Annotated in this window: 106 protein-coding genes and 4 tRNA genes (2 of these 110 cut by a window edge); 49 read left to right on the top strand and 61 right to left on the bottom strand. The window is 64.3% G+C overall.

Going from position 1 to position 113,307, the window contains the following annotated elements:
* Positions 1-227, bottom strand: partial view of a CaiB/BaiF CoA transferase family protein gene (locus E5162_RS02970; protein ID WP_206751025.1) — the start only. It extends 982 nt beyond the left edge of the window; only the first 227 of its 1,209 coding nucleotides appear in the window; its start codon is at positions 225-227; its stop codon lies off the left edge, out of view.
* A 122-nt stretch (positions 228-349) separates the two neighbouring features.
* On the opposite strand from E5162_RS02970, the gene E5162_RS02965 reads away from it, so the two are divergent.
* Positions 350-658: a hypothetical protein gene (locus E5162_RS02965; protein WP_135943447.1), complete on the top strand. Its 309-nt coding sequence runs from the start codon at positions 350-352 to the stop codon at positions 656-658.
* 78 nt (positions 659-736) lie between these two features.
* On the top strand, positions 737-2,575 hold the full coding sequence (recQ, locus tag E5162_RS02960) for a DNA helicase RecQ (protein ID WP_233342133.1): 1,839 nt from the start codon (positions 737-739) through the stop codon (positions 2,573-2,575).
* Positions 2,576-2,675: 100 nt separating this feature from the next.
* Here recQ and E5162_RS02955 read toward each other — a convergent pair whose 3' ends face one another.
* Together E5162_RS02955 and E5162_RS02950 are read right to left on the bottom strand one after the other, a co-directional pair.
* Positions 2,676-3,122 carry a YybH family protein gene (locus E5162_RS02955; protein ID WP_135943446.1) on the bottom strand — a complete coding sequence of 149 codons (447 nt, stop codon included), beginning with the start codon at positions 3,120-3,122 and terminating at the stop codon, positions 2,676-2,678.
* A 68-nt stretch (positions 3,123-3,190) separates the two neighbouring features.
* A tRNA-Lys gene (locus E5162_RS02950) sits at positions 3,191-3,266 on the bottom strand.
* Between the two features lie 332 nt (positions 3,267-3,598).
* Here E5162_RS02950 and E5162_RS02945 point away from each other — a divergent pair.
* Positions 3,599-4,390, top strand: coding sequence for a PRC-barrel domain-containing protein (locus E5162_RS02945; RefSeq protein ID WP_158291180.1), 792 nt, complete (start codon positions 3,599-3,601; stop codon positions 4,388-4,390).
* Between the two features lie 56 nt (positions 4,391-4,446).
* Here E5162_RS02945 and tgt read toward each other — a convergent pair whose 3' ends face one another.
* Entirely contained in the window at positions 4,447-5,580 is a 1,134-nt protein-coding gene (tgt, locus tag E5162_RS02940; protein WP_135943444.1) for a tRNA guanosine(34) transglycosylase Tgt, read from the bottom strand.
* Positions 5,581-5,615: 35 nt separating this feature from the next.
* Here tgt and E5162_RS02935 point away from each other — a divergent pair, with 35 nt between their 5' ends.
* A complete protein-coding gene (locus E5162_RS02935) occupies positions 5,616-7,163 on the top strand; it encodes an acyl-CoA carboxylase subunit beta (RefSeq protein WP_135943443.1) in 1,548 nt (515 codons plus the stop codon).
* A gap of 538 nt (positions 7,164-7,701) precedes the next feature.
* Here E5162_RS02935 and queA read toward each other — a convergent pair.
* Positions 7,702-8,769, bottom strand: coding sequence for a tRNA preQ1(34) S-adenosylmethionine ribosyltransferase-isomerase QueA (gene queA / locus E5162_RS02930; protein WP_135944128.1), 1,068 nt, complete (start codon positions 8,767-8,769; stop codon positions 7,702-7,704).
* 101 nt (positions 8,770-8,870) lie between these two features.
* On the opposite strand from queA, the gene E5162_RS02925 reads away from it, so the two are divergent.
* Positions 8,871-9,827, top strand: a complete 957-nt coding sequence (locus tag E5162_RS02925; RefSeq protein WP_135943442.1) for an endonuclease/exonuclease/phosphatase family protein — start codon at positions 8,871-8,873, stop codon at positions 9,825-9,827.
* Between the two features lie 37 nt (positions 9,828-9,864).
* On the opposite strand, the gene E5162_RS02920 is transcribed toward E5162_RS02925, so the two are convergent.
* From E5162_RS02920 to gyrA, 4 genes are read right to left on the bottom strand one after another with little or no spacing between them, the layout of a single operon-like run.
* Complete coding sequence (locus E5162_RS02920; RefSeq protein WP_135943441.1) at positions 9,865-10,317, bottom strand: peptidylprolyl isomerase; 453 nt, start codon at positions 10,315-10,317, stop codon at positions 9,865-9,867.
* A 3-nt stretch (positions 10,318-10,320) separates the two neighbouring features.
* Complete coding sequence (locus E5162_RS02915) at positions 10,321-11,355, bottom strand: peptidylprolyl isomerase (protein ID WP_135943440.1); 1,035 nt, start codon at positions 11,353-11,355, stop codon at positions 10,321-10,323.
* Positions 11,352-11,846 carry a pantetheine-phosphate adenylyltransferase gene (gene coaD, locus E5162_RS02910; protein ID WP_135943439.1) on the bottom strand — a complete coding sequence of 165 codons (495 nt, stop codon included), beginning with the start codon at positions 11,844-11,846 and terminating at the stop codon, positions 11,352-11,354. Before coaD ends, E5162_RS02915 begins: the two co-directional genes overlap by 4 nt.
* A gap of 41 nt (positions 11,847-11,887) precedes the next feature.
* Entirely contained in the window at positions 11,888-14,635 is a 2,748-nt protein-coding gene (gene gyrA, locus E5162_RS02905) for a DNA gyrase subunit A (RefSeq protein ID WP_135944127.1), read from the bottom strand.
* Between the two features lie 289 nt (positions 14,636-14,924).
* On the opposite strand from gyrA, the gene E5162_RS02900 reads away from it, so the two are divergent.
* Together E5162_RS02900 and E5162_RS02895 are read left to right on the top strand one after the other, a co-directional pair.
* Positions 14,925-15,605: a superoxide dismutase family protein gene (locus E5162_RS02900; RefSeq protein ID WP_233342130.1), complete on the top strand. Its 681-nt coding sequence runs from the start codon at positions 14,925-14,927 to the stop codon at positions 15,603-15,605.
* 76 nt (positions 15,606-15,681) lie between these two features.
* Positions 15,682-16,737 carry a Kelch repeat-containing protein gene (locus tag E5162_RS02895; RefSeq protein ID WP_158291179.1) on the top strand — a complete coding sequence of 352 codons (1,056 nt, stop codon included), beginning with the start codon at positions 15,682-15,684 and terminating at the stop codon, positions 16,735-16,737.
* 7 nt (positions 16,738-16,744) lie between these two features.
* Here E5162_RS02895 and E5162_RS02890 read toward each other — a convergent pair whose 3' ends face one another.
* The gene (locus E5162_RS02890; RefSeq protein ID WP_158291178.1) at positions 16,745-17,569 is read right to left on the bottom strand and encodes a penicillin-binding transpeptidase domain-containing protein; all 825 of its coding nucleotides are present in this window, start codon (positions 17,567-17,569) and stop codon (positions 16,745-16,747) included.
* A gap of 154 nt (positions 17,570-17,723) precedes the next feature.
* Complete coding sequence (locus E5162_RS02885; RefSeq protein WP_135943436.1) at positions 17,724-19,208, bottom strand: amidohydrolase family protein; 1,485 nt, start codon at positions 19,206-19,208, stop codon at positions 17,724-17,726.
* A 170-nt stretch (positions 19,209-19,378) separates the two neighbouring features.
* On the opposite strand from E5162_RS02885, the gene E5162_RS14720 reads away from it, so the two are divergent.
* The 3 genes from E5162_RS14720 to E5162_RS02875 are packed head-to-tail and all read left to right on the top strand — an operon-like array spanning position 19,379 to position 20,555.
* Positions 19,379-19,756 (top strand): hypothetical protein, encoded by a 378-nt coding sequence (locus tag E5162_RS14720; protein WP_158291177.1) that lies wholly within the window; start codon positions 19,379-19,381, stop codon positions 19,754-19,756.
* A gap of 5 nt (positions 19,757-19,761) precedes the next feature.
* The gene (locus E5162_RS14715) at positions 19,762-20,319 is read left to right on the top strand and encodes an RNA polymerase sigma factor (RefSeq protein WP_158291176.1); all 558 of its coding nucleotides are present in this window, start codon (positions 19,762-19,764) and stop codon (positions 20,317-20,319) included.
* Complete coding sequence (locus E5162_RS02875; protein ID WP_135943434.1) at positions 20,316-20,555, top strand: hypothetical protein; 240 nt, start codon at positions 20,316-20,318, stop codon at positions 20,553-20,555. Before E5162_RS14715 ends, E5162_RS02875 begins: the two co-directional genes overlap by 4 nt.
* Before the next feature lie 155 nt (positions 20,556-20,710).
* On the opposite strand, the gene ssb is transcribed toward E5162_RS02875, so the two are convergent.
* Complete coding sequence (ssb, locus tag E5162_RS02870) at positions 20,711-21,220, bottom strand: single-stranded DNA-binding protein (RefSeq protein WP_135943433.1); 510 nt, start codon at positions 21,218-21,220, stop codon at positions 20,711-20,713.
* 215 nt (positions 21,221-21,435) lie between these two features.
* Here ssb and uvrA point away from each other — a divergent pair, with 215 nt between their 5' ends.
* Entirely contained in the window at positions 21,436-24,321 is a 2,886-nt protein-coding gene (gene uvrA / locus E5162_RS02865; protein WP_135943432.1) for an excinuclease ABC subunit UvrA, read from the top strand.
* A gap of 288 nt (positions 24,322-24,609) precedes the next feature.
* On the opposite strand, the gene E5162_RS02860 is transcribed toward uvrA, so the two are convergent.
* From E5162_RS02860 to E5162_RS02845, 4 genes are all read right to left on the bottom strand, one after another.
* The gene (locus tag E5162_RS02860) at positions 24,610-25,251 is read right to left on the bottom strand and encodes an exopolysaccharide biosynthesis protein (RefSeq protein ID WP_135943431.1); all 642 of its coding nucleotides are present in this window, start codon (positions 25,249-25,251) and stop codon (positions 24,610-24,612) included.
* A gap of 25 nt (positions 25,252-25,276) precedes the next feature.
* Positions 25,277-26,299 (bottom strand): CPBP family intramembrane glutamic endopeptidase, encoded by a 1,023-nt coding sequence (locus tag E5162_RS02855; protein ID WP_135943430.1) that lies wholly within the window; start codon positions 26,297-26,299, stop codon positions 25,277-25,279.
* On the bottom strand, positions 26,296-27,324 hold the full coding sequence (locus E5162_RS02850) for a hypothetical protein (RefSeq protein WP_135943429.1): 1,029 nt from the start codon (positions 27,322-27,324) through the stop codon (positions 26,296-26,298). The genes E5162_RS02855 and E5162_RS02850 overlap by 4 nt, the downstream gene beginning before the upstream one ends.
* 71 nt (positions 27,325-27,395) lie before the next feature.
* Positions 27,396-28,301, bottom strand: a complete 906-nt coding sequence (locus E5162_RS02845) for a hypothetical protein (protein WP_135943428.1) — start codon at positions 28,299-28,301, stop codon at positions 27,396-27,398.
* A gap of 117 nt (positions 28,302-28,418) precedes the next feature.
* Here E5162_RS02845 and trmFO point away from each other — a divergent pair, with 117 nt between their 5' ends.
* Positions 28,419-29,822, top strand: a complete 1,404-nt coding sequence (gene trmFO / locus E5162_RS02840) for a methylenetetrahydrofolate--tRNA-(uracil(54)-C(5))-methyltransferase (FADH(2)-oxidizing) TrmFO (protein WP_135943427.1) — start codon at positions 28,419-28,421, stop codon at positions 29,820-29,822.
* Here trmFO and E5162_RS02835 read toward each other — a convergent pair whose 3' ends face one another.
* Positions 29,823-30,668: a phytoene/squalene synthase family protein gene (locus E5162_RS02835; protein ID WP_135943426.1), complete on the bottom strand. Its 846-nt coding sequence runs from the start codon at positions 30,666-30,668 to the stop codon at positions 29,823-29,825.
* A gap of 128 nt (positions 30,669-30,796) precedes the next feature.
* On the opposite strand from E5162_RS02835, the gene E5162_RS02830 reads away from it, so the two are divergent.
* Both E5162_RS02830 and E5162_RS02825 read left to right on the top strand, forming a co-directional pair.
* Positions 30,797-31,396, top strand: a complete 600-nt coding sequence (locus E5162_RS02830) for a superoxide dismutase (protein ID WP_135943425.1) — start codon at positions 30,797-30,799, stop codon at positions 31,394-31,396.
* Between the two features lie 77 nt (positions 31,397-31,473).
* Entirely contained in the window at positions 31,474-32,784 is a 1,311-nt protein-coding gene (locus E5162_RS02825; RefSeq protein WP_135943424.1) for a serine hydrolase domain-containing protein, read from the top strand.
* On the opposite strand, the gene E5162_RS02820 is transcribed toward E5162_RS02825, so the two are convergent.
* The 9 genes from E5162_RS02820 to serS all read right to left on the bottom strand — a co-directional run bounded on the left by E5162_RS02820 (position 32,781) and on the right by serS (position 40,620).
* Entirely contained in the window at positions 32,781-33,164 is a 384-nt protein-coding gene (locus tag E5162_RS02820; RefSeq protein WP_233342129.1) for an Mth938-like domain-containing protein, read from the bottom strand. The genes E5162_RS02825 and E5162_RS02820 overlap by 4 nt on opposite strands.
* Positions 33,165-33,168: 4 nt before the next feature.
* Positions 33,169-34,143 carry a protein translocase subunit SecF gene (secF, locus tag E5162_RS02815; protein WP_135943422.1) on the bottom strand — a complete coding sequence of 325 codons (975 nt, stop codon included), beginning with the start codon at positions 34,141-34,143 and terminating at the stop codon, positions 33,169-33,171.
* A gap of 15 nt (positions 34,144-34,158) precedes the next feature.
* Entirely contained in the window at positions 34,159-35,817 is a 1,659-nt protein-coding gene (secD, locus tag E5162_RS02810; protein WP_135943421.1) for a protein translocase subunit SecD, read from the bottom strand.
* Positions 35,818-35,851: 34 nt separating this feature from the next.
* On the bottom strand, positions 35,852-36,226 hold the full coding sequence (gene yajC / locus E5162_RS02805) for a preprotein translocase subunit YajC (RefSeq protein WP_135943420.1): 375 nt from the start codon (positions 36,224-36,226) through the stop codon (positions 35,852-35,854).
* A gap of 106 nt (positions 36,227-36,332) precedes the next feature.
* Complete coding sequence (locus E5162_RS02800; protein WP_135943419.1) at positions 36,333-37,271, bottom strand: M23 family metallopeptidase; 939 nt, start codon at positions 37,269-37,271, stop codon at positions 36,333-36,335.
* A 69-nt stretch (positions 37,272-37,340) separates the two neighbouring features.
* The gene (locus tag E5162_RS02795) at positions 37,341-37,757 is read right to left on the bottom strand and encodes a hypothetical protein (RefSeq protein ID WP_135943418.1); all 417 of its coding nucleotides are present in this window, start codon (positions 37,755-37,757) and stop codon (positions 37,341-37,343) included.
* A gap of 112 nt (positions 37,758-37,869) precedes the next feature.
* Positions 37,870-38,514 carry a protein-L-isoaspartate(D-aspartate) O-methyltransferase gene (locus tag E5162_RS02790; protein ID WP_135943417.1) on the bottom strand — a complete coding sequence of 215 codons (645 nt, stop codon included), beginning with the start codon at positions 38,512-38,514 and terminating at the stop codon, positions 37,870-37,872.
* Positions 38,507-39,346 (bottom strand): 5'/3'-nucleotidase SurE, encoded by an 840-nt coding sequence (gene surE, locus E5162_RS02785; protein WP_135943416.1) that lies wholly within the window; start codon positions 39,344-39,346, stop codon positions 38,507-38,509. Before surE ends, E5162_RS02790 begins: the two co-directional genes overlap by 8 nt.
* Complete coding sequence (serS, locus tag E5162_RS02780) at positions 39,343-40,620, bottom strand: serine--tRNA ligase (RefSeq protein ID WP_135943415.1); 1,278 nt, start codon at positions 40,618-40,620, stop codon at positions 39,343-39,345. The genes surE and serS overlap by 4 nt, the downstream gene beginning before the upstream one ends.
* Before the next feature lie 181 nt (positions 40,621-40,801).
* Between serS and E5162_RS02775 the strand changes: the two genes are divergently transcribed.
* The 3 genes from E5162_RS02775 to tatC are packed head-to-tail and all read left to right on the top strand — an operon-like array spanning position 40,802 to position 42,345.
* Positions 40,802-41,038 carry a twin-arginine translocase TatA/TatE family subunit gene (locus E5162_RS02775; RefSeq protein ID WP_135943414.1) on the top strand — a complete coding sequence of 79 codons (237 nt, stop codon included), beginning with the start codon at positions 40,802-40,804 and terminating at the stop codon, positions 41,036-41,038.
* A 24-nt stretch (positions 41,039-41,062) separates the two neighbouring features.
* The gene (gene tatB / locus E5162_RS02770; protein ID WP_135943413.1) at positions 41,063-41,548 is read left to right on the top strand and encodes a Sec-independent protein translocase protein TatB; all 486 of its coding nucleotides are present in this window, start codon (positions 41,063-41,065) and stop codon (positions 41,546-41,548) included.
* On the top strand, positions 41,545-42,345 hold the full coding sequence (gene tatC / locus E5162_RS02765) for a twin-arginine translocase subunit TatC (protein WP_135943412.1): 801 nt from the start codon (positions 41,545-41,547) through the stop codon (positions 42,343-42,345). Before tatB ends, tatC begins: the two co-directional genes overlap by 4 nt.
* Positions 42,346-42,441: 96 nt before the next feature.
* Here tatC and ettA read toward each other — a convergent pair whose 3' ends face one another.
* Positions 42,442-44,106: an energy-dependent translational throttle protein EttA gene (ettA, locus tag E5162_RS02760; protein ID WP_135943411.1), complete on the bottom strand. Its 1,665-nt coding sequence runs from the start codon at positions 44,104-44,106 to the stop codon at positions 42,442-42,444.
* Between the two features lie 249 nt (positions 44,107-44,355).
* On the opposite strand from ettA, the gene E5162_RS02755 reads away from it, so the two are divergent.
* From E5162_RS02755 to E5162_RS02730, 6 genes are all read left to right on the top strand, one after another.
* On the top strand, positions 44,356-46,584 hold the full coding sequence (locus tag E5162_RS02755) for a S9 family peptidase (RefSeq protein WP_135943410.1): 2,229 nt from the start codon (positions 44,356-44,358) through the stop codon (positions 46,582-46,584).
* Positions 46,585-46,764: 180 nt separating this feature from the next.
* The gene (locus tag E5162_RS02750) at positions 46,765-48,852 is read left to right on the top strand and encodes a TonB-dependent siderophore receptor (protein WP_135943409.1); all 2,088 of its coding nucleotides are present in this window, start codon (positions 46,765-46,767) and stop codon (positions 48,850-48,852) included.
* 28 nt (positions 48,853-48,880) lie between these two features.
* On the top strand, positions 48,881-49,456 hold the full coding sequence (locus E5162_RS02745; protein WP_135943408.1) for a hypothetical protein: 576 nt from the start codon (positions 48,881-48,883) through the stop codon (positions 49,454-49,456).
* 11 nt (positions 49,457-49,467) lie between these two features.
* Positions 49,468-50,988, top strand: coding sequence for a PepSY-associated TM helix domain-containing protein (locus E5162_RS02740; RefSeq protein WP_135943407.1), 1,521 nt, complete (start codon positions 49,468-49,470; stop codon positions 50,986-50,988).
* 169 nt (positions 50,989-51,157) lie between these two features.
* On the top strand, positions 51,158-52,396 hold the full coding sequence (locus tag E5162_RS02735) for a hypothetical protein (protein ID WP_135943406.1): 1,239 nt from the start codon (positions 51,158-51,160) through the stop codon (positions 52,394-52,396).
* Positions 52,397-52,419: 23 nt separating this feature from the next.
* A complete protein-coding gene (locus E5162_RS02730; protein WP_135943405.1) occupies positions 52,420-52,845 on the top strand; it encodes a hypothetical protein in 426 nt (141 codons plus the stop codon).
* Between the two features lie 15 nt (positions 52,846-52,860).
* Here the strand turns inward: E5162_RS02730 and E5162_RS02725 are convergent, their stop codons facing one another.
* From E5162_RS02725 to E5162_RS02700, 6 genes are all read right to left on the bottom strand, one after another.
* Positions 52,861-53,361: a GAF domain-containing protein gene (locus tag E5162_RS02725; protein WP_135943404.1), complete on the bottom strand. Its 501-nt coding sequence runs from the start codon at positions 53,359-53,361 to the stop codon at positions 52,861-52,863.
* A gap of 142 nt (positions 53,362-53,503) precedes the next feature.
* Positions 53,504-54,715 (bottom strand): glutathione S-transferase family protein, encoded by a 1,212-nt coding sequence (locus E5162_RS02720; RefSeq protein ID WP_135943403.1) that lies wholly within the window; start codon positions 54,713-54,715, stop codon positions 53,504-53,506.
* A 24-nt stretch (positions 54,716-54,739) separates the two neighbouring features.
* Complete coding sequence (locus E5162_RS02715; protein WP_135943402.1) at positions 54,740-54,934, bottom strand: hypothetical protein; 195 nt, start codon at positions 54,932-54,934, stop codon at positions 54,740-54,742.
* Positions 54,935-55,155: 221 nt separating this feature from the next.
* Positions 55,156-55,878, bottom strand: coding sequence for an arsenical resistance protein ArsH (gene arsH / locus E5162_RS02710; RefSeq protein WP_135943401.1), 723 nt, complete (start codon positions 55,876-55,878; stop codon positions 55,156-55,158).
* Positions 55,875-56,954 (bottom strand): ACR3 family arsenite efflux transporter, encoded by a 1,080-nt coding sequence (gene arsB, locus E5162_RS02705; RefSeq protein ID WP_135943400.1) that lies wholly within the window; start codon positions 56,952-56,954, stop codon positions 55,875-55,877. The genes arsH and arsB overlap by 4 nt, the downstream gene beginning before the upstream one ends.
* Positions 56,947-57,441 carry an arsenate reductase ArsC gene (locus E5162_RS02700; protein ID WP_135943399.1) on the bottom strand — a complete coding sequence of 165 codons (495 nt, stop codon included), beginning with the start codon at positions 57,439-57,441 and terminating at the stop codon, positions 56,947-56,949. The genes arsB and E5162_RS02700 overlap by 8 nt, the downstream gene beginning before the upstream one ends.
* 91 nt (positions 57,442-57,532) lie before the next feature.
* On the opposite strand from E5162_RS02700, the gene E5162_RS02695 reads away from it, so the two are divergent.
* Positions 57,533-57,865, top strand: a complete 333-nt coding sequence (locus E5162_RS02695) for an ArsR/SmtB family transcription factor (protein ID WP_135943398.1) — start codon at positions 57,533-57,535, stop codon at positions 57,863-57,865.
* 132 nt (positions 57,866-57,997) lie between these two features.
* The gene (locus tag E5162_RS02690; RefSeq protein ID WP_135943397.1) at positions 57,998-58,201 is read left to right on the top strand and encodes a dodecin family protein; all 204 of its coding nucleotides are present in this window, start codon (positions 57,998-58,000) and stop codon (positions 58,199-58,201) included.
* Positions 58,202-58,291: 90 nt separating this feature from the next.
* Here E5162_RS02690 and E5162_RS02685 read toward each other — a convergent pair whose 3' ends face one another.
* From E5162_RS02685 to E5162_RS02635, 11 genes are all read right to left on the bottom strand, one after another.
* The gene (locus E5162_RS02685) at positions 58,292-59,491 is read right to left on the bottom strand and encodes a M14 family zinc carboxypeptidase (RefSeq protein ID WP_135943396.1); all 1,200 of its coding nucleotides are present in this window, start codon (positions 59,489-59,491) and stop codon (positions 58,292-58,294) included.
* A complete protein-coding gene (locus tag E5162_RS02680) occupies positions 59,491-62,802 on the bottom strand; it encodes a TonB-dependent receptor (RefSeq protein WP_135943395.1) in 3,312 nt (1,103 codons plus the stop codon). Before E5162_RS02680 ends, E5162_RS02685 begins: the two co-directional genes overlap by 1 nt.
* Before the next feature lie 107 nt (positions 62,803-62,909).
* Positions 62,910-63,884, bottom strand: a complete 975-nt coding sequence (locus tag E5162_RS02675) for a FecR family protein (protein WP_135943394.1) — start codon at positions 63,882-63,884, stop codon at positions 62,910-62,912.
* A complete protein-coding gene (locus E5162_RS02670) occupies positions 63,881-64,435 on the bottom strand; it encodes an RNA polymerase sigma factor (RefSeq protein ID WP_158291175.1) in 555 nt (184 codons plus the stop codon). Before E5162_RS02670 ends, E5162_RS02675 begins: the two co-directional genes overlap by 4 nt.
* Positions 64,436-64,560: 125 nt before the next feature.
* The gene (locus E5162_RS02665; protein ID WP_135943392.1) at positions 64,561-66,630 is read right to left on the bottom strand and encodes a serine hydrolase domain-containing protein; all 2,070 of its coding nucleotides are present in this window, start codon (positions 66,628-66,630) and stop codon (positions 64,561-64,563) included.
* Positions 66,631-66,666: 36 nt separating this feature from the next.
* Complete coding sequence (locus E5162_RS02660) at positions 66,667-67,803, bottom strand: DUF819 family protein (protein ID WP_135943391.1); 1,137 nt, start codon at positions 67,801-67,803, stop codon at positions 66,667-66,669.
* 46 nt (positions 67,804-67,849) lie between these two features.
* Entirely contained in the window at positions 67,850-68,839 is a 990-nt protein-coding gene (dgcA, locus tag E5162_RS02655; protein WP_233342128.1) for an N-acetyl-D-Glu racemase DgcA, read from the bottom strand.
* A gap of 5 nt (positions 68,840-68,844) precedes the next feature.
* Positions 68,845-69,888, bottom strand: a complete 1,044-nt coding sequence (locus E5162_RS02650) for an N-acetyltransferase DgcN family protein (protein WP_371872217.1) — start codon at positions 69,886-69,888, stop codon at positions 68,845-68,847.
* Between the two features lie 13 nt (positions 69,889-69,901).
* Complete coding sequence (locus tag E5162_RS02645) at positions 69,902-71,023, bottom strand: YkvI family membrane protein (RefSeq protein WP_135943389.1); 1,122 nt, start codon at positions 71,021-71,023, stop codon at positions 69,902-69,904.
* 123 nt (positions 71,024-71,146) lie between these two features.
* Positions 71,147-73,486 (bottom strand): TonB-dependent receptor, encoded by a 2,340-nt coding sequence (locus E5162_RS02640; RefSeq protein WP_135943388.1) that lies wholly within the window; start codon positions 73,484-73,486, stop codon positions 71,147-71,149.
* Positions 73,487-73,749: 263 nt separating this feature from the next.
* Positions 73,750-74,481 (bottom strand): GntR family transcriptional regulator, encoded by a 732-nt coding sequence (locus E5162_RS02635; protein WP_233342127.1) that lies wholly within the window; start codon positions 74,479-74,481, stop codon positions 73,750-73,752.
* A gap of 149 nt (positions 74,482-74,630) precedes the next feature.
* Between E5162_RS02635 and E5162_RS02630 the strand changes: the two genes are divergently transcribed.
* The 5 genes from E5162_RS02630 (at position 74,631) to E5162_RS02610 (ending at position 82,534) form a co-directional block, all read left to right on the top strand.
* On the top strand, positions 74,631-75,824 hold the full coding sequence (locus E5162_RS02630; protein ID WP_135943386.1) for a dipeptidase: 1,194 nt from the start codon (positions 74,631-74,633) through the stop codon (positions 75,822-75,824).
* A gap of 33 nt (positions 75,825-75,857) precedes the next feature.
* On the top strand, positions 75,858-77,420 hold the full coding sequence (locus tag E5162_RS02625; RefSeq protein ID WP_135943385.1) for a serine hydrolase: 1,563 nt from the start codon (positions 75,858-75,860) through the stop codon (positions 77,418-77,420).
* Between the two features lie 44 nt (positions 77,421-77,464).
* Positions 77,465-79,018, top strand: a complete 1,554-nt coding sequence (locus E5162_RS02620; RefSeq protein ID WP_135943384.1) for an amidohydrolase family protein — start codon at positions 77,465-77,467, stop codon at positions 79,016-79,018.
* Positions 79,019-79,145: 127 nt separating this feature from the next.
* Positions 79,146-80,573: a serine hydrolase domain-containing protein gene (locus tag E5162_RS02615; protein ID WP_158291174.1), complete on the top strand. Its 1,428-nt coding sequence runs from the start codon at positions 79,146-79,148 to the stop codon at positions 80,571-80,573.
* A gap of 5 nt (positions 80,574-80,578) precedes the next feature.
* Positions 80,579-82,534 carry a serine hydrolase domain-containing protein gene (locus E5162_RS02610; RefSeq protein WP_135943382.1) on the top strand — a complete coding sequence of 652 codons (1,956 nt, stop codon included), beginning with the start codon at positions 80,579-80,581 and terminating at the stop codon, positions 82,532-82,534.
* 211 nt (positions 82,535-82,745) lie between these two features.
* On the opposite strand, the gene E5162_RS02605 is transcribed toward E5162_RS02610, so the two are convergent.
* Positions 82,746-82,822, bottom strand: a tRNA-Ile gene (locus tag E5162_RS02605).
* 181 nt (positions 82,823-83,003) lie between these two features.
* Between E5162_RS02605 and E5162_RS02600 the strand changes: the two genes are divergently transcribed.
* Both E5162_RS02600 and E5162_RS02595 read left to right on the top strand, forming a co-directional pair.
* The gene (locus tag E5162_RS02600; protein WP_135943381.1) at positions 83,004-84,233 is read left to right on the top strand and encodes a mechanosensitive ion channel family protein; all 1,230 of its coding nucleotides are present in this window, start codon (positions 83,004-83,006) and stop codon (positions 84,231-84,233) included.
* Positions 84,234-84,326: 93 nt separating this feature from the next.
* Complete coding sequence (locus E5162_RS02595; RefSeq protein WP_135943380.1) at positions 84,327-85,061, top strand: SIMPL domain-containing protein; 735 nt, start codon at positions 84,327-84,329, stop codon at positions 85,059-85,061.
* A gap of 74 nt (positions 85,062-85,135) precedes the next feature.
* Here the strand turns inward: E5162_RS02595 and panD are convergent, their stop codons facing one another.
* The gene (gene panD / locus E5162_RS02590; protein WP_135943379.1) at positions 85,136-85,501 is read right to left on the bottom strand and encodes an aspartate 1-decarboxylase; all 366 of its coding nucleotides are present in this window, start codon (positions 85,499-85,501) and stop codon (positions 85,136-85,138) included.
* A 190-nt stretch (positions 85,502-85,691) separates the two neighbouring features.
* Here panD and E5162_RS02585 point away from each other — a divergent pair, with 190 nt between their 5' ends.
* A complete protein-coding gene (locus tag E5162_RS02585) occupies positions 85,692-86,486 on the top strand; it encodes a carbon-nitrogen hydrolase family protein (RefSeq protein WP_135943378.1) in 795 nt (264 codons plus the stop codon).
* Positions 86,487-86,641: 155 nt separating this feature from the next.
* Entirely contained in the window at positions 86,642-87,439 is a 798-nt protein-coding gene (locus E5162_RS02580; RefSeq protein ID WP_135943377.1) for an exodeoxyribonuclease III, read from the top strand.
* Positions 87,440-87,457: 18 nt separating this feature from the next.
* On the opposite strand, the gene E5162_RS02575 is transcribed toward E5162_RS02580, so the two are convergent.
* The 4 genes from E5162_RS02575 to E5162_RS02560 all read right to left on the bottom strand — a co-directional run bounded on the left by E5162_RS02575 (position 87,458) and on the right by E5162_RS02560 (position 91,374).
* A complete protein-coding gene (locus E5162_RS02575) occupies positions 87,458-88,426 on the bottom strand; it encodes a DUF3137 domain-containing protein (RefSeq protein ID WP_135943376.1) in 969 nt (322 codons plus the stop codon).
* 74 nt (positions 88,427-88,500) lie between these two features.
* Positions 88,501-89,163 (bottom strand): DUF2497 domain-containing protein, encoded by a 663-nt coding sequence (locus E5162_RS02570; protein ID WP_135943375.1) that lies wholly within the window; start codon positions 89,161-89,163, stop codon positions 88,501-88,503.
* A gap of 104 nt (positions 89,164-89,267) precedes the next feature.
* A complete protein-coding gene (locus tag E5162_RS02565) occupies positions 89,268-90,626 on the bottom strand; it encodes a TolC family outer membrane protein (RefSeq protein ID WP_135943374.1) in 1,359 nt (452 codons plus the stop codon).
* Positions 90,627-90,717: 91 nt separating this feature from the next.
* A complete protein-coding gene (locus E5162_RS02560; RefSeq protein ID WP_135943373.1) occupies positions 90,718-91,374 on the bottom strand; it encodes a protein-L-isoaspartate O-methyltransferase family protein in 657 nt (218 codons plus the stop codon).
* Positions 91,375-91,524: 150 nt separating this feature from the next.
* On the opposite strand from E5162_RS02560, the gene E5162_RS02555 reads away from it, so the two are divergent.
* A tRNA-Cys gene (locus E5162_RS02555) sits at positions 91,525-91,598 on the top strand.
* Positions 91,599-91,632: 34 nt separating this feature from the next.
* Here E5162_RS02555 and E5162_RS02550 read toward each other — a convergent pair.
* Positions 91,633-91,998 (bottom strand): Mpo1-like protein, encoded by a 366-nt coding sequence (locus tag E5162_RS02550; protein ID WP_135943372.1) that lies wholly within the window; start codon positions 91,996-91,998, stop codon positions 91,633-91,635.
* A 348-nt stretch (positions 91,999-92,346) separates the two neighbouring features.
* Between E5162_RS02550 and E5162_RS02545 the strand changes: the two genes are divergently transcribed.
* A tRNA-Asn gene (locus E5162_RS02545) sits at positions 92,347-92,422 on the top strand.
* Between the two features lie 133 nt (positions 92,423-92,555).
* Here the strand turns inward: E5162_RS02545 and E5162_RS02540 are convergent.
* The 3 genes from E5162_RS02540 to E5162_RS02530 form a co-directional block, all read right to left on the bottom strand.
* Positions 92,556-93,002 (bottom strand): hypothetical protein, encoded by a 447-nt coding sequence (locus tag E5162_RS02540; protein ID WP_135943371.1) that lies wholly within the window; start codon positions 93,000-93,002, stop codon positions 92,556-92,558.
* A gap of 87 nt (positions 93,003-93,089) precedes the next feature.
* A complete protein-coding gene (locus E5162_RS02535; RefSeq protein ID WP_135943370.1) occupies positions 93,090-94,946 on the bottom strand; it encodes an ABCB family ABC transporter ATP-binding protein/permease in 1,857 nt (618 codons plus the stop codon).
* Positions 94,947-95,002: 56 nt separating this feature from the next.
* Positions 95,003-95,977: a LysM peptidoglycan-binding domain-containing protein gene (locus E5162_RS02530; protein ID WP_135943369.1), complete on the bottom strand. Its 975-nt coding sequence runs from the start codon at positions 95,975-95,977 to the stop codon at positions 95,003-95,005.
* A gap of 127 nt (positions 95,978-96,104) precedes the next feature.
* Here E5162_RS02530 and E5162_RS02525 point away from each other — a divergent pair, with 127 nt between their 5' ends.
* Positions 96,105-96,656: an LOG family protein gene (locus tag E5162_RS02525; protein ID WP_135943368.1), complete on the top strand. Its 552-nt coding sequence runs from the start codon at positions 96,105-96,107 to the stop codon at positions 96,654-96,656.
* Here the strand turns inward: E5162_RS02525 and E5162_RS02520 are convergent.
* The gene (locus tag E5162_RS02520) at positions 96,653-97,327 is read right to left on the bottom strand and encodes an SOS response-associated peptidase (RefSeq protein ID WP_135943367.1); all 675 of its coding nucleotides are present in this window, start codon (positions 97,325-97,327) and stop codon (positions 96,653-96,655) included. The genes E5162_RS02525 and E5162_RS02520 overlap by 4 nt on opposite strands.
* A gap of 53 nt (positions 97,328-97,380) precedes the next feature.
* Here E5162_RS02520 and E5162_RS02515 point away from each other — a divergent pair, with 53 nt between their 5' ends.
* The 3 genes from E5162_RS02515 (at position 97,381) to E5162_RS02505 (ending at position 100,418) form a co-directional block, all read left to right on the top strand.
* Complete coding sequence (locus E5162_RS02515; protein ID WP_135943366.1) at positions 97,381-97,812, top strand: NUDIX hydrolase; 432 nt, start codon at positions 97,381-97,383, stop codon at positions 97,810-97,812.
* A gap of 6 nt (positions 97,813-97,818) precedes the next feature.
* Positions 97,819-98,223, top strand: coding sequence for a TIGR02301 family protein (locus E5162_RS02510; RefSeq protein ID WP_233342126.1), 405 nt, complete (start codon positions 97,819-97,821; stop codon positions 98,221-98,223).
* A 227-nt stretch (positions 98,224-98,450) separates the two neighbouring features.
* Positions 98,451-100,418, top strand: a complete 1,968-nt coding sequence (locus tag E5162_RS02505; protein WP_135943365.1) for a HAMP domain-containing methyl-accepting chemotaxis protein — start codon at positions 98,451-98,453, stop codon at positions 100,416-100,418.
* A 63-nt stretch (positions 100,419-100,481) separates the two neighbouring features.
* Here E5162_RS02505 and E5162_RS02500 read toward each other — a convergent pair whose 3' ends face one another.
* Together E5162_RS02500 and E5162_RS02495 are read right to left on the bottom strand one after the other, a co-directional pair.
* Positions 100,482-101,819: a dihydroorotase gene (locus E5162_RS02500; RefSeq protein ID WP_135943364.1), complete on the bottom strand. Its 1,338-nt coding sequence runs from the start codon at positions 101,817-101,819 to the stop codon at positions 100,482-100,484.
* Positions 101,816-102,778 (bottom strand): glycosyltransferase family 9 protein, encoded by a 963-nt coding sequence (locus E5162_RS02495; RefSeq protein ID WP_135943363.1) that lies wholly within the window; start codon positions 102,776-102,778, stop codon positions 101,816-101,818. Before E5162_RS02495 ends, E5162_RS02500 begins: the two co-directional genes overlap by 4 nt.
* 91 nt (positions 102,779-102,869) lie before the next feature.
* Between E5162_RS02495 and ygfZ the strand changes: the two genes are divergently transcribed.
* Positions 102,870-103,700, top strand: coding sequence for a CAF17-like 4Fe-4S cluster assembly/insertion protein YgfZ (gene ygfZ, locus E5162_RS02490; protein ID WP_135943362.1), 831 nt, complete (start codon positions 102,870-102,872; stop codon positions 103,698-103,700).
* Here ygfZ and E5162_RS02485 read toward each other — a convergent pair.
* Positions 103,697-104,746, bottom strand: a complete 1,050-nt coding sequence (locus tag E5162_RS02485; RefSeq protein ID WP_206751024.1) for a cation efflux transmembrane domain-containing protein — start codon at positions 104,744-104,746, stop codon at positions 103,697-103,699. The two genes, ygfZ and E5162_RS02485, sit on opposite strands and share 4 nt — an antisense overlap.
* Complete coding sequence (locus tag E5162_RS02480) at positions 104,743-105,156, bottom strand: hypothetical protein (RefSeq protein WP_158291173.1); 414 nt, start codon at positions 105,154-105,156, stop codon at positions 104,743-104,745. Before E5162_RS02480 ends, E5162_RS02485 begins: the two co-directional genes overlap by 4 nt.
* A gap of 178 nt (positions 105,157-105,334) precedes the next feature.
* On the opposite strand from E5162_RS02480, the gene E5162_RS02475 reads away from it, so the two are divergent.
* From E5162_RS02475 to E5162_RS02450, 6 genes are all read left to right on the top strand, one after another.
* Positions 105,335-106,735, top strand: coding sequence for a cytochrome ubiquinol oxidase subunit I (locus tag E5162_RS02475; protein WP_135943360.1), 1,401 nt, complete (start codon positions 105,335-105,337; stop codon positions 106,733-106,735).
* Positions 106,732-107,736 carry a cytochrome d ubiquinol oxidase subunit II gene (gene cydB, locus E5162_RS02470; protein ID WP_135943359.1) on the top strand — a complete coding sequence of 335 codons (1,005 nt, stop codon included), beginning with the start codon at positions 106,732-106,734 and terminating at the stop codon, positions 107,734-107,736. Before E5162_RS02475 ends, cydB begins: the two co-directional genes overlap by 4 nt.
* Positions 107,684-107,875, top strand: a complete 192-nt coding sequence (locus E5162_RS15110; protein ID WP_135943358.1) for a DUF2474 domain-containing protein — start codon at positions 107,684-107,686, stop codon at positions 107,873-107,875. Before cydB ends, E5162_RS15110 begins: the two co-directional genes overlap by 53 nt.
* A gap of 56 nt (positions 107,876-107,931) precedes the next feature.
* Entirely contained in the window at positions 107,932-108,519 is a 588-nt protein-coding gene (locus tag E5162_RS02460; protein WP_135943357.1) for a DNA-3-methyladenine glycosylase I, read from the top strand.
* 105 nt (positions 108,520-108,624) lie between these two features.
* Positions 108,625-109,770, top strand: a complete 1,146-nt coding sequence (locus tag E5162_RS02455; RefSeq protein WP_135943356.1) for a beta-ketoacyl-ACP synthase III — start codon at positions 108,625-108,627, stop codon at positions 109,768-109,770.
* On the top strand, positions 109,767-110,828 hold the full coding sequence (locus E5162_RS02450) for a zinc-binding metallopeptidase family protein (protein WP_135943355.1): 1,062 nt from the start codon (positions 109,767-109,769) through the stop codon (positions 110,826-110,828). Before E5162_RS02455 ends, E5162_RS02450 begins: the two co-directional genes overlap by 4 nt.
* A 19-nt stretch (positions 110,829-110,847) precedes the next feature.
* On the opposite strand, the gene E5162_RS02445 is transcribed toward E5162_RS02450, so the two are convergent.
* Positions 110,848-111,222, bottom strand: a complete 375-nt coding sequence (locus tag E5162_RS02445; protein ID WP_135943354.1) for a hypothetical protein — start codon at positions 111,220-111,222, stop codon at positions 110,848-110,850.
* Positions 111,223-111,252: 30 nt separating this feature from the next.
* Entirely contained in the window at positions 111,253-112,083 is an 831-nt protein-coding gene (locus E5162_RS02440) for a universal stress protein (protein ID WP_135943353.1), read from the bottom strand.
* A 123-nt stretch (positions 112,084-112,206) separates the two neighbouring features.
* Here E5162_RS02440 and E5162_RS02435 point away from each other — a divergent pair, with 123 nt between their 5' ends.
* A complete protein-coding gene (locus E5162_RS02435; protein WP_233342125.1) occupies positions 112,207-112,848 on the top strand; it encodes a YfbR-like 5'-deoxynucleotidase in 642 nt (213 codons plus the stop codon).
* Positions 112,845-113,307 carry the 5' end (the start) of an NUDIX hydrolase gene (locus E5162_RS02430; RefSeq protein WP_135943352.1) on the top strand. 539 nt of this gene lie beyond the right edge of the window, so only the first 463 of its 1,002 coding nucleotides appear in the window; the start codon lies at positions 112,845-112,847; the stop codon falls past the right edge of the window. The genes E5162_RS02435 and E5162_RS02430 overlap by 4 nt, the downstream gene beginning before the upstream one ends.

Below are 113,307 nucleotides of genomic sequence, written 5' to 3'. Positions count from 1 at the left end.
GAGCGCTTGTTCCGGTTCGCACACAGATAATAGGCCGCGTCGCCGGACGTGCCATCGGCCTCGGTGACGAAAGGCGGACCCCAGCCGCGCGTATCGTCGCCGGAGCGCGGATGCTCGACCTTGATCACATCTGCGCCCAGATCGCCCAGGATCTGCGCACACCAGGGCCCGGCGAGAACACGCGACAGGTCCAGCACTCGGATATGCGACAGCGCGCTCTCGGTCACGGCGACTTCCTTCTCAAGCTTTCGACGGCCAGCCTTATTGAGCCCGGCCGCGCCGGGCAAGCTGAGCCTGGCAGACAGGCGCGCGCAACCTGCCATTCGATCGCGCATTTGAGCCTTGCGCTATGAAGTTCGGCCTGCAAGAGTTCACTCCAGACAGAGGCGGGGTGTCAGACAGCATTATGATTGAATTGGCGAACGGCCCGCGGCGGAAATCCACGCGCGCCGGGGCGGTGCTTGATGACGCGCCCAAATCATCCGAACGCAAGCGGACGCGCTCCCGGTCGTCAGTGTTCTCGCGCGCGTCCACGGTGCATGACAAGCCCGACACCTCTCATCCGCTGGCCTTCTGGGCCGGTGCGATTCTGGCCGGACTGTTTTCGGCCGCGGTGTGGGCGGCGATCATCTACGCTCTGGTTCGGCTTTTCTGGTAGTGCACAAACCCGCCCCCGCGCGGATACGTGGCAGCCTGCTCTATTGCGGGGATACAATACCGGGCTAGCTTGCCGGTCATGAATTCCGGTGATTCCCGCTCTTCTGCCCGGCCCGACCTGACCCACGCGCAAAAGGCCATGCGCGAGGTTTTCGGGTTCCGTGAATTTCGTCCCGGCCAGGGCGAGATAATCGCGTCCGTGCTGGCCGGCGAAGACGTGCTCGCCGTGATGCCGACCGGGCGTGGCAAGTCGCTCTGCTACCAGATTCCCGCTCTGATCCGGCCCGGCCTGACGCTGGTGATTTCCCCGCTGATCGCCCTGATGCGCGACCAGGTCCTGGCGCTGCGCGCGAACGGGATCGAAGCCGCCAGCCTCAGCTCGGCCGACAGCCCGCAGGACCGCGAAGAGACCTGGCAGAAGCTCGAACAGGGCACGCTACGCCTGCTTTACCTCGCGCCCGAGCGCCTGGCTGTTCCGGGACTGGCCGAAAAGCTCGGCCGCAGCGGCCTGACGATGATCGCGGTGGACGAAGCTCACTGCGTCTCCCAATGGGGCCATGACTTCCGCCCGGAGTATCTGCGCATTCGCGAGCTGGCCGACGCTGCGGGCCGGCCCCAGATTGCCGCCTTCACCGCGACGGCCGACGCCGCGGCCCGGCGCGACATTGCCGCGCGCCTTTTTGCCGGTCCGCCCAGCGAGTTCGTGTCCGGCTTCGACCGGCCGAACCTTCATCTGGCCGTCGCCGCCAAGCAATCGGCCTTCAATCAGACGCGCGACTTCATCAAGGCGCGCCCCGGCCAGGCCGGCATTGTCTACTGCGCCAGCCGCAAGGCGTGCGAGGACTATGCCCAGCGTCTGAAGGCCGAAGGTGTCGATGCGGGGGCCTACCATGCCGGCCTCGACCCAGACACGCGCAGCCGGAGCCAGGATCGCTTCGTGGCCAGCGATTCCATGGTGATGTGCGCGACCGTTGCGTTCGGCATGGGCGTGGACAAGCCGGACGTGCGCTTCGTCGTCCATGCCGCCCTGCCCAAATCGATGGAAGCCTACTACCAGGAGATCGGGCGTGCCGGGCGCGACGGCGAACCGGCAGATACTCTCCTGCTCTGGTCGCTGGGCGACGCCGCCCTGCGCCGCCGTCAGATCGCCGAAAGCGAGTCGGACGAGTCCCGCAAGGCGATGGAAACGCGCCGGCTCGGCGCCCTCATCGCCTATTGCGAAGCGCCCTCCTGCCGCCGCCAGTCCCTGCTCTCCTATTTCGGCGACACAATCGAACCCTGCGGCAATTGCGATCTGTGCGACGATCCCCCGGCCCTGATCGACGGCTCCGTCCTGGCCCAGAAGGCCATGTCGGCGATCGCGCGCACCGGCCAGCGTTTCGGCCTGGAACACCTGATCGGCGTGCTGCGTGGGGTGAAGACTGACAAGATCACCGCCCGCGGCCACGACCAGTTGCCCACATTCGGCATCGGTGAGGACCTGTCCAAGGACCAGTGGATGAGCGTCTTTCGCCAACTCTTCGCGGCGGGCGCCATAGATCAACCGATCGACGGCTATGGCGAATGGCTGATTACCGAGCGCGGCAAGGAAATCCTGTTCGGCCGCGCGCCGATCCGGCTGCGCCCGCCCCAGGAACGCCGGGCCGAAAAAGTCGCCCGCATGCGCTCATCAGGGGCGCAATCGGAACTGTCCGTCCAGGATCAGGAACTCTTCGAGGCCTTGCGCCGCCACCGGGCGGAACTCGCGCGCGAATCCGGCAAGCCGGCCTACACCGTCTTCTCCGACCGCACTCTGATCGAGATGGCGCGCGAACGGCCGCGCGATGTCGTGGAGATGGGCGATCTGTTCGGTGTGGGCGAACGCAAGCTGGAACGTTATGCCGACGGCTTTCTCGAAGTTGTCGAGCAGCACATCTAGAGCATTTCCAAGCAAAATCGGGAACCGGTTCTGCGGTTCGAACATGTTCCGGAACAATCGGTTAGAGCAATCTCATCGGCTCTGATCCGATGAATTTGCTCTACTCGCCAGCGTCTCCCGCCGACGTATGATCGTGCACGATCACCCATTCGCCGTTCTTAAGCTCGAACACCAGGGTGAACAGCCCGGTCGGGCGGTCTGCCTCGCGTTCCAGCGTCCAGCGGCCGAAGGCGGTGCCGGCAGTTTCGGACAGCAAGGTCACATCGACGTCGGAGAAAACGAGCCGGCCCATCTTGTCCGCAGTGTCGTAGCGGGCCAGGTAACGCTCCAGCGTGGGCTGCCAGCCATGGGTCACCGTACCGCCGGACGCGAAGCGCAGCGCCTCGTCCTGCCAGTAACCGGCCATGAAGCCCTCGATGTCCCCGGCATTCCAAGCATCCTGCTGGGCGGAAATCACCGCGCAGATTTCCTCTCCGCTCAGACCTTCGGCCTGGCAGTCCGAGGTCTGTAGAGTGGCAAGAGCCAGAATTGCGGCCAGAAAATCCATGACACATCCCTCTCGTCCGGGGCGGGAAATCCGCTACCCGGCGGGACGGTATCAAATCCTGAAAGAAATGGTGAGCCGGCAGGGGTTCGAACCCTGGACCTACTGATTAAAAGTCAGTTGCTCTACCAGCTGAGCTACCGGCTCTCCCTCAAGGAGGCGCGGAACCTATCGGCGGTCCTGACGGTGGTCAAGGCAGGAATGTAGCGTGTTTCAGCGGCCCTCATAAGCCATCTGCTGGCCGCTGCTTCGCGCCGTGACCTGGCGCAGCCCTGCAGTGGGTTGCGCCAGTGAACAGTGAAATATTTTTGTTTATTTTCATGTGCTTAATAGAATATTTCATGCCGAGCGAAGGCAAGAAGTCCAGATTTCAGGAACAGGAACCGGCCGCAGGCAATTTATTCGGCACCGGCGGGATATTTGGCCCGTCACTGTTCAGAGCAGCCTTTCTCTGCAAGCAAATCCCAGGAGATTCGTCCATGAAACGCTCCATTCTTCTTTCTTCCGTGTTCGCCATCGCCATGGCGCCGGCCGCTCTTGCCGTGGACACCCACGGGGCCCAGGCCAGCTTCAGCGATGACCACGCCTATGTCGACGCCGAGGTCCGCACGATGAACGGCGAAGACCTCGGGACGGTCGAACGCGTCCGTTTCGCGAGTAACCAGCAAGCCGATATCGATGCCTACGTCATCGAGACCGGCGGCTTCCTCGAGATCGGCGGCCGCGAGATTCTCGTCAACGCCGACGATGCCGAGTGGACCACCAATGCCGATGGCGATCAGGTGCTGACCCTGTCCTACACGGGCACGCAGATCGCCTCTCTGCCGACCTTCGATGAGAGCCGCGTATCGGATTACTGGCTGTCCGACGACGACATGATGGATGGCGACGACAGCGATCACGCCGGTGATCACGATGGCGACGATCGCATGGAGATGTCCGACGCCGACCATGATCGCATGAGCGACGAGACGATGGCCTCCGCTGACGTCGAGGCCGACTGGTCCACCGACGTGGAAACCGCAGCCTGGGACGTCGAGGACTGGACCGACAGCACGGTCTACCTGTCCAGCGGCGATCAGCTCGGCATCGTGAGGGACGTGCGCAACGACGGCGACGGCGTGGCCGCGCTCCTGATCGAGACCGACACGGCCTACGATTTCAGCGAAGGCGAAATCGAGGTGCTGATCGAAGACGTGGTTGCCGTTCGTGAAAACGGAATGGGCAACGAAGTGCGCGTTGAGAACGCCGTTGCGACCAGCGGTCAGTAGACCGACTTCACGATCAGCCGGTTTTCCGGCTCATCGAAAGAACAAGGACCGGGCGGTCATTCCGCCCGGTCTTTTTCGTTCGAGTGCCAGCGCTCCAGGAAGCCGCGCCGGAAAGCCTCGAACTCGCCTTCGGCAATGGCGGTGCGCATGCGCGCCATCAGATCTTCGTAATAAGCGATGTTGTGCCAGGACAGCAGCATCGAGCCGAGATATTCCCCCGCGCGCACCAGGTGGTGAATATAGGCCCGCGAATAATCGCGGCTGGCCGGACAGGCGATGGCCGCGTTCAACGGCGTATCGTCTTCGGCAAAGCGCGCATTCTTCAGATTGACCGGGCCGTAATCGGACCAGGCCTGGCCGTGGCGTCCCGACCGGGTCGGCATCACGCAGTCGAACATATCGACCCCGCGTGCGACGGACTCCACCAGATCGACCGGTTTGCCCACGCCCATCAGATAGCGCGGCCGGTCGAGCGGCAGGACAGGCGTGGTAAAATCGAGCACCTCGCACATCGCCTCAAAGCCCTCCCCGACCGCGAGCCCGCCAATGGCATAGCCATCAAAGCCGATCTCCATCAGGCCCTCAGCCGAACGTCGGCGCAAATCCTCAAACGTCGAACCCTGCACGATGCCGAACAGGTTCTGCGTCTCCCGCTCGCCAAATGCCGCCTTCGAGCGCTTCGCCCAGCGCAGCGACATTTCCATCGAGCGTTCCGCCTCCTCGCGCGGTGATGGAAAGGCGGTACATTCGTCGAGCTGCATCGAGATGTCCGCGCCCAGAAGATCGGCCTGGATCTCGATGGAGCGTTCGGGCGTCAGCGAATGGGCCGACCCGTCGATATGGCTCTTGAAGGTCACCCCCTCCTCGCTCATCTGGCGCAGCTTGGACAGTGACCAGACCTGGAACCCGCCGGAGTCGGTCAGGATCGGTCCGCTCCAGCGCATGAAGCGATGAAGGCCGCCCAGGCGGTGAACCCGTTCCGCGCCCGGACGCAGCATCAGGTGATAGGTATTGCCCAGGATGATGTCGGCGCCCGCCTCGCTGACCTGTTCGGGGTAGAGCGCCTTGACTGTCGCGGCCGTTCCGACCGGCATGAAAGCGGGCGTTCTGATGTCGCCGCGCGGGGTCTGGATGCGGCCGGTACGCGCAGCCCCATCGACAGCGGCGATTTCGAACGGAAAATGGGTCATGAACGAGTCTTTGTGTCGCGGAAGATGAGAAGTCGATGAGCTGGAAAGACGAAATCGAGCAATTGCGCAAGCGTCAGGCGCTGGCCAAAGGCATGGGCGGCCCGGAAAAACTCAAGCGCCAGCGCGAGGCCGGCCGCCTGAATGTGCGCGAACGCCTTGACCTCCTGCTGGACTCGGGCAGCTTTCGCGAAGTCGGCTCGATCACCGGGCGGGCCGAGTATGACGATGCTGGTAACCTGATCGACTTCACCCCGGCAAACTGCCTGTTCGGACGCGGCAAGATCGAAGGACGCACCATAGCCGTGGTGGCCGACGATTTCACCGTGCGCGGCGGGGCGGCAGATGCGGCCATCATCGAGAAGCAGATTCAGGCCGAGAAGATGGCCGGTGAGCTGCGCCTGCCCCTCATCCGTCTGATCGAAGGCACGGGCGGTGGCGGCTCGGTCAAATCCATCCTCGACATGGGCGCCACCTATATCCCCTTCAATCCGGGCTGGGACCAGGTCGTCGCCAATCTGGAACGCGTGCCCGTAGTCTCGCTCCTGCTCGGTCCCGTCGCAGGCCTCGGCGCCGCCCGCGCGGTCTCCAGCCATTACTCGGTCATGGTCAAGGGTAGCTCGCAAATGTTCATCGCCGGCCCGCCCGTCGTGGCCGGGATCGGCGAGCAAGTCACCAAGGAAGAGCTTGGCGGGGCCGACCTTCAGCTCGCCGCAGGCGCGGTGGACGATGCCTATGCCAGCGAGGCGGACGCGATGGCGGCCGCGAAATGGTTTCTCTCCTACCTGCCGAACTCGATCCACGACCTGCCCGAACGGCGCGAGACAACCGAGTCGCCCGGCCGGCGCGACCCCGCCCTCGGCGACATCGTCCCGCGCGACAAGAGATACGCGTATGACATGCACCAGATCCTGCGCAGCGTGACCGACGAGGGCTCGCTGTTCGAGATGGGCCGCAATTTCGGCCAGTCGGTCATCACCGCCTTTGCGCGCCTCGACGGCTGGCCCGTCGCCGTGCTGGCCAGCAATCCGAAAGTCTATGGCGGCGGCTGGACGGCGGAAGCCGCGCAGAAGATCACCCGCTTCGTCGATCTGGCCGAAACTTTCCGCCTGCCGGTCGTGCATCTGGTCGATGTGCCCGGCTTCGTGATCGGCACCCGCGCCGAGCGCGCCGGCACGCTGCGCCATGGCGCGCGCGCCCTGTCGGCCATCTACCAGGCCAGCGTGCCCTGGTGCACCATCGTCATCCGCAAGGCGTTCGGCGTGGCCGGCGCGGCGATGATGGACCATACCCGCTTTCGCTACCGCTATGCCTGGCCATCCGGCGACTGGGGTTCACTGCCGCTGGAGGGCGGGGTGGAAGCCGCCTTCAAGGCGGCCCTGGCCGGCGCGGACGATCCCGATGCCATGAAGGACGACCTCAACCGGCAGATGAAGAGCTTCTCCTCGCCCTTCAAGACCGCCGAGCGCTTCTGGGCCGAAGAGATCATCAACCCGGCCGAGACCCGCGAAAAGCTGACCGAATTCGCCAACCTCGCCGCCCCCTTGCGGGAGCCGAGGACGAAGGCACCAAGGTATCGGCCCTAGCCAGGTTTCACACGCCCGTGAAATCCTCGTCCGCATAGCGGACCAGGACCTGTGTTCGCGGTTCGCAGGGTTTGGTAGGCAGTCTGGCCGTCATCCGACCCTTCGAGGCCCGGCTTTGCCGGGCACCTCAGGGTGAGGGGGATGGGTGACATCGGATAAATATCACAAATACATCAAAATCTTATATCCCACCCCCTCCCTCATGCTGAGGTGGCCGCGCAGCGGCCCTCGAAGCATAGGAGGGCAAGCGGAAACGCCTCCTCTCTCTTTCCCGGCGAAGGCCGGGATCCAGAGATCGTGGCATGCCGTCATCGGGGGGACGGCGCCTTGTTCTCCCTGGGTCCTGACTTGCGTCAGGAAAGAGGGCGACGAAGAGAGATGGAGGACGAGACGCTGTCCCCTCCCCTCCCGCATCTCCTATCCTGACGAGGCTCTTTCCCATCCTGTGAAAACCCGCCAGATTCGCCATCGCCCCGCAAAAGAAGCGCCGTGATAGTCGTTGTAGTAGGAGGCGAGAGCGCGGTTTTCAGTCGCCCCGCTACTCCGCCCGCCAGATCAAACTCGAATCGCCATAGCTGAAGAAGCGGTAGCCCTGCGCGATCGCATGGGCGTAGGCGGCCTGCATCGTGTCGAGCCCGGCGAGCGCGCTGACCAGCATGAAGAGCGTCGATTTGGGCAGGTGGAAATTCGTCATCAGCCCGTCGACCAGCCGGAAACGGTATCCCGGCGTGATGAAGATCGCCGTCTCCGCCGAACCCGCCCGGATCGTCCCGTCCTCCCCGGCAGCGCTTTCCAGCGTGCGCAGCGAGGTCGTCCCGACCGCGATGATCCGCCCGCCCGCGGCACGGGTCTCCGCGATGGCCTGCGCGGCTTCCTCGCCGATCTCGTACCATTCCGAATGCATGGTGTGCTCGGCGACATTCTCGGTCTTCACCGGAAGGAAGGTGCCGGCGCCCACATGCAGGGTCACCTGCGCGCTCTTCACGCCGCGCAGGCGCAGCGCCTCCATCAAGCGGTCGGTGAAATGCAGCCCCGCCGTCGGCGCCGCCACCGATCCGGTCTTGTCCGGAGCCGCATAGATGGTCTGGTAGTCTTCCAGGTCCGCGGCATCCGGCTTGCGCTTGGACGCGATGTAGGGCGGCAGCGGTGGCGCGCCGGCCTCCACGATCGCGCGGTCGAGCGCAGGGCCGGCCCGGTCAAAGCGCAACGTCACCTCGCCGCCATCCGTCTTACCCTCGACCACGGCGCCCAGGCCGCCTTCGAAGGCCAGCGTATCGCCTTCGCGCAATCGCTTGGCCGGGCGGGCAAAGGCGCGCCACACCGCTTCGCTCTCGCGCTTGTGCAGATTGATCTCGATATGGGCAGGACCGCCCCCGCCCACGGCCCGCGCCGGACGCAGCCCCTCCAGCGCGGCCGGAATGACGCGCGTATCGTTGAAGACCAGCAAATCGCCCGGCGCGAGCAAGTCCGGCAGCTCCAGCACGCCGCGATCGGACAGGGCACCGTCGGCGCCCACATGAAGCAGCCTCGCGCTGTCGCGCGGCCGGGCGGGCCGCAGCGCGATCCGGTCTTCGGGCAGGTCGAAATCGAAATCGGAGAGATTCATCGCACGCAGGAACTCGCTGGCCATCTTCCTGCCGTATAGGTCAAGCCTATGGGCGCGGCCAGCCATTCGCCGCACTCACCTTCCACGAAGAGATAGTCGCCGTGTCCCGGGTAAAGACCCTCATCCTTGCCGGGCTGATCGCCGTGCCGGCTCTCGCCCTCGCCGTGCGCCTGGCCGGGCTGGTGTCGATCCGCGCGGATATCATCGCGATGCTCTGGCCGCTCTTCGTTGCAGCGGGTCTTGTCACACTCGCCGGCCTGAGCCTGCTCCGCTCGCCGCGCTGGTGGCCTGCCAGGATCACGGCCCTTGTTCTGGCAATTGGCCTGATCGCCGCGGCAACCCCCTGGGCATGGCTGCGGACGAGCTCGCAGTCGCTTCCCGCGAGCCAGGCTCCGGCCGAGGCCCCGAGCGAGACCTTGCGGCTGGTCACACTGAATGTCTGGGCCGGCAACACCGATCCGGACGCGGCGGGGCGGTTTCTCGCCGACGGCGATTTCGACGTGATCGCGCTTCAGGAAGTGAGCAGCGCAGCCGGGCGGACACTGGACCGGATCGAAACGAGCCATCCAAACCAGGTCGGCTGTCGCTGGCGCGTCCGCCTGTTGACCCGCCTGCCCGTGAACGATGCAGGCTGCGTGGACGAGGAGGTTCTGCCTGCAGCCTGGTTATCGACCACGCTGCAAGGCGAGCCGGTGACGATCGTTGCCGTTCATCTCGCTCGTCCGGTCAATGAATCCCGCCATCGCCGCCAGGTGGAGGGGCTGGCCGCCTGGCTGGCGGCACGTCCCGAACACAATCTTGTCCTGATGGGTGATTTCAACGTGTCTCAGGGAAGCGTTCTGATGCGCGACCTGGAGGCAGAGCTCGCCCCGCTGGAACGCGTCACAATCGCCCGGCGTACCTGGCCGTCCCGGCATCTCAGCCCGGTTCCGGTGATCGGGATCGACCATGTCTGGCTCGGTCCGGGCCTCTGCGCCGGCGCCGTGCGGGTGGGGCCGCACGTCGGCTCCGATCACCGCCCTGTCATGGCGGCAGTCCACGCTTGCAAGGGTTGGTAAACGAAAAACCCCGGCGCGAGCGCCGGGGTTTTGAGTGCTAGACCATTTCGGCCTTGACGATCTTGCCGGGATTGCGCGGCGGCTCGCCCTTGGGCAGCTGGTCGACGTGCTCCATGCCCTCTTCGACTTCGCCCCAGACCGTGTACTGGTTGTCGAGATAGGGGACGGCATCCAGGCAGATGAAGAACTGGCAGTCGGCCGAATCCGGATCAGCCGTCCGCGCCATCGACATGGTGCCGCGCACATGCGGTTCGCTGGAGAACTCCGCCGGGATTTTCTGGCCGGAGCCGCCGGTGCCCGTGCCTTTCGGGCAGCCGCCCTGGGCCACGAAGCCGTCGATGACACGGTGGAAGGCGAGGCCGTCATAGAACCCCTCCTCGACCAGCTCGGTGATGCGCTCCACGTGCTTGGGCGCCAGATCCGGGCGCAGCTTGATCGTGACCTTTCCGGTCTCGAGCGTGAAGACGAGTTTCTTTTCTGTATCGGCCAAGGGTTACTCCGTAGGGTCTTGAATGCGCACCGGAACCTCGATGTCGCAAATGTCGGGAAGCTCGCCGTTATTCGCCAGGGCAACGGCGTCGAGATAGGCTTGGAACGTGTCTGAGGTGGTATCCATCACTTCGATCGTCAGGCGTTGGCCAGCGTCGAGTTCGGTCGCAGGCACGATATTGCGGATATAATCCGGCTCGAAATAGGGATCGTCGGACAGGCTGCCAACCGGCAGGGCCTGAACGATATCCAGTCCGGCGCGGGTATAGCCCCAGGGCGTGTATTGCGTGTCCAGATGGCGCGCATCGTCGCGCACGATATAGAATTGAGCGCGGGCGGAGTTCGGATCTGCTGTCCGGGCCATGGCCGCCGTGCCCGGACAATGGAGAAGCCAGCTTTCCACCTCTCCGTCGGCACGGATGGCGGCCTGGGCGATCGGCTGCGTTCCCGCCGGCATGCCCATCCAGAAGCCCGCCATCGCTTCGGCGCTGCCCCTGCGTGGATTGACGCGGCGCTGCTGAACCTCGCTGATCTCCATCTCTGGCCCGCGCATGATCGTGAACTCGGCCTCCAGCGGCGGCAGGTCCGGCGCGGCGGTCGGATCGCTGAGCGCGCCACCGCCCTGAGCCATGAAGCCGTCGATCACCCGGTGCCAGACCTTCATGCGGAACCAGTCCATCCGGGCGAGTTCTTCCATGCGGTCCACATGGTTCGGCGCGAATTCCGGCGCGGTCTCGACATAGATCGGGCCGCGTCCGGTCTCGATCACCAGCAGGCGGGCGGGATCCACGGTGCGCCAGTCACCGGGCGCGGACGCCGCGATGATGTCCTCGCCCGGCGCCGGTTCGGGCGCGGGCTCCGCGCCGGCATCCCGGGATGCCGCGCCTTCGGCCGTTTCGCTCGCAGTCTCCTGCGTCACAGTGCTTTCAGAGGCGTCACTCCCGGCGCCGGACTCCGCGCCATCGTCGGCGCAGGCGCTTGCGGTCAGGGCGAAGACCACTGCCAGAGCGGTCAGGGAAGATCGCGGAAACGAACTCATTTGGGATATTTCTCCATCAGACGGTCCCGGACGAGCGGAGGCACGAAAGCATCGATCGCGCCGCCCAGCTTGGCAATTTCCTTGACCAGGCGCGACGCCACAGCCTGGTGGCGCGGGTCGGCCATCAGGAAGACGGTCTCGATCTCGGCGTTCAGGCGCTGGTTCATTCCGACCATCTGGAATTCGTACTCGAAGTCGGACACCGCGCGCAGCCCCCGGATGATCGAGTTGGCCCCCACCTCTTCGGCAAAATGCATGAGCAGCCCCTCGAACGGGCGGACCTCGATCTCGGTCGACCTCTTCACGCCATTGGCCAGCTCGCGCGCCATGTCCACGCGCTCGTCCAGGCTGAACAGCGGACCCTTGCCCTCATTGATCGCGACGCCGATCACCAGCTTGTCGTAGAGCTTCACCGCCCGGCCGATAATGTCCAGATGGCCATTGGTGAGCGGGTCGAACGTGCCCGGGTAGAGCGCGATGCGTTCCTTCATGGGCACGCCTTCCTTCGCAAAAGCCAGTTAGCAAAAGCCAGTTAAAGCCCGCCAGCCTCCGGCGGGGTGCCGCCATCGCCTTCGGCGCTGATTTCCGGTTCGCCGTCCTCGCCGTCATCATTCTCCGCGACGCGGACGACCGACACGACCTTCTCGCCTTCGGAAAGGCGAATCAAGCGCACACCCTTCGTCGCACGCGCGGCGATGCGCACGGTCTCGACCGGGAAGCGGATCAGCTGCCCCCCATCGGTCACGGCCATCACCGTATCGCCGTCAATCACCGGGAAGCAGGCGGCCAGTTCGTCGACCTTGCTCATATCGTGCGCGGCGACACCCTGTCCGCCACGGCCGATGACGCGGTAGTCATATGCGGAAGACCGTTTGCCAAGCCCGTCCTGCGCCACGGTCAGAACGAATTCTTCCGCGCCGCCGAGTTCCGCGATCCGGTCGGTCGACATGGCCACGTCTTCGCCCGTCTCGCCGCTGTCCAGATCGTCGGAGACCTCCGGAAGTTCGTCCTCGCCCGAGACAGCCCGGCGCATGGCCGTGGCATGCTTCAGGTAGGCGCGCGCCTCGTCCGGCGTCACATCGACATGATTGAGAATGGCCATCGAGATCAGGCGGTCATCGCCCTTGAGCCGGATGCCGCGCACGCCGGTGGATGACCGGCCGGCGAACACGCGCACATCGGTCACCGGGAAGCGGATCGCCTTGCCGGCCGAGGACACCAGAAGCACGTCCTGGTTCTCGTTGCACAGACGCACATCGAGAATGCGGGAGCCCTCGTCGAGCTTCATCGCGATCTTGCCGTTGCGGTTGACCTGGACGAAGTCGGACAGCTTGTTGCGGCGGACCGAGCCTTCGATCGTCGCGAACATCACATCGTAATTGCCCCACTCGTCCTCGTCTTCGGGCAGCGCCATGACCGAGGTCACCCACGCTCCTTCATTGATCGAGGGCAGGATGTTGGTGAGGTATTTGCCGCGCGTATTCGGCGCGCCCTGGGGCAGGCGCCAGGTCTTGGTCTTGTAGACCATCCCGTCGGAGGTGAAGAAGAGCAGCGGGGCGTGCGTGGATGCCACGAACAGCGTCGCCACGAAGTCCTCGTCCTTCATCGCCATGCCGGCACGGCCGCGCCCGCCGCGATGCTGCGCCCGGTACAGGCTCAGCGGCGTGCGTTTGACATAGCCGCCATGGGTCAGCGTGACGACCATGTCCTCGCGCGGGATGAGATCCTCATCCTCCATCTCGAGGTCGCCCTCGACGATGGCGGTCCGGCGCGGCACACCGAACTTCTCCTTGGAATCGTTCAGCTCCTCGCGGATGATCTCGACGATCCGCCGCGGGCTCTTCAGGATATCCAGAAGGTCGGCGATCTGCTCGGCAAGCTTCTGGGCCTCTTCGCCGATCTCGTCGCGGCCGAGCGCGGTCAGGCGGTTCAGGCGCAGGTCCAGAATGGCCTTGGCCTGCTCTTCGGTCAGCCGGATTTCACCATCGCGGATGACCGAGCGCGGGTCGGCGACCAGTTCCACCAGCGCCGCAATATCGGCCGCCGGCCAGCGGCGTTCACGCAGCTGCTCACGGGCGGTCGCCGGGTCCGGCGCCGCGCGGATCAGGCGGATGATCTCGTCGATATTGGCCACGGCCACGGCCAGGCCGATCAGGATATGGGCCCGGTCGCGGGCCTTCTTCAGATCGAACTTCGCCCGCCGCGCCGTCACTTCCTTGCGGAAGGAAATGAACGTCTGAAGGAAGGTCTTCAGGCTGGCCTGCTGCGGCTTGCCGCCGATCAGGGCAAGCATGTTCATGCCGAACGAGCCCTGCAACGGGCTCCACCGGTAAAGCTGGTTCAAGATGACGTCGGCGTTGGCGTCTTTCTTCAGCTCGATCACGACGCGCATGCCCGAGCGGTCGGATTCGTCGCGCAGGTCGGAAATCCCCTCGATGCGCTTCTCGCGAACCAGGTCCGCGATCTTTTCGATCATCGAGGCCTTGTTCACCTGGAAGGGAATCTCGTGAATGAGGATCGCTTCGCGGTCCTTGCGGATGGTCTCGACCGTGCACTTGCCGCGGATGATGACCGATCCGCGTCCCTCGATAAGACCCTTGCGCGCGCCGGAGCGGCCGAGGATCTCGCCGCCGGTCGGGAAGTCCGGACCGGGCACGATTTCGATGAGCTCGCTATCGGTGATCTCGGGATTGTCGAGCAGCGCCAGCGCCGCGTCGCAGACCTCGTTCAGATTGTGCGGCGGGATATTGGTCGCCATGCCGACGGCGATGCCGCCGGCGCCATTGACCAGAAGGTTGGGAAAGCGCGCCGGAACGACGACCGGTTCGTGTTCCGATCCGTCATAGTTGTCCTGGAAATCGACCGTGTCCTTGTCGATATCGGCCAGCAGCGCCTCGGCCGGCTTGTCCATCCGGATTTCGGTGTAACGCATGGCCGCCGGCGGATCGCCGTCGACCGAACCGAAATTGCCCTGGCCGTCCAGCAACACCAGGCCCATGGAGAAATCCTGGGCCATGCGCGCCAGCGCGTCGTACACGGCCTGGTCGCCGTGCGGGTGATATTTACCGATCACGTCACCGACGACGCGCGCCGATTTGCGGTACTGCTTGTCGTGGGTATAGCCCTGCTCGTGCATCGACCAGAGAATGCGGCGGTGCACCGGCTTCAGGCCGTCGCGCGCGTCAGGGATGGCGCGGCTCACGATCACGCTCATCGCGTAATCGAGATAGCTGCGGCGCATCTCGTCTTCGATGGTCACCGAAGGCCCTTCGGGGCGCATGGGCTCGGGGCTGTCGAGAGCCGGATCTTCAGGCGGTGTATCGCTCAAGCCGGGGTCATCCTTGATCGTCAGTGTCAGGGTACGTGAGCACGCGAAACGGGCGCGGACGCGAAGCAGTCTCGCCCCGTCGCGGAATCACGACAGGAACTTGAAGGAAAGGGTCTACCAAGAGGCAGGCCTTGCGGCAAACGCGCCCTGCTGTCAGCATTTCGGGCCAGGTCACGAAACTTCCGCGCAGGTTGCCGCGTTGGGCAGACATATGACCTGCATTTACTCCAAGGAGCCTACCATGTCCCGCACTACCCTCACCGCCCTGCTTGCGACCAGCGCCCTTGCCATCATGGCGTGCGGCGAAGGCCAGAGCGTCGATGCCAGCGCCCAGAGCGATAACCAGGACATGTCAGGCGAAGCTGAAGCCCTGACCCGCGACGCCGACGTCGCTCAGGACGACACGATGGCGGCGCCCGACCCGGGCCAGGACGGGATGGGTGTCTCGATGGACCGGACGACCGCCACGTTGATCGACCGCGACCGCAATGAAGTCGGCATGGTCACCTTCCACCAGGGTCCGGAAGGCGTTGTGGTCCAGATCGAAGCCGATGGCATCGGCGAGGGTGCTCGCGGCAGCTGGCACGGCGCGCACCTGCACGAGACCGCCGACTGCTCTGCCGACGACTTCACGTCCTCGGGCAGCCACATCAATCCGAGCGGCAACGCGCACGGCCTTCTGAACGCCGACGGGCCGGACAATGCGGACCTGCCCAATATCTGGGTTGGTGACGATGGCACGCTGCGCGCCCAGGCCTACACGACACGGGTCAGCCTGAGCGGCCAGACCGATGCGCCGTCCCTCCTCGACGCGGACGGCTCCGCGGTGGTCATTCACGAATCCCCCGACGACTACGAATCCCAGCCCATTGGCGGTGCGGGTGCCCGCATCCTGTGTGCTGAAATCGGCGCGGCTCAATAACGCGCGCACTGGATTTTTGAAGAAGGCCCGGCCCATCATGGCCGGGCCTTTTTTGTTGTCAGGCCGGAGATCGATCATGCCCCTTCTCACCCGCCGCGGCTTTGCCGTTTCGACCGCCGCCCTGGCCGCCTCGGCCGCTCTACCCGGCACCCTGCCAGGCAGCAGGGCCGGTGCCCAGACCACGCCCGCCGGATGGAGCGAGGCGCCCGGCCTGCCGCTGCGGGTCCAGGAAATCTATCCGGGTCTTCTGGACGGTCGGATCTATGTGCTCGGCGGTCTCACGCCCGATCTCGGCCCCGACGCCATCAACATATCCGACCGGTTCCTCTCCTGGGCGCCCGGCGATACCGAATGGCGCGAGCACGCTTCATTCCCGGTGCCTGTTCATCACCCCCAGCTCATCGGCTTCAACGGGCGATTGATGGCGATCGGCGGGTTCACGTCAGACGGCGGCGACCTCTGGTCGATGCGGCGCGAAATTCTGGCCTACGACCCTGCCGGAGACCGCTGGCAGGAGGAAGAGCCGATGGCCCAACCGCTCGCCGAGACGGTCAGCGCCGTATCGGGCGACAGCATTCATCTGGTGACCGGCCGGCGTCCCCAGTCCGGTGCGAACCAGCGCTGGACCGACCACGCGGATGTGAACGCTCACATCGTCCTGCGCGCCGGACATGAAGACTGGGTGCCCGCCCCCCCTGCCCCGACCGCGCGCAACTCGGCCGCCAGCGTCCTGGTGAACGGCATGCTTCACGTGATTGGCGGGCGCACGGTCAGCGGCGGCAATACGCCGGTACACGAGGCCTTCGACCTGGAGGCCGGTCGATGGTCGACCCTGGCGCCCCTGCCCGTCCCGGCGGCCGGTCCGCGCGGGGCCGGCGGGCTCGCCGCCGCGCAGGTGTACGGGACGATCTTCACCTTCGGTGGGGAATGGTTTGACGATGGCGGCGGGGTCTATGACCAGGTCTGGGCCTATGACACGCGCGAAGACCGCTGGCGCGAGGCAACCCGCATGCCCACGCCGCGCCACGGCCTCGGCGCCGTGGCGCTCGATGGCGCGATCTACACGATTGGCGGGGCGGCGCAGGCTGGCGGTGTAAATACCAGCGCGTCCGTCGAGGTTTTCAGGCCGTAAGCAGGCGCTAGAAGGCGCCGACAGCCTCCAGCGCGGCCCGGGCGATTTCCTGACGCTGCGGGCTTTGCACGTCAGGATTGGTCATGTCGAAATTGACGGCAAAGACGTAGGTCTCCTCGCCCGCTTCAAGCCACCCGACATACCAGCCAAGATCGCCGCCTTGCGGATTGGCCCAGCCGGTCTTGCCGCGCAGGATCCAGCCTTCCCCGCGATCGTCCTCCATAAGGCCGATCACCGTTTCCATGTGCGTTGCCTCAACCGGCAGAGTGCGCGCATGCAGCCGCGATAGAAACCCGGCCTGTTCGCGCACCGTGATGGTCAGCGGCCCTCTCAGCCAGAACACATCCACCTCGTCCGGCGAACCGATATGCTCGTCGCCGTAGCCGAAGAGCGAGACAAGACGCTGCTCCTCAGTATGGCCGATCTCCCGCGTCCAGCCCTGATAGGCCCAGACCGCAGACCGGCGAAAAGCGGTTCGCAACGACTGGTCCTGATCCCAGCCGGGCCTGCGCTCGATCCCATCCCAGGCCACGATGTCGGCTTCGATATCGGTCACGATGCCGGTCTCAAGAATGATCAGCGAGTTGGGAATCTTGAAAGTCGAGGCCGGCACGAAGCGCTCATCGATGCGGGCCCCGCCTCCGCTCCACTCCGCACCGTCCGACAGGCGCCGCACGAGCACCGCGCCATCGACATCGAATTGCTCCAGCACGCCGTTCAACGCGTCCGCCGCCGGCGCCAATCCGTCCGCCCGGGCCTCGCTCTCCGCCGTCACCGTGATCGCGCCCGTCAGAGCCAATGCCGCAATCGCCGCGGCCAACCATCTCGCCATTCCATTCTCCTGTTGCCTGAAACCTGCATCAGGGGCGCACGCTTGCCAGCAATAGGGGCGAAGCCAAGGCGGCCTCAGGGCTTTATCGGGCCGGCGGGTCGGCGAGCCGAGGGCCGAGGCGTCACGCCCCGCGCCACCCGGCCCGCACCGGCCCCTATTCCTGTCCGCGACCGCTGACCCGGCGTTCCACATCGGCCAGAAGCCCGTCAAGCGCCGCCCGGTCGTAGACCCGGCCATTGCTGATCACCGTCTCGATGCCACGCGTATGGCCGATCTCGACTAGCGGATCGTCGGCCAGAAGAAGCAGATCGGCCTCAGCGCCGACCCGGATCGTGCCGAGTCGGTCCTCCCGTCCGAGATAGCGCGCGGGTGTGTGCGTCGCCGCCCGCAGCGCATCCATCGGGCTCAGCCCGGCCTCGACCAGCCGCTCCAGCTCCTCGTGTACGCTGATGCCCGGCACAATCATTGTGTCGTTGGCGTCGGTGCCGAGCATGACCGGCACTCCGGCTGCGTGCGCCATCGCAGTGACCTGCAATCCCAGCCGGTAGAAGTCGCCATAATGGCTGCGGACCTCCTCCGGCGCGCCGGCGGTGCGGTCCAGATCCCGTTCCCACTCCTGCAGATGCGGTTCCAGCAGGTAAATCCGGGCGGGATGCGCGCGATACCCGGGCTCGCCGGCGCGCATATCCATCTCCCGCGTCCCGTGCGTCGGCACGAAATAGGTGCCGTTTTCCGCCAGCTCCGCCATCAGTTCCTGGCAGCGGTCCGGATCGAAAGTCGCGACGGTCTGCGACAGCCGCTCGGCATCGTCCGGCCATTCGGCTTCCGCTTCGCCGGCGAGCACGGCACGAATTCGCGCACGGTAGGTTTCGCCGAACCCGCTGCAATCGGTCACGATATCGGTGGCGTGCTCGATCGTGCGCATGCCGAGACGCGAAGCCTCCCCGGCCGAAACGACAAAGGGAATATGGCCTGAGACTTCCAGGTCCAGCTCGCCCGCGCGCTGCATCACGCCGTCAAGGGCGGCGGAAGAAATCGCGTGATAGAGTTTGATCAGATCGACGCCGCGCGCGTGCAGATAGTCGACCAGCGCCCGCCCCTCCTCGGCCGTGGCAGGCGTATAGAGCGGATCATGATCCGGTGGCAGATGCCCGGTCGGGTTGCTCTGCACGAAAGCGCTGGAGAGCCGGAGCAGATCCGGGCCCGGGATCTCGCCGGCACGGATTTGCGCGTCGTAGCGCAACAGGTCCTCGCGGCACAGGAAGGGCCCGCTCTGCGGCTCCCAGCAATCGCCGGCCATGTCGCGTACGCCGGTCACCCCGTGGGCGAGAAACAGCGCGAAACTCGTTTCCGCGACAAAGGACACATTGGTGTGGACGTGCATGTCCATCAGACCGGGGATGAGATAGCGCCCCTGCCCGTCAATGCGTCGTCCGTCGTAGGCCGCATCCGCCTCCGCGCTCGGCTCGATGGCGGCGATGAGCCCGTCGTCGACGGTCACACTCTGTCCCGCCATCACCGCGCGGGTGGCGGGGTCGATCACCGTGACGCCCTCGATCCGGACCGCGTCCTGGGCCGCAGCCGGGTTGTGCGCAGCAAGCGCCATGAGGGCGAGCGCCGACAGGCTCAACATCTTCATCTGGAAATCCCTTTCTTCGCCGCACCGGCCGGGATCGGCCCCATGCTTCTTCGCCGCTTAGATGCCGGCAGAACGGAATCGGGATGACATGAAAAATCTGGATGCAGGATTCATCCCGCCGCCACCCTGCCTGCATCTAACCCTGGAACCGGTCTTCAAGGAGCACCGCCATGGAAGACGACATCCTGGCCAAGTCCATCCCCATCCTGGTGACCGCCCTGGTCGCCGCCATCCCGATCAGCGCGCAATTCTTCGCCTGGCTGAAACGCCGGGCCGCGTTGAGGGTCGTACGGCTGATGGTGGAACGCTGCGAGCCGGTCGACCAGAAAGCGCTGGCGGCAATCGCCGCCGGCACGCGGCGACCGAAGCGCGATCTGCGGCGCGCCTTGCTGCTGCTCGCCCTGGTGCCGCCCGGCATTGGCGTGGCGCTGCTGATGGAAAACCAGCGCGCCATGCTGTTCGCGCTGTTCGTCACCGGCCTGCCGCTGCTGCTCGGCCTCGCCCATCTTGCATTTCATGTCCTGCTGCCGGACATGGACGACAGCTAAGCCTCGTGGCCGCGCACCCGCTCCATCAGATCGGCGACACCAAGCTGGTCCAGCTCTGCCAGGCCGCCGGCGATACCGGCGCCTTCGAGGAGCTCGTGCGCCGGCACCAGGGCGCACTGGTCGATTTCCTGACCTCGGTGACCCGGCATCGTCACGATGCCGAGGACATCGCGCAGACCGCTCTGATCAAGGCCTTCATGCGGATCGGCCGGTTTGACGGCCACTCGACCTTCCGGACCTGGCTCTGCGCCGTGGGCTACCGGGAATTCCTCATGCATGCGCGCCGCCACAGGGCGCATCTGCGCATTCTCGACCGCGCGCGCGGCGAAGTCCCGCCGCCAGCCGCCGCCGATCCGGACTGGCCGATCGATATGCGCCGGGCGCTGGAGGGGCTGAGTTCGGACGAGCGGCGCGGCGTGGTATTGTGCGACATCGCCGGGCTGACCCACGCCGAGGCGGCAAAATTGCTGCGCGTACCGGTCGGCACGCTGAAATCCCAGATCAAACGCGCCAAGTCGCGCCTTACCGCGACACTGGGACCGGACACGGAGGAGAAAAGATGACCATCCTTCCCCCCCGGGCGCAGCGCCGCGCCCTCACCCTCCGGCTGCGCCTGCGGCTGGTCCGGCATGGGCGGCGGATCGTCACCGGCGCCATCCTCGCGGCCTGGTTCGTCGCCTTCGCCATCGGACTGCCGCTCGCCGGCGACGGTTTCGCCGCGGACCCGCCGGGCTTCGGCCTGCTGGCACTCTATGCGCTGTTGGCGGCGCTGACGCTTTCGTGGAGCGAGGCGGAGTGACCGGACGGCAGGGCGTGCAAGAGGGGCGAAGCCAAGGCGGCCTCAGGGCCATATCGGGGTCGGCGGCACAGTCAGATCCCGGACCGGTCGTCCGACAAAAAAGAAGCCCCCGCACGTGCGGGGGCTTCTGACCGGCATCGTCAAACTTCCAGACCCTAGAACGGAATGTCGTCGTCCAGCGTGTCGGAGGAGAAATCCTCGCGCGGGCGGTCCTGGCGCTGTCCGCCGCCGCCGCCGCCGGAATAGCCGCCGCTGCCGCCGGACTGGTCGTCGGCCGCATAGCCGCCCGAGCGGCCTCCACCGCCACCTTCGCTGCGGCCATCCAGCATCTGGAGCTCGCCGCGGAATTTCTGCAGCACGACCTCGGTCGTATAGCGGTCCTGGCCGCTCTGATCGGTCCATTTACGCGTCTGGAGCTGGCCTTCCACGTAAACCTTGGAGCCCTTTTTCAGATAATTCTCCGCGACCTTGGCCAGGTTCTCGTTGAAGATCACCACATTGTGCCATTCGGTCTTCTCGCGCCGCTCGCCGGACTGCTTGTCTCGCCACTGCTCCGACGTGGCGATACGCATATTGACCACCGGATCGCCGGAATTGAGCCGCCGGATCTCCGGATCGGCGCCCAGATTCCCGACAATGATTACCTTGTTTACGCTTCCAGCCATTCTACCATCCCGTCGAGCTTGCGTTCTTGTTGAAATTTGTTCACATAATGTTCCGCGCGTCAAGGCGCGGCGATTCCTGCCGAGTTCACCTTACTCTTGGCCCTGAGTCCATCGCCTCCGCTGAGGCGGCCGGAACCAAAACACACGCAAGGTGGATAGAGAGGTGTCGCTTTCCTAAGTAAGTCACTTCGCGCGAAGAGAGACCTGTAGGCCCGATGTCCGATCCCCATAAGCACATCTCCGTTCGCGGCGCCCGCGAGCATAATCTCAAGGACGTGTCCGTCGATCTGCCCCGCGACAGGCTGATCGTGTTTACCGGCCTGTCCGGTTCGGGCAAGTCCTCGCTCGCCTTCGATACGATCTATGCCGAGGGGCAGAGACGCTATGTCGAGAGCCTGTCGGCCTATGCGCGCCAGTTCCTGGAGCTGATGAGCAAGCCGGACATGGACTCCATCGAGGGTCTCTCCCCGGCCATCTCCATCGAGCAGAAGACGACCTCGAAGAATCCGCGCTCCACCGTCGGCACGGTGACCGAGATCTACGACTATATGCGCCTGCTCTGGGCGCGCGTCGGGACGCCCTACTCGCCGGCCACCGGCGAACCGATCTCGGCCCAGACCGTGTCCCAGATGGTCGACCGGCTGATGGCCCTCGAGGACGGCGCAAAGCTCTATCTGCTCGCGCCCATCGTACGCGGGCGCAAGGGCGAATACCGCAAGGAGTTTGCCGAGCTGCTCAAGCAGGGCTTCCAGCGGGTCAAGGTCAATGGCGAGTTCTATGCGCTGGAAGACGCGCCCGAGCTCGACAAGAAATACAAGCACGATATCGACGTCGTGGTGGACCGTATCGTCATCAAGGAAGGGCTCGAACAGCGCCTCGCGGATTCCCTGGAAACCGCGCTGCGTCTGGCCGACGGCCTCGCCGCAGCGGAGTTTGCCGCGGCCTCCAGCGGCTACGAGACCGGCGAGCGGATGATCTTTTCCGAGAAGTTCGCCTGCCCGGTGTCCGGCTTCACGATCGAAGAGATCGAACCGCGCCTCTTCTCCTTCAACAACCCGTTCGGGGCCTGCCCGGCCTGCGACGGTCTCGGTCAGAACCTGAAATTCGACGAGGAGATGGTCGTCCCCGACCGCGAGAAATCGCTCTACGACGGCGCCATCGCGCCCTGGAACCGGGCCACGTCCAAGCTCTACCAGCAGACGCTGGACGCGCTCGCCGATCATTTCGACGCCTCGATGTTCACCCCGTGGCGCGATCTGCCGGAGGCTTTCCGCAAGATTGTGCTGTTCGGCACGAAGGACAAAGTCACCTTCACCTACGAAGACGGGCTGCGCCAGTTCAAGACCACCAAGGCGTTTGAGGGCGTCATCCCGAACCTGCAGCGCCGCTGGCGCGAAACCGACAGCGCCTGGGTGCGCGAGGATCTGGCCCGCTTCCAGTCGTCCCAGCCGTGCGAGACCTGCGGCGGCAAGCGCCTGAAACCCGAAGCGCTCGCGGTGAAGGTCGGCGGCTGCGACATCTCCGAGGCGACCGAGCTGTCCATCCGCAACGCCAACACCTGGTTTGAAAACGTCGAGGGCAAGCTCAGCGACAAGGAACAGGAGATTGCGCGCCGCATCCTGAAGGAAATCCGCGAGCGCCTGCGTTTCCTGGTCGATGTGGGTCTGGACTACCTCACCCTCAGCCGGGCCTCCGGCACGCTGTCGGGCGGGGAAAGCCAGCGCATCCGCCTGGCCAGCCAGATCGGTTCGGGGCTGACCGGCGTGCTCTACGTGCTCGACGAACCCTCCATCGGCCTGCACCAGCGCGACAATAGCCGGCTTCTGGAGTCTCTTCGCGGACTGCGCGATCTCGGCAATACCGTGATCGTCGTGGAGCACGACGAGGAAGCGATCGATACGGCCGACTATGTCGTCGACCTGGGGCCCGCCGCCGGCGTTCATGGCGGCGAGATTGTCGCCCAGGGCACGCCGGAGGAAATCCGCGCCAACCCGAAAAGCCTGACGGGCCAATACCTCTCCGGCGCGCGGATGATCGAGGTGCCCGAACGGCGCCGCAAGATCGACAAGAAGCGCCTGCTCACCGTGAAGGGCGCATCCGGCAACAATCTGAAGACCATCGACGCGCAGTACCCGCTGGGCATCTTCTGCTGCGTCACCGGCGTTTCGGGCGGCGGCAAGTCGACCCTGACCATCGAGACCCTCTACAAGGCCGCGGCCCGCCGTCTGAACAAGGCCAGCGCCGTGCCCGCCACCCACGATACGGTCGAAGGGCTCGACCATCTCGACAAGATCATCGATATCGACCAGAGCCCGATCGGGCGCACGCCGCGGTCCAACCCGGCCACCTATACCGGCGCCTTCACCCCGATCCGCGAATGGTTCGCCTCCCTGCCCGAGGCCAAGACGCGCGGCTACAAGCCGGGCCGCTTCTCCTTCAACGTGAAGGGCGGACGCTGCGAAGCCTGCCAGGGCGATGGCGTGGTGAAGATCGAGATGCACTTCCTGCCCGACGTCTATGTCGAGTGCGATGTCTGTCACGGCAAGCGCTTCAACCGCGAAACGCTGGAGATCGAGTTTAAGGGCAAATCCATCGCCGGCGTGCTCGACATGACGGTCGACGAGGCCGCGGATTTCTTCAAGGCCGTGCCATCCGTGCGCGACAAGATGGTCACGCTCCAGCGCGTCGGCCTCGGATATCTGAAGGTCGGCCAGCCGGCCACCCAGCTCTCCGGCGGCGAGGCCCAGCGCGTCAAGCTGTCCAAGGAGCTGTCCAAGCGCGCCACCGGGCGCACGCTCTACATCCTGGACGAGCCCACGACCGGCCTGCATTTCGAGGATGTGAAGAAGCTGCTCGAAGTTCTGCACGAGCTGGTCGAACAGGGAAATTCCGTCGTGGTGATCGAGCACAATCTCGATGTCATCAAGACCGCCGACTGGCTGATCGATCTCGGGCCTGAAGGCGGGGATGGCGGCGGCTATATCGTGGCGGCCGGCACGCCCGAACATGTCGCAGGCGTCGAGGAAAGCTGGACCGGCCGCTACCTGAAACCCCTCCTCGAACGCGACCGCAACCGCCAGAAGAAGCTCAAGGCGGGGTAGGATCGGCGGTTAGCCTCGCGCCGATCCCTGCCTGAGCGCAGCCCGCGAATCGATTTCCCGGGACAAATCTGTGGAAAAGTGTTAATAATAGAAGTCTGCCCCGGAAGCGCTGCGTGCCGATACGGCTTTTCCGAAACCTCAAGTTTGATGTGAAATCGCTTGCACAGGCAGTGCACTGTAGAGGCAGGCTAGAAACCGCAAAGACATCCATGTCTCCACAAGGCGCGGGCTACCCCGAGGTGGCCGGCGCCTCTTCCTGTCTGGCGCCGTGTTCGCCGGCAGTCCGGTCTAGAACACCATCGTCAGGACCCAGACCGATCCCCCGATCGTGGCAAGCGATGCCAGGATGCCGAGGACGATGACGATCCCGTCATGGGTGGTCAGTCCCAGGCTCAAGAGGATCAGGGCCACCGCCGGGATCACGATGCCGCCGGGGACGCTGGCATAGATCAGCATGAGAATGCTGACGAGCAGGCACAGGATGGAGATGAGGCGCGGCATCGGATCGCGCAGGGCCAGCGCGAAGCGCGGGACCACCATGCGGTCGATCCATTTGATGACCGGCCGCGATTTTTCGAGTCCCTTTTCAAACCCGTCGCGGTCCATCTTCATGTTGCGGATCGGCGAAGGCAGCCAGAGCTTCGGCTTTGACACGACGAAGTGAAACGAGATGAAGAAGGCCAGGCCCGCCATCGCATAGCTGACGCCGGGCAAGGCTCCGACCACCGGCAGGACCGAGAGAAGCGCCGGGATCAGCAGGAGCGGCCCGAAGGAGCGGTGAGCCAGCGCCTCGAGAATATCGTCCACGCTGATCGTCTCGCTGTCGCCCTCTTTCGTGAGATCCTCCAGGACGTCCTGAAGGCTGGACGGGTCGGAGTCCACGTCGTCCTTGTCGTCCTGTTTTTCGGCCCGGGTCTTGTCGCTCGCCATCGTCCGGCTCTCCGCAGGTCTGCGCCTACCGCGCTTGCCTGCGCGTCCTCGTCAAACGCCAAAGCATGAAAATGGAGAAGGTTCCGAATACAAGCGCCTGGGCGAGAATTTGCGGCTGGAAGCCGGAGCTGGCCGCCATGCCGGTCGCCTGCTCGAACACGCGGCTGACCGCCTCGCCTATGGTCGCCTCGGGCTGGCTCGCGATCATGTAGCTGACCGGACCGATCACGGAGACCGCGTTGAAGGCGCCATGCAGTCCGATCACGCCCCAAAGCGACCCCTGCCTCAGGGCGAGAAGGCCCAGGAAAAGTCCCGTCATCGAGATGCCGGCCAGCGCCGCGAGCCCCATGTAGAACCCGCTCATGAAGACCTGAAGGTGGAAGAGCGCGAAGACGAGCGCGGTCACGCCAACCCCGGCGATCCGGCCCCAGCGCGCGCTCAGCGTGCTCATCAGCCATCCGCGAAACACGATCTCCTCCACCCCGCCCTGGATGAAGAAGAAGGCCGCCAGCCCGCCAATGACCAGCCAGACCGTCGGGTCGGCGAGCCGCCCCCAGTCCGCCGTCTGTGCCGCGTCCGTCACGTCCACCGGGGCAATCAGCCCGATCAGCAGGCCGGTCGCCGACAGGGCGATGATCGCGGCGATGGCAAGTCCGGCCCCGTTGACGAAGAGCCTCCCCGCCCGCTCCGCGCGAAAGCCGATCGTGGAGAGGCCGCGTCGTTCAAATCCCGACACCCACGCGAGCGACAGCCCGCCCCAGGTCAGGAAGAGGACCAGCATGAGCGGAAAGAAGATGACGGGCGGCGGCAGCTCCGACAGCGCGGCCGTCATCGCTTGCGGGTCAGAGAACACGCTCGCGCCATGGGCCGAGACCGTCCAGGCGATCTGGCCTACGACCATGGCGATCGTGGCGACAAGATAGAAGCCGACGACCAACGCGATGGCGCCCGCGCCCCAGCTGCGCCGGGCATTCGGCGGCCATGGCGCATAGAGAGCGGTGTGTGCCGGACTGTCTGCGGTCTCGAAGGCGGGAAGGTGCTCGCTCATCCTTCGTGCGGCGCGTCCCCGACAGAGCCCGCCGGCGCTCCGATGTCCTCGGTCCGCGCCGTGTCACCGCCCGAGTGGCGCACAGCCGCATAGGCCCCGACGCCGTGCCACAGACCCTCCATGAAGACCTGCATCACGAATTGAAGCAGCAGGAAGAGGATCAGGGATGCCGCGATCCCAGGCTGGCTGAACAGCTGGCCGGCCATGTCGAACACCTGCTCGGCAGTCTTCACCCCGGTCGTGCTCATCTGCTCGATCGTCTGGAACGACCCGGCAAACCCGGCAAACAGGACGATCTGCTGGATGATCCCGACGATCACGCCCAGCACGAGGTAGACGGCAAGGAGCAGCAGGTAGGACAGGAACATCCAGCCCACGATGCCGCGCGTTGCCGAAAAGCTCTCGAACACGCGAAAGGCCCGCTCGTTGATGGTCATGGCGGGACCGGCCGCGAACTTGATCGCCAGCCAGATGAGCGCCACGCCGATCGCTACCGAGAACAGGAAGCCGAGCAGGCCTGCGCCCAGTCCCGACCACACCGAGCCCTCGCCCGCCGCGATCAGTCCGGCGCCGCCAGCCCCGGCAAGAACGAAGAAGACCGAACCGAAGAGGCTGATCACGATCGCGATCGCGAGAAGCACGATATTCACGCCGAGCAGGCGCAGCTCGTCGAGCCCGAACCGGAGCGGGATGACCGGCTTGACCTCGTCGCGGGTCATCAGGCGCAGCCAGGCCGCCTGCACGGAAACCAGCACGATGATGTAGAGCACCGTGCCCAGCAGACCGGTCAGGCCGAATGATCCTATGATCGCAAGGACTTCGCCGAACTCAGGCTCGGACTTGCTCTGCGCGAGCCTCATGATGGTGGCCAGCGCCGGGGCGAGCGCTGCAAAAAGGATCGAGACCAGCACCGCGTAGGCGATCAGCTGTGTGATCAGGATCGCAAGGAAGCCGCCCGGCCGCCGGCCGATCGTCTTGAAAAAGAAAAATGTCGCAGTCGCAAAGTCGTAGCGTTGCTCGCTCATCGCCAATTCCCCCTGGCCTGACCGTTCCGGGATGGCCGGTTCGCCACCCCTCTCACGCGAAGACTAGCCTCTCACAGCTGACGCGTCTTGTCAGTTTCGAGACGGTGGGCGTTCTCCCGGGCATAAATCCGGTACAAAGCACACACGAGGCCGGTCAGCGGGGCGCCGAGCAGCACCATTTTCAGACCTCCATAGACGAAGCTAATCGCGGCGAGGCCGAGCGGCGAACCGGTCACATCGCCGTTCGCGTTCACCAGACTCTGCGGGCTGGCCGGAGCTATGCCGAATAGCGTCCCGAGCGCGGAATTGATCATGAGGATCATGACGAGACCGGGGAAAATAACGGCCGCTGCGCTGAGTGTAATGGCGACAAAGCGGCCGGTAGATAACGGCCAGACCGACAGAATGCGCACCCGCCGGCCGTCCAGCGTCGCCGGCACACCCAGCGAAAGCCTCGAAAACAGCCAGATCGAGAAGATCGCAAATCCGCCCATCAGAACCAGCGCGACGGCCCATTCGCCTGGTCCGAAAAGCGAGAAAATATTGATAAACCCTTCTGGCGGCTCACTCATTCCGACCCGCTCCGCCCCGATCATCGCCAGCGCCGCGAGCATGAAGGCGAGCACGACGAGGGCCGTGCCTAGAACCGTAAAGCTCAGAATTACAACAAGAAACGCCACCCAGATCAGGCGCAACTCGTCGCCTCCGGCCTGGAAGCCCAGCGGGGTGGAGGCCTGCATCCCCAGCGCCACCCGCCCCCATCCGGCCAGCACGACACAGAAGACCCCGAACGCGGCCAGCGTCGCGATCAACGCCCCGAGCCCTGCGGCCGACGAGCCTGCCGCCAGGTAGAGCGTCAACACGCTTTGCACCGCAAAAACAACGCCGTAGAGGCCAGCCCCGGCCAGCACCATGCGGGCGTTGGCGATCGGAAATTGGAGGGCGGCGCGCAGGGCGCCCGGTTCGATCCATCTCATGGGAGCGGACTTAGCCCGATTGGACCGTCCGGCCAAGCCGGGTGCGGCATCCGGTCCGGCGCGGGTCACCTCACCTCCCCCATTTCACCGCCGCTTCAAATCGCCTATATCCGCGCCATGACCCACACCACCCCCATTCATATCGTCGGCGGCGGCATGGCCGGTTGCGAAGCAGCCTGGCAGGCCGCCGAGGCGGGCGCGCGTGTCGTGCTTCACGAAATGCGCCCGGTACGCAAGACCGAGGCCCACCAGACCGATAGCCTGGCCGAGCTCGTCTGCTCCAACTCTTTCCGCTCCGACGACGCCTCCACGAATGCGGTCGGCCTGCTGCACGAAGAGATGCGCCGCGCCAACTCGCTCATCATGGCGATGGGCGATCGCCACCAGGTGCCCGCCGGCGGTGCGCTCGCCGTGGACCGGGAAGCCTTCGCCCAGGCCGTCACCGCGGCCATCGAGGCCCACCCCAATATCGAGATCGTGCGCGAGGAGATTGCCGGGCTCCCGCCGGAGAGCTGGGACAGCGTGATCGTCGCGACCGGCCCCCTCACCTCTCCCGCGCTCGGCGAGGCCGTCCACGCCCTCACAGGTGAAGGCGAACTGGCCTTTTTCGACGCGATTGCGCCCATCCTCTATGCGGACTCCATCAACATGGACGTGGCGTGGAAACAGTCGCGCTACGACAAGGGTGACACCGAGGAAGACAAGGCGGCCTACATCAATTGTCCGATGGACAAGGACCAGTACGAGGCCTTCATCGACGCGTTGCTGGCCGCGGAAAAGACCGAGTTCAAGGAGTGGGAAAAGGACACGCCCTATTTCGATGCCTGCCTGCCGATCGAGGTGATGGCCGAGCGCGGGCGCGAAACGCTGCGCCATGGCCCCATGAAGCCGCGCGGCCTGACGAATGCGCATGATCCGGACGTGAAGCCCTATGCGGTGGTGCAGCTGCGCCAGGACAATGCGCTGGGCTCGCTATTCAACATGGTCGGCTTCCAGACCAAGATGAAATACGGCGTCCAGACCGACATTTTCAAGATGATCCCGGGTCTGGAAGAGGCCCGGTTTGCCCGTCTCGGCGGCATTCACCGCAACACCTTCCTGCATTCCCCGCGGGTTCTGGACGGTATGATGCGCCTCAAGGCCCGGCCTTCCTTGCGGTTTGCCGGCCAGATCACCGGCGTCGAAGGCTATGTGGAAAGCGCGTCCATGGGATTGCTCGCGGGCCGTTTTGCGGCCGCGGAAAAGCTCGGACTGCCGGTCACCCCGCCCCCGCCAACGACGGCGCTGGGTGCTTTGCTCACCCACATCACGACCGGCCATGTGCCTGGCAAGAAAGGCGCTTTCCAGCCGATGAATGTCAATTTCGGCCTCTTCCCCGATATCGAGGCGCCGAAGACCGACGCCGAGGGCAAGCGGATTCGCGGCAAGGCCAAAAGCAACGCCAAGAAGATGGCCCAGTCGGCCCGCGCCCTCGCCGACATCGACGCCTGGCTGGACCGCCGGGCGGAGGCCGCGGAGTAGCTAAACCCGCCCGGTGAGCGATCCCCACATGAGGCGCCACTGGCGCTGGAAGAGCGGGCGGTCGACCGGTTCGCGGTAGGGATCGCCAGCTCTCTCTGCCGTCCGCAAATAGCCGCGCGCAAGGCCGGCATAGCCGACCGCCGGGAAGACCGCGGCTGGCAGCGCCTGGCGTGTCTGCGACAAGGTCATTGCCTGCGTGCGCGCTTCGGTGAACAGGCCGGACATGGCCGCCTTGACCGTTTCCGGCTTGCGGCCGCGTGTCAGGTCGATCTCCGTGAGGCCCTGCGCGGCAAGCTCGTCCGCAGCGAAGGGCGGACGTCCGGCCGACGCGAGCGCGGGCAGTGCCCGAATGAGTCCGGTCAGGCCCCATAGCCGTCCTGCCGCTTGAACGGCGGTTCCGGCTTCGCCGGAGAGGTCGAGCTCGGGGTCCAGCAGCCGGACCGCAGCCTGCATCAGCGCGACGGCGGTCCGGTCGACATAGTCCAGCCGGTCGGTGCGGGTCGGGAACGGACCCGCACCCAGATCGGCATTGCGTGCTTCGATCAGCGTGATCAGCGTTTCCCGGTCCGGGCCGCCCGGTGCCAGGCGCAGCTCGCTCAGGGCTTCGTAGATATCGTGCCGGCGCACCTTGGGCGGATCGGCAAACAGATCCTCGACCGCGTCGCGTGACCACTGCAGACGCATCTCCCCGATCATGGGCTCGCTGACCGCATCGGGGATGCGCGCGATTTCATGGTAGAAGGCATAGAGTGCGTACAGGCGCCCGCGCGGCTCAGCTGGCGCAAACAGCGCCGCCAGGCGCCGGTCGGGGTCGTCCGTGGCAAGAAGCGCGTCGAAGTCGGTCACGAATTGTGGGTCTCCACGGTGGACAGGGCTGTATGACGCCCCATATGAAATTTGAATTGAAAAAGGCCAACCCGAACGGGGTGTTCTGCGTTGGTCAATTACATCTGTCGATAAAGGAGACATTCAAGATGGCTTTTTCGCTGCCTGACCTTCCCTATTCCAAGGACGCCCTGGCGCCCCACATCTCCTCCGACACGCTGGAATTCCACCACGGCAAACACCACAAGGCCTATGTCGACAAGGCCAATGATGCGATCAAGGGTACCGAGCTGGAAGGCCAGGATTTGGTCGATGTGATCCGGAAATCGTGGGCCACCAAGAACATGGGCGTGTTCAACAACGCGGCCCAGATCTGGAACCACACCTTCTACTGGAATTCGATGAGCCCGAATGGCGGTGGCAAGCCGACGGGCGAGGTTGCCGATGCGATCGATCGCGATTTCGGCTCCTACGACAAGTTCGCCGACGAGTTCAAAGCCGCCGGTGCCGGCCAGTTCGGCTCGGGCTGGGCATGGCTCGTCGTCAAGAACGGCAAGCTGGAAGTGCGCAAGACGCCGAATGCCGAGCTGCCGCTCACTGAAGAAGGCGCCCATCCGATCCTGACAATGGACGTCTGGGAACACGCCTATTATCTCGATTATCAGAACAAGCGCCCCGACTATATCGGCGCCTTCCTAGACAAGCTGGTCAACTGGGATTTCGCGAACGAGAATCTCAAGAAAGCCTGACCTGTTTCGCATTAGAGATTGACCTTGGAGACGGTCGCGGCAAGCTAGCCGCGACCGTTTTCATTTAGGGGGATCTCATGTCGACACGCGCCTGGCTGGCCGCCATTGTGGCCACACCGCTGCTTCTCACGGCCTGCACCCAGCAGGATCGCTTGCAGGAAAGCCCTGGAGAGCAGGCGGAGACGCCCGCCGCGCCGCGTCTCGATCCCGATGCGCTTGCTGGCTTCGACGCCCGGCTCGATGCCCTGGCGGCCAGCGGGGACCGTTCGGGCTTCGTCGCAATCCTGGCCGACGATACCGAAATTCTTCATGTCAGCGAGGCCGGCTACGCCGACATCGAAACCGGCCGGCCGATGGATGCCGACACGGTCGTACGCATCGCCTCCATGACCAAACCGGTCACGGCAGTGGCCATCATGATGCTCGTCGAGGACGGAGCGATTTCGCTGGAAGATCCGGTGTCCGACTACATCCCCGCCTTCGCTGAGACCGAAGTGGCCACTTCACTGCAGGTTGACGGCACCTATGAAATCCCCACCGAGCCCCTTGCCCGCCCCATCACGATCGAGGACCTGCTCACGCACACATCCGGCATTGGCTATGTCTTCGACTACGAAACCAATCTCGGCGCGCTCTATATCGATCAGGACATCTACGCGATGGAGGGCAGCCTTGCCGAGCGTATCGAGGCTCTTGCCGGCCTGCCGCTCTACTTCCAGCCGGGCGAGCGATGGTTCTATTCCTACGCCAACGACGTGCTGGGCCGGGTAGTGGAAGTCGCGTCAGGACAGCGTCTGGAGGCTTTCATGGACGCCAACATCTTCACCCCGCTGGGCATGGACGACACCAGCTTCTTCCTCAACGAAGAGATCGAACCGCGCCTGGCCACGCTCTACACTCATGGCGACGATGGCTCGCTGACTGCTCTGTCCGTCGAACAGGACCTTATCCGCAACGCCGAAGTGGAGGCAGGAGGAGCCGGCCTGTTTTCGACCGCCAACGATTACATCCGCTTCGGCCAGATGCTGGCCGGAGGAGGAGCGCTTGGCGATGTGCGGCTGCTGGAAGCGGACACCGTGGCAACGATGGTAACGCCGCACGTACAGGGCGAGCGCATGCCGGACGGCATGTCGGCGATCAATCTCGGCTATGGATATGGCTTCGGCGTCTATGTCGCCGATGCGCCGGAGGGCGTGCCCGGCCATGCCGGTGATTTCGGGTGGGGCGGGTATTTCGACACCGACTTCTTCGTCAGTCCGTCCACCAATCTCGTCGGGCTCATCCTGGCGCAGGAGCAACCGGGGCCCACGACCGGCGAGACCACCGGCGCACGCGGCATCTTCCGCGCGCTGGCGTTCGAAGCCCTTCCCGAGAGGGGCGACGGCTAGACCGCGATCAGCGCCGCGCCCACGCGGCGCGCTTCGCCTGCAATGATGTTGTAGATGCGGCAGGCGGTGGGCGTGTCCGCCACCTCCAGCCCTATGCCCGAATCGCGAAACAGCTTGCGCACTTCCGGCGCCGGATGGCGCATGCGCGCCCCGACCCCGAGAACGACAACGTCCGGACGCGTCTGCGCCTCGACGAATACGGCAAAGTCATCAGCCGTGAGACTCTTTGCGTCTGCGCCACTGGGCATGGGCCAGGCCAGCGCCTGACCGGCGAAGAGCTTGATCGAGCCCTCGTGCCGGTCGCCGGCTATGCGAAACCCGCCCTCACCGAAGGCATCGATGGCCAGCGGTGCATCAGCATGACGTTGGCGTTGTGCCATGGGCCTAGGCTTCCTCATCCTCGTCGCTGGTACGCTTGACCCCGGTCAGGGTCAGGAGTGGAGCCGCCACGAAAACCGACGAATACGTCCCGATCACGACGCCCCAGATCAGCGCGAGCGCGAACCCCTGGAGAGCCGCGCCTCCGATCAGAGCCATCGCTATGAGCGCAACGAGCGTCGTGCCGGAGGTCAACACGGTGCGCGACAGCGTCTTGTTGATCGCCTTGTTCAGGACCTCCTCTGTGGGGAGCGTCTTGAACTTGCGGAATTTTTCCCGGATGCGGTCATAGACGACGACGGTGTCGTTCATCGAGTAACCGACAATGGTCAGGATCGCGGCGATGGTCGAGAGGTTGAATTCGAGCTGGGTGACCGCAAAGAAGCCGATCGTCGCGATAACGTCGTGGATCAGCGCCAGAACGGCGCCGACCGAATACTGCCATTCGAACCGGAACCAGATGTAGAGCAGCATCAGGAAGAGCGCGGCGATAACCGCGGTGGTCCCGGCCACCACCAACTCACCGGAGACCTGCGGGCCCACGACTTCGAGGCGGCGATATTCGATACCCTCAAACTGGTCTGACAGCGCGGCCTGGATCTGGCTCCGCACGACCTGCTGAGCCTGTTCCTCGTCGATCCCGGTTTCTTCGACACCGGGCATGGCCATCACCGCTTCCGGCGACATCGTGCCGACGGTGATGAGTACTTCGGTGTCCGAGCCGAAGCTCTGAACATTGACCGCCGAGATGCCGATTTCCTCCATCGTGGAGCGGATAGTGCCCAGATCGGCCGGCTCCTGGGTCTGCACCTCGATCAGCGTACCGCCGCGAAAATCGATGCCGAAATTCAGTCCCACGACAAAGAAGGCCGCGAGCGAGCCGAGCATGAGCGCGGCGGATACCGCGAAGGCGGCCCAGCGCAGCCGGATGAAGTCGAAGCTGGATTCGGTGGGGATGAAGCGGACGAGCGCGAGTTTCATGATCTGTCTTTCCCCTTACATCGCCAGCGTCTTGGGACGCGAGCGCCGCAGCCAGACCGCGATCAGCAAGCGTGAGAAGGTGAAGGCGGTAAATACCGATGTCAGGATGCCGATACCCAGCGTCACGGCGAAGCCGCGAACCGGGCCGGCCCCCATCATGTACAGCACCGAAGCGGCGATAAAGGTCGTCACGTTGGCATCCAAAATCGCGGCAAACGCGCGGTCATAGCCAATCTCGACGGCGTTCACCACGGTGCGCCCGTTGCGGTATTCCTCGCGTATGCGTTCGAAGATGAGCACGTTGGCATCCACGGCCATGCCGATGGTCAGGATGATCCCTCCGATACCCGGCAGGGTCAGCGTCGCCTGAAGGCCTGACAGTGCGCCCAGGATCAGCACGACGTTGACGAGAAGCGCAACCGTCGAGACGACACCGAACGAGCCGTAGGCGGCCAGCATGAAGAGGATGACCAGGGCAAAGCCGATGAGGACAGCGGTCTGACCGGCCTCGATGGAGTCCTGCCCCAGCCCGGGTCCCACGGTGCGCAGCTCGACCGGGGTCAGCGAGGCGGGAAGCGCGCCCGCATTGAGCATGTTGGCGAGATCGCTCGCCGACTGGACGGTGAAGCCGCCCTCGATGATGCCGGAGCCGCCCAGGATCGGGCTGTTGATGCGCGGCGCCGAGATCACCTCACCGTCAAGAACCACGGCAAAGCGGCGCCCGACATTCTGCGAGGTTGCCTCGCCGAACGCGGTTGCGCCGGATGTGTTGAAGCGGAAGGCCACAACGACCTGGCCGTCCTGGAATTGCTGGCTTGAATCGACCAGCTGGTCGCCGGTGATCAGCGCGCGGCGCTGCACGGCGATGTAGGGGCTCGCGCCGAACTCGGCGGCGCCGGGATAGGGCAGCACCATCACGCCCGGCGGTGTCCGCGCTTCGCCGGCCGGACCGATGTCCACATCGCTCTCGACCATGTGAAAGGTCAGACGGGCCGCCGTTCCAACCAGATCGATGATCCGTTGAGGATTACTCTCGCCAGGCACCTGGACCAGTACCCGGTCATCGCCCTGGCGGGCAATGGTCGGCTCGGTCGTGCCGGTGGAGTCGATGCGCCGGCGGATCACGTTGATCGACTGGCTGACGGTGCGTTGCTGAATCGCTTCGAACGCGGCATCGGTCACCGAGAGCCGGATCGTCTGGCCGTCCTCGCCGCGCGAGATGTCGAGCGTCTGGGCCATGCCCTGCCCGCCACCGGTCGTCGTGACCGGCTCGTTGAGATCCCGCAGGCGCGCCATGGCCGCGTCCATGTCTTCGGCATCGGACAGACGCACGACGACTTCTTCGCCGACGACCGCCGGACGCGCCGAAAAGATAGGCGGGCTGGTGCGCAGCGTGTTGCGCACATCCTCGGCCAGGTTGGTCAGGCGCTCTTCGCGCACCTCTTCCATATCGACTTCAAAGACGATGTGAGACCCGCCGCGCAAGTCGAGACCAAGATTGACGGTCTGGTGCGGCAGTATCGTCCAGATACCTTTGGGCTCGGGCGCTTCGCCCTCGGAACTGGTCTGTTCCAGCCGGACGGATTCGGGAACGAAGTTCGGTACGCTGAACAGCACACCGACCACGATCGCACCGACAATGAGGGCGATCTTCCAAGGCGCAAAATAAAGCATGACGCTCCTGCGAGATTAGTCGTCAAAGCGCCGTTCAGGCGCGCTCGTCCTCGTCTTCGTTCGCCGCAGCCGGCTTCGAAGGTTCGGTCCGCGCACGCACTTCGGAAATCGTGTGCTTGATCACCTTCACGCGCACGCCCTCGGCGAGCTCGACCGTCACTTCGGTTTCGGCGATCCGGGTGACCTTGCCGATCATGCCGCCGGCAGTAACGACTTCGTCGCCGCGGCGCAGGTTTTCCACCATCTCACGGTGCTTCTTCATGCGCTGCTGCTGCGGACGGATGAGCAGGAAGTAAAACACCACGAAAATCAGGAGGAAGGGCGCAAGCTGGATCACCAGCCCGCCAATTCCGCCAGCCCCGCCGGGGGCCGCCGTGGCGATAGTCACGAAGTCGGCGTCAAAAAACATCAGTACAGTCCTTGCCGATAATGAGGGTTCACGCGAGTCGCGGGACTATATCGGCGCGCAGCCGCGTTGCAACAAGAGCGGCCGCGTCGAATCAGCCCGTGCAATCTCAGCGAAGATAGTCGGCAGGGTCGACCGGCGTCACGCCTCGGCGGATTTCGAAATAGAGCTGGACGCGCTCGGCATTGCCGGTTGCCCCGGCCTCCGCGATCTGGGCCCCGCTCCTGACCTCGTCACCCACGGCAACGAGCAGACGGCTGTTGTGCGCGTAGGCGGTAACCCAATTGCCGCCATGGCGGATCAGGACAAGATTGCCATAACCCTGAAGCTCGTTTCCGGCATAGACCACTTCGCCGGCCGCGGCCGCCTGCACCGGCGCGCCGACGCGCGCCGCGATCGTCCAGCCATCTTTGCGTCCCCCGCCCTCTTGCGGGCCGAAACGCGACAAGACTTCGCCGCGCAACGGCCAGGAGAAGTCAGGAGCGTCCGCGGCGGGCGGCGGAGGAGGCGGTGGCGGAGATGCAGGACGGCGCGGCGGGGCTTCCTCAAGGCGGACCTCGCGGTCTGGCCTTGCCACAGACGGAGTTGAAACCGGCTGACGGGCCTCGCCGCGTACCCTCAATTCCTGGCCTGGATAGATGGTATAGGGGGCGTTCAGTCCGTTAAGCGCCGCGAGCGCCTCCACGCTCATGCCGTGCGCCAGAGCAATGCGATAGAGATTTTGACCGCGCTGGACCACATAGGTCGATGGTCCCGGCACTCGCAGGGTCTGGCCCGGCGAGATCGTGTAGGGAGCGGCAAGGCCGTTTTCCGAGGCAAGTTCGCCGAAGGACACGCCGCAGCGCTGCGCAATTGCGCTCAGCGTGTCGCCGGCCCGCACGGTATAGCTGGAGCCGCATGGCCGCGAGGCACCGGCCGACGCCTGTCCATCGCCAATGCGGTAGACCACATCGGCCGGCCCGCGCGGGGACGAGCTGCACCCGGCCAGCACGGTCAGCGCGGCAGCAAGAGCGGTCGTAACTCGCAAGGCGCAGGCGCGCTGGCCCATTCAGGCAGCTCCATGATTAACACGGCAGAATGGGATCATTGTCTGCCGATAGCGTTAATCAGGCGTTAGTTACTCTGCCCCGGCCACCGGTTCGAGACGCTCGAACTCGGACAGGCCGCACGAGCCGGCGAACATCCCGCCATTGCTGTCGACCACCTGGACGATCTCGCCGCGGCACAGCTGGCCCGTCGGGGTCTCATATTGCAGATAGGTGAAATCGCTCGACGCATTGTTGCAACCGCCACCCACGATGTTGAGGTACATCGTGCCGTCGTTCATTTCGATACGCCACGCGCTGTCGGTCACCGGGTCGATCGTGTCGATCAGGCGCGGATTAAGGCAGGTACGTGTCTCTCCGGTGCGGACATAGCCCTCTGTGGCTTGCGCGATCTCGCCTTCGTCGACCGTCGCGGTCGAAGCACACGCGGACACGCCAGCCATCAGGGTAGCGATCGATGCAGTAGAAATGATCATGCGAACAGACATGGATTTCCTCCTGCCCGTGGTTACGGGCTCTTGCATAGCGGCGAAAATCAGACGCACGGGAGCGCCGCGCGCCGTCGCCAATCTCTTGACCATGCCATGAAAACAGGCGCGCTTACAGAGCCTTCGCGGCGCCCGCGACCAGGGGCACGAAACGCACGTCGCCCAGCGTCGTCTCTTGGACCGCGTCGCCGTCGCGCTGATAGCGCATCAGGGTCTGGACCGGGCCGTTCTGGACGGGGGCGACGCAAATGCCACCATCCTTGAGCTGGTCGAGAAGCGTTTCGGGACGCTCCGGCGCAGCCGCAGTGACCATGATGCGATCGAAGGGAGCCTGCTCGGGCCAGCCTTTCGACCCGTCGCCGATCCGCGTCACGATATTGGTCAGACGCTGGGCGGCGAACCGCTCCTCCGCAGCCTTCATCAACGTGCGATAGCGTTCGATCGTGTACACACGGCGTGAGAGGCGCGCCAGGATAGCGGCCTGGTAGCCCGACCCCGTGCCGATTTCGAGCACCTTGCACCGGTCATCGACCTTCAGCGCTTCGGTCATCATCGCCACGATATAGGGCTGGGAAATCGTCTGGCCGCAATCGATGGGAAGGGGCCGGTTCTCGTAAGCCTGATCCAGAAACCCTTCAGCCACAAAGACATTGCGCGGTGTGCGCTCCATTGCCGAGAGCACCGCCTTGTCCGTAATGCCGGCCCGGCGCAGCGCCATGACCAGCTGGATCGATCTTGGATCGTGGGCGTCAGCCATCGCGCTGGCTCGCATCGGCTTGAGTGCCGGAGACCGGAGAAATTGCGCTGTCCAGCGCCTCGCTCAAACGGTCACGCGTTTCGTGGTGGGTGAGATCGATGTGCAGCGGCGTAACCGAAATACGCCCCTCATAGACAGCGCGTAGATCGGTACCCACCGCCGGGTCGGAGAGTTTTCCTTGAAAACCAAGCCAGTAATAGGCCTGACCGCGCAGATCCTCGCGCTGTTCGGCATGCAGGTTATGCTGGTCGCGCCGTCCCTGCACAGTCACTTCCAGTTCGCCGACATCCTGCGGATCGCGGTCTGGGAAGTTGACATTCATGATCACGTTCTCGCTCCAGCGCGCCTCCAGAAGGCGCCTGAGCACTTCGGGACCGAAGGCGCGCGCGGTCTCCCACTTGATCGCCGCCCGGCCAGCAAACCCGTAGGCCTGGGAGAAAGCGATCGAGGGAATGCCCAGCGTGAGACCCTGCATCGCGCCGGCCACCGTCCCGGAGACCGTGACGTCCTCGGCAATATTTTGGCCGCGATTGACGCCGGACAGGATCAGGTCAGGCTCCTTGCCTGTCACAATGTCCTGCACACCCATCAGCACGCAGTCGGACGGCGTACCGGTGACCGCAAACCAGCGCTCTTCCACCTCGCGCACGCGCAGTGGCATGTTCAAGGTCAGCGCCCGGCTCATGCCCGACTGCTCCTCGGCTGGGGCCACCACCCAGACATCGTCGGAGATCGAGCACGCAATTTCGTGCAGCACCTTCAGGCCCGGGGCCCGGACGCCATCGTCATTGGTGATCAGGATGCGCGGATTGTCGCCCAGAAAGGAACTCATGACGCGCTCAGCACCTCAAGCCCGCCCATATAGGGGCGCAGCGCCTGGGGTATGGCAATCGAGCCGTCCTCGTTCTGGTGGTTTTCCAGAATGCCGACCATGGCCCGGCCGACCGCGACGCCGGAGCCGTTCAGCGTGTGCAGGAATTCCGGCTTCTTCTCGCCCTCCCGCTTGAAGCGCGCATTCATCCGGCGCGCCTGGAAATCTCCGCAGTTGGAGCAGGAGGAAATTTCGCGGTAGGTCTGCTGGGTCGGCACCCAGATTTCCAGATCGTAGGTCCTGCAGGCGGCAAACCCCATGTCGCCGGTGCACAGAAGCATCACGCGGTAAGGCAGCTCAAGCCGGCGCAGGATTTCCTCGGCGCACGCCGTCATCCGCTCCAGCTCCTCCTCGCTGTCTTCGGGCTTTGCGATGGAAACCATCTCAACCTTGTCGAACTGGTGCATGCGGATCAGGCCGCGCGTGTCGCGCCCGGCGGAGCCCGCTTCGGACCGGAAGCACGGCGTGTGCGCGGTCAGGCGCATCGGGAAGCCGGCTTCGCCATGCACCGCGTCGCGCACCATGTTGGTCAGCGGCACTTCGGCGGTCGGGATCAGCCAGCGATCGTCAGCCTTGAAGAGATCTTCGGAGAATTTTGGCAGCTGCCCAGTCCCGAACAGTGCTTCGTCGCGCACCAGATAGGGCGGGCTCACCTCAAGATAGCCGTGCTCCTGCGTGTGGATGTCCAGCATGAACGCCGCCAGTGCGCGTTCCAGCCGGGCCAGTCCCCCGGACAGGATGGCGAAGCGGGCCCCGGACATCGCGGCGGCTTTTTCAAAATCGAGCCCGTTCAGCCCTTCGCCCAGGGCGACGTGGTCCTTGGGTTCGAACGAGAAGTCGCGCGGATCGCCCCAGCCGCGCACCTCCTCGTTGGACTCCTCGTCCTTGCCGGCCGGCACGTCTTCCAGCGGCATGTTGGGCAGGGCCGCAAGATGCTGGTTGAGAAGTTCGTCACCCTTACGGGCAGCCTCGTCGGCCTCTTCCATGCGGGCCTTGAGGGTGTCGACCTCGGTGCGCAGGCGGTTGAATTCGTCCTCGTCGCCCTTGGCCTTGGCCTGACCGATCAGTTTCGATTTGGTATTCCGCTCGGTTTCCAGCTCCTGACGGGCGGAGGTGGCCTCGCGGCGCTCCCGGTCCAGCTCGATCAGGCGAGCGGCCTGGGGCTCAAGCCCGCGTGCGGCCATTGCCGCATCGAAAGCATCGGGGTTTTCGCGGATGAAACGGATGTCGTGCATGGAAATTCAAGGCCTCTGGCGCGCGGGCGGGTTCTCGCCTGCGTGATAGCGCCGGGCACCGGCTGCGTCCACCGCAACGCACGCCTGTTCGGGCGCTCGTCTGCGGGGTCTGTTGGACCGGAACGAGAATATCCTCTAGTGATGAGTTCGAGAAGAGTGTCTCAACCATGGGAGAGCGTAGATGGCGCCGCATTGGACCGGCTTGCTCATCGTGGCGATCCTGCTCCTCCTGCTATTCGGCGGCCGGGGCAAGATTTCCTCGCTGATGGGCGATTTCGCCAAAGGAATCACCGCGTTCCGCAAGGGGCTGAAGGATGAGGACGAGAGCGATACTCCCGCCTCCGACACCACCCGGCTCGATCGCGACGGTGAGGCGCCGGAGTCCGAGCGGACGCGCGAGCGCAGTTCGAACTCCTAACACCGCGAAACGGGGGCGAGCGCCATGAACCCGGGTATCGGCGCGCCGGAACTCCTGGTCATCTTCATTCTCGCGCTGGTCGTCGTCGGCCCGCGCGACCTTCCCTTGATGATGCGCAAGCTGGGCCGCGCGATCGCGCAACTGCGCTCGATGGCGCGCGATTTCCAACGCAGCTTCGAAGAGCTTGGCCGCGAGGCGGAGATGGAAGAGCTGCGCAAGGAAATCCAGGCGCTCAAGAACTCGAACCCGGTCGGCGATGTGAGCCGGGAGATCAAGGCGGCCGAAAACGAGTTGCGCGACCTGAAGGTCGACCGGCCTCACCCGCGCACCGGCACGTTCGGGGGTACGGCCCGCAAGGTGCCCAAGAGCGATCCCGGCGCGGATGCGCCCCCGCCCTCAACTACTGACGGGGACGCGGTCGATCGGGCGGTGGCAGAGGATACCGAGCAGATGCTGCCCCTCGACCAGCGGGAAGACCGAAAGACCGCTTCAGGCAATGACGCCTCATGACTGATACGCCTGAAGACGATATCGAAGCGTCGCGCGCGCCGTTGATGGACCACCTGATCGAGCTGCGCGGCCGGCTCATCGTGACCCTGATCGCCGTGGCAATCGGGTTCGGCGCCTGCTTCTTCCTCGCCGAGACGATCTACAACATCCTGCTGGTACCGTTCGAGGATGCCTCCCGGCGCCTGCGCGGCGACGATCTGGAACTCCAGCTCATCTTCACCGCCCCGCTCGAATTCTTCTTCGTGAAGCTGAAACTCGCCCTGTTCGGCGCCATCATCGTCGCCTTTCCGGTGATCGCCTACCAGGTCTGGGCCTTCGTGCGACCGGGGCTTTACAAAAATGAGCGCCTGGCCTTCGCACCCTTCCTCATTGCCTCCCCGGTCCTGTTCGCGGTCGGCATGGCCTTCGTCTACTATTTCATCCTGCCCTTCATCATGAGCTTCGCCCTGGGCCAGGAACAGGCGGCAGGCGAAGGACGCGCACAGATCCAGCTGCTGACGCGTGTCAGCGAGTATCTCAACCTTGTCACCACGCTCATCCTGGCATTCGGGATCAGCTTCCAGCTTCCCGTCCTGCTCTCCCTGCTCGGCAAGGTGGGCATCATCACGTCCAAGCAGCTCATCCAGTGGTGGAAGTTTGCGGTCGTGGGCATCGCGGCCTTCGCCGCCTTCGTCACGCCGCCGGATCCGATCAGCCAGATATTCCTCGGCATCGCCATGCTCGGCCTCTATGGACTCTCCATCCTCGCGGTGAAGCTGGTCGAGCCAAGGGAACGCGGCGACGACGGGAGCGAGTAACCGCGGCGAAATTCCGGCCCGCCCTCAAACATCGGACAAAAAGAAACCCCGGCGCTGCTTCGCCGGGGTTTCGATTTTCGCTGAACTTCCAGCCAATTACCGCGCGAACTTCTGGAACTTGATCCGGTGCGGGATCTCCGCGTCGGTGCCCAGGCGCCGCTTCTTGTCTTCGACATAGTCGGAGAAGCTGCCTTCGAACCATTCCACGTGGGAATCGCCCTCAAAGGCGAGGATGTGCGTGGCGATCCGGTCCAGGAAGAAACGGTCGTGCGAGATCACCACGGCGCAGCCGGGGAAATCCTCAAGCGCCGCTTCGAGTGCTGAGAGCGTTTCAACATCGAGATCGTTGGTCGGTTCGTCGAGGAGGAGCAGATTGCCGCCCTCCTTGAGCATCTTGGCCAGGTGGACGCGGTTGCGCTCACCGCCCGAGAGGACGGAGACCTTCTTCTGCTGGTCGCCGCCCTTGAAGTTGAAGGCGCCGACATAGGCCCGGCTCGGCACTTCGTGACCGCCCAGGTTGAGCACGTCATTGCCGCCGGAAATCTCTTCCCAGACATTCTTCGTGCCATCCAGCGCGTCGCGGCTCTGGTCGACATAACCCAGCTTGACCGTCTCGCCGAGGGTGACATTGCCCTCGTCGGGCTGCTCCTCGCCGGTGATCATCTTGAACAGCGTCGTCTTGCCGGCGCCGTTGGGACCGATCACGCCGACCACGCCGCCCGGGGGCAGCTTGAAGTCCAGGTCCTGGATCAGAAGCTTGTCGCCGAACGCCTTGGTCACATGGTCGAATTCGACCACGTTGCCGCCCAGGCGCGGACCCGGGGGGATGCGGATCGTGGCGGTGGAAATCTTTTCCTTGTCCGCCCGGTCGCGCATCTCCTCATAGGACTTGATACGCGCTTTTGACTTGGCTTGGCGAGCCTTGGGCGAGGAGCGGATCCAGTCCAGCTCGCGCGACAGGGCACGCTGCTTGGCGCTTTCCTCGCGCGATTCCTGGGCCAGGCGCTTGGTCTTCTGCTCCAGCCAGTCCGAATACCCGCCCTGGTAGGGAACGCCCTGGCCGCGATCGAGTTCGAGCGTCCAGGTGGTGATGGAGTCCAGGAAGTAACGGTCGTGCGTCACGATCAGCACGGCGCCGTCATAGTTTTCCAGGTGATGCTGGAGCCAGGCGACCGATTCCGCGTCGAGGTGGTTGGTCGGTTCGTCAAGCAGCAGGATGTGCGGCTTGGACAGAAGCAGGCGGCAGATCGCGACGCGGCGGCGCTCACCGCCCGACAGCGTCGTGACGTCGGCTTCCGGCGGCGGGCAGCGCAGCGCGTCCATCGCCATCTCGATCTTGGAATCGATGTCCCACGCGTCGCGCGCATCGACCTGCTCCTGCAGAGCGGTCATCTCTTCCATCAGCTCGTCGGAATAATCCTCGGCGAGCTTCATGGCGATCGCGTTGTAGGCGTCGTAGATCTTCTTGTCTTCGCTGCCCTCGATGACGTTCTCCCAGACCGTCTTTTCCGGATCGAGCTGGGGTTCCTGGGGCAAATAGCCGACGCGAACGCCCTTCTCCGCCCAGGCTTCGCCGGTGAAGTCCTGATCCTGTCCGGCCATGATGCGCAGGAGGGAGGACTTACCGGCGCCATTAACCCCGACAACGCCGATCTTGGCGTCGGGCAGGAAGTGCAGCGAAATGCCGGAAAAGACCTGCTTCCCGCCGGGATAGGTCTTGGCCAGATTGTCCATGTGGTAGACGTATTGATAGGACGACATGGGCCGTCAGCGCTCCTTCATGGGGCATGTTGGGAATTTGGTCGCTCTCATAGCGGAGACACGCGCCTGCGGCAATGCACACAGGCATGGAAAGGCGTCCAGACGGAGGGCTCAGCGACGCCGCGGCCGACGTGCCGCCTCGCGTTCCCGCCGGAGTTTCTCTTCGGGCCAGCGTCGGTGGATTTGCCCGCCTCGCCGGGCTCGGCTACCAAGGAGATCCTGTTTTCGATTGTCCCAGGAGACCGCTCCATGCGCCGACTTCTCGCCGCGACGCTGCCCTGCCTCATTCTCCCCGGCCTCGCTGCCGCACAGAGTGATGAGACCCCAGGCCCGGACCTCACGATCGAGCGGGTCTTTGCTTCGCCATCGCTGGATGGCGCGACGCCGCGCTCGCTGAAATTCTCGCCGGATGGATCGCGCGTCACCTTTCTGCGGCCGAAGGAGGAAGACCGGACGGTCCTCGACCTGTGGGCGATGGACGTCGCCGACGGGCGCACTTACCGCCTGGTCGATGCGCGCGCCCTGGCGCCAGAGGAGCGGGAACTGTCCGAGGCCGAAATCCAGTACCGTGAGCGCGCCCGCATCTCTGAAAGCGGCGTGGTCAGCTATGACTGGGACGAGAGCGGAGAGGCGGTTCTGGTCCCGCTGGACGGCGACGTCTTCTACGTCGATGTCGAGAGCGGCGATGCGCGCCGCCTGATGGAGACCGAGACGTTCGAGACCGACTTCAAGGTCGGGCCCGAAGGAGAATATGTCTCGTTCATCCGCGATCAGAATCTCTGGCTGCACAATCTGGAAACCGGCGAGGAGCGTGCCCTGACCGAAGAGGGCGAAGGCCCGGTCAGCTGGGGCGTCGCCGAGTTCGTCGCCCAGGAAGAAATGAACCGCTACACCGGCTATTGGTGGAGCCCGGACGGGTCGAAGATCGCGGTTGCCCGGATCGACGAGACCCCGGTCCAGATCGTGCCGCGCTTTGGCATTTCGGCCGAGGGCGTGTCGGTCAGCGAGCAGCGCTATCCGCGCGCGGGCACCGACAATGTCGAGATCGAGCTCTGGATTTTCGATGTGGAGAGCGGTGAACGTACCCAGGTCGATCTGGGAGATGAGAGCGACATCTATCTGGCGCGGGTCAACTGGAGCGCGTCGGGAGAGCGCGTCTATGTCCAGCGGCAGAACCGGGAACAGACAGAACTTGATGTCCTGGCTGTCGACCCGCAGACCGGGACAAGCGAGGTCTTTCTGACCGAGCGCGCTCCGACCTGGGTCAATCTGACCGACGATTTCACCGCACTCGACGATGGCGGTTTTCTGTGGACGAGCGAGCGTACGGGCTATCGGCAGGTCTATCGCGTCAGCGAAGACGGTGAGGTCTCGGCGATCACGGTCGGAACCGGAGTTGTGGACGAGCTGGCCGGCCTCTCCGAAGATGGCCAAACGGTCTATTTCGAAGGCTGGCGCGCCTCCCCGCTTGAGCGTCACCTATACGCGGTTTCGATCGAGGGTGGCGAGATAACGCGGGTCACCTCTGGCGAGGGCGTGTGGCGTGCGACGCTGGGCGATGGCGGGGCGGCCTTCATCGGCGCCTATTCGGACACCGACACCCCGCCGCGCACCGGCCTCTACGAAATGGACGGCACTCACATCGCGTGGATCGAGGAAAACGCGCTGAATGCCGATCATCCCTACGCCCCCTATGTCGAGAGCCATGTCACGCCGGAGTTCGGTACCGTCATGGCCGCGGATGGCGAAACCGAGCTCTACTGGTCGATGATCAAGCCGGACCATTGCACGGGCGAGGCGCCCTGCCCCGCCATCGTGGAGGTCTATGGCGGACCCCACGTCCAGAGAGTAACGCGTGCCTGGACGGGCGCGCGCGACCAGCTCTTCGCCGATCGCGGCTATGTCCTGTTCAGAGTCGACAATCGTGGCAGCTGGAATCGCGGTCATGAGTTCGAAGCCGCTCTGCACGACCGCATGGGCAGCATCGAAGTCGAGGACCAGCTTGCCGGTCTGGAATTTCTCGAAAGCCGCGACTTCGTCGATCCAGATCGAGTCGGCCTGTGGGGCTGGTCTTATGGCGGCTACATGACCCTGATGACCACGCTCCAGGCGCCCGGCGCGTTCGATGCGGCGGTCTCCGGGGCGCCGGTTACCGACTGGTCGCTCTACGATACGCACTATACCGAGCGCTACATGGACACCCCCGCTGCCAACCCGGCCGGGTACGAGCAAGGCGCCGCCTTTGCCCATGTGGAGAATTACGCGACCCCCACCCTCATCATCCACGGCATGGCCGACGACAACGTCACGTTTGACCATTCGACCCGGATGTTCGCGGCGCTGCAGGAACAGAATGCCGATTTCGAGATCATGACCTATCCCGGCCAGCGCCACGGCGTGCGTCCGCCGGCCCTTCAAACCCATATGTGGACGACGATCTTCCGCTTCTTCGACCGCCGTCTGGATCAGGACAGCTAGTCAGGGTGCGTGAGTGCAAAACGAGGCGCCACCGGTCACCGCCGGTGGCGCTTTTCGTTGCAAAGACAGCGCACGGACCAACGCGCTGCACAATTGCGAATAATTCTCATTGATTTTGCTAATCGCTCGCATTAGCACGCCCTCAACTTCATTCTTCCAAGAGTTTTTTGGGGACTATCGATGACCTTCTCCCGCCTGCTGCTTGCCTCCTCCACGCTGACCCTGGCCGCCGCCTCCCCCGCTCTGGCCCAACAGACCGATGAGGCCAGCGTGAATGACATCATTCGCGTGACCGGTCAGATGACCACCTTCGGCGCCACCAAGTCGGATACGCCGATCCTGGAGACCGCGCGCTCGGTCTCCATCGAGACCGAAGACATGTTCCTGTCCAAGGGCGCGCTGACGCTCGATGATGTGCTCAACTACACCTCCGGCGTGATCGGCGATCAGTATGGTTTCTCCACCCGCGGCGACTTTTATGCCGTACGCGGGCTCAGCGCCCCGGAATATCGCGACAACCTTCAGTCGCTCTTCGGCAACTACAACAATACGCGCCCTGAGATTTACACCCTCGAGCAGGTCGAAGTGCTCAAGGGCCCGGCCTCGGTGCTGTACGGTCAGGGATCCCCGGGCGGTCTGGTCAACACAGTCTCGAAGATTGCCGGCGCCGGCATGGAGAGCGAGTTCGTCCTGTCCTACGGCACGCATGACCGCGCGCAGGCCGCGACGGATCTGAACGTAGCGCTGGGCAATGACGTATTCGCACGCCTGGTCGCGCTCTATCGCGACTCCGACACCCAGGTGGACTACGTCACCGACGATTCGGTCTCCCTCGCCCCGTCGCTCACCTGGCAGCCGACCGAAGAGACGAGCCTCACCCTCCTGGTCAATTACGATGAGCGTGATGGTGACGTGGCCGCGCAGTTCCTGCCGCTTACCGGTACGCTGTTCGACTCTGCCAGCGGCCAGCGCATCGAGAGCTCGACCTACCACGGCGAACCCGGCTTCAATCACTACGACACCGAATCCACCGCAGTGACCCTTCTGGGCTCGCATGTTCTCAACGACATCTTCACGCTGGAAGGCACCGCACGCTGGCGCGAAGGCGAGAGCGACTATGCCCAGAGCTGGATCACGTTCGCCGGCGCCGGCGCGCCGCGTATCGACGCGAACGGCAATGGTTTCCGCAGCTGGTATGACGACGCGGCCACGTCCAGGCAATTCGCCGTGGACGCCCGCGTGCGCGCCGAGTTCACGACGGGCGGGATCGAGCACGAAGTCCTGGCCGGCGTGAACCACCAGTCGATCGAACTGACCGGTTCGACGGCCTTCCTGGTCCAGGGCACGATCAATGCGTTCGATCCGGTCTATGGCGTCGGCGTGCCCACCGCGGCCGAGCTCGACGCGGTTCGCGGAAGCTCCGAAAGCACCGACGAGTATCTCGGCTTCTACCTGAACGACCAGATCGACATCGGCCGCTTCAAGTTCAACGCCGGTGTTCGCTTCGATGATGTCGAAAACGACAACGGTGCGGTGACCCAGAGCGACGACGCGACCACGTTTGCCGTCGGCGCGCTCTACGCTTTCGACAACGGCCTCTCGCCCTATGTCAGCTTTGCCCAGAGCTTCGAACCGGTAATCGGTACCGATGCCGTGACCGGGGACGCGCTGAAGCCGCGTGAAGGCGAGCAGATCGAGGTGGGCCTGAAATACCAGCCCGGCCTTCGCACCTACATGACGCTAGCCTGGTTCGATATCGAACAGTCCAATCTCAGCAACCCGTTCGGTCTGCCGAATGCCCCGTCGCAACAGGAAGGCGTTGCCAACATTCAAGGTCTTGAGTTCGAGTTCCTGACCGGCTTCGACACCGGTCTGGGCGATCTGACCCTGGAAGCCAATGCCAGCACGCTCGATACCGAAGATCCGAACGGCCTGCCCCTTGCTTCAGTGCCCGAAGAACAGGCCTCGGTCTGGGCGACGCTTCGTCCGGCCGTTCTCGAGAACGTGCGTCTGGGTGCGGGCGTGCGCTATGTCGGCGAAAGCGAAAGCAACGGCGTCAGCGTCGTTGATGGGAGCCAGGTCACGATCACGACCGACTCCTACACTCTGTTCGATCTGCTGGCGGCCTATGATTTCGAACAATGGTCCGTTGCGCTGAACGTGCGCAATGTCTTCGACGAGGACTATTACGCAGCGTGCCTGGCGCGTGGCGATTGCTTCCCGGGCGAAGACCGCACGATCAATCTGCGCCTGTCGCGGACCTTCTGATTTGTTCACACAAGGTCTTGATATCCCGATGACGATCCTGGCAGCGGTTCTGTCCGCCGCCGGGGTCGGCCTTCTCTTTTCCAGCTGGACCAAGCGTGCCGGCCGGCATGACGGCTCGCTCTGGCTCGGTTGGGGAACGCTTGCAATCTCCCTGCCGGTCTGGATCGTCGCCTCCGGCCCCGATCGCGGCGTGGCGATGGCGGCCCTCATGGCCATGACCGCCGCTCTGGTCGTGCTTGCCGTCCAGTATGCGCGCCCGGACGGCCCCGTCCGGCGCAACGCCTCGCGGGCGGACAGCACCGCCTCGCAGGCGACGCTTAGCGCCATGAAAACCGTACGCACCGTCTATGCCGGTGTTCTTGCGACCGTCTTCGCCGGCGTGGCAGCCGTTGCGCTGTCCGCGTCGATCTACGGTCTCATGCTTGGTGCAGGCGCACCGCAGCCCGACGCGCTGCTCGGCGGGCTTTTCTTCTTCGTACTGGGCTGGGGTGTATTGGCCGTGGTCGCGACCATCGATATCGCCCTGCGCTGGCGCAGCATCGCAATGGTAACCATTGTCGTACTCTCCGCAGGCCTCCTTCTTCTGACCCGCACCCTGACCTGAAAGACATCGTCATGGCTCGCTGGCCTTCCGTCTCGAAAAAATTCGTCGCGCAGATCCTCTCCGCCCACGCCGGGCTAGGCGTAGTCGCGGGTGCAGTCCTGTTCATCCTGTCGCTGAGCGGCGTGCTCGTGGTCTTCCACGAGGACTTTGCGCGCTGGGAACAGCCCGGCGCACCGGAGATGCACGAGTACACGCCCGAAGTCGCGAGCCTCGGCATGGCCAATGCAATCGCGCGCTACCAGTCGATCCATGACGGGACGCTGCCGGACAGCGCCTACATGGTCCTGCCGACGCGCGCCGCACCGCGCATGACCGCACTGATGGGAGACGATGCATGGTTCATCGCTCCGGACGGCGCGCTGGCCGGGGAAGTCGATCACGCCTACTCAGAATTCCTGATCGAGCAGCACTACTACCTGAACCTTCCGCATACACCGGGCATCATTCTGGTCGGGATTTTCGGGGCAATCATGCTCGCCCTCGTAATTTCGGGCTTTGCGGCCCATCCGCGCGTGTTCCGCGATGCCTTCCGCTTCCGGCGCAGCGGCAATCCCCAGCTGGCCGAAGCCGACCTGCACAATCGCCTCTCGGTCTGGGGGAGCCCGTTCCACGTCATCATTCCGCTGACCGGGGCGATGCTTGGCCTGTCCATCCTGTTTGCAGTTGTCGTTGGCCAGAGCTTCCACGAAGGCGACATGCGCTATGCGTTCCAGCCGACTTTCGGGGCCGAAGGCGTGCGCAGCGACGCCGAAGCGCCGATTGCCGATATCGCTCCCGCCCTTCGCACCATGCGCGAACGGCGACCGGATGTGGAACCCTGGTTTCTCGATCTGGAATATCCCGGCACCGAGAGCCAGAGCGTGAAAATCCTCTCGCGCCTGCCGCGGCGGCTCATCTTCGGCGAGTACTACCAGTTCGACGCGGCCGGCGAGTATCAGGGCCAGGTGGGGCTCGAGAACGGCACGGTGGGCCAGCAGATCATTGCTGGGGCCTACCAGCTCCATTTCGGGAGCTTTGGCGGCCTCCCCGTCAAGATCGCCTACGCCCTTCTTGGTCTGGCCCTGTGCATGATCGTCGCGAGCGGGGTCAATCTCTGGCTCATGAAGCGGGCGGCACGCGCCAAGGCGTCGCCGCGCCTGGAACGCGCCTGGATCAGCGTGATCTGGGGCAGTCCCGCCCTCCTCGCCCTGTGTTTCATTGCCGTATCCAGTGGCGCGCCCAGCGTTTGGTTGGCACCGATCTTCTGGGTCGGGCTGGCCGGCATGGCGATCCTGTCCACCTTTATACAATCCAGGGCGACCCTCTCGGCCGGTCTGAAACTCGCCAGCGCTGCATTCATCGTGCTTGGGGTTTTCTGGCACGCGATCGCGTCCGGCGCCCCGGCAAGTCATGCCTTCTGGGGCGTCAGCGCCTGGCTCCTTCTGACCGCCATCGCGCTGGCCGCAGCAGCGGCGTTCGGCTTCGCCAGGGCCGGCCGTGCCAGCCGAGAGCCGGCGCCGGGCACTCCAGACCCCGTCTCCTCGCAGGCGTGACCTTTGAGCCGCGCCTCGGGACAAAGCGTCTCGCATTAACCATGATCGGGGGTTAACGCGCCTTAACACCTGTCTCCAGCTCGGCTAGGGTCGCCTCCAATACGACCGTAATCGCGCGCTGGGTGGGGCCTCGCGCAGAACCGGTACGGGTCGAGGGGGTAAGGGGCGGATGACGTCGGAAGTCATGATCATGAACCGTCAGGCTGTGGCGCTCGCGGCCGACAGCGCGGTGACCTATGGCGGCGGGCCTGAACCGGTTGTCACGCTGGAAGCGGAAAAAATACTGCCACTGACCGGTTCGATCGCTTTGATGGTTTATTCGCGCGGCGATGTCCTGGGCCGCTCCTGGTCGAACATCGCGCATGCCTTCTCCAAGGCGCATGGCGATACCGAATTTGCATCTGTCAGCGAATGCGCCGGGGCCTTCTTCAGCTTCGTGGATCAGAACCGAAAGCTGTTTCCCGAGGCCGAGGAGCGCGCCGAGTTCGAAGAACTCATGCGCCTCGCCGTACTGACCGTCCTCAACCACGCGCGCGCCATGCGCTCCTATCCCGGCAGCACCCATACCGGCGACGAGGAGGCCTTCCTGGCTGCGCTAGACCTGTATCGTGCCCACCTGGCACGCGACGAAGCCGGCACCGACCGGCACAGTGTAGAAGTCCTGGAAGCACTCACACGCGAACGTTTTTACGACCTTTACCGCGACCTGCTCGATGCGATCATCGCGCAGTCTCTGGGAGAATTCGGCCGCTCGGGCGAAGTTCGCGAAAAACTGTTCGATTTCGCCTATATGCTAGCCACCATGCCAGCATTCCTGGAGCCCTATGCCGGAATGGTCTTTGCCGGCTTCGGCGATGATGACGTCTTCCCCGTCTACGAGCATTTCTACGCCTCGATCCTGGTCGACGGCATCTTGAAGCGGGCACATGACGAGACGACGCGCGTCGGTGTCGAGGAGGGGCCCAACGCGTTCGTGCGCACATTCGCCCAGGCCGACATGACCCACGCTTTCCTGCGCGGTGTGCATCCGGCGATGTTCGACATGATGATCGCGATGAACCTGATGACCAACGAAGCCGCAGCAGAAAAAGCGCTGGCCGAGGCCGGGATCACGCCGCAGTCAGCCGGACCGATTCTCGAACGCATGCAGGCCACCACCCTCCCCCAGCTGACAATGGAATTCATCCGGGGCAGCCAGACCTTCAGCCAGGACGAATTCATCGGCCCGTTCATCTCCGTGGTGGCGGCTTCAGGCAAGCGCCAACTGGCTGAAACCGCCAAGGCCCTGGTCGAACTCAATATTCTCAAAAGCGATCTGCAGCTCGCCCAGACCGGTGTCGGCGGCGACGTCGATGCGATTATGATCTCGCACACGGCTGGCCTAGAGTGGTATGCTCGCAAGTCCTGACGGTGGCACAGCGGAGCAACACGATGGTCTCTGAAAACACCAAGCTGAATATCGAACGCGCCCGTGCGGCCCTCGCCAAGGCGCGAGCCGAAACGCAGAACGACGCGGTCCGAACACCGCGTCCGGTCGACCTGTCTCGCCTGGCCGAACTGGAACAGCGCCGCGACAAGCTTGAAGCGCGCGCCGGCGAGTTCCGTCTGGCGGTCCGCGAACGTCTTGGACTGTCGGATCTGGGCACCGACCGGGTTTCGGTCCGCTCGATCATGGGCTCGGCCACAATGGACGGCGCCCTGTGCGACGCCGACATCTGCGCGCCGCCCGCCCCGCGCCTGCCGGGTGACACTAGCGCGCTTCAAACACCCAAGGCGAAGCCAGAGATGCGCACCAGGCGGGCCTCCGTGAACATCAAGGTGAAGCCGAAGCGCAAGAAGTTTCTCGGCCTCTTCTAGGCCGCCTCGTGCGCCTCAGGCGGTCAGCAGCGTCTTGCAAATAGCTTCAAGACCAATCTTGTCGGTTTCGTCGAACGCATTCTTTTCCGAAGAATCGACATCGAGCACGGCCGCGAGCGTGCCATCGGCCCGGTGGACGGGAACTACGATCTCCGACTGACTGCGCGCATCGCACGCAATATGTCCAGGAAAGGCGTGGACATCGGCGACCAGCTGGGTCTCGCCGGTCTGGGCTGCCGCGCCGCAGACCCCGCGTCCGAACGGAATGCGCAGGCACCCGAGCGTTCCCTGGTAAGGACCGACGACGAGTTCTTGCGGTTTTGCCGGGTCGACCTGGTAGAATCCGGTCCAGAAATAGCGCGGAGCAAAGGCGTGGGAGAGCAAGCAAGCGGCGGTAGCAAAGCGCGCCGTCTCGCTGGTTTCTCCCGCCACGACGCTTGCGATCTCCTTGTGGAGGCGCGCGTAAGCTTCAGCCCGGCTTTCGCCTTCAGGCGCTGTGCTCATCGCTTCGGCCATCGATCTCATCCCTTCGCTGCGGTTCAGCGTAGGTAAGCGCTGACGCGAGCGAGAGAAAGGGGGGAGATGCACGCGCGAGCGCTGAAAGAGCGCCGCGCTACGTGCGGAACCGGCAGGAAGTCCGCAGGGCCCGGGCGCGGACTCAGCCCATGATGACGCGATCGAACTCGCGGCTGTCTCCGGCAGCTTCGCGCGCCTTCATCAAGGCGTATCCGGCCTGCTCGGTGGACTGGTGGCTCGCGCCGGAATCGCGGCGGGTGCGTAGATCGACTCTGAACACGTGGTGGGTTTGCAGAACTGTGCGTTCCGGCTCGAAATTCTTCAGCCCTTCATAGCCCATCGCGAGAAGCAGCTCGTCGCGCGCCTCCGCTTCCACGCGGGGCAGGTCCTCGCCCAGCGTCTCGAGAAGGCGTTGCAACAGCCATTGCGCCTCGGCCCGGACATGGCCCCGACGCTGACGCTGGCCAGCCTCGCTCCGCTTCGCCGCCGACAATGTCGCCGGCAATTGCATGTTGCCCGGATTGCAATCGGCCCAATCGGCCACGGCGTCACAAGCTTCAAGGGCCTGCGGCAGAAAGTGCTCGGCGGCCAGCATGACCAGCTCGTTGAGACTTTCCGGAAGCGTGTACGCCTTGCGGAAATCGCCATCGCGCGTCTCAAACGGCGCGTTCACCTCGGCAAGCCAGCGACGTACATTCTCGGCCTTGGCCAGCATGTCGCGCGTGGCCGGCGTCTCACGCAGGATCGCCAGGGCCCCGAAGATCGCGAAATCGGCATGGCAGGGCGAATTGCCGAGAATGAACGCGTTATTCTCGAAATGGCGATCGAGAATTGAAATCACCGAGGTAATCAGGGATCGGGACTGGTCCGCTTCGGCTTTGCCAAAACCCCGCACATCGAGCGCGTGCATCAGCTGGGCGGATAGCAGGCGCGCCTGGCGCATCTGCTGCTTCTCATCAAGGTCGGGATAGAGCGATGCTCCCATCCGGGCAGTCGCCTGCTCCATATCCGAATTCCAGGACACGAAGACTGTCGCCGGCGAAAGCACTTCATCCGCGAAGTTCTCGAGCAGGCGCGAGACGAAACGGTGGTGCCCGTAGCCCGGCGTCAGCGACGGCCCCGGCTCGTGCTGGCCGATCCAGTCCTGGATCAGGCGCGGATCGCTCAGCGCCTCGTTCGAGGGCGTCACGAGCACCGGAACCCGGACCGACTTCAGCCGCGGACGTACAGCGCTCTTCAGAACGAGCGCACTCGCCTCGGTTTCACGCACCGGGACGTTGGCCCAGCGCAGAAAGGCGCGGGTCTTCAACGATGCCGGCGAACCAAACGCGGTGATCAATTTATAGGCACGCATGAGCGGCCCTCCAGACTTTTTCGATCAGTGGCCGTTGGCGACGCGCTCTACAGCGGCGCACGGCGCTTCGGTTTCGGTCTCCGCCTCGGTCAGGGTCACGACACCGCATGATGTCTGCGCAACGCTCTCTTCCAGGAACATGAAGAAGAGCGCACCGATCGCGACGAGAATGAGCGCGATGGCGGCATAGGCGATGCGGGCGGGACGTAGCCGGGACATGGGACCTCGTTTTGCGATGTCGCGTCGGCAAGCAGTTTGCGAGACGCTGTGGCTGGCTAAACGCCGCCCTTCTCCCCGGGTTCCCGAGGTTCACGGCAGAGTGGAAACCAAGCGTGTCCCACAAGCCACACATACCCGATTTGGAATCGGTTCGCGCCGCGATTCGTTTCGCTGGCAGGAAATTCAGAGGTTTCGCGAAACCTGCACGCGCGCGCCCATCGCTACAGGGTGCGCTGGTTTACCCGGCGGGAAAGCTCTTCGGCGCTTTCCCTGCGTTCCGAGTAACGATCCACGAGATACGCCGAGCTGTCGCGGGTGAGGAGTGTGAACTTCACCAGCTCCTCCATGACGTCCATCACCCGGTCGTAAAGCGCGGAAGGCTTCATCCGGTCCTCCTCGTCAAATTCGAGAAAGGCCTTGGGGATCGAAGACTGGTTGGGGATGGTGATCATCCGCATCCAGCGCCCCAGCACGCGCAGCTGGTTGACCGCATTGAAGCTCTGCGACCCGCCCGAGACCTGCATCACCGCCAGCGTCTTGCCCTGGCTTGGACGCACAGCACCCAGCGAAAGCGGGATCCAGTCGATCTGGGCTTTCATGACCGCCGTCATCGCGCCATGACGCTCGGGCGAGCACCAGACCATGCCCTCGCTCCAGGTCACCAGCTCGCGCAGTTCGGCGACCTTGGGGTGATCCGGCTCGCCATCGTCAGGAAGCGGCAGGCCGGACGGGTTGAATGTGCGCGTTTCCGCGCCGAGCCGCCGCAGGATGCGCGCGGCTTCCTCGGTCGCCAGCCGGCTGAACGAGCGCGCACGAACCGACCCGTAGAGCAGGAGGATACGAGGCTTGTGACCGCTTCGCACCGTCGGAAACAGCGCACCATGATCGATGTCTTCAAAGCAGCATTCCTCGACATTCGGGGTGCTCTCAGCATCGGTGGTCATGGCCGTGTTTCTCCGGGAAAGAAGCGTTGCGTCCGGTTAGCCAGTGCCACCAGCGACAGCATGACAGGAACCTCCACCAGCACCCCCACCACGGTGGCCAGGGCGGCCCCCGAATTCAGGCCGAACAGGCTGATCGCCACCGCGACCGCGAGCTCGAAGAAGTTGGATGTCCCGATCAGCGCGCACGGCGCTGCGACATTGTAGGGTGTTTTCCAGGCCCAGGCCGCCAGGTAGGCAATCGCGAAAATGCCGTAGGACTGGATCAGCAAGGGCACGGCGATCATCGCAATAACACCTGGCCGGTTCAGGATGGTCTCGCCCTGAAAGCCGAACAGGATCACCACCGTCGCGATCAGCCCGATGACCGAGACCGGTTTGACCTGCGCGGTGAACGCCTCGACCCGCGCTTCGCCCTCGACCCGCGCCCGCCCCGCCATGAGATGGCGCCGGGTCAGCCAGCCTGCCGTCAGGGGAAGTAGCACGTAGAGCCCGACCGAGAGCAGCAGAGTCTCCCACGGCACGGCAATGTCGGTCACGCCCAGGAGGATGGCGACGATGGGCGCGAAGGCGACGATCATGATCACATCGTTCGCCGCCACCTGGACCAGCGTGTAGTTGGGGTCCCCCCGCGTCAGCTGCGACCAGACGAAGACCATCGCGGTGCACGGCGCGGCCCCCAGGATGATCAGGCCGGCGATATACTGGGTTGCGTCGGCGGGATCGATGAAGCGCGCAAAGACAACCTCGAAGAAGAGTACGGCCAGCCCCGCCATCGTGAAAGGCTTGATCAGCCAGTTCACCACGAGCGTGATCACCAGCCCCTTGGGACGTTCGCCCACGCGCGTCAGCCCTGCCAGGTCCACATTGACCATCATCGGATAGACCATCGCCCACACCAGAACGGCGACGACCAGATTGACCGAAGCGAACTCGAACCGGCTCAGCGCATCGAAGATTGCCGGAAACACAGTCCCAAGCGCGACGCCGGCCGCGATGGCCAGCGCGACCCAGACCGACAGCCATTTTTCAAAGAACCCGATGCCGCCGGGCACCGCCTGCGCCTTCAAGTCAGACATGATCGCCGGACTCCTTCTCATGGGCTTCGGTCAGCACAGCTTTGAGCGTAGCTGGATCGTCCAGGCCCGCCGCATTCACAACTCGCTCGATGCGTTTGCGCAATGCCTGGTAGGTTGTCTCGAACGCGGCGCGGGCGGCCGCCTCATCCTTGATCCCTGCCGGGTCGGGTAGGCCCCAGTGCACGCTGACCGGTGCTCCCGGCCAGATCGGACACGACTCGGCCGCGGCCGAATCGCAGACGGTGATGACGCCATCGACATGCGCTGCGTCCGGTCCGGCAAACTCATCCCAGGATTTTGAGCGCAGCCCTGCCGTCTCATGGCCGTGTACCGCAAGCGTTTCGAGCGCCAGCGGGTGCGGCTCGTCCTTGGGCTGAGAGCCTGCGGAAACCGCCTGGATGCGTCCCTGCCCCAACGCGTTGAACAGGACCTCGCCCAGTATGGAACGGGCCGAGTTTCCGGTGCACAAGATAAGAAGACGGGTCACGGGCACTCCGTTGGAAGCCTGACGGGCATTGCCAAACCCGCTAAACTATATACTTCGATATTTCAACTTATTTTGAAATGAAGAGCTGAGCATGACCGAGTCCGAGGCTGCCGCGAAGTTCACCGCCCTCGCCCATGAGACGCGTCTGCGCCTGTTCAGGCTGCTGATCGTGAATGCGCCCCATGGCCTGCCGGCTGGAAAACTGGCCGAACACCTGGCCGTGGCGCCGAATAACCTGTCCGCCCATCTCAACGTTCTGAGCCATGCCGGCCTGATCGCCATGCGCAAAGCGGGGCGCAGCCGGATCTACACTGCGCGAATGGACACGATCGGCGAGACGATCAGCTTCCTGGTGGATGAGTGCTGTCAGGGGCACCCCGAAGCCTGCCAGCCGGCGATGAGCGCACTAAATTCATCCTGCTAGCGCGATGCGGCGATGGCGGCTCTCGAACCGTATCCAAAAACCGATCAGGTGGCGTGTGAATGATCCCCGAATGGAACAACACGCCGCTTAAGGTTGTTGGTTAAGCGTTACAGCAAAATCGGAGGAATCGCTATGAGCGTTGCTCGAGTGACCGAGATTTCCGCCACGTCCCCGGAGAGTTTCGAAGCCGCCATCAAGGTTGGTATCGACCGGGCCAACAAGACCTTGCGTAACGTCAAGGGCTGCTGGATCAAAGACCAGAACGTCATGATCGAGAACGGCAAGGCAAAAGAGTTCAAGGTGAACATGCAGATCACGTTCGAACTCGACGACTAACCTCTTTTCTGCGTCGATCGGCAAAAGCGGCTCGGGCCTCAGCCCGCAGCCGCTTTTTTGTTGCCCCGGGCAGCGAGCCACGCACACACGCTAGCGCGAACGCGCATAGGACAGGGCCGCATCCGCAGTCAGCGTGCCGACCGCCTCGATCTCCGGGCTCTCTGCATGATCGGCGAGTTCAACCGTCAGGCCGGGGGCCTCCAGAACGCTGATAGCCCAGCCTTTCGAGGTCCCTTTGCCCGGATTGTGGGCACCTTCCCACGGCGGAGGGTTGGACAGCTCTGCCGCGTACAGGGCGCGCAACTGCGCCAGGAAATCGGCACCTCGCCCGGCATAATCGTCTGGCGGGCTGTAGATCACGGTCCGGTTGGTGGAATGGAAATCGAAGAACAGGATTTGGTCCCGGCCCTCCGCTTCTGCCTCGATCAGCGCTTGAGCCGCCGAGACGGCCGGTTCTTCGGCCGTGTACCAGTCACGATTCAGGTCCACCCCACGCGCACCGTGGCGCCAGTGACCGCCGGCCACACCGTCCGGATTGGCCAGCGGGATTAGCAAGATACGCGCATCGCGTCCCCCGCCCTGCCCGGCCAGGCGTTCGGCGAACGCCTCGAACGCCTGAGCGCCGCTAACCTCGGGAGGATGCTGGCGCGTCACGGCTACGATCAGCGTGTCTTCGCGCTCATTTCCAGCCACCAGCGCTTCAAGGACACGTCCCTGCGCCGACCGCCCATATTCGATGCTTTCAAAGCCATGGTCGCGCGCGAAGGCCTCGCTCCAGGCTGCGATCTGATCCGGCGTGCGGGCATTACGCCCCGAAACCAGGGTTGTGCCGACATCCAGTGCCAGAGACAGGGTAACCCGGTTCCCCGGTTCCTCCCGGAGGACCCGCGCGGCGTCCAGAGGGGCGATGTCACCGTCATGCTCGATCAGCGGGTTATAGCGATGGCGGTAATCGCCATAATCCAGAGTCACGGCGAACCCGGTTCCTCGCTCGGCCTCCAACTCGAATCGGTACCAGGGACTGGGATTGATCGGGCCGGCCGCGGCCGCCTCGGGATCGACACTCAGTGTCACCGCACCCGGTCCGGTCACCGTGCAATGATGCCGGCCCGCGGTCTCAAACAGACCCAGGACCGTCACCCCGCCCGTTTGGCAGAGCGCCGCCTTCGTGTCGGCACTGGCGCCACCGCCGGTGTTCCCGGCGGGCACCGTGGTGCAGGCGGACACACTGAAGGCGGCGGCACCGAGCGCCAAGGCGCCCGATGCCTGCTTTAGAACGTCTGCGATCATCAGAAGGACTTCCGCAGATCCACATAGACGAAGCGTCCGCGGGAGGAGTGGAGCGAGCCCATGTAACCGAAGGATTCATCGGCCAGCGGCGGCTCCTCGTCGAACAGGTTGCGCGCACCCAGACGCACTCTGAAAGGCTGCTCGCCTTCGTATCCGAACGTGTACTGAACGTAGGCGTTGTGGCGCAGGTAGGAGTCCACCGTCCAGTATTCGCGTGTGTCATCGTTTGTCGCGCTGGTATCCAGCACGTCATCGACGAAGCTGGTAAACCAGCCCGCGCCCCAGGCCTGGTAGCGCCAGGTCGCCGAAGCGCTCCAGCGCCATTCGGGCCGCCCGTCCTGACGGATCAGATCGCCGACCCCGGACAGGTTGGCCACTTCGCTGATCTCGCCAGCATCCTGGGCGGCAAGGATCTCCGCCTCGATCGGGGCGATGTCCTGCTCGAAGGTCAGCAGCTGGGCAACGTTCACGTTGAAGCTGAAATCGCCCCAGCGCGTATCGTCGAGATCGTAGAAGAACGCGTAGTCGATTCCTTCCGCCGTGCGCGGCAACAGGTTGGTATAATTGTCCTCGACGAAGCGGATCTGGCCCACCGGTTCCAGCCCGGTGCCCTGGAAAGCGGCAATGTCCTGAGCGGTCGGGGCTTCGCGCACCACTGCCGGATTGGATTGCCCGCGCGTGCGCAGCAGATAGTCAAGCACCAGGTGATTGTCGTCGCCGAAAATTCCGACCACGTCTTCCTGCTCGATGGACCAGTAATCTGCTGTGAACTGGAAGCTGCCCCATTGTTCGGGCACGAAGAAGGCGTCGAACACGACACCTGCAGAGAAGCTCTCCGACTCCTCCGGCCCCAGATCGGTCGACCCTTCGCGCTGGCTGACCACCGAGTCCGACCGGTCGCAATCGGAGAAGGAGGCGATGCGTCCCGCGCGCAAATCGGCTTCGCAGAACACGTAATCGGGACGCGTATTCACACGCTCCAGACTGCGTTCGAACTGCTGTTGCAGGTTGGGCGCCTTGAAGCCCTGCGACCACGCGGTGCGCACCAGCAGGAAGTCACTCGGACGCCAGGCCAGCGCGACCTTCGGTTTGGTAACCGCGCCGAACAAATCATAGTCCTCGTGGCGAACGGCCAGCTGGACGTCGATCGACTGGATAAGAGGGATGTCCATGTCCGGCGAGACCACGGGGACCGCCAGCTCGGCGAAGGCCGAGGAGACGTTGCGCGCGCCGCTGGAATCGATCGTCGGACTGGAGCCCATCACGTCGCTGGTTAGCTCGCCGGTCTCAGGGGCCAGGAACTGGATCGTACCGTCCAGGCGCGGGTCGCGATCGTCGGAAAAGGTCTCGCGGCGCTGTTCGAGCCCAAGCGCGACACCGACACTGCCAGCTGGCAGCTGGAAGAGGTCGGGTCGTGACAATTTAACGTCCCAAAGCGCGAGACTAGTGGAAGAAATCCGGGAGACAGGTACGAGGAAGCCGTCGATAGTGCCGGCATCGCTGGGGGTATTATCCCCCGATTCCGATAGCGGCAATCCCCCGCCATTGAACGGGTTGTAGGCGGCGGGCCCACCCATCGCGAGCGCGTCGGCGAACAGCGTGTTCGAGGTGCGCGTCGTAGTGTCGTCGGTTTCCGCTTCCGAATACAGAAAAGCCGTTTCCCAGTCGAAGCCGCCCAACTGGCCCTCAAGCCCTGCAAGGGCGCGCCAGCTGGTATTCTCCACCGAGATCTTGCGTGACCCGGCGTCGACCAACCGGTAACGGCGTAGCAGCACGTCATAGCCGGCGGCGGGCAGGCCCAGCGCGTCGATCCGGCCATTGGTCCCGGCCGCACCGAAGGGATTGTAATAATTGGACGACGGGATGACGGCCCGCTCGGCGCTGAGCTGGGCGGAGCCGGAGCGCTCGGCCTCGGAGTCCGCCCAGTAATAGCCGCCCTCGGCGAAGACCGAGATGCCGTTGTCGAAGTCGTGATCGGCCGTGGCAAACAGGTTCAGGCGGCTCACCCCGTTATTGATCGTGCGCGAGGAGTTGGTGTTGTAGCGCGACGCGACATCCCCGGCGCCGTTGCCCGGCGCGATGCACAGCCCGTCCTGGTAGGGCGCGGTGCAATCTGGATCGCCGGCAGGACGGATGTTGAACCCGCCCGAGCCGGTCGTTACGCCCGGGATGGACACCGGATCGCCCGTGGCCGGGTCCAGCAGGGTGAATGCGCCCCAGGGCGAGTTGTTGGAATTATTGCGGAACTGGATGTCGTTCGGCCAGTCCTCCGGCAGCCGGTCGCGCAGATCGGCATTGGCCGAGAAATCGCGCTCGCTCGCCTGCACGGGATCTCGGTCCAGATAGCTCGCGTAGACCGAGATATTGCTGCGGTCCTGGTTGAAATTGCGTCCGAATTCCAGACCGATGGAGCTTTCGGAAGCGGAGATTTCAGGCTCCATGCCATAGCGCACGGCGACATTCAGCCCGTCGAAATCATCGCGCAGCACGTTGTTCACCACGCCGGCCACTGCGTCAGAGCCGTACAGGGCCGAGGCCCCGTCGAGCAGCACTTCCACACGCGACACGCCGCGCACCGGGATCGCATTGGCGTTGGACGATACGACCGGGACCAGGTTTTCGGATTGAGTGCCGGGGTGATTGACCATCCGGCGCCCGTTGATGAGCGTCAGCGTATTGCCGGTCCCCAGCGCACGCAGATTGATCGAGGCCACGTCGCCACGCGCGGAATTGATTCCGCCGCTGACATTCTCGGTACTGTTGAACGCCACGTCGCCCATTTGCGGGATGGAGCGATAGAGCTCGTCACCGCTGGTCGCGGCCACCGCCGCGATCTCGTCGCGGTCGATGATCGTGACCGGCAGCTGGCCATCGGTCTGAAGCCCGGGGATCTGGGAGCCCACGACGGTTACCACATCGGCAGGCGCCTGGTCGAACCTGGCCTGACGCCGGACCGGCTCCGGGTCCCCGTCGGATTCGGGTTCCGGCTCCTGATGGCTGGCGTAGACCATTACGGCGCCTGAGGCGTCCGCCGTATAGGCCAGCCCGGTCCCGTCCAGCATGACCGAAAGTGCCGCGTCAGCATCGTGGATGCCAGAGAGGCCTTGTGCACTCAGCGTCTCGACCCGTCCGGTCTCGTAGATCAGCTCACGGCCGGTCTGATCGGCATAGAGGTCCAGCGCCTGACTCATCGAGCCGGCGGGAATCTCAAAACGCACAGGCTCGGACGCCTCCTGCGCCTGGGCTGAGGCCCCGGCCGCGCAAAGCACCAGAGCGGCCGCGCTGCAGCTCGCCAGCAAAGTGGATTTCATGAACGTCTCCCCGTTTCTTGTCCCGGACCCGCCTGCAAATTGGGCTGGCCTCTCACCGGTTCAGACGAACAGCCGTCATATTTCCATCAAGAAAAATGCAGAATATTTCAGCGCGTGACGTAAAGCACGTTATTGCCGCGTTCCACGGTAAGACCCAGGCCGTCGGACAGGAGGGCCACAAAGCCTTCCACATTGTCGGTCCGGAAGTTCCCGCCGATATGGATATCGGCCACATCCTCATGCACGAACAGCTTGGCCCGGTTATACCGGTTGAATTCCTCCGCCACCTGGGAGAGCGGTACGTCCTCGAAATAGATTCGACCTCTGCGCCAGGCGGTTGCGCGGTCGAGGTCGCGTTGGGACAGATCTGCCAGATCGATCCGTCCATCCGCGTCGACCTCTGCGGATCGTCCTGCAGTCAGAACCGCCGAGCCGCCCGCCCCGCGCACACGCACGCTGCCCTCTATTACGGTCAGCGTGACCCTCTCGTCGCGCCGGTCGATGGCAAAACGGGTCCCCAGCACAATGACCTCGGCGAGCCCGGCATCGACAGTGAACGCGCGGGCCGGCTCACTCGCAACATCGAAATAGGCCTCCCCGTCCCGCAGTTCGACCCGGCGCGTCTGCGCATCGATCCGCACCGAAACGCGGCTCGCCGTATTCAACTCGATGCGCGAGCCCTCGGGTAGCGACGCCGTCTCCCGCTCTCCTGTCTCGGTTTCCAGGTTGGCCGTGAAAACCTCCAACTCCGGCACATCAGCCGGTACGTTGCGCCAGAGCGCAACGGCGACGATCGCGAAGAGAAGGATCGCGGCGGCGGCCGCCAGACCCGATTGCCGCCATGGCGTCGCCCGGCTTGCCGGATTCTCCACATTGAGGGCCGCCAGCCGGTCAGCGCTCTGCCAGGCTGAAAGCAGTCGCAACACGGCGACCCGGCGTTCGATCGAACCTTTAAGCCATTCGGCAAATTCGCGATTCTCACCAACCAGAACCTCTAACCTGGTGTCCGCGTGAATCCGGCCTTCCGCGTCGAGCCGCGCGAGCCATGCCGATGCATCACGTTCCGCCTGCCGGTGCGTCATGACCCCTGCTCCTTGCGACTGCGAGACGTGGTGGTCTTGCGTCCAGGGTTGAGCACCCGGCCCAGCGCATCGGCCAGCTGACGCATCCCGCGGCCGACGTGACGTTCAACCGTCGGTTCGCTCACGCCCAACTGGTTCGCCGTCTCGCTCTGCGAATAGCCGTAAATCTTGCGTAGAATGACGATATCGCGGGTTCGGGCGGGCATCTTGTCGAGTTCGCTCTGCAAGGCACGAAGTTCGCTACGGCTGGTGAAGGCGGAATCGGTTTCCGCCTCTGTAAAGACGGGTAGCGCGTCGATATCCATCACCGTTTCGATGCTGACAACCCGCTCGCGCCGTACATGGTCGACAATCAGATTGCGCGCCGTGGCGAAGACAAGTGCCCGTGTGTGCTCGGGCAATCGTGTTTGGGCCGCGCGGTAGACGCGGGCATAGACTTCCTGGCGGAGGTCCGCGATTTCGTCGACAGACCGCCAGTTGCGCCGGAGATAGCGCTCCAGCGCCGCCTCCAGCGGCAAAACCTCTAGGACAAACCAGTCGTCGACGCTCACACCCACTTCTCCCTCCTTGCCAAAGGGCGCCAGCGTCACCGACGTGTCAAGAATAGCAGGCGGCGATCGGCCAGGCAGCGAAGCCTATCGCCAGACGGCGAAGGCTCCGCGCCCGCCTGGCAGCTTCAGTACGAAAGACTGAAGCTGAACAGGTTTCCGACCGCCTCGAACCAGACCACGATTAGGAAAGCGGCCACCAGAACCAGGCTCCAGAGCTTGCCGAACCAGCTGGACTGACCGCGCCAGACCTCCGAGGCGTTCCAAACAGAAAGGCCGAGCGCCGCGAGCGGGACGATAGCACCGATCTGGAGCAGGCGAATCCAGCCGTCGGCTCCGCCGGACATCATACTGAGGTCAGACATCATGCTGCTCAGCAGGATGACCCAGCCTACCGTGTGCGCGATCACGCCGACCGCTCCGAGCCGGACCAGGCGATGCGTCCAGGCCTGATGGCCCTCCAGGTTGAAGCGCGTCTTGTAGCGCCAGCGTACGACGGCGCGGACCGGCCAGAAGATCACGGTCAGCGCCAGCGCGCCGAAAGCCGCGCCCAGAAGCGGCAGCATGAGCGCGCTCGACTTCCACCACGGCACGGGCCGGAAAGTCATGATTGGCGAGACCGGCTCCACGGTCCAGGAGACGACCCTTCCGTCCTCCATCTCTGCGGCCAGCAGATCCGTCCCGCCCACGCGTTGCCAGAGATAGGGTTCCACCTCGCGCCAGCGCGTCGGGTTTCCCGCCGGATCGGTCAGGAGGGGCACGATCAGTTCGTTATCCTCGTTCATCTCCAGCTTCATCTGGCTCACCAGGGAAAGCGCGCTGAAGAAGTTCGTGTAGGCGCCGCGGGATATCTCATACACGCCGGCAAGCTGTGCGCCGTGTTCTGCCGCGCTGTCCAGCGTCGGACGATCCTCCGCCTCGGCGGGGAAATAGCGATCCGTGAAGCCGGTGAAGAGCGCATCGCGTATGGTACCGGAGGCGCCGCTCACCCCGCTGCTATTCATTGAGACAAACAGGCCCACGCCCTCATCAAGGAAGAGGTGAAGATTGGAGTGAAAATACTGCGTGTCCCCACCATGACCGATGATGGACAGACCGTTGCGATCCTGCTCGTAAAAGCCGAGCATCATGGCATTGAGGGACGAGAAGTGACGGTCCGCGCTCGTGTGCATCTGTTCGGCCCGGCCCGGTTCGAGCAGCGGGCCACCCTCATCGAGATGGGCGATCATGAAGCGGCCCATATCGGCCCCGGTTGACGACAGGGCGCCTGCCGGCGCGGCAGGAATGATCTCGAAGGCTTGCGCTTCGCTGTCAGAGGCTTTGGTATAACCGCTCGACATCTGACCGGAAAACCGCTCTGGCAAGGGCTGCCGGAACGTCGAGTTCTCCATCCCCAGCGGCTCGAAGATATGGGTTTCGACATAGTCGTCAAAGCTCAGGCCGGAGACCTGCGCCACTATGTGACCGGCCAGCGCGGTCGCATAGTTGGAGTAGGCCGGCACTTCACCGGGCGGGAAGACGGCTCCGGGGATATTCTCGCGGACATAGTCCTCCAGCGAGGGGGCCGCATTGGCATCCGCCATGATCAGATTGCGGAAGACCTCTTCGAAGCCCGGCGTATGGGTCATCACGTCCCGCAAGGTCACCGGCCGGCCCGCCGACGGCACCTCGAAATCGAGATAGCTGTTGATATCGGCATCGAGATCGAGCTCGCCACGCTCGACCAGCTGCATCACCGCGGTCCAGGTGAAGAGCTTCGAGGTGGAGCCGGGACGAAACAGCGTACGCTCCGGATCGACCGGCGTTTCGGTCTCCAGATCGGAATACCCATATCCGCGATTGACGATGATCTCGCCGTCGCTGACCACAGTGACGACAGCACCGGCAATATCACCCCGGGCGAGCGCATAGGGCATGTAGCCATCGAGCCAGGCAGTCACGTCGGCGGGGTCGAGGAGAGGCTCACGCTCGGACTCGACGTCCTCGATACCGCTTGTCTGGGTCGGAACCGGCTGATCCATCGGCGGCTCGATATTCTGGGCGTGAGCCGGAGCGAGCACCATCGCCGCTACCAGGGCGGTAACGGCCGGCCCGGAGAAGAATGCTGCCACCCCGGAAAACATGCTGATGAACGCGTTCGCCGGCCACGCCTTGCGGCGCATGCGGCGCCGCCACTCCAGTTGCGTATTCACGGACATTTCAACCTCCCGATTATGTTTTACGAGTAGACAGAGTCATGGGACCTGGCCTTCGAGCAGGGCGAATATTCCGACCCCGGCGAAGTTGCCAAGCACGTAGCCGAGGATGCCGGTCAGAATTCCCGGTGCGACCAGATTGCGCCACTTGAACAGGATTGCGATGGCCGCCGCGATCGGCGGTCCGGCAATACACGCAAGCGACGCGGTTACGAGTTCGGCATAGTTCAGCTTCAGAAGCCGGCCCGCGACCAGCATAAACGCCAGGTGGACGGCGAATATGAAGCCGACCATCACGAACATTCCGGGCGCAGCGCGGAGCATCTCGTTCAGGTCGGCACCGGCACCGATGATGGCGAAGAACAGATACATGAACATCATGGCTACGATATCTTCGCCATGGAGGCCGGCGAGCAGTTTTCGCCCTGTCGTTGCCACAGCGGTGATGAGGAGTGTGAGCACGAGAAGCTCGTATTCGGGAAACCCGAGGGCGCCGGAGATCATGCTGCTCGCCGCCACCGCAGCCGCGGAGATGGCAAGCGCGCTCAGCAGGCCGAACAGACTCGGCGCCGGTACTGTCTCTGTCCGGGCGATGCCCCCCTCGCCCAGCACGGCGTCCAGGCGCCATCCGTACCAGCGCTTGAACAGCCCCCACCCGGCGCACACGTTTAGAAGGACGATGAATCCCACGCCAAAAATGCTGTCGATCGCCAGCGCGGCGGACAGCTGAGAATTGTCATCGAACCCTACGGCCTCTGCGACGGCGACGAAATTGAGCGAGCCGCCGGTGTAGGTCGCCGTGAAAACCGCCGCGATCTTCGCCTCATCAGCTCCCAGATCGACAACGAGTGCGGCGAGGCCCGCGCCCACGATCGTCCCGGCCATGCCGACGAGGAAGGCGACAAGGACGCGTCCGCCTTCGCTGAACACCCGTACGAGATCGGCTTTCAGCAGGAACAGGGCGATCGCGAGCGGGACCATATAGGTCCAGATCGCCCCGTAGAGCGGCGCCGTCTTCGGCAAAATCTCGAACTGTGCCGCGACCAGCGCTGTCAGAAGAATGATGCCCGCGCCGGAAATGCGCCTGCCCAGCGCGGTTCGCTCAAGGCCTGCGGCCACAGCGCAGATCGCAAGCAGGGCTGCGAGCAGCCCGAAGATGTTGTCCGCACCGATCACCAGCTTCTGCCTGCGTCGGATCTGGCTCGCGATGGCGCCAGGCCGGTCATGGGCATCCCCAGAACTGCGAGCGCGGCGCCTCTACCGCTCCGCCGCGATAGTGCATGGACGGCATGGCATCCGATTTCAGATTGAGCGGCCCGTCCAGGTCCACGAAATCGCAGAGCTGAGCGATCACGAAGGCCGGCGCCATCGAGAGTGACGTGCCGAGCATGTTACCCACCATCAGCCCTTTGCCCGCCTCACGCGCTTCGCGTGCGAGGGCGAGGGCTTCGGTGAGACCACCGGTCTTGTCGAGCTTGATGTTGATCATGTCATAGCGCTGCAGCGCCGCCTGGAGCTCGCCTCGATGAAGGCAGCTTTCGTCCGCACACAGCGGAATCGGCGAGCTGAAGCCCTCCAACGCCTCATCTGCGCCGCGCGGCAGGGGCTGTTCAACCATCGCCACGTTCAGGTCGGCGAACGGACCGAGCACAGACTTGAGTAGGTCGAAGGAGAAGCCCTGGTTGGCGTCGATGATGATCTCTGCATCGGGACGCGCCGCTCGCACGGCGGTCACCCGCTCGACCGGATCCACATCATTGAGCTTGATCTTGATCAGCGAGTAGTCGCGCGCACGCGCCGCCTGCTCCGCCATCAGTTCCGGTCTCTCCTGAATGCCCAGGGTAAAGGCGGTCCGCCGCTGCCGCGGCTCGACCCCGGTGAGCTCCCAGATGGAGACCTGCTTCTGCTTGGCCTCGAGATCCCACAGCGCGCAGTCGACGGCGTTCCGCGCTCCGCCATGAGGCAATAGCTCTTGAATCTCGCTGCGGCTTACTCCGGCTTCGATCGCAGGCCGGATTGCTTCGATCTGCTCGAGCATCTCCTCGGAGCGTTCCTGCAGATAATAAACCGGTACGCCCTCTCCGCGCCCCACCTTGCCGTCCTGCTCCACGGCTACGACAACCGCTTCGAGACTGTCGAAGACATGGCCGGTGATGACGAACCGGGCCGTCATCGGCCAGCTCGCGCGGTGCACGCTCAATCGCATTGTCATGCCCCTTATTCTCCGAGCAGTCTGTCGATGATGCGGGCGGTCCCGTCTTTGATGGGATCGACAACCGGCAGGCCCGTTTCCCGTTCGTATCGGTCGACCAGCGCAGCCTTGTCGTCGTCCGGCAGGGCTGAGGTGTTGATGGCCACCCCGACGAAGCGCGCCTCGGGATTCACGCGGCGGGCAAATGTGAGGCACTGCTCGATACTCTCGGAGACGGGCAGCACGGGGAATTTGCGGCCGGCCCCGGCGCCCAGCAGATAGTCCCTTGACGGATCGTGACAGAGGACGAGCGCGTCCGGCTGTGCGCCATGCAACAGCCCAAGGCTCACGCCCGCAAAGCTCGGATGAGAGAGGGAACCTTGCCCCTCGATGACGTCCCAGTGATCGGGTGAAGCGGCCGGCGACAGGAGTTCGGCAGCACCGGACAGGAAGTCCGAAACGACGCAGTCCAGGGGAATACCTGTCCCTGCAATCATGATTCCGGTCTGTCCCGTCGCGCGGAAGTCCGCGTCCATGCCCCGCGCGCGCATCTCCCGCTCGAGTGCAAGCGCGGTGTACTTCTTGCCCACCGCGCAGTCGGTGCCGACCGTCAGCAGACGGCGCCCGGAGCGCTTCTCACCTGTGCCGACGGGAATGGACCTCGGCGGGGTCCGGATATCCAGAAGGCGCGCGCCGGACGCCCGCGCCGCGAGTTGTATCTCCGGAAAATCGGCAAGGCGCACATGCATGCCTGACACGACGTTGAGACCGGCACGGGCCGCTTGCGCAAGGTCATTGATCCAGGCTTTCGGGATCGTTCCGCCTTCGGAAGCCACACCGATCACGATCGACCCGACGCCCGCCGCGACAGCCTGCGAAATCGTCATGTCGGGGAGCCCGCCATCCACCTGGCAACCCTGGCCACGCAGCTGGCCGGCACAGTGTTCGCGGCGCCACTGGATGAGGCCAAGGCCTGTCTTGGCGTGGCCCTTGTCCCGGACATCACCAAAATAGATGAGGTAGGGAGCCTTCAGCTGGACGGTCCGGAGGCCGGTGGGGATCGAAGCCACACCCTGGAAGTCCTCATTGGTTGCAAGAGACACGGTGTTCCTCCGTCTGTTTTTCTTTCGCCACTGCGATCTTGAAAAGTCCGATTGTTAGGAGCGGGGCGACGACAATGGCGATGAAGGCGTACGACAAAATGCCGTAGCCGCCGGCAATCAGGTCGATGATGCCGATTGCTTCGGCAAGAAAGATCGCGGTCGCCAGGAAGACGATGGCCAGGACGAACCGCGCCCAATGCGGGAAGGCGCGGCCGCTCGCCGTCATCGCTGCCGCGATGCGTTCGTTGATGGCGTGGATGATCCCAACACCGGTTTCCACGAACGTGCCGAAGAGCACGACCTGGAACAGAATACTCAGCCACACAACATTCAGCGTCTGAAGCAGGAAGACCACCGGTACGGCTTGTTGCTGGATGTCTGGATAACGGGCGAGCATGGCGACGAAGACCAGCACACCGGGAATGACGCTGATCGCGCCCGCAAGTGCCCCGGAGAGGATGGCTTCCCGGCGTGTCTTCAGGCTTGGAAGAACGAAGAGCACGGCGGCGAACGCGACCAGATTGTAGGCCGCGTAGCGAACGCCATCGAGAAGCCATCCGCCATCGACCTGCCCGACCTCCAATGTGGACGCGATGGCGTCGCCGAAGGAGATCGCCACCCAGACGAAGAACACCGCGTAGAGCGCAAACAGAAGCAGAGACCACCAGGCCATGACCCGGGCAATGACAGAGCCTCCGAAGAACGCCAGCACTCCGATGGTAAGCAGAAGGCCGAGAGATCCCGCAATCGTCGAAATCCCGAACGCTTCCGCCACCATCCGGCCCGCCGCAGAACCGAGCACCGAAAGCACGAGAAGCGCGATCAGCACATACAGGATCTCGAACAGGCGCCAGAAGGGGCCCAGGAGCGCGACAAAGAACGTCTTGTAATCATAGGCTTTCATGATGCGCGCGAACTCGAAGCCCAGCGCAAGGATTACCGCCCACGTCGCCGCAGTCGCGGCAAAGCCCAGCAATCCGCCCAGAGCGCCATGAGAGAGGAAGAATTCCGCGATCTCACGCCCGGTGCCGTAGCCACCTCCGATAATCACAGACTGGAAGACCAGGCCGGGGAGAAGATATGTCCTGAAAATGCTGGTCATTCTGCCTGTTGACGACAATGTCCCTGCCCTGGCCTTTCAGCCGAGGCGTTACCCCTGACCGGGTAGTGGCGCGTCCGGCAGGACGGTCGAACCGTCGCTGCCGGACCCATCGCGATGGCCTGCCTAGTAGCGCAGAGAAAGGCTCAGTCCGACAGACCGCGGCCGATTGACGTTGGTCGCGATGATCGGAGCGTCGAGCTGGCCCTCCGCCGTGATGAATTGCTGAAGCGGGTTGGAACCGATGGCCACCGCCTCGATGTCGTTCAGCAGGTTGGTGCCGAACACATGCAGGCCCCACCTGTCGTTGGAGACGCCCACTCGCAGATTGAGAAGCTCCAGAGAGTCCAGTTCAGCCGACTGGAAGTTCTGGACGTTGGAGAAGCGCTCGCCGACATACTGGAAAGAGCCGGTGGAATTCAGCGTCCACCCGGCCGGTCCGATCGGCCGTTCGAACGAGTAGCCGGCCGACATGCTGAACTCGGGGATGTTCGAGGGCTGATTTCCCTCGCGCAGGTCGAACGGTCCGAAGGAGCCGCCCGGCGGCGCAGTGATGAGCACACCTTCTTCAAACTGGGCATCGATCAGCGTCATGTTGAGGAAGGTGGACAGGCTGTCATTCACCTCCAGCGTGGTCTCGATCTCCATGCCTACAATGGATTGTTCAGGGCCGTTGACCGTGTTGTTGGCTGGCGTGTTCACCTGAATCTGGGTGTCTTCGTAGGTCGTCCGGAAGACGCCGATATTGGTGATCAGATTGCCGTCGAACCAGGACGCCTTGATGCCCGCATCGACCGACAATACCGAGTCTTCATCGAAAGTGAGATTGTCGAGGAAGACGTCCTGATCCCCGCCCGAAGCGCCAAGCGCTGCAATGGCATTGCCGATGCCGCCATTACGTGCACCACGCGCCACGTTGCCGTAAAGCAGGATGTCGTCCGAAACTTCGAACTCGGCACCGGCGCGCGGCAGAAATTCTTCAAGCTCGAATTCGAAATCGGTACCGACGCCTGCGCTCTCGAGAACCGCGAGCGTACTGACAAACCCGATCGGATTGCTTTCAGTCCAGGGAATGAGATTACCGCCACTGTCGAACTCGGGCACGAGGTTCACGACATTGTCCTGTTGGAGCGATGCCGTGACGGTGTCCTTTACATAGCGGGCTCCGCCGATCAGACGAAACCGGTCGGTGAGCTCGTAAGTCACCTCTGCGAACGCAGAATATTGCTCGGACACAGTACTCGAGAGCCTCGTGGCGAGATTCTCGGTCGCTGGCGTCGTCACGGTGACAAATCCGTCGCCTGTAAGGAATTGACCGCTGACATCCTGTCGATCGCGGTAATAGGCGCCGGCAGTGAAGTTCAATGGACCCTCGAGGTCCGAGACGAAACGCAGTTCTTGCGAGAATTGCTCGAACTCGCCGCTGCTCGTCGAGAAGGTCGTCGTATCCACCGTCGGAAAGAAGGGAGCCAGACCGAACGAGTTACCGGCGCTGAACAGCGACGACGAGGTGTCGCGTTCGTAGTAGCCGGTGATGGATGTCACCTCGCCGACGTCGAAACTGTAGGAGATGCGACCGGCATAGAGGCCGAAATCGTCAGAGTAGTTACCCGAGCGCGGTGAGGCGCCGAAAGTCAGATCCTCGGGATCGGAGCCAGGGTCGACCTGTGTGGATTCGCCGAGCTCATCGCGGGAAAGGAAAGCGGACAGCCGGACCTCGAGTTTCGGAGTCGGTCGTGCGAGCAGCACGGCGCGCCCGCCAGCGGTCTCGAAATCGTTGACGTCCTCGCCCTCGCTGGGATTGTCGATGAAGCCGTCATCTTCGCGCTGAAAGCCGGACACGCGGAGCCCCAGCTTTCCGGGCACGAGAATGAAGGAAGACGCGTTCTGGACCGTATAGGCCATGCCGCCATCCTCGATCGACTCGATCCGCCCGGCCGCTTCACCGGTGAAGCGCTCACCATCAAGATCGGGGTCGTTGGTGAAGTAACGGATCACGCCGCCCACTGCGCCTTCGCCGAACAGGGTGGGCTGGGGCCCCCGGATAACTTCGATCCGGTCCAGGTCCACCGAGCTGAAGTCGCGGATATTGCCTGATCCCGTCACAGAGACATCGTCGAGGAAAACGCTGAACACGGTGCTGGTTTCGTAGCCGCTACCCGCGCTGCGCACCCCGCGGATCGCGATGTCGTTGGAGTTCTGACGCGTTTTTACGTTCTGCATCCCCGCAATGGCTCGGGCGAGGTCCTCGATATCCTGGATACCGCGCTGGCGAATGTCGTCGCCGGAAATCCCCGCGATACTTGCGCCGATGTCCTGGACCGATTCCTCGCGGAACCGCGCCGTGACGGTAATCACGTCACGTGATGCGCTCTCGTCTGCGCCCCCCGGCGCGGTGTCTTGTGCCGCCACGGGCGCGGCCATGGCCACGCTCGCAAGAAGCCCGATTTTCAGATGATGAGACATGATACACTCCCCTTTTTGCCGCCACAGCTGTCAACGCGCTATTTTTTAGCAGCCTTATTCGACACTATGGCAGTTTTGTTGCGTTGGGAAGGCAAAACTCAAAATTCGCAAGCAAACCTGGGCACCGGACACGGCGACACCCAGGCAAAGGCGTGAAGCCGCATGCCGTTAACTGGTTGATTTTTGAGATGATGGCGCGTCACCGGCCGCTCAGGGCGACCGTTTCAAGTCCGGCCGACAGCACCGGCTGCAGCCGGTGAGTGTTAACTCCGGCTGGGGATTTTCAGATCCTGCATGTAGAGCTGATCGTGCATGAACAAGGCGTCCAGCACACGCTCCTCGGAGCTGGAGAGCATCTTGTGAACCTGTGCGCGAATATCATCCGAGGCATCGCGCCGGACCGCATCGACCAATGCGCGCTGGTGTTCCCAGGTATAGGGCAGCGTGCGGTTGAGCTTCACGTAGAGCCAGTAGATTCGCATCGTCGTATCCTCCAGCTGGCGCACCCAGTGGATCATAAGCGGATGCTTCACGTGCTGGGCCATGAAGACGTTGAAATGCTTGTTCGCCTTTAGAATATTCAACGCGAGCTGATCATCCTGGATCGGGGTTTTGTGCGAGGTGTCCTCATTCATCCGCACGATTTGCTCATGGTCCACCTGGGAGGCAGCCATCGCGAAAACCTCCGGTTGGAGGATTTTCCGCATCGCGAAGTTCTGCTTCACGTCAAGAAGAGTCAGCGGGGCCACTCGGGTGATTCTGGGGGAGACCGAGACGAGGAATTGCTGTGCGGTGAGCTGTTCCATGATGTTCCGCGCGGTCGTGCGGCTGATATCAAACATCTCGGTGAGGATATTCTCGGACACTTTCTGACTGGGCGCCAGTTTCTGCGTCACGATCGCGTCCATGATGACCTCGTAGGCCGAGGCCGGATCGCCGCCCCCTGTCATGGCCGGCTTTCGTATCTGCGCCTTCTTGCTCATTCCGTCGATCACTTCGTTTCCTGGGGTTTCACCGACCGCCTGAGGGATCCACCTCCTCTCAGGACAGGGCTTATATAAGCCTTATTCTAAAATAAGGCTGTATTAATGCCGCGCTTTCCGTTAGCGTAGATGGCGTAGCGAGGATGAGAAAGCGATTTGGCATGAAGTTGACGGCAAACTCCAAGGTCAAGAACGCGCGTGGCGCGACGCGCAGAAACCTTCTGAAGGGCGGATTAGGCGCTGCGCTGGCCGCGCCCATGCTGAACTCCGCGGGCTTCCGGGTATTCGCTCAATCGGAAACCACGTATTCGGCCCGGGCAATCGAGCTGGTGGATCGCAGCCTTGTCATCGACATGCTGTCCATCCTCGCAGATCTCGGCGACATGCTTGAGGCTGGCTATAGCGAGAGCCCCAAGCTGGAAGACGGCCTGGCGATCACCGACGCGCATCTGGAAAAGCTTCGCACATCCGGGATCAATGTTTTCCACCCCGCCGTCGGCCTGGGAGGCCGGGACAGCGCACTCGCCTTCATCGCACGGCTCAATGCCTATGCCGCCGAACGGCCGGATGTCTTCCGCCGGATCGATGCCGTCTCCGATTTCGACAGGATCATGGAGGAAGGCCGGATCGGCTACATCGTCGGTATTCAGAACGCGCAGCACTTCGAGACGCCCGACGATGTGAACGAATTCTACAATCTCGGACAGCGCGTCAGTCAGCTCACCTACAATTCCCAGAACCGCATTGGCGCGGGCGCAACCGAGCGCGTTGACGGTGGCGTGACCCATTTTGGCGCGGCCATTATCGAGCGCATGAACGAGGTCGGCATGGCCGTCGACGTCTCCCATTGCGGTGACCGCACGACGCTGGACGCCTTCGAGATTTCCAGCGCCCCGGTTCTGATCACCCATTCCAATGCACGCGCCCTGGTCGGCAACCACCCCCGGGCCAAGTCCGACGAGGCGATCCGCGCGATGGCGCGTCAAGGCGGCGTGATGGGCATTACCGGTGTGCGCAACTTCGTTCGCGATCGCGAGCCCACGACGATCGAGCATCTGCTCGACCATTTCGACTACGTTGCAGACCTGGTGGGCATCGAACATGTGGGCGTCGGGACCGACATGGACGCCGATGGCTATGACGACGTGCCACAGCCCGCCTATGACCGGTTGAGGAGCGGCTACAACGAGTCTTACGCGTTCCGCGGGCGGATCGACACGGACGGTTTCGATCACCCGAAGAAGATTTTCGACCTGACCGAAGGACTGATCCGGCGCGGCTATTCCGACGCCGACATCGAACTCGTCCTCGGCGGTAATTTCAGACGTGCGCTCGGCCAGATATGGAAGCCGTAACCTCGACGCACGCGATGTGGGGAGGACACCATCATGAAATGGGCAGATCTGGCGGCCGCAACGGCGGCTGCAGCGATTTTCACGACGAGCACGACCGCCCAGGACCTCACCGCCGAGCGGATTGACGCCGCCGCACGCGAGACCGTTGAAGCGTTCGACATCCCCGGCATGGCGGTCTCGGTCGTCAGGGGTGGGGACGTCATCTTCACGCAGACCTACGGCGTGCGCGATGTGCGGGCCCCGCAGGTCCCGGTCGACGAGAACACGATCTTCCCCTTCGCCTCGGTCGGCAAGGCGTTCACGACGGCAGCGCTCGCCATGCTCGTGGATGAGGGCAAGCTGAACTGGGACGATCCGGTGCGCCGTTTCATCCCGGAATTCGAGATGTCCGATCCCTACATCACCGAGCATTTCTCGGTACGCGATCTGGTGACGCACCGGTCCGGGTTGCCCCTGGGTGCCGGCGACCTCCTCGTCTTCCCGGATGCCGATCCGGAAGTATCCGATATCCTCGCGGCCATCCGGAATATTCCGCCAGAAACGAGCTTCCGCGCGGAATATGCCTACGACAATCTGATGTATGTCATCGCTGGCGAGGTCGCTGCTCGTGCAGCCGGCAAGCCCTGGCACGAAGTGATCGAAGACCGGATCTTCGAGCCACTGGGCATGGAGTCCTGCCAGGCCCTGCCCTCCGAGGCGGCCGCCGATGGCAACACGGTGACCCAGCATTCGCGCGCACCTGGGGAGACCGAAGCCACCCCCATCGACCCGCGTTATATCGTGGGAGACAACACCGCGCCCGCTGGCGGCCTGAGCTGTTCGATTGCCGATCTCTCGACCTGGGCCCAATTCTGGCTGAACGAAGGCGTGGGTCCGGACGGCGAACGTCTCCTGTCGCAGGAACAGGTTGAAGAACTCTGGAGCCCGGTCACGCCGCAGACTGTGAGCCCGCTTCTGGAGCAGCTCTCCGACACCCACTTCTCGCTCTACGCGCTCGGATGGTCGCTGCGTGATTTCCATGGCGAGTTCTTCGTCGGACACAGCGGCGGTCTTCTTGGCGCAGCATCCTATTTCGGCCTGCTGCCGGACCAGGACCTGGCCGTCGTCGTGACAAGCAATATTTCGACTTACGGGTCCTCTGCGCTCGCGCTCCAACTGCTCAGCGACGCTGCAGCCCCGGAGGCAGAATCCGACTGGCTCGGCACGCTCCACGGCGCCTATCTGGCAAGCCAGGAGACTGCAATCCGCGACTCCGGCGCCGGCGACGAGCCGGATGTCGCCATCGATCCGGTGCGCGATCTGGAAGCCTATGCCGGCGAGTATGTCGATCCCTGGTACGGGCTGGTCACTGTCGAGATTCGCGATGGCGGCCTCTTCCTGGACATGAGCCGCTCCGAAGTCCTCGATGCGCCGTTGGTGGCCGTGGCCCCCGATCGCTTTGTCGCCCGCTGGCCCGACCGCAGCCTTAATGCGGATGCCTTCGTCGATTTCACCGCCGAGGACGGCCAGGTCGTGGGAATGACCATGGAGCCGGTTTCCGAGACCACGGATTTCTCTTTCGATTTCCACGATCTCGATTTCACCAAACGTGATTGATGGCGAACCGGCGCTACGCACCAGCTCGCAAGGAGAGCCCGGCTATGATCAAACTTCTGCCACTCTGTCTGGCGCTCGCCGGACCGGCACCCGCTGCCCTCGCGCAGATCGCGTCCGGCGACTCCTATGACCTCGTCATTCTGGGGGGACGGGTTATCGACCCCGAAACCGGTCTGGACGCCGTGCGCAACGTCGCGATCGAAGGCGACCGCATCGCCCGCCTCACCGAAGAGCCCATCTCTGGTCTGCGCACGATCGACGCCTCCGGCCTCGTCGTCGCGCCGGGCTTCATCGACCTGCACGCGCATGGCCAGACCCTGCTTGCAGGCCGCGTCCAGGCCCTGGATGGCGTGACGACGGCGCTGGAGCTGGAGGCCGGCGTATATCCGGTGGCCGAATATTACGAGGACGCGGGCGCGCAAGGCCGGGCCGTCAATTACGGTGCCTCGGTGGACTGGTCGCGGGCCCGCAACGCGGTGCTGACCGGTGCCGAGCCCGCCTCCCCTGACGATGAGTTCGACGACCACGGCCACGATACAGACTGGCGCTACACGCCTGCGAGTTCGCAACAGACCGCCAGCGTGCTGGAGCGTGTCGAAGACGGCCTTGACGCGGGCGCCCTGGGTGTCGGCGTACTCCTCGGCTACGTCCCGGGGTCGGGACGCAACGAGTATTACGCTCTGCACGAACTGGCCGCGGCGCGCGATGTGCCCACCTTCACCCATGCCCGCTATCTCTCCAATCTCGAGCCGGACAGCTCCTTGGAAGGCTTTCAGGAGATGGTGGCCGTCTCCGCCGCGACTGGGGCGGATATGCACATCTCTCATCTCAACAGCATCAGCCTGCGCGATATCGGTCTGATCCGGCCCATGCTCGAGGCGGCCCAGTCCCACGGCGTGAACATCACCGTGGAGGCCTACCCCTACGGCGCCGGCTCGACTGCAATCGGTACAGCGCTTTTCGAAGGGACTGACTGGCAGGCCCGGTTCGGCGGGATCGATAAATCCGATTTCACCCTCGCCGGCCAACCGCTGAGTGACGAGGAATTCGACAGGCTCCAGGCCGAAGCACCCGGCACGACCATTGTCGTCCACTTTCTCGACACCGAAAACGACCCGGACGACCGTGCCATCCTCTCCCAATCCATTCTCTTTCCCAGAGGCGCCATCGCATCGGACGGCGGAACATGGCTCGTCGACGGGGAGGAATTGCCCGGCGATACGTGGCCGCTGCCGGCCGACGCCGACTCCCATCCTCGCAGCGCCGGCACGTTTTCCCGCTTCCTGCGGACCTATGTGCGCGAAGCCGGAACGATCGGGCTAAGCGAGGCGCTGGCAAAAACCAGCCTGATCCCGGCGCAGATCCTGGAAGACGCCGTGCCGCAAATGCGCACCAAAGGCCGTCTCCAGGAGGGCGCGGACGCCGACATCGTCGTCTTCGACCTTGCCGCGGTCAGCGACCGGGCGACCTACGAACAACCGGCGCAGCCCTCGACCGGGTTCCAGTACGTCATCGTGGCCGGTACGCCGCTCGTCTGGGCAGGTGAGATCGACACGACGGTCCTGCCAGGTCGTCCGATCCGGAGAACACCAAACTAGCCTTGTAGAACAATGAGATCGCCACAATGGCGACCGACCAGTAAAAGGGGGAAGACCAATGGGCCCGAAAACGAGAAGACGCGGAAACGGCTACGCTGCTGTTGCCGCGGCAGTGTTGATTTTCACTATGCCCGCTGCGTCGATCGCGCAAAGCGCGCCCCACTCCGCCACTCTGGTCGAGCAGGAGACGCTGGACGGGCTGCATGATTTCGTGGACGGCGTCATGGCTCAGCAGATTGCCAGCCATGAGGTTGCTGGCGCTACGATCTCCATCGTCCACGACGGTGAGCGTCTGTTCTCGGCAGGCTATGGATACGCCGATATCGATGCGGGCGCGCGGGTCGATCCTGCAGTGACGCTGTTCCGGCCCGGCTCGGTCTCCAAGCTCTTCACCTGGACCGCGCTGATGCAGCAGGTCGAGCAGCGCCGGGTGGCCCTCGACGAGGATGTGAACGCCTACATCGATTTCGAAATTCCCGCCTATGAAGGCGAACCGTTACGCGTCCGCGATCTCCTCACCCACAGCCCGGGAATGAGCGATGTCGGCGGCATCACCGCGCCGACCCTCGAAGAGCTCACGCCCTATGGCGAGTGGATCGCCGAGCACATCCCCCAGCGCGTCTGGGCGCCCGGCACGGAGATCGCCTATTCCAACTACGGCGTTGCGCTGGCCGGATACATCGTCGAGCGCGTCTCCGGCGAGCCCTTCGCCGACTATGTCGAGGCCCACATCTTCACCCCGCTCGGCATGGAGTCCACGACATTCCGCGAACCCTTGCCGGACGCACTCGAAGACCGGATGGCGACCGGATACGAGCTGGAAGACGGACGCCTCGTGGCCCAGCCCTTCGAGCTGTTCAGCAACATCATGCCGGCCGGTTCCGGCACCTCCACCGCTCACGACATGTCGCGCTTCATGCTCGCCATGCTGAACGAAGGCGAATATGGCGGCGCGCGAGTCCTTCAGCCGGACTCTGTCGAGCTGCTGTTCGAGAACTCGCTTCGCAATGCGCCGGACCTGCCGGGCATGGCGCACGGCTTCTATGTCGTGCGCGAGGCCGGACCTCGCCTGGTCGGCCATGGCGGCAACACCGGCGACTTCCATTCCAATCTGATCCTCGCCCCCGAAGCCGGCTTCGGCGTTTTCATCTCGGTCACGGGCGGAGGTGAAAGCTCGGCCGGGCGCACAGATCTCACCAACGCGATCATCGGCCGTGTCTTCCCGGTGGAGCCTGCCGCCCGCGAACCGCGCCCCTCCACCGAGGCGTCGCCGGCAGGACGCTACCGGGCCAATCGGCGCGACTATTCACGTCCCGCGCGAGAAGAATACGACATTGTGGTTGCCGAGGCCGGTGACGATGCCCTCACGATGACCAGCCAGGACGAAACGACGTATTGGGAGCGCACCGGCCCCCTGACCTATGAGAAGGTCACCGGCGCCCGGCCCGGCGGTCCCTTCGAACGGATCCAGTTCCACAGCGGCGAGACCGGCCTCGTCCTGTCCTTCAGCAATCAACCCTACATGGCGTATCGCCGCGTCGCGACCGAGGAGTAGCCCTCATGACCCTGCCCAATCTTAAAACCCTCGTCTCAGTCCTCGCGCTCACTGCGGCCCTGGGCGGTGCACAATCGTTCGCACAGGAGAGCGAAGCGCCGGCTATCGTGCAGCCGGAAGACTGGAGCCTCGATCAGCGCGACGCCGTCTCGATCCTGACCGCACCGGAAGGCGATCTCGACATCGCCGTTATCGAGGTCGGCCCGGCAGAGGATGCGGTCTCTGCCGCGGCCGCCGCCTGGCAAGCCTATGCCCCGGATGCGGAACGGGAAGTGGAACTCACCACCCCCGGCGCACCCGAGAACGGCTGGGAAGAGCGTGTCGCGATCAGCTACGTCACCTCGCCTTCCGAACAGGCAACCGTGAACGCGCTCGCGCTGCGACAGGGCGAAGACTGGACTGTGGTCATTACCAACGGCTCGCAAGCGACCGCGAACAAGCGATCGGCTGCCGTTTCGCGGGCGCGAGACTCCGTGCGCGCGGAAGGCTTCGAGCGCGAGGATTTCTCGGGGCAAACCGCCCACGCACTCACAGCCGAGCGCATCGAATTGCTGCGCGAGTTCGTGGCCGAAGCTGCCGAGCGTCTGGACGTGCCCGGCATCGGGCTCGCGCTCATCGATCAGGGCGAGGTCGTGTACGAAGGCGGTGTCGGCATGCGCGAGCTCGGTGGCACCGAGCCGGTCGACGCAGATACCCAGTTCATGATCGCCTCGAACACGAAGGGCATGTCGACCCTGCTTCTTTCGATCCTCGTCGATCAGGGCGCGCTGGAGTGGGATCAGCAAGTCGTCGAGCTCTACCCGTCCTTCCGGCTTGGGTCCGACGAGACTACGCAGTCAACGCTGGTGCGCCACCTTCTGTGCGCCTGCACCGGTCTGCCCCGCAAGGACTGGGGCTTCATTCTGGCTGACCTGGACACGCCTGCCTCCGATGTCTTCCGGCAGCTATCCGAGACCCAGCCGACCAGCGAATTCGGCGAGCTCTTCCAGTACAACAATAATATGGCCGCTGCGGCGGGCTATATCGGGGGCACGCTTGCCTACCCGGACATGGAGGTCGGCGCAGCCTACGACCGCGCCATGGAGGAGCTGATCTTCGAACCGCTCGACATGGAGGACACCACGTTCGACTTCGAACAGGGCGAAAGCGGTAACTGGGCACGCCCGCACGGGCTGGACGTGGACGGCGAACAGACCGTCATGTCCAACCACTTCAACCGGGCTGTCTACCCCTATCGCCCTGCGGGCGGCGCGTTCTCGACCGCCTCGGACATGGCTCACTACGTCCAGCTGGAGCTCTCGAAAGGTCTGACACCGGACGGCGAGCGTCTCGTCAGCGAGGAAAACCTGCTCGCCCGCCGTGAACGCGGCGTGGAGGTCGGCGAAGGCGTCTGGTACGGCATGGGCCTGTTCGACGAGGAGCACTGGGGCGTGCCGGTGGTCACCCATGGCGGAACGCTGCTCGGCTATCACAGCACCTGGTATGCGCTCCCCGAAGCGGGCGTCGGCGCGGTCATCCTGACCAATGCGGACACCGGATCAGCGATCCTGCGGCCGTTTTTGCGGCGCCTGGTCGAAGTGCTCTACGATGGCCGCCCCGAAGCCATGGATCAGATCGAAGCGGCAGCAGCGCGTTTCGATGCACAGGCAGACGCCCGGCGCCAGGGGCTGACCATACCCGGCGATCCCGCCGTTCTCGCCACCCTCGCCAGCCGCTACGAGAGCCCGGGCCTCGGCGTACTGACCATCTTCGAACAGGACGGCGAAACCTGGATCGAGGCCGGCGCAATTCAAGGCCCTCTGGCCACGCGTGAAAACGCGGACGGCACGGTATCGATCGTGTCCGTCGGCCCGGGCGTCATCAGCCTGGAAGCGGAGATCGGGATGCAGGATGGCACGAGAACCCTCACCGCGCGCGATAGCCAGCACGAATACGTCTACGTAGAGGCTGAGACCGACTAGAGACGCCAGTCCGACTCCGGTAATCAGGCCACGAACGATTAATGCCGGCGGGCGCCCGCATCGCGCCCGCCGGGATTTTCTTGAGTCTCGGGCGGCGGCATCGCTATCGGTCAGCATTGATGCAGCAGTGCTGAAAACCGACCGGAAAACCGGGATCGGGTTGGCGGCAATTGCCGTTTATATATTTAATTTCAACACCTTAAAAGGAAAATGGTGGGCCCGGAGGGACTCGAACCCCCAACCAAGCGGTTATGAGCCGCCGGCTCTAACCAGTTGAGCTACAGGCCCTGCGTCTGCGTGTCCCGCATGGCGGTGCGCAGGCAGGCCCTCCTCATAGCCAAACCCGGCCGCGGAGGAAAGACGGTGTCTCACGCGCTTCAAATCGGCTAGGAACACGCATGGGTCCAGGCCCGGATAACGGGCAGGCTGGATCGCGTTTTCGAGAAGATCGCGAGCAAGACAAGTTACGATGCAGCAAACGCCGCCCGACACCGAACAGACGTCCAATTCAACCGGCGATTCGCCCGACCCTAACGTGGGCAGCACGGTCGATAACCTGTTCGACCGCCTGAACGCCTCGGTGCGCGAGCTTTACGAGTGGAGCCACGCCAACCAGTCTACTGCGCTCACCGCTCTGGCCATAGCGGCGGGGATTTATCTCACGCTTCTGGTCCTGCGCATGATCATCGCAGCGGTCATCAAGCGCTTCGCCGACTCCGATCCCACCTCGGTGCCGGCCATCCTGTCCCGCGCGATCTCGAAGATCGGCTCGCTGTTCCTTCTCGTAATCGCGATCGCGTCGACGGCGGCCCTCTTCCCCGTTCCCGAACCTGCGCAGGGCCTGATCCGCGGCGTTCTCACGCTCGCCATCATCCTGCAAACCGCAGCCCTGGTTCAGGAAGTCGCCGTCTCCCTTCTGGTGCGACGGGCGCAACGCGGCGGCGAGGGAGGCTCCGGCCTGGCCAACGCGGTCGGGGTGTTACGCTGGCTTCTGGTCGGCGTGATCTGGATCATCACCTTCATCATCCTGCTGGATACGGCCGGGGTTCAGGTGACCGCGCTGATCGCGGGCCTGGGGGTTGGCGGGATCGCCATCGGTCTGGCCGCGCAGGGGATTTTCTCCGACCTCTTCGCCTCTATCTCCATCCTGTCAGACAAGCCTTTCAAGAAAGGCGATTTCATCATGTTCGGCACGATCTGGGGCACGGTCGAGGAAATCGGTCTGCGCACGACGCGGATCCGGTCTCTGTCCGGCGAGCAGATCACCGTCTCCAATACCGACCTGATCGGCGAGCGCGTGCACAACTACCAGCGCCTTCAGCGGCGGCGCCACGTGATGAATGTGGGGGTCCTCTATCAGACCCCGGCCGAGACGATCGAGGCCATCCCCAAATGGGTCCGCGAAGACTGGGAAAAGATCGAGCTGCTCACCATCGACAGGCTCCACTTCATCGGCTTTGGCGACAGCTCGTTGAACTTCGAGTTCGTGTGCTGGGTCGAGGCACCGGACTTCGTGACGTATCGCGACACGATCCAGGCTGCGGCGCTGGCCGTCATGCGGCGCTTTGCGGACGAAGGCGTGGACTTCGCCTATCCCACGCGCACGCTCTTCATGGCCGAGCCCTCGGGGAACCCGATCGATCCCAGGGGGCTTGTGAAGTTCGAGACCGGCACGGACTCCGACGTGAATGAGAGCTGAAGCCAAATGCCTTCAGGACTTCTTGTGCAGGCCATGATTTGGCCACCGGCGGGGCGCCAAGCTGCGACGAGTTGATCAAAGGAGAATTTATTCATGTTGCGTCCCCTGCTTCTTGCCACCGCCCTCGTCCTCCCCGGCGCCATGGCCGCCCCGGCCTTTGCCCAGAGTGCGCAGACCGAGGCGAGCGAACCGGCGACCCTGTCCCTGACGGCCAGCGGCGAAGTCAGTATCGCGCCCGATATGGCGGTCGTGACCGCTGGCGCCGTTACGCGCGGCGAAACGGCCGCAGAAGCGCTGCGGGCCAATTCGCGCCTGATGAACGAGGTTTTCGCCGCTCTGGACGAGGCCGGCATCACCGGCAATGACCGTCAGACGTCCAATCTTTCGGTCAATCCGGTCTACGCCTCGCAGGACCCGAACCGCTCCCGCCCCCAGTCCAGCGACCGCGAGATTGTCGGCTACGAGGCCCGCAATACCGTGACTGCGGTGGTTCGCGACCTTGATTCGCTGGGCCAGACCATTGATGCGCTGGTGGACAGCGGAGCAAACGAGCTTCAGGGCGTCTCGTTTTCAGCTGAGGACCCCGCCGAGGCCCGCAATGAAGCGCGCCGCCGCGCGGTGGCCAAGCTGAACGATTTGCGCGATCTCTATGCGGACGCCGCCGGGTTCACCGTGCTGGGCCTGCAGTCGATCAGCGAGAGCGGCGGCTATTCCGAGCCGATGATGATGCGTTCGGCCGGCATGGCGATGGACGAGTCCACGCCGGTCGCGGCCGGCGAAGTGACGGTTCGCGTCACGGTCAACGCCAGCTGGCGCATCGACGACTAGACCGTTTCCAACACACGAAAGCAAAAACCCCGGAGCCAGGCTCCGGGGTTCTTTACGTGGGCATGGTGCAGGAATTACGCAGCTTTGGGCTGGGAAATCACCTGATTATCCTCGTCCAGCAAAATCACGGTCGGCTGGAAAGACCGCGCCTCTTCGGCATTCATGGCACAATAGGCCACGACAATGATCCGGTCGCCCGGCTGGGCCAGGCGCGCGGCCGCACCGTTGATGCCGAACGTCTTCGATCCGCGCGGCGCGGTAATCGCATACGTCGTGAATCGCTCGCCGTTATTGATGTTCAGCACATCGACCTGCTCATGAGGCAGGATACCGGCGGCATCGAGGAGATCGGCGTCGATCGAGATCGAGCCCTCATAATGCAGATCGGCCTGGGTCACGGCGGCGCGGTGAAGCTTCGCCTTCATCATGGTCAGTTGCATGGCACGCGCGCTCCTGTTGGCGGGTCTGCAAGAGAAATGTTGCGCTGCATATAACCGATTTCCATCGACGAATACAGGCCCTTGCAGGCCGGTGTATCAGCACCGGCCTTGCTCAGCCCTGATATAGGAAGGCATGCTCGCGAATCCACCGGTCCTGACCTTGTCTCCACTTTAAAAAAGCACTCCGCTCATGGCTCGCTTCGCAATCGCCCAGCATGGCGCCTCGTCAGATGTGGCGGTCAACATGGCCAAGGCCGTTCAGATGGTCGAGGACGCGGCTCGTCAGCGCGCCAAGCTGGTCTGTTTTCCCGAGATTCACCTGACGCCGTTCTTCCCCAAGACCAGAGGCGGCAACGCCGAGGCGTGGCGCATGGCCGAAGACGGTCCCGAGATCGCGACCTTCCGCGACGTCGCGCGGCGTCATCAGATCGTGATCGTCTCCAACCTGTATCTGACGGGTCCGGACGGAAAGGCGTATGACGCCTCCCCCATCATCGACGCGGACGGCGAAATACTGGCGGTGGCGCGCATGAACCAGATCGCCCAGTTCGATGGGTTCTGGGAGCAGGACTATTACGCGCCAGGACGCGGATTCGAGGTTCATGACACCGCCGCCGGGCGCATCGGTGTGGTGATCTGCTTCGACCGGCACTTTCCTGAAAGCTACCGGGCCGTTGCGCGCGCAGGCGCCGATATCGTGTTGACGCCGACCTGCATCGAGCGCGACGAGCCGCTCTCCCTGTTCGAGGCGGAGATGCGCACCCTCTCCTTCCACAACTCGGTATACAGCCTGCTAGCCAATCGCTGCGGCGAGGAGGTGCCGCGCGCCTATGCCGGCCACTCGCTGATCTGCGGGCCGCAGGGCGAGGTGCTGGCGCGTGCCGGTCGCGAAAGCGAACTTCTGATCGCCGATTACGACCTTGAGGACCGGCGCCGGATCGCACGCGAGCGCGGCTTTCTCGACGCGAAGCTCACGATTTCCTGAACACGGGCACCCCTTGCGCGGTTGCGTTCACCGGACCCAGCCTCGCCAGTTCCGGTTGCCGCAGCCAGAAGGCTTGCCAGCGGCATGGAGAATACCCTTACAAGGGTGTATCTCCGCTTGGAACGCCCTTCAGTCACAGACGGACCCTCCACCTTATGACCCTCTCCGTAACCTCGTGGAACGTCAATTCCATCAAGGCCCGCCTGCCCAACGTGATCGAATGGCTCAAGGAAGCTGCGCCCGACGTCGCCTGCCTGCAGGAGCTCAAATGCGTGGACGAGGCGTTTCCCCGGCTCGAGATCGAGGACCTTGGCTACAATGTCGAGACGGTCGGGCAGAAGACCTATAACGGCGTGGCCCTGCTCTCGAAACGTCCCATCGAGGAGGTTGCCCTGCGCGGCCTCCCCTTGCCGGAGGGCGAGGAGGACGAGCAATCGCGCTATATCGAGGCGGTGATCGCGGCCGAATCCGGCCCGGTTCGCATTGCCTGCCTCTATTTGCCCAACGGCAATCCGGCGCCGGGGCCCAAGTATGACTACAAGCTCTCCTGGATGAAGCGCCTGCATGATCGCGCCCAGGAATTGCTCGCGCTGGAAGAGCCCGTGATCCTGGCCGGTGACTACAATGTCATTCCGCGCAACGCGGACGTGCACGATCCGGCGCGCTGGGAAGGCGATGCGCTCTTTCGTCCCGAAACCCACGATGCCTTCTATGCGCTGCGCTGGCTCGGCTACTCGGACGCTTTCGAACAGGCTGACGGGCGCGCCCACCAGTACACGTTCTGGGACTATCAGGCCGGGGCATGGCCGAAGAATAACGGCGTAAGGATCGACCATCTGCTGCTGAGCCCGCGCGCCGCCGACGCGCTGGAGAGCGTCGAGATCGACAAGGGTCCCCGCGGCAAGGAAAAGGCGTCCGATCACACGCCCATCACCGGGCATTTCGCGCTCTAGATCACGGCGGGCGCCTGGCTAGCTGGAGACGCCGCCGAGTGTTTCCTTTTCCAGAAGCGTCCGGGCAATCTCCTCGATCAGGCTTATCTCGGTATGCAGGGTCTCGACCCGTTTCCGGTCGGCGAGCGTGGAGAACATGGAGCCCGCTTCGAACTGATTTCCCGTTTCCGCCGCGATCAGCAGCTCGCCGCGCCCGGGCGCCTCGGCCAGGGCTTCATCGAATACGCAGCGGATTCGCTTGCCTTTCAGCGCCGTTTCAAGGCGCAGCAGACGCTCCATGAAGGTCGGAGTCAGAAGATAGCGGCTCATCACCTGGTCGGTCGCATAGACCTCGAACTGCTTTTCGAACGCGGGATCGACCAGGCCGACCCGTTCCAGGTTTTTGCCGGAGAAGGAAGTCTTCATCCAGCCTTGCAGGGCGTTGAAGATGCCTTGGTCACGGGTGACCAGGGTCACGCCCTCTATGGTGCGCGGAAAGGCGATGCGAATCAGCGCGCCGCGAAACACGGTCTCGTAATAGGTGCGCTTTTCCGTCTCGCGCTTTTCTTCAAGATGGGCTTCGTAAAGCTCGAACTCGACACCATCGAAGCGGCCTTCGAAATGGTCCTCGAACGCCCTGCGCGTGTAGGACGGCACCAGCCCATGATCGCGGAACGCCTCGAAGCGGGTCGGACTGGCCGGTGCCGGCGCATAGCTCATCGAAAAGGCGCTGGCGATCCGGGTATTGAGCTCGAGTTTCACCTGCTTGCGCAGGGCACGCAGGGGAGCGGTCGCCCACGCCATCCCGCCGACGAGCGTACCGATCGCCGCCAGGAGCAGGAAGGGTGCTGGCAGACCGACAAGAGCCAGCACGCCTGCGATTGCGGCCGCAGTGATGAGGGTGCCGAATCCCCCGACAATGGACCGGTGGACTGCGCGCTTGCGCTGGCTTTCACGCGCTTCCAGCCACGGGCGCAACTGCTCGTAAACGGCGTCGAGGGATTTCAAGTCTGTCTCCGAAATGAAAACGGGCGCCGGCTTGGCCGGCGCCCGAAAACTCTAAAACCGCGTCGCGGGCCTGCCTAGTGACGGCGGCGTGCCACGCGTTCGATTTCGGCTTGAACCTTCTCTTCCACGATGGACGGCAGATTCTCGTCCAGCCATTGCTTGAGCATCGGACGCAGCATTTCGCGCACGATGCCTTCCAGCGTCAGCCCTTGTTCGGACGAAACGCGCAGGTTCTCGGACAGGGCTGCAAAGGCGCTCGACGCCGCGCTCGACTGCACGTCGCCCAGCAGGGACTCGTCATCGGTGGCCGGAGCCGGCTTCGGTGCCGGTTCGGGCTCGGCTTCGAATTCCGGTTCCGGTTCGACTTCCGGTTCGGGCTCAAGCTCAGGCTCTTCCGGCTCTTCCTCGCGATCCACGATCATGAGGTCGTCGGAAATCGACATCGGATCAGTTCCCGACATGTCGTCCTCGACGCGTTCGGTCAGCTCCAGAACGTCGTCATTGTCGCCGAAATCGTCATCCGCCGCGGCTTCTTCAGCCTGCGGCTCGGACTCTGCTTCAGCCTCGGCCTCTGCCTGAGGCTCGTCCCCGTCCATGTCGGACTCAGGCTCGGACTCGGTTTCAGTGGACGCAGCCTCGGCCTCGGCCGGCGCGGCCTCTTCCTCGTCCTCGTTGATGATCCTGCGGATGGAGGCGAGGATCTCCTCCATTGTCGGTTCTTGTTCGGCGTTTGCCATGGGAAACGTCCTTCGTCCGTCGCGTTGAGAGCCAGCCTGTTAGGCTTAAAACTAGTGCTGCGGCGCACCCAATGTCCAGCAAAGCTTGCCCGCTTGGCAGCACACTAGTTCCAGGGCGTTAAATCCAGGTTAGGGCCCCAGCCGCGATCGAGAGAAGCTTCAGCATCATAGGCATCAACCGGCAATTCCAGACGCTGGGCATCGAGCACGCCCATCGACTGCAGCAGGTTGTAGGATGCAACGTAGAGGTCGCGTTCGGCCTGAACGAGATTCAGGCGCGAGTTGAGCAATTCCTGCTCGGCATTGAGCACGTCAAGCGTCGTGCGCAGGCCGACAAAGGCCTCCTGCTCCACGCCGTCGAAGGCGATTTCGTTTGCCCGCACCGCTTCGCGGCTGGATTCGATCACCGCCCTGGCCGCGAGTAGATTATTCCAGGCCGTGGTCACTCCCTCGATGACCTGGCGACGGGCCTGAACCACCTGCAGCCGGGCCTGATCTTCCGCCGCGATCGCTTCGCGCACACGCGAGGCATTCAACCCGCCGGTGAACAACGGCACCGATACCTGGGCCCGGATCGTCGCCGATCCCCGGCCCCGGCCGGTGAAATCCGATTCCCGGTTTTCCGAAGCGGTCGCCTGGAGGCCGATCTCCGGACGGCGGGCGCCTCGCGCGATTTGCACCCCCTGGCTGGCCGCGATCTCCGAATACTGGGCCGCCAGCAATTCAGGGTTCGCCGCCAGCGCGACATCGGCCGCATTGGCCAGGTCTTGGGGCAGGACCGGAAGGCCCTCCGGCTCGACCAGAGTCGTCGGCGTGATCCCGACAACGCGCTCGTAATTGGCGCGGGACGCCGCCAGCTGGGCCTGCGCAGCCGCGAGTTCGGCCTGGGCGCCCGACAGGCGTGCCTCGGCCTGAGCCACGTCGGTCCGCGTGATCTCTCCCACCTCGAAACGGTCCCGCGCGGCGTCGAGCTGGCGGGCCAGCACTTCGACGTTATTGCGGCGGATTGCAACGATTTCCTGATCCCGGATCACGGTGGTGTGCGCCGTGACCGCATCGACGAGCACGCCCTGTTCGGTGGACAGAAGGCGCATCCGCCCGGCCTCGATCCCGGCGAGAGCCTGATCGATGGCGCCCGAGATCCGGCCGCCGCGATAGAGCGCCTGGTTGGCGGTTACAGAATAGCCCGCGCTGCCGGACCCGGTCTGGCCAAGCGTCGCCTGGCTGCTGCCACCCCAGGTCTCGCTTTCGGAAACCGAAGCGCTCGCCGAGAGCGAAGGCAGTGCCCCGGCCCGCGCCTGATAATAGCCTTCATTGGTCTGGCGCAGCTGGGCGCGCTGGCCGGCCAGAACCGGATTGGACTCGTAGGCGGCAGCCAGCGTTTCTTCCAGGGTCTGGGCGGTGGCCGGAGCCGCGAGCGCAGCGGCACAGAGAATCGCGGTCGAGAAAAGTCGGAATGTCATACCTGCCTCGCGTGGTGAACCCGGCAACGCGTATACGCCGTCGCACTCAAAAAGTGAACACCGTTCACCCCGGTTTCACCGAGGCGGCGGCCTAGAAAACGAATTCGTCTTCTTTTCCAAAGCCGGGCACGAGAGTCGGCGTGCCGTCGAAAACCACATATTCGCCGACCGAACCGCCCTGCCCCTTGGTAAAGACCGTTGCACGCCCCACCGGGCCGGACCGCACGAAGGTCACCAGCCGGCCGCCTTCGGCCAGCTGCTCCAGCAGCGCATCCGGCACTTCGTCGACCGCGCCGGCAATGACGATCACGTCGAAGGGCCCCTGGTCGGGCACGCCGGCCGTGGGGTCGGCCTTGACCACGACCGCATTGTCGGCGCGCACCTCGGTCAGGCGCTCGCTGGCGCGGCGGACCAGATCGTCGTCTGAATCGATTCCCACGACCGTTTCCGCGAGACGGGCCAGAAGCGCAGTCGTGTAGCCGCGCCCGCAAGCCACATCGAGAACCAGGTCGGTCGGACGGACATTGGCAACGTGGATCAGCTTGGCCAGGTCCCGCGGGCTGATGAGGAAGCGTCCTTCGGCCACTTCAACCTCGGCATCGCCATAGGCCTTGGCCTGCTTGGAGCGCGGCACGAAGAGTTCGCGCGGCAGCTCGAGCATGGCATCCTGAATACGGTAGTCCGTCACGTCGTTGATCCGCACCTGGCTGTTGACCATCGCGCGGCGGGCTTGGACGAAATCGCTCATAGACCAGACACTCCCGAGTACCGTTCAGCGGGTGTATATCGCTTCAAACGACGCGGTGACAACGCATCCGTCGCAAGGATCGCAGCATCGGCTGCCGCTGGCGCGTTGCGGGCCGCCAAAGGCTTGGTTATACATTCGCATCCTGCGTGAGGCGCCATGGCGGAGTGGTGACGCAGCGGATTGCAAATCCGTGTACCCCGGTTCGATTCCGGGTGGCGCCTCCATCCCCCTCTTCCCGTTTCGCTATCGCCAGGCCGATCACTCTGCCGGACGGGCATGAGGATGATCCTCCACGCCGGCCCTCACCAGTTCCTCGCGCAAGCGCCCGGTCAGGAAAAGATAGAACATCCGGTAATCGCTGATCAGCGACCACCAGGGATGGGTGAAGGTCGCCGGCCGGTTGTGCTCGACAAAGGCGTGGGCGACCCAGGCGAAGAAATATCCCGCCACCGGCACGAGAAGCAGAGCCCACCAGGTCTGGGTCAGAAGCGCATAGGCCAGCACCACCGGTGCGGCCGTCGAGCCGATGAAGTGCCAGACCCGCGTGGCCGGCACCGCGTGCTCGCGCAGATAGAACGGCCAGAACTCCGAATATGTCGCACAGCGGCCTTGCTTGCCTGCCATGTCACGCCTCCCTTGCGTTGCAATCATCACGATCTGCAGCCTAGCACAGGTGCGGAATATTCTCGATAACCCCGTGGTTTCTTAACTTTACGGATAGACCTGTCACCAGTTTCCCCCATTCCGGCGTTAATATTAGGACGGCGTTAACCCTCGAATCGTTAAACATGAGTCGTCTTCTTCGGAAGACACCCCACCATCCACCCAAGCCTTTTCGGGAGCCCTTCGTGGCTCCCGTTTTTTCTTGCCGGATGGACGGGCTGCGGAAAATGGCAGGTCGCGGTGAAAACCTGTCTTGCCCCGCACGGACGGCGTTGCTAAAGACCACGTCCTCCAGACGAGAGTGGATATTCCCCGGTAGCTCAGTTGGTAGAGCAGGTGACTGTTAATCACCGGGTCGGCGGTTCGAGCCCGTCCCGGGGAGCCATCTCACATTCTGGATTTTCTTCATATTTCAAACGCCTGCCCGGCCAGCGTGGCTGCGCCAAGCACAAACGAATACGGCCCGCGCTGCGCGCAGGCCGTTCCGCTTGCTGTCTCTGGAAAGCTGGGGCGTGCGCCTAGGCGCGCCCGAGAAGTCCGGCGAAGAACCGGGCGACAGGCCCACCCTTCTCCTGGTTCTTGGCCTCTGCTTCATCGCCCGGGCTGGATCTGAGAAACGCACGCGCCTGATCCTCGGTCTCGACGACCGCGATCGTGCGGCCCTCCCCCGCGACGACTTCCTGGAAGGCCTGGATAAAGCGGTAGCCGGTCTCGCGCGTCGGCAGGACCGCCGCCACACTGAGCGAATCGGGCGTGGATCGCACGAACATCTGTGCCAGTCCGCGCGCCTCGCCGGCCGGGATATGGATTTCAGCCTCGCTCATGTCCATGAGCAGCTTGCGGGCACCGGAATCCTCGACCATCGCGGAATAGAGCGAGAAGGACTCCATCGCCTCCTCCCAATCCACGCTGCCGACGCGCCGGGACAGAATAATCCCGTCGTCAATCTCAAGTGATCGGCTCATGCCTCCCCCTTCTTAGGTCTGAGCGGCTCGTCTAAATGTGAAAATCACTATCGGGATAAACCCTTAGCAAGAGCTGAATACGAGTATTCAGACCTTCAATGCGCGCACCCGGGCAGGAGCCGTATCGGACTGGTCTGCCTGGCGCCGCCACATGCTGGCATAGAGCCCGCCGGCAGCCAGCAACTCCTCGTGGCGCCCGGATTCCACCAGCGCACCCTCCTCCAGAACGTGAATCTGGTCGGCGCCGGCAATGGTGGACAACCGGTGGGCCACCGCGATCGTCGTGCGTCCGCGAGCCGCTTCGGCCAGGGCCGCCTGGACTTCGGCCTCGGTGTGGGAGTCCAGCGCCGAAGTTGCCTCGTCCAGGATCAGGATGGGCGGATTCTTCAGGATCGCCCGCGCCACGCCGACACGCTGCTTCTCGCCGCCGGACAGGCGCAGGCCGCGCTCGCCCACGCGCGTCTGCATGCCCGCCGGCAGGCCATCTACAAAGCTCTTCAGACGCGCGCGCTCGATCGCGTCCATCACGTCGGCCTCGGTCGCCCCGGGCCGGCCGTAGAGGACGTTTTCCCAGAGCGTATCGTTGAACAGCACGACCTCCTGGGGCACCAGCCCCAGCGCGTCGCGCAGTGAGACCTGGCTGACCCTGGAGATGTCCTGACCGTCAATCAGGATGCGGCCGCTATCGGGATCGAAAAAGCGGTAGAGCAGACGCAACAGGGTCGATTTGCCCGCGCCGGACGGGCCGCAGAACCCGACAAAGCTCCCCGGCTCGATGGTCAGGCTGAGATCGGCGACCGAGCGCTCCCGGCCCTCATGGGAAAAGCTCACATCCTCGTAGCGCACCTCTGCGCCGGAAACCTCCAGCGCCGGGGCGTCCGGGATATCGGCGACCTCGGGGCGCAAACGCAGCATCTGGAACAGGCGCTCCAGATCGACGGTGGCCTGTTTGATCTCGCGATACGCCCAGCCGAGAATATTCAGCGGCTGGTACACATTCATCAGCATCAGCGTCAGGGCCGCAATATCGCCCGGCTCCAGCTCGCCGCGGATTGCCAGCACCCCGCCCAGCAGCGCAACCGCCAGCAGGCCGCCATTCATGATCGCGGCCTGGGCTGCGTTCAGCCCCGCAAGACTTTGCTGGCTGGCCGCAGCCGCGTCGGCATACCGGGTCTTGGACGCGTTATAGCGGTCGACTTCGCGCTGCTCGGCGGCGAAGGCCTTGACGGTTTCGAAATTGGACAGCGTATCGACCGAGCGCGCATTCACCTCGGTGTCGGCCTCGTTCATCCGGCGGCGCAGCTTCACGCGCCATTCCGTCATCACCCCGGTCACCACCGCGTAGGCGAGGACGGCAATCACGATGACCACCGAGAATATCCAGTTGTAGATCACAGCCGCAACGATGGCCGCGAGCGTCAGCTCGACAAGCGCCGGCAGGATGTTGAACACCAGGAAGCGCAGCAGGAAATCGACCGCGTTCGCGCCGCGATCGATGATCCGGTTGACCGCGCCCGTGCGTTTCATCTGATGATAGCGCAGCGACAGGCTCTGGACGTGAGCAAAGCCCTGAACCGCCACGAGACGCTGCGCGTCGTTGGATACAGGAGCAAACAGCGCGTCGCGCGCCTGCGGCGCCGCAGTGCCGGCAAAGCGCGCGAGGCCATAGGCCAGGAAGGCGCCGCCAAAGCTCCACCAGGCCAGCGTGCTCAATGTGCCGTCGGTCGCCGCGCGCGTGAGCACGTTGACCCCTTCACCGAACAGGACCGGGGCCCCGACGGAGAAGAATTTCGCCAGCACGGTCAGGCCAAAGGCGATCGCCATGCGTACGCGCCACTTGGCCATTTCCGGCGAGGCGAGCAGCGTCAGGAGCCGCCCGATCGCCTCGTCCAGCCGGCCTTCGGGCGCCGGCCCTTCCTGTGTGTCGTCGCTGGGTGCTGTCATCGCGCGTTAGGTAGGGCGCATGGTGCGCAACTGCCAGTCCCGCGGATGGCCCGGGCTCAGCCCTCGCTGTCTTCGCCTTCTTCACCGGGCACATCCAGCACCTGACCGGGATAGATCAGGTCGGGATCGCGGATCTGGGACTGGTTGGCTTCGTAGATGACGGTGTACTGCACGCCTTCGCCATAGAGGCGGCGCGCGATCCGCCACAGCGAATTGCCCGGCTGCACGACGACCCGATTATCGCCCATGTTCAGCTCGTCTGCCGAGACCCGCTCGAACGGCAGCACGATCACGGCCGTGACCTGCCCGTCCTCGATCTGGTCGATCTGCAGATCGTAGACGCCCGGCGCGAAGGTCTCGTCGGCCTGCACCGTCCAGCGCCCGGCAGCGTCCGCCGTGGTCTCGCCGACCACGTCGCCATCGGCGAGCACGCGGATGCCCGCGCCCGGCGCGGAGCGGCCGCTGAAGATCACCGCGCCGGCTTCGTCATAGTCGACGGTTTCCAGCGACAGCGATCCCATGGATATGCCGTCGAACGGCGACTGGAGCACTTCGCTCGCGCCGCCCGGACGGCCCAGCACCACGAGTGGCGTGCGGTCGCGCGATTCCGGAATGGCCACGACGACCACCTGGTCGGAGCGAATTTCCTGACCCGAGGGCGTACGCATGAGAAGGCTCAGTTCGACCGAGCCCGCCGGCAGCGGGTCCTCGATGATCATGACCCACTCGCCCGCGGCATCGATCTCGGCCTCGGCCACCTCGCGCTCGCCGGCCAGCAGGCTGACCCGGGCACCGGGGCTGCCGCGTCCGGCGACAACGGCGGTGCCGCGAGGGTCGACGCGCACGACGTCGAAGCTCGGCGGGGCGAGTGCCGCGCTCTCGGCGGGGGCCTCGGCCTCGCTCTCGGCCTGGGAAGCGGCCGGGGCAGGCTCGGGGGTGTCAGCTTCGCGCGTGAAGACATAGCCCAGCGCCGCAGCCACAGCGACAATGAGCAAGGCGGCTGCAATCAGTAAGGATCGAGTTGCACTCATGGAGGTCTCCTTAAGGGCGCTCGGCCGTGGGGGATGACGCCAGGGTCGCGCCATCATTTACATAGGATTAAGCTTACCATACCGAGGCGTCGAGTCTGGAACACCACTCTCTTCATACAGGTATGACATGGCAAAACTACGAAGCGTTTGCGTCTATTGCGGGACCCGGACCGGCAATGAACCCGCTTTCGAGGCACTCGCCGAAGAGGCCGGGCGCCGGGTCGCGCAGGCCGGCTACCGTCTTGTGTTCGGCGGCGGAACGGCCGGGCTGGCCGGAATCGCCGCGCGTGCCGCAGCCGATGCCGGCGGAACGGTGCTCGGTGTTATCCCCGAATTTCTGATCCCGGTGGAAGGTGCGTTCGAGGGGATCGAGCTGCGCAAGGTGGCCACCCTTGGCGCGCGCAAATCGATGATGATTGCCGAATCGGACGGATTCCTGGCCCTGCCCGGCGGCACCGGAACCCTCGAAGAAGTCTTCGACCTGCTCACCCGGCGCAATCTCGGCCTCGAGAACAAGCCGGTCGCCTTCGTCGACAATCAGTTCTGGGGTCCGTTCTCCACCCTGCTCGACCATGTCGTGCGCTACGAATTCACCGATCCGGCCCTGGTCGACGGACTCAGCTTTGAACCGGACATCCAAAGCGCGCTCGCAGCCTTGCGCATCGGCGAGCCCGGCTAGTCCGGTGCGCCCTGCAAACGGGCGACATGCCCGATAAGCCCGGGGCCGCCATTGCGCACGGAGTTCACCTTTTCGGAAACCTCACGCAGAACAAACGTCCCCTCTGGCGGCGGCTTCAGAAACGGCGCGGGCTCTATGCCGGGGTCGAGCCAGTCACTGGCTGCGCCAGGATCGATGAGAACCGGCGTGCGGTGATGAATGGACGCGATGTCTTCATTGGCCGCCGCAGTCAGGATGGCAAAGCTGTCAATCTGCGCCTCGCCTTCGCCCCAACGCTCCCACAGACCGGCAAACATCATGGGCCTGGCGTCGCTCCGCGTGATGAAATAGGGCGTCTTCGTCTCACCCACCCGGTGCCATTCATAGAACCCGCTCGCGGGAACCAGGGCCCGGCGGCGCGCCAGTGCCTGGCGGAAGCTCGGCTTCTGCGCTGCCGTTTCACTGCGCGCATTGATCGGGTCCTGCGATCCCGGTCCGCGTTTCGACCAGTGCGGAACCAGCCCCCAGCGTACCGGCGTCAGGCGCATCCCGCCTCCCGCACCCCGGCGCAGCACCGGCAGGTCCAAGGATGGCGCGACGTTATAGTTCGGCTCCAAATTGGGCCGGTCTTCAAACTCGAGGAGTTGCCGCAACTCGTCGAGCGTGTAGGAGATGACGTAGCGTCCGCACATGAACACTATCGGGCCGCAAGCCCCGGTCCGCCGTCAAGCCAGGGACACCGCTCATGACTCATCCCCGCCCGGTCGCCTGCGTCGGTCTCGTCGTCTGGAAGGACAACGAGGTGCTGCTGATCCGGCGCGGCCGGCCTCCGATGGAGGGCGCCTGGTCCATCCCCGGAGGCAAGATCGAGTTTGGCGAAAACACACAGGAAGCCGGGTTGAGGGAGCTGGCTGAGGAAACCGGAGTCGAGGCGCGCATCGAGACTCTTCTGGGTGTCTACGAGGCGATCGCTCCGGACAGCCATTACGTGCTGATCGACTTTACCGCCGAATGGGTGAGCGGCGATCCCGAGCCCGGCGACGATGCCAGCGAGGCCGAATTCGTGCCATTGGACGAGGCGCTTTCGCGCCTGTCATGGGACAAGACGCGTACGGCTGTGCAGGACAGCTTCCACGCGCGCGCCGCCTCAATCCAGCCGAAATCGAAAGGCAACTGACGTTTCATGATCGTTATGCTCCGCCCTCTCCTCATTCTCGCTGTCGCGCTCAGCGCCACGAGCGCACACGGGCAGACCTATCAGTCCGTGCAGGATCCCGCGGCTCCGGTCACGCGCGGCTATCCGGTGGAGGAGCTCGCAGGGATTCTCGGCGAACTGCACTACCTGTCCTTCGCGTGCGGCGGCGAGAACGATCAGCAATGGCGCGAAGTGATGCTGGAAATGCTCGACCTCGAGGCCCCGACCCGCGGCGCCTATCGCGAGCGGCTCGCCAACAGCTTCAACGAAGGCTTCCGCTTTCACGAACGGCGCCAGACACGCTGCGGCGCCGAGGCGGAGCTCGCGCGCGAGCAACTGGCCAGCCAGGGACGCGCGCTGGCGGAGTCCCTCGAGAACGAATATTTCAACTGACGCACCGATGTGCGGCTGCGGATTTCCGCGTCATTTCCGATTCTCGTGCAGGTAATGCAGAATATTCCATATTACACCTCAGATAGAAAATTCGGCGAGAAAGCGACTTTCCCTATTCTCAGGCCAAAATGACCCCTTTCAGGCTATTTTGTGCAAGAATCTTGCATAATTCTTCGGTAACCATTCGAGCGCACCCGTGAACGCATACGTTCAACCGGGGCATCGCAATGCACAAACTCACCTTAAGGCAGCAATTGGTTGGCGGCTTCCTGCTCGTCGCCATCCTCACCACGATCGTCGGCGCGATAGGATTTTTCGGCACGCGCGGCCTGGCGACCACCTTTACCCAGTATCGCGCAACCGCGCGTCAAAGCCTTCTGGTCGACGAGGTGAACGGAGACCTGGCCACCGCCCGTCTTGACGGGTTTCGCTGGCGTGCCAACGGCGACCCTGCCATCGCGCAGCAATTCGAAGCACGTATTGCCGAGTTGATCGAACTTCTCGACGAGGCCGAACTCTCCGCCCAGATACCCGAGGCCGAAGCGTATCTGGCAGCCTTCCGGCAAGCGCGCAGCCAACAGGCCATCCGCGACACGCAGGCCGAGATCATGGCGGAGTCCGGTCTTCAGGGTCGCATCGCGCTGACCGGTGTCACCGAGTCCGCCTATGCCGACGGAGACACAGAGGCCTCATTTTTTGCCTCCCTGGCCAAGGAGCACCTGCTTCTCGCCCGGCTGAACGCCGAGCGGTTTCTGGTCAGTAATCTTTCCGAAGATGCGCAGCGTGCCCGCTCCGAGATCGATCTCGCCCGGGGATCGCTGGCCACACTCCTGCCGCTCCTGCAAAACCCCGAGCGCCGCGCTCTGACTATGGAAGCGCAGCAACAGATTGATCTTTATGCACAAGCGGTTGATGCCACGGTGACGGCGATCCTCACGCGTAATCAGTACCTCGCCGAGATGGATGCTATCGGCCCGGCGATTTCTGCGGCTGCGGGCGAACGCCGCGCGGCCAATCTCGAACGGCAGAACACACTCGGCCCGCAGGCTCAGGCCGACGCGGAACGCACGCAGACGCTGGTGCTGGCTGCGGTGATTGCCGGCGCCCTCGCGGCCATCGCTCTGGGGCTGGTCTTCGCCGGTCAGATCAGCCGCGCCCTGGGCAAGATCACGACAAAGATGGGCTTGCTGGCAGACGGTGACACCTCGATCGAGATCGAAGGCGCAAATCGTGCTGACGAGATCGGCCACATGGCCCGCGCGCTGGAGATCTTCCGCGACAACACGATCAAGATGGAAGAGGCGCGCGCCGAAGCCTCGCAGGCCGAGACGCGCGCGCAGCAGGCCCGCCGTGAGGCGGCCCTGAAAATGGCCGACGCATTCGAGAGCTCGGTGGGAGGGATCGTCCAGGCCCTGGCCAAGGCCTCCGAGGGACTTGAAGCCAATGCGCGCGAGCTGAACAGCGCGGTTTCCCAGTCGGGAACGCGTTCCAGCTCGGTCGCCGCGGCTGCGGTCCAGGCCAGCGCCGGCGTCGAGGCTGTCGCCTCGGCCGCCGAGGAGCTGACCGCCTCCATCCAGGAAGTCTCCAGCCAGGTGAGTTCGGCCGCGACCGCGGCACGCAGCTCCAGTGACCATGCCCGCGTCAGCAGCGAGCAGCTGGACCGCCTGAACGAAGCGATTGTCGGTGTGGACGAGATCATCCGCTCCATCACCGGCGTTGCCGAGCAGACCAACCTGCTGGCACTCAACGCCACCATCGAAGCGGCCCGCGCCGGCGAAGCAGGCAAGGGGTTCGCGGTCGTGGCCAGCGAGGTGAAAACGCTTGCGCGCCAGACCCAGACCCTCACCGACGAGATCGACTCGCAGCTGAAGAAGATCGGCCAGGCCGCGACCGATGCGATCGGCTCGACGCGCGAGATCATCGGGCGCATCCGCGAAATCGACGATACGTCGTCCGCGCTGGCCGCAGCGGTGGAGGAACAGACCTCCGCGACCAGCGAAATCTCGGCCTCCGCCCAGCAGGCCGCACTCGGGGCCCGCACGGTCTCCGGCGATATCACCGGCGTGCAAAGCGCTGTGTCGGACTCTGAAAAGGTCGCACGGACGGTCGACCAGGCCGCGAGTGCGCTGCGGGCGCACTCCGATACGCTTCAGCGTGAAGTGGCGGACTTCCTGCAGAATGTCCGCGCTGCCTAGACGGCGCACACCGGGCTAACAGATCGGGGCGGTCCGGCACTTGCCGGGCCGCCCTTCCCGTTTCTAGACCGCGCCGAGTGTCTCCACAAAGCGGCAGGCCTGGCCCGTTGACGGCCGGGTCAGCTCACCCTCGCGCATGACAGCGGTGCCGCGCACAATCGTCCCGACCGGCCAGCCCTTGACCCGCTCGCCGGTGAAAGGCGACCAGCCGCATTTGGACGCCAGCCAGTCTTCGGTGATCTCGCGCTCGGCATCGAGGTCGACCAGCGTCACGTCGGCGTCGTAGCCATTCGCGATCCGCCCCTTGCCGGCCAGGCCGAAAATGCGCTGCGGTCCGTGGCTGGTCAGGTCGACCAGGCGCTCCAGGCTCAGCCGGCCTTCGGCCACATGGTTCAGCATTAGCGGCAGCAGCGTCTGCACGCCCGGCATGCCGGACGGGCTCTGGGGATAGGGGCGATCCTTCTCCTCGATCGTATGCGGGGCATGATCGGAGCCCAGCACGTCGGCCACGCCCTGCGCGATACCGCGCCACAGCCCCATGCGGTGCTCGTGCCCGCGAATGGGCGGGTTCATCTGGGCATAGGCCTTCAGCCGCTCATAGGCCTCGGGCGCTTCCAGCGTGAGATGCTGGGGCGTGATCTCGACGCTCGCCACATCTTTGTGCTGTTCCAGGAAATCGATCTCCTGGGCCGTGGAGATGTGCAGCACGTGAATGCGCTTGCCCGCCTCGCGCGCCAGGCGCACGAGCCGCTCGGTCGACTGCATCGCCGCGGTCGCGTCGCGCACCTCCTCATGGCTCGTCCAGTCGCCGTCGCGGGCGAGACTGCGGCGGTCGGCCAGGCGGAACTCGTCTTCGGAATGGAAGGCTGCCCGGCGCTCGATGACCTTCAGCACCGCAGCGACGCCCTCATCGTCATCGACCAGCAAATCCCCGGTCGAGGCGCCCATGAAGACCTTCACGCCGCAGCATCCGCGCATGCGCTCCATCTCGCGCAGCACGGCCGGGTTCTCCTTGGTCGCCCCGGCATAGAAGGCAAAGTCGCAATGCATGCGGTCGGTGCCGCGCTTGACCTTGTCTTCCATCAGGTCGGGCGTGATCGTGGACGGCTTGGTGTTGGGCATTTCGAAGACGGCGGTCACCCCGCCCATCACCGCGGCGCGGCTTCCCGACTCCAGGTCTTCCTTCCATTCGAGGCCCGGCTCGCGGAAATGGACTTGGCTGTCGATGATGCCGGGCAGCACGTGCAGGCCGGTCGCGTCGATGACTTCGCCGGCCTGGTCGGCGGACAGGTTGCCGACGGCGGCAAACTTGCCGTCGCGAATCCCGACATCGGCCCGCGCGCGCCCGGCGTGGCTGACCACGGTGCCGCCCTTGATAATCGTGTCGAACGTCTCGCTCATCGTTTCACGTGCTCCTCGATCAGACTTTCCGCTGCGGCGATCACCGGTTCAAGTTCCAGATCACCCATCAGGCTTTCGGAGGCAAAGCGCAACCGCGCCCGTTCGCGCTCATCGGCCGGGCCGCCGGCGCGAATGGCGCGCGCTTGGCGCCCCCACGGCCCGTACAGGCGCTCGTCGGTGGGTCCGAACAGGCCCAGCGTCGGCGTGCCGGCCGCAGCAGACAGGTGCATCAGTCCGGAGTCGTTGCCTACGAACAGGCTGGCCTTTTCCAGACAGGCCGCAGCGTCGTCGATGGCCAGCTTTCCGGTCAGGTCGATCACCCGGTCCGGGTCGAGCCCGGCGACCGCTTCGCGCGCTGCCGCCTCGTCGCCCGGTCCGCCGAACACCGCGATCCGCGCGCCGGCCAGCGCCCCGTCCGGGCCGGTCAGGTGCGCGGCGAGCGCGGCAAAGCGCTCGCGTGGCCATTCCTTGAAGGGCGCGGCCGCCGCCGGCGCGATCGCCAGGACCGCCCCCTCGCCGCCCAGCAGCGTCTCGGCTTTCGCCCGCGCCGCCTCGCTCGACCACACCGTGGGCGCTGGCGGCGGGGACAGGCCGATTACCGAAGCCGCCTCCTCCACCTTGTGGACCGGCGCGCTCGCGCCTGATGCCTTGCGTTTGACGTGACGCTTGCCGGCCAGCAGGAACCAGCTCGTGGCCGAGGCTCGCAAATCGATCACGATATCCCAGCGCCGCGTCACCGTGCGCCGCCACAGATCAATCCAGTGCCCGCCGCCGGCCCGCTTGGACATCACGATCACCTCGTCCACCCCGGGCGCATGGGGGAAGAGCGGCGCGGCCAGCGGTCCGCACGCGACGGTCACGCGCGCATCCGGGTATGTCCTGGCCAGATGGTCCAGCAGACCGGAGGACAGGACCGCATCGCCGATGCGTGTGGAGGTGATGAAGAGTATCCGCGTCATGTGAGCGCCGCACTTAGCGTGTTGCGCGCAATCTTGCCAGCGTTCGCGATCAGGCCCATGTACCGGGCACCCCGCAAGAGAGGCTTCGCCCATGACCCGACCGGCATTTCTGACCGCGCTGCCCAACCGGGCCGTCATCGAGATCACCGGCGCGGACGCCAGGACCTTCCTTCAGCGGGTCATCACCAAAGGCCCGGCCGGTCTCGAACCCGGCCGCGCGCAATTCTCCGCCCTGCTCACTCCGCAAGGCAAGGTGCTGGCCGACTTCTTCCTGTTCGACAACGGCGAGGGTGGGCTCTTCATCGACCTGCCCGCCAGCGAGGCGGACGCGCTGCTCAAGCGTCTCTCGCTCTACCGTCTGCGCGCCGACGCCTCGATCGCGCCGCGCACCGACCTGGCCGTGGCGCAGGCGCGCGGCGAAGGCGAGGCGGAGCTGGCCACCCTCGCCCTTGCCATCTCCCCCGATCCGCGCAACGCACACATGGGCCAGCGCGCCATCGTGCCGGCTGGCGGTCCCGTTGACGAAGACGAGTACGAGGCCGCTCGGATCGGTGAGGGTCTGCCCGAATTCGGCAAGGATTACGGACCGGCCGAGGTCTTTCCCACCGATGTGAACCAAGATCTTATGGCCGGCATCGACTACAAGAAAGGCTGCTTTGTCGGCCAGGAAGTCGCCAGCCGGATGCATCGCAAGGGCGGCGTGAGAAAGCGCACCGTCCGCGTGTCAGCCGATAACGCGCTCGAGACCCAGGCCCCGGTCAGCTCCGGTGAAACGCCGCTGGGCACGATCACCTCGACCGCCGGCAAGGACGCCCTGGCGCGCGTGCGCCTCGACCGGCTCAGGGCCGCCCTGGAGCGCAACGAAACACCCGAATCCGGCGGCTGCTCCCTCGAGATCACCCAGGACCTGGACACGTTTTAGGAGGACTCGGTGCGGTCCCCGGACCCCGCCTTTGAGGAGTCGCGCATCGCGTCGTGCGCCTTTGATTTACCGGCCTGCCCGCCGGGCTTGTCGCCTCGATGGACCGGAGGCGGCCAGCTTCCCCGCTGAGCGACCCCCACTTCGATCAGACGCCAGTGATCCTTGTCCAGAAGCTCTTCGGCCATGTCCTGTGGCAGGTGGGGCGTCTGTTGCGGGCTGACCATCGCTCGAAAATAGCGCCCGGTTTCGCGGATCTGGATATGGGCCCCGTGATAGCGTTCCCCCAGAGCGTCGAGGATGCGATCGGCGTCAGGCTCGATTTCCATGGAGCCAAGCTTGCGCGGCGCACCGTCGAGCAGCGAGGTCGTGGAAAGGCGCAGGCCCGTCAATCCATCCTTGAGGATTGACAGCGAGATGAGCACCGCCATCGCGGAGTCCGCCCACCACAGCCCCAGCGCGATACCCAGAACGCCGGCGATACCCGCCACGCCGGTCTGCCAGTCCGCAGCGTTGGTATCGGCATCGATGTAGAGAACTTCATCGTTGATCTGCCGGGCCAGCTTGCGCTTCTTGCGTCCCAGGATGACCGGCGGAATCACCGAGAAAACGAGTGCGCCGATCATCAGCCAGCCCAGCCACACCTGGTGTTCGAAGATCGTGCGCGAGCCAATGCTGGGATGCTCCATCTTGATAAGGCCCATCGCGCCTTCATACAGAAGAAAGCCACCGATCGCGGCCAGTGCAGCCGCGGACAGGAAAAACGCGAGTGACCCCGCACGGAAGAAGCCATAGGGAAATTCCTTGCTGGGCGGCAGGCGTTCGATCCAGCGCGTGATCAGGAAGAAGGCCGGGGCCAGCAGCGAGAGCATGTCTTCGATCCAGGCGGTGCGGAATGCTTGCGAGCCACCGGCTACCACCCCCATTACGATGACGATGGCGACCAGCCAGAACAGGGTTTGCCACTCCAGCCGCTCGGCCTCGTGCAGTGCCTTGTCGACCTCCGGCGGCCGACGTGGATCCATCGGATTGGAAATATGTCCGCTCATGACGGCTTCTCTTGCTGGTAGAGATAGCGATCGGCCGCGAGCAGAAAGGCGTTCTCGCCCGCGCGCACGCCCCACACACGCTCATCCCCGTCCGGACCGGAGAAGGGTCGGGTGAAGCCGGCCTCCTTGAACGGGGTCTTGCGGGGAAAAGAGGCGATCATGTCCAGCTCGCCGCGCTCCAGCTTGTTGACCAGATGATGAACTTCCCCGGTGTCGTAGCGGATTTGCGCTACTCCAAGGTATTGCGCGAAGCCCTCCACCCGCTCCCGGTCGGCGCGAACTTCCGCCTCATCCAGGATCAGGCCCACGCGAAGTTCGCCTCCATGCACGCGCTCCAGCGTGCCTCGGGGATCGTTAGGGAGGCCCCGCCCGCACGCCGTCAGCGCGAAAACGAGCAGAGAGAACAACACGGTTCGCATCACGCACAGCGAACGCGGCGCCGATTAAAGCGTTCCACGCCCGCCCAGGCAGCGTGGTCCAGCCCTGCGGCACGCTGCCGCGTGGCAACTGGCCATCGTGACGAGCCTGTGAGAGGAATTACTAGAAGGACACGTATGGGTCTGGAAGAATCCGAAAGGTCTTCGCTCCATGTTCGATTTCGACGCTGTCTTGCTGGCCCGCATCCAGTTTGCCTTCACCATCGCGTTTCACTTCCTGTTTCCCGCCTTCACCATTGGGCTCGCAAGCTTCCTGGCGGTGCTCGAAGGCTTATGGCTGTGGACCGGGCGCGAGGTTTTCCTGCGGCTGTTCAAGTACTGGGTGAAGATTTTCGCCGTCGCGTTCGGCATGGGTGTCGTGTCCGGCATCGTGATGACCTACCAGTTCGGCACCAACTGGTCGGTCTTCTCGGAGCGGACCGGAGCGATACTGGGGCCGCTCATGGCCTACGAAGTTCTCTCGGCTTTCTTCCTGGAGGCCGGCTTTCTGGGGGTGATGCTGTTCGGCCTGAACAAGGTGGGCAAGAAGCTTCACTTCATGGCCACCTGCCTGGTCGCGTTCGGCACCTTCTTCTCCGCCTTCTGGATTTTGTCGGTGAACAGCTGGATGCATACCCCGGCCGGGTTCATCCTGACCGATACCGGCGTCTTCCATCCGGACAACTGGCTGGAAATCGTCTTCAATCCCTCCTTCCCCTACCGGCTGCTGCACACGGTGACCGCGGCCTATCTGACCACCGCGTTCGCGGTGGGGGCCGTGGGCGCCTGGCACCTGCTGAAGAACAAGGCCGACCCGGCCGCGCGCGTCATGCTGTCCATGGCGATGTGGATGGCGGCCATCGTCGCGCCGGTCCAGATATTCCTGGGCGATCTGCACGGGCTGAACACGCTGGAGCACCAGCCGGCCAAAATCGCCGCCATGGAGGGCCATTTCGAGCCGATGGAGGGCGCACCGCTCATCCTGTTCGGCCTGCCCAACGAACAGACCGGCGAGGTGGAGATGGAAGTGTCCATCCCTCACCTGTCCGCCTGGATTCTCACCCATGACTGGAACGGCGCGACGCCGGGCCTGTCCGACTTTGCAGAGGAAGACCGGCCGCCGGTCGCGATCGTGTTCTGGAGCTTCCGCATCATGGTCGGGCTGGGCATGCTGATGGCCCTGACCGGTCTGGTCAGCCTCTATCTGCGCTGGCGCGGGCGGCTGTATGACAGCGCGTGGTTCCACCGCCTCGCCCTGGCGATGGGACCGTCCGGCTTCGTCGCCGTGATTGCCGGCTGGATTACCACCGAGGTAGGGCGCCAGCCCTATGTCGTCTACAATCTCCTGCGCACCTATGATGCGGCTTCGCCGGCCAGCGCCGGCGAGGTGGCAACCTCCCTCATCGTTTTCATCGTGGTCTATTTCATCGTGTTCGGGGCGGGCACGTTCTACATCCTGCGCCTGATGGGCAAAGGCCCGGAAGACCCGCAGAGCGAGGATGAACCCGCAGCCCCGACCCGCGCGGCCGGTCCCGGCCAGCGGCCGAGATCAGGGGAAGGATTTTCGTCATGAATGAAGCGCTTGTCCTGACCTGGGCCTTTCTTCTGGCCTTTGCCGTGCTCGCCTACGTAATCCTGGACGGGTTCGACCTGGGCATCGGCATCCTCCTGCCCTTCGCGCGCGATGACGACGACCGCGACATCATGATCAACTCCGTCGCGCCGGTCTGGGACGGTAACGAGACCTGGCTCATCCTGGGCGGCGGCGGGCTGTTTGCCGTCTTTCCGCTCGCCTACGCGATCATCATGCCCGGAATCTATCTGCCCGCCCTCTTCATGCTGATGGGCCTGGTGTTTCGCGGGGTCGCCTTCGAATTCCGGTTCAAGACGATCCGCGCGCGTCGCTACTGGGATTGGGGGTTCATCGCCGGCTCGGCGCTCGCCGCCTTCATGCAGGGCGTAATCCTGGGAACCATCATCTCGGGAATCGAAACCGATGGACGTCAGTTTACCGGCGGCGCCTTTTCCTGGTTCTCCGGCTTTTCGATGCTGACGGGTCTCAGCGTCGTGATCGGCTACGCGCTGCTCGGCGCAGGCTGGCTGGTGCTGAAGACCGAAGGCCAATTGCAGTCGCGCATGCGCACGCTCGCCCTGCCCGCCCTGGGCGGCACGCTGCTGGCCATCGCCGCGGTCAGTGCGTGGACACCCTTTCGCCACCCCGAAGTCGCAGAGCGTTGGTTTGCCTGGCCGAATATCGCTTTCCTCAGCCCGGTTCCCCTGCTCGTGGCGGGCCTCGCCGCGCTGGTTTTCTACGGCCTGACCAGCCGGCGCGAGCTGATGCCATTCCTGGCCTCGATCGGACTTTTCACACTCAGCTTCATCGGACTGGGGATCAGTTTCTTCCCCTATGTCGTTCCTGAGTCAGTCACCATCTGGGAAAGCGCCGCGCCGTCCAGCTCGCTCTGGTTCATGCTGGCCGGAGCTGCCGTGCTCCTGCCGCTGATCCTGGCATACACGGCTTATGCCTACTGGATCTTCCGAGGCAAAGTCACCAAGGAGACGGGCTATCACTAAATTCGATCACAATCGCTATTCGGACGATTCCGGCGACCGCCCGCTCTGGTCGAGGCTGGCCTGGTTTGCCGTGCTGTGGTCCGGGTCCGTACTTGTGCTGATGACGGTGGCCTATTTCATCCGCCTCGCGATTCTCTGACGCTTTCCTTCGTTCCCGGTTTGATCTAATCGGAGGAGAGTCGAAGGAGACCGTCCATGCCGCATCGCTGTCCCTGGCCGGGGGAAGACCCGCTCTACATCGCCTATCACGATACCGACTGGGGTGTGCCGGAGTATGACGACCGGGCGCTGTACGAGAAACTGGTCCTGGATGGCTTCCAGGCAGGTCTCTCCTGGATCACCATCCTGAGGAAGCGGGAGAATTTCCGCGAGGCCTTCGACCGATTCGATCCGCAGGCCATCGCGCGCTATGGCGAGGCTGATATCGACCGCCTGCTGGCCAATTCCGGCATCGTGCGCTCGCGCGCCAAGATCGAGGCCGCCATTCAGGGCGCCCGGGTCTGGTGCGATATCCAGGACAGTCCGCGCGGATTCTCCCAGCGCCTCTGGGACTTTGTCGACGGCGCGCCGGCAACCCACCACTACGCCAGCATGGCCGAGGTGCCGGCTCAGACCCCGACCAGCCAGGCCATGAGCAAGGAGTTGAAATCGCTTGGTTTCAAGTTCTGCGGCCCGGTCATCGTCTACGCCTTCATGCAGGCGGTCGGCATGGTCAACGATCACCTGACCGGGTGTTTCCGGCACGAGGAAGTCGCCCGGCTGAACACGCCGGCCTCTGCCTGACTGCGCCCGCGCGGCGCATTGACGCGCTGCAAGGTCGACAGGGCGCGTCTCCCGGCGATAGTTTGTCACTTGAACAAGTGACTCTGTCGCGGGTTGGGAGAGTATATGACCGCCGCCATGATCCGTTCCACGGGCCTGTGGACACCGGAAGATTCCATTTCGAACGAAGAGCTTGTGAGCTCGTTCAACGCGTATGTTGAGCGCTACAACGAGACTCATGCAGACGAGATCGAGCGCGGCGAGATCGAGCCTCTTTCCCCGTCCTCGGTGGAGTTCGTGGAAAAGGCGTCCGGCATCAAGTCCCGCTATGTGGTCGACAAGTCCGGCGTGCTCGACATCGAACGCATGGTCCCGAACATTCCGGCACGCGACAACGACGAGCTGTCCATCCTCGCCGAGATCGGCGTCAAGGCCTGCCGCGACGCTCTGGAGCGCGCGGGCAAGACGGCCCAGGACATTGACGGCGTCATCGTGGCCGCATCCAACATGCAGCGCGCCTATCCCGCCGTGGCCATAGAAGTCCAGGACGCGCTCGGTATTGACGGTTTCGCCTTCGACATGAACGTGGCCTGTTCCTCTGCGACCTTCGGCATCCAGGCCGCCGCCGACATGATCGCTGCCGGCCACGCGCGCGCCATCCTGGTGGTCAATCCCGAAATCTGCTCGGGGCACCTGAACTGGCGCGACCGCGACAGCCATTTCATCTTCGGCGATGTGGCCACCGCCATCCTGCTGGAGCACGAGGACCTGGGCGAAGGCGGCTGGGCCATTCTCGGCACCAGGCTCAGAACGAAGTTCTCCAACAATATCCGCAATAATTTCGGCTTCCTGAACCGCGCCGAACGCCCTGCCGGCGACAATACGCCCGTCCCGAACGGCGCGCCGAAGGACGACAGACTTTTCGTCCAGGAAGGCCGCAAGGTCTTCAAGGAAGTCGTGCCCATGGTCTCCGACATGATTCGGACGCACATGGACGAACTCTCCATCACGCCGGACGATCTCAAACGCGTCTGGCTGCACCAGGCCAATATCAACATGAATCTGATGATCGCCAGGAAGGTGTTCGGACGCGAGGCCGGCGGCAAGGACGCGCCGACCATCCTGGACGAATACGCCAACACCTCGTCCGCCGGCTCGGTCATCGCCTTCCACCTGCACTCGCAGGACATGCAGGCCGGCGACCGCGGCGTGCTGTGCAGCTTCGGCGCCGGCTATTCGGCCGGCACCGTCTTCGTGGAGAAGCGGGGGTGAGCGCGCCCGACGTGCTGAGCGCGCGCATCCTCGCCAAGACCAACGAATACCTCGATTTCCCCAGCGTCGTGGGCCACGAAACGCCCTTCCTCGACCATCTGGCCCGCGATTTTGAAAGCCTCGGCCACACCGTCCACCGCCCGCGCAATCTGTGCGTGGTCGAGCTCGGGGACGGACCGGTCATGCTCGCCCATGTCGACCGGCATGGCGGCGTGGTCGATGGAGGCGGAGCGATCATCTACGCCGCCCACGCCATCAAGAACGACAAGTATGGCGAGCAGGCCCCGGCATCGGCCGATCTCGCGGCCAAAGTGCGTGAGCGTTATGTCGGCGAGGAAGTCTTCGCCTATGACCGTCTGACCGGCGGGCGCATCGCCTACGGCACGATCGACGGCGTGGAGCAGAACCCGGACGGGCATATTCGCCTGGACGTGCCCGACCTGCCCGCGCTCGATGCCGGCACGCCGGTGGCCTTCGCCCGCCGTCTAGAACGCGGCAATGCCTATGTGGTGGGCCAGCTGGACAATCCGGTTTCCGCGGCGGTTCTGCGGGTCTGCGCCGAGCAGGGCCTGACGGGAACCCTCGTCTTCACTGCGGAGGAGGAGATCGGCCGGTCCGCCGAGCATTTCCTGGGCTGGGCGGATGCGTCGCTGAAAACGCGCCAGGACCTGCTCGTGCTCGACACAACGCCGTTCGACGACGGCGCGATCAGCCAGGCCGGGGCCGTGGTGCTGCGCCGCCGCGACGCGACCGCCGACTTCAACGATGCGATGTATGATCGCCTGCATGCCGCCGCGAAGGCCTGCAACGCGCCCATCATCACCAAGTGCGAATACATCATCGCGGAAAACGCCGCCCGCGAAGCCCAGGGCCTGGCGGCCAAGTCGCTCGGCCTGACCGAGCTCGGCAAGATCACCGCCCGGTCGAAAGGCGCGTTCGCCGGCACCACCTTGCAGGTGCCGACCTTCAACTACCACTCCAATCAGGAGAGCACGACGCCGCAGGCGCTCGTCGCCTATGCGCGAACGCTGATCGCGGCGTCCAACGCCCGGCCCTGACCGGGCCGGGCGCGGCCCGTCACAGCCTCGTGTTTTCGGTGACCTTGTAGACCAGGTCGTCGCCATCGGCCTCGTGGATGGTCACGTAATCTCCCAGCCGCAGCGCGTGATCGCCCAGCCGGTAGACCGGCTCGTCCGGCCCCTCGTCCTCTTCGTCATAATGGAAGAACCAGTTCTTGCCGCGATGGGCGAGCCAGCCATCCGCACGCTCGTCCTCGTCCGGGCTGAACCGCTCGACCACGCAATCGGTCTTGTGCGCTTTCCACAAATCGGGATCCAGACGCCCCTCGCCGTTCAGCGGGGCATGGATGAGATAGCCGCGATCGTCGTCCCCGCCGGGAAAACCGGCGTCGGGATTGCGCGACAGGCGAAGGACCACTCGGGTCAGGGCCATGGCGTAAACGTCTCCGTGTTGAAAACAGTGTCAGTGCGCGATCAGCAGGGACGGCCCGTCGACCGCCTGGAGCAGCGTGCGGGTCACGCCGCCGAAAATGAACTGGGTGATGCGCGAATGCCCGTAGGCGCCCGCCACCAGAAGGTCGCTGTCGGCGGCCGCATCCAGCAGGCCTTCGCCGAGACCGCCCTTGCCCGCCACCTCGCGGCTTTTCGCCTCGATGCCGCGCGCTGCCAGCCAGTGCGTCAGCCGGTTCGGCGCCGCCGCCGCGCGGTCCTGATAATCCAGATTGCGGTCAGAGTGCAGGATGGTCACCTCCACGCCGGGCCGAAGCAGCGGATCGGCCGCCATCGCCGCGCGCGCGGCTTCCTTCGAGCCGTCCCAGGCCATGCACACCCGCTTCGGCGCGATCGTGCCCGAGCGCGGCACGTAGAGCGGACACGCCTCGTCGACCAGGCAGGAGGCGGTAAAGTCGGCCAGCGATCCCTTGCCCGCGGCGGCCTCCGGGCAGGCGACCAGAAGCCGGATCAGGCGCGCCTGCTCGGCCGCTTCGGCCGGGCTGTCGGTAATCCGCTTGAACGAGGCACCCGGGTGATCGCCGCCCAGCATGCGGTCGAAGCGCGCCTTGGCGTCTTCGCACGCCCGGTCGGATTCCTCGCGCACCGCATCGATGGCGGTGGACACAACCGAGGCGCCCGCCGCGCCGGGTCCCGACCACATCATGTAGGTCGCCGGGTCGGGCTCCACGAACAGGCCGCGAATGTCGGCATCGAACAGCGGCGCCAGTTTCAGCGCCGCCTCAAGCGGGCGCTCGTCGGATTGAGCGCCCTGAAGCGGGACAAGTATGCGTTCACGGGCCATGGTCGGGCGATCTCCTGTCGCAGGAATACTGGTTGACCAGGCCGGTTGCTCCGGCCTTTCCTTCAACGTATGCCCTTCCGGCCCGTTCCGGGAGGGTAAGATCGCAAAAAAAGTAGGGACATAATGGCACGCCCGGCCTCCGCATCGAAAAAACCCAGAGCCTGGCAACGCATGCTCTCCGGGCGGCGGCTGGACCTGCTGGATCCTTCGCCCTTCGATATCGAGATTGACGACATCGCCCAAGGCCTCGCCCGCGTCGCGCGCTGGAACGGCCAGACGAAGGGCGATCACGCCTTCTCCGTCGCCGAGCATTCCGTGATCGTGGAAGCGCTGTGCGCAGAACTGCAGCCGGACTGGCCGGCCAAATGGCGCCTCGCCGCCCTGTTGCACGACGCCCCCGAATACGTGATCGGCGACATGATCAGCCCGTTCAAGGCAGCGCTGGGCTATGACTACAAGGCGTTCGAACACAGGCTGGAAACGGCGATCCACGCCCGCTTCGGCCTGCCGGGCGAACTACCCAAAACGGTGCACAAGACGATCAAGCAGGCCGACCGCATCAGCGCCTTCTTCGAGGCGGTCGACATTGCCGGCTTCTCGGTGGAAGAGGCGCGCCAGTTCTTCGACGCCCCGCCGCCCGGCCTGCGCGTGGAGATCAACCCGCGCCCGGCCGCCGAAGCCCAGCAGCTTTTCCTGGAGCGGTTCGCCGATCTGATCGACGACATGGAGAACCGGTCCCGGCGTGTCGCGGGCCGGCGGATATGAGATCGGCCCCGCCCCTCAAACCGGCCGGCTATGACGGCCTCGTCGTCGGGCTGAATGCGGTGATCTTCGCGGCCAAGGAGTCCGAAATCTCCGTTCTGGTCGCCAAGGGCGTCGCGACGCCGGAGACCGCCCTGCCCTTCGGTCCCTTCGACCCGGAAAAGCACCGCACCTTCGAAATCGGCCTGCGCGAATGGGTGCGCGAGCAGACCGGCTTCGAGCTCGGCTATGTCGAACAGCTCTACACGTTCGGCGATCGCGGACGCGAGGCGCCGCTGGCGGCCCTGGCCGGCGCCGAAGGCGGACGCGTGATTTCGGTGGGCTATCTGGGTCTCGCCCCCGAACCGCGCACCCTGAAGGGCGCCGGGGCGAGCTGGGCACCCTGGTCGCGCTTCTACCCGTGGGAAGATCATCGCGGCGGCCGTCCGGCGGTCCTGAACGAGGTGATCGAACCGGCGCTGC

The sequence above is a fragment of the Marinicauda pacifica genome, from assembly GCF_004793635.1.
Lineage (GTDB): Bacteria > Pseudomonadota > Alphaproteobacteria > Caulobacterales > Maricaulaceae > Marinicauda > Marinicauda pacifica.
The sequence above is the reverse complement of the archived record's forward strand: the minus strand, read 5'-3'. Positions and strand labels throughout refer to the sequence as shown.

Excerpts from the sequence above, each read along its gene's own strand:
- E5162_RS02965 (WP_135943447.1), top strand. The coding sequence starts at position 350 with ATGAAGTTCGGCCTGCAAGAGTTCACTCCAGACAGAGGCGGGGTGTCA.
- recQ (WP_233342133.1), top strand. The coding sequence starts at position 737 with ATGAATTCCGGTGATTCCCGCTCTTCTGCCCGGCCCGACCTGACCCAC.
- E5162_RS02955 (WP_135943446.1), bottom strand. The coding sequence starts at position 3,122 with ATGGATTTTCTGGCCGCAATTCTGGCTCTTGCCACTCTACAGACCTCG.
- E5162_RS02945 (WP_158291180.1), top strand. The coding sequence starts at position 3,599 with ATGAAACGCTCCATTCTTCTTTCTTCCGTGTTCGCCATCGCCATGGCG.
- tgt (WP_135943444.1), bottom strand. The coding sequence starts at position 5,580 with ATGACCCATTTTCCGTTCGAAATCGCCGCTGTCGATGGGGCTGCGCGT.
- E5162_RS02935 (WP_135943443.1), top strand. The coding sequence starts at position 5,616 with ATGAGCTGGAAAGACGAAATCGAGCAATTGCGCAAGCGTCAGGCGCTG.
- queA (WP_135944128.1), bottom strand. The coding sequence starts at position 8,769 with ATGAATCTCTCCGATTTCGATTTCGACCTGCCCGAAGACCGGATCGCG.
- E5162_RS02915 (WP_135943440.1), bottom strand. The coding sequence starts at position 11,355 with ATGAGTTCGTTTCCGCGATCTTCCCTGACCGCTCTGGCAGTGGTCTTC.
- coaD (WP_135943439.1), bottom strand. The coding sequence starts at position 11,846 with ATGAAGGAACGCATCGCGCTCTACCCGGGCACGTTCGACCCGCTCACC.
- gyrA (WP_135944127.1), bottom strand. The coding sequence starts at position 14,635 with ATGCGCCCCGAAGGGCCTTCGGTGACCATCGAAGACGAGATGCGCCGC.
- E5162_RS02900 (WP_233342130.1), top strand. The coding sequence starts at position 14,925 with ATGTCCCGCACTACCCTCACCGCCCTGCTTGCGACCAGCGCCCTTGCC.
- E5162_RS02895 (WP_158291179.1), top strand. The coding sequence starts at position 15,682 with ATGCCCCTTCTCACCCGCCGCGGCTTTGCCGTTTCGACCGCCGCCCTG.
- E5162_RS02890 (WP_158291178.1), bottom strand. The coding sequence starts at position 17,569 with ATGGCGAGATGGTTGGCCGCGGCGATTGCGGCATTGGCTCTGACGGGC.
- E5162_RS02885 (WP_135943436.1), bottom strand. The coding sequence starts at position 19,208 with ATGAAGATGTTGAGCCTGTCGGCGCTCGCCCTCATGGCGCTTGCTGCG.
- E5162_RS14720 (WP_158291177.1), top strand. The coding sequence starts at position 19,379 with ATGGAAGACGACATCCTGGCCAAGTCCATCCCCATCCTGGTGACCGCC.
- E5162_RS02875 (WP_135943434.1), top strand. The coding sequence starts at position 20,316 with ATGACCATCCTTCCCCCCCGGGCGCAGCGCCGCGCCCTCACCCTCCGG.
- ssb (WP_135943433.1), bottom strand. The coding sequence starts at position 21,220 with ATGGCTGGAAGCGTAAACAAGGTAATCATTGTCGGGAATCTGGGCGCC.
- uvrA (WP_135943432.1), top strand. The coding sequence starts at position 21,436 with ATGTCCGATCCCCATAAGCACATCTCCGTTCGCGGCGCCCGCGAGCAT.
- E5162_RS02860 (WP_135943431.1), bottom strand. The coding sequence starts at position 25,251 with ATGGCGAGCGACAAGACCCGGGCCGAAAAACAGGACGACAAGGACGAC.
- E5162_RS02855 (WP_135943430.1), bottom strand. The coding sequence starts at position 26,299 with ATGAGCGAGCACCTTCCCGCCTTCGAGACCGCAGACAGTCCGGCACAC.
- E5162_RS02850 (WP_135943429.1), bottom strand. The coding sequence starts at position 27,324 with ATGAGCGAGCAACGCTACGACTTTGCGACTGCGACATTTTTCTTTTTC.
- E5162_RS02845 (WP_135943428.1), bottom strand. The coding sequence starts at position 28,301 with ATGAGATGGATCGAACCGGGCGCCCTGCGCGCCGCCCTCCAATTTCCG.
- trmFO (WP_135943427.1), top strand. The coding sequence starts at position 28,419 with ATGACCCACACCACCCCCATTCATATCGTCGGCGGCGGCATGGCCGGT.
- E5162_RS02830 (WP_135943425.1), top strand. The coding sequence starts at position 30,797 with ATGGCTTTTTCGCTGCCTGACCTTCCCTATTCCAAGGACGCCCTGGCG.
- E5162_RS02825 (WP_135943424.1), top strand. The coding sequence starts at position 31,474 with ATGTCGACACGCGCCTGGCTGGCCGCCATTGTGGCCACACCGCTGCTT.
- E5162_RS02820 (WP_233342129.1), bottom strand. The coding sequence starts at position 33,164 with ATGGCACAACGCCAACGTCATGCTGATGCACCGCTGGCCATCGATGCC.
- secF (WP_135943422.1), bottom strand. The coding sequence starts at position 34,143 with ATGAAACTCGCGCTCGTCCGCTTCATCCCCACCGAATCCAGCTTCGAC.
- secD (WP_135943421.1), bottom strand. The coding sequence starts at position 35,817 with ATGCTTTATTTTGCGCCTTGGAAGATCGCCCTCATTGTCGGTGCGATC.
- yajC (WP_135943420.1), bottom strand. The coding sequence starts at position 36,226 with ATGTTTTTTGACGCCGACTTCGTGACTATCGCCACGGCGGCCCCCGGC.
- E5162_RS02800 (WP_135943419.1), bottom strand. The coding sequence starts at position 37,271 with ATGGGCCAGCGCGCCTGCGCCTTGCGAGTTACGACCGCTCTTGCTGCC.
- E5162_RS02795 (WP_135943418.1), bottom strand. The coding sequence starts at position 37,757 with ATGTCTGTTCGCATGATCATTTCTACTGCATCGATCGCTACCCTGATG.
- E5162_RS02790 (WP_135943417.1), bottom strand. The coding sequence starts at position 38,514 with ATGGCTGACGCCCACGATCCAAGATCGATCCAGCTGGTCATGGCGCTG.
- surE (WP_135943416.1), bottom strand. The coding sequence starts at position 39,346 with ATGAGTTCCTTTCTGGGCGACAATCCGCGCATCCTGATCACCAATGAC.
- serS (WP_135943415.1), bottom strand. The coding sequence starts at position 40,620 with ATGCACGACATCCGTTTCATCCGCGAAAACCCCGATGCTTTCGATGCG.
- E5162_RS02775 (WP_135943414.1), top strand. The coding sequence starts at position 40,802 with ATGGCGCCGCATTGGACCGGCTTGCTCATCGTGGCGATCCTGCTCCTC.
- tatB (WP_135943413.1), top strand. The coding sequence starts at position 41,063 with ATGAACCCGGGTATCGGCGCGCCGGAACTCCTGGTCATCTTCATTCTC.
- tatC (WP_135943412.1), top strand. The coding sequence starts at position 41,545 with ATGACTGATACGCCTGAAGACGATATCGAAGCGTCGCGCGCGCCGTTG.
- ettA (WP_135943411.1), bottom strand. The coding sequence starts at position 44,106 with ATGTCGTCCTATCAATACGTCTACCACATGGACAATCTGGCCAAGACC.
- E5162_RS02755 (WP_135943410.1), top strand. The coding sequence starts at position 44,356 with ATGCGCCGACTTCTCGCCGCGACGCTGCCCTGCCTCATTCTCCCCGGC.
- E5162_RS02750 (WP_135943409.1), top strand. The coding sequence starts at position 46,765 with ATGACCTTCTCCCGCCTGCTGCTTGCCTCCTCCACGCTGACCCTGGCC.
- E5162_RS02745 (WP_135943408.1), top strand. The coding sequence starts at position 48,881 with ATGACGATCCTGGCAGCGGTTCTGTCCGCCGCCGGGGTCGGCCTTCTC.
- E5162_RS02740 (WP_135943407.1), top strand. The coding sequence starts at position 49,468 with ATGGCTCGCTGGCCTTCCGTCTCGAAAAAATTCGTCGCGCAGATCCTC.
- E5162_RS02735 (WP_135943406.1), top strand. The coding sequence starts at position 51,158 with ATGACGTCGGAAGTCATGATCATGAACCGTCAGGCTGTGGCGCTCGCG.
- E5162_RS02730 (WP_135943405.1), top strand. The coding sequence starts at position 52,420 with ATGGTCTCTGAAAACACCAAGCTGAATATCGAACGCGCCCGTGCGGCC.
- E5162_RS02725 (WP_135943404.1), bottom strand. The coding sequence starts at position 53,361 with ATGGCCGAAGCGATGAGCACAGCGCCTGAAGGCGAAAGCCGGGCTGAA.
- E5162_RS02720 (WP_135943403.1), bottom strand. The coding sequence starts at position 54,715 with ATGCGTGCCTATAAATTGATCACCGCGTTTGGTTCGCCGGCATCGTTG.
- E5162_RS02715 (WP_135943402.1), bottom strand. The coding sequence starts at position 54,934 with ATGTCCCGGCTACGTCCCGCCCGCATCGCCTATGCCGCCATCGCGCTC.
- arsH (WP_135943401.1), bottom strand. The coding sequence starts at position 55,878 with ATGACCACCGATGCTGAGAGCACCCCGAATGTCGAGGAATGCTGCTTT.
- arsB (WP_135943400.1), bottom strand. The coding sequence starts at position 56,954 with ATGTCTGACTTGAAGGCGCAGGCGGTGCCCGGCGGCATCGGGTTCTTT.
- E5162_RS02695 (WP_135943398.1), top strand. The coding sequence starts at position 57,533 with ATGACCGAGTCCGAGGCTGCCGCGAAGTTCACCGCCCTCGCCCATGAG.
- E5162_RS02690 (WP_135943397.1), top strand. The coding sequence starts at position 57,998 with ATGAGCGTTGCTCGAGTGACCGAGATTTCCGCCACGTCCCCGGAGAGT.
- E5162_RS02685 (WP_135943396.1), bottom strand. The coding sequence starts at position 59,491 with ATGATCGCAGACGTTCTAAAGCAGGCATCGGGCGCCTTGGCGCTCGGT.
- E5162_RS02680 (WP_135943395.1), bottom strand. The coding sequence starts at position 62,802 with ATGAAATCCACTTTGCTGGCGAGCTGCAGCGCGGCCGCTCTGGTGCTT.
- E5162_RS02675 (WP_135943394.1), bottom strand. The coding sequence starts at position 63,884 with ATGACGCACCGGCAGGCGGAACGTGATGCATCGGCATGGCTCGCGCGG.
- E5162_RS02665 (WP_135943392.1), bottom strand. The coding sequence starts at position 66,630 with ATGTCCGTGAATACGCAACTGGAGTGGCGGCGCCGCATGCGCCGCAAG.
- dgcA (WP_233342128.1), bottom strand. The coding sequence starts at position 68,839 with ATGACAATGCGATTGAGCGTGCACCGCGCGAGCTGGCCGATGACGGCC.
- E5162_RS02645 (WP_135943389.1), bottom strand. The coding sequence starts at position 71,023 with ATGACCAGCATTTTCAGGACATATCTTCTCCCCGGCCTGGTCTTCCAG.
- E5162_RS02640 (WP_135943388.1), bottom strand. The coding sequence starts at position 73,486 with ATGTCTCATCATCTGAAAATCGGGCTTCTTGCGAGCGTGGCCATGGCC.
- E5162_RS02630 (WP_135943386.1), top strand. The coding sequence starts at position 74,631 with ATGAAGTTGACGGCAAACTCCAAGGTCAAGAACGCGCGTGGCGCGACG.
- E5162_RS02625 (WP_135943385.1), top strand. The coding sequence starts at position 75,858 with ATGAAATGGGCAGATCTGGCGGCCGCAACGGCGGCTGCAGCGATTTTC.
- E5162_RS02620 (WP_135943384.1), top strand. The coding sequence starts at position 77,465 with ATGATCAAACTTCTGCCACTCTGTCTGGCGCTCGCCGGACCGGCACCC.
- E5162_RS02615 (WP_158291174.1), top strand. The coding sequence starts at position 79,146 with ATGCCCGCTGCGTCGATCGCGCAAAGCGCGCCCCACTCCGCCACTCTG.
- E5162_RS02610 (WP_135943382.1), top strand. The coding sequence starts at position 80,579 with ATGACCCTGCCCAATCTTAAAACCCTCGTCTCAGTCCTCGCGCTCACT.
- E5162_RS02600 (WP_135943381.1), top strand. The coding sequence starts at position 83,004 with ATGCAGCAAACGCCGCCCGACACCGAACAGACGTCCAATTCAACCGGC.
- E5162_RS02595 (WP_135943380.1), top strand. The coding sequence starts at position 84,327 with ATGTTGCGTCCCCTGCTTCTTGCCACCGCCCTCGTCCTCCCCGGCGCC.
- panD (WP_135943379.1), bottom strand. The coding sequence starts at position 85,501 with ATGCAACTGACCATGATGAAGGCGAAGCTTCACCGCGCCGCCGTGACC.
- E5162_RS02585 (WP_135943378.1), top strand. The coding sequence starts at position 85,692 with ATGGCTCGCTTCGCAATCGCCCAGCATGGCGCCTCGTCAGATGTGGCG.
- E5162_RS02580 (WP_135943377.1), top strand. The coding sequence starts at position 86,642 with ATGACCCTCTCCGTAACCTCGTGGAACGTCAATTCCATCAAGGCCCGC.
- E5162_RS02570 (WP_135943375.1), bottom strand. The coding sequence starts at position 89,163 with ATGGCAAACGCCGAACAAGAACCGACAATGGAGGAGATCCTCGCCTCC.
- E5162_RS02565 (WP_135943374.1), bottom strand. The coding sequence starts at position 90,626 with ATGACATTCCGACTTTTCTCGACCGCGATTCTCTGTGCCGCTGCGCTC.
- E5162_RS02560 (WP_135943373.1), bottom strand. The coding sequence starts at position 91,374 with ATGAGCGATTTCGTCCAAGCCCGCCGCGCGATGGTCAACAGCCAGGTG.
- E5162_RS02550 (WP_135943372.1), bottom strand. The coding sequence starts at position 91,998 with ATGGCAGGCAAGCAAGGCCGCTGTGCGACATATTCGGAGTTCTGGCCG.
- E5162_RS02540 (WP_135943371.1), bottom strand. The coding sequence starts at position 93,002 with ATGAGCCGATCACTTGAGATTGACGACGGGATTATTCTGTCCCGGCGC.
- E5162_RS02535 (WP_135943370.1), bottom strand. The coding sequence starts at position 94,946 with ATGACAGCACCCAGCGACGACACACAGGAAGGGCCGGCGCCCGAAGGC.
- E5162_RS02530 (WP_135943369.1), bottom strand. The coding sequence starts at position 95,977 with ATGAGTGCAACTCGATCCTTACTGATTGCAGCCGCCTTGCTCATTGTC.
- E5162_RS02525 (WP_135943368.1), top strand. The coding sequence starts at position 96,105 with ATGGCAAAACTACGAAGCGTTTGCGTCTATTGCGGGACCCGGACCGGC.
- E5162_RS02520 (WP_135943367.1), bottom strand. The coding sequence starts at position 97,327 with ATGTGCGGACGCTACGTCATCTCCTACACGCTCGACGAGTTGCGGCAA.
- E5162_RS02515 (WP_135943366.1), top strand. The coding sequence starts at position 97,381 with ATGACTCATCCCCGCCCGGTCGCCTGCGTCGGTCTCGTCGTCTGGAAG.
- E5162_RS02510 (WP_233342126.1), top strand. The coding sequence starts at position 97,819 with ATGATCGTTATGCTCCGCCCTCTCCTCATTCTCGCTGTCGCGCTCAGC.
- E5162_RS02505 (WP_135943365.1), top strand. The coding sequence starts at position 98,451 with ATGCACAAACTCACCTTAAGGCAGCAATTGGTTGGCGGCTTCCTGCTC.
- E5162_RS02500 (WP_135943364.1), bottom strand. The coding sequence starts at position 101,819 with ATGAGCGAGACGTTCGACACGATTATCAAGGGCGGCACCGTGGTCAGC.
- E5162_RS02495 (WP_135943363.1), bottom strand. The coding sequence starts at position 102,778 with ATGACGCGGATACTCTTCATCACCTCCACACGCATCGGCGATGCGGTC.
- ygfZ (WP_135943362.1), top strand. The coding sequence starts at position 102,870 with ATGACCCGACCGGCATTTCTGACCGCGCTGCCCAACCGGGCCGTCATC.
- E5162_RS02485 (WP_206751024.1), bottom strand. The coding sequence starts at position 104,746 with ATGAGCGGACATATTTCCAATCCGATGGATCCACGTCGGCCGCCGGAG.
- E5162_RS02475 (WP_135943360.1), top strand. The coding sequence starts at position 105,335 with ATGTTCGATTTCGACGCTGTCTTGCTGGCCCGCATCCAGTTTGCCTTC.
- cydB (WP_135943359.1), top strand. The coding sequence starts at position 106,732 with ATGAATGAAGCGCTTGTCCTGACCTGGGCCTTTCTTCTGGCCTTTGCC.
- E5162_RS15110 (WP_135943358.1), top strand. The coding sequence starts at position 107,684 with ATGCCTACTGGATCTTCCGAGGCAAAGTCACCAAGGAGACGGGCTATC.
- E5162_RS02460 (WP_135943357.1), top strand. The coding sequence starts at position 107,932 with ATGCCGCATCGCTGTCCCTGGCCGGGGGAAGACCCGCTCTACATCGCC.
- E5162_RS02455 (WP_135943356.1), top strand. The coding sequence starts at position 108,625 with ATGACCGCCGCCATGATCCGTTCCACGGGCCTGTGGACACCGGAAGAT.
- E5162_RS02445 (WP_135943354.1), bottom strand. The coding sequence starts at position 111,222 with ATGGCCCTGACCCGAGTGGTCCTTCGCCTGTCGCGCAATCCCGACGCC.
- E5162_RS02440 (WP_135943353.1), bottom strand. The coding sequence starts at position 112,083 with ATGGCCCGTGAACGCATACTTGTCCCGCTTCAGGGCGCTCAATCCGAC.
- E5162_RS02435 (WP_233342125.1), top strand. The coding sequence starts at position 112,207 with ATGGCACGCCCGGCCTCCGCATCGAAAAAACCCAGAGCCTGGCAACGC.